We start from the raw sequence: 114311 nt of genomic DNA, 5'->3' as shown, positions 1-114311 counted from the left end.
GTTTCCTCGGCGTAGACCCGGGTCAGCGGATCGGCGATGCTCGACTCCACACTGATCACGGTGCGCGCGCCACGCACCGTGACATTGCCGTTCAGGTCACGCAGGAACAGAGCGAAACTGCCCAGGCACTGGCGCAGCGCCTTGCCCAGGGTCGGTTCCTGGATCAACCCGCGACAGATCAGGGCGAAGCTGCCCAGGGGCATGCCGTGGCTGTCGAGCTGGAAGAACTCATCGTGCAGCTCGTCGATCAGCGCCAGCCACAGCTGGGCGAAGGCCTTGGCCGGCACCCGCGCCAGCGGCTGGGCCAGTACCTGCGGGTCGATGCCCACCGCCCGCAGATGGGCGTCCCGCGCCTGGGGCCGGTCGCGCAGGGCGTGGACCATGGCATTGAGGAAGTACACCGCGACCGTGTCGCTATCGCGCATGGCAAATGTCCGCTGTCTATGCTGAGTGGCAAAAAATGCCAGGTTGTCTGAACAGATCCGGCATAGGCCGCCCGCGGGCCTTTGCCTAGACTCGATCCACCCCGCAGGGTGTGGGCGCCATTCTCGCAGAGCCTCCCGCGCCCCGCCACGCCTTCGAATACGGAGCCCTCATGAGCAGCACAGAAATCTTCGTCGTCAGCGCGGTACGTTCGGCCATCGGCAGCTTCGGCGGTTCGCTCAAGGACCTGCCCCTGGCCGACCTCGCCACCCAGGTCACCCGCGCCGCCATCGAGCGTTCGGGCGTGTCCGCCGAGCAGATCGGCCACGTGGTGATGGGCAACGTGATCCCCACCGAACCGCGCGATGCCTACCTGGGCCGGGTCGCGGCAATGAACGCCGGCATTCCCAAGGAAACCCCGGCCTTCAGCGTCAACCGCCTGTGTGGCTCGGGCCTGCAGGCCATCGTCTCGGCTGCCCAGGGCCTGCTGCTGGGTGACAGCGACATCGCCCTGGCCGCCGGCGCCGAAGCCATGAGCCGCGGCCCCTACCTGCTGCCGCAGGCGCGCTGGGGCGCACGCATGGGCGACCTGCAGGGCATCGACTACATGGTCGGCATTCTTCAGGACCCGTTCGAGCACTTCCACATGGGCATCACCGCCGAGAACGTCGCGGCGGCCCATGGCATCAGCCGCCAGATGCAGGATGAAGTCGCCCTGACCAGCCAGCACCGCGCCGCCCGCGCCATCGCCGAAGGCCGCTTCAACGGCCAGATCGTGCCGATCGAGATCAAGACCCGCAAAGGCAGCGTGCAGTTCGCCGTGGACGAGAACGTGCGCACCGATGCCAGCGCCGAACAACTGGCCGGCATGAAGCCGGTGTTCAAGAAGGACGGAACCGTCACCGCCGGCAACGCCAGCAGCATCAACGACGGCGCCGCCGGCCTGGTCCTGGCCAGCGGCGACGCCGTGCGCCGCCAGGGCCTCAAGCCGCTGGCGCGGATCGTCGCCTACGCCCACGCTGGCGTGGAGCCGGCGCTGATGGGCCTGGGCCCGATCCCGGCGACGCAGAAGGTGCTGGAGAAAGCCGGCCTGAAGGTCTGCGACCTGGACGTGATCGAGTCCAACGAAGCTTTCGCCTCACAGGCCTGCGCCGTGGCTCGCGCCCTGGGCTTCGACCCGGAAAAGGTCAACCCCAACGGCTCCGGCATTTCCCTCGGCCACCCGGTCGGCGCCACCGGCGCGATCATCGCCACCAAGGCCATCCATGAACTGCACCGCGTGCAGGGCCGCTACGCCCTGGCCACCATGTGCATCGGTGGCGGTCAAGGCATCGCCATCGTCTTCGAACGCGTTTGACAGGAGTCAGCAGCATGAACATCGAACACATCGCCGTGATCGGCGCAGGCACCATGGGCAACGGCATCGCCCAGGTGTGCGCGCTGGCCGGCTACCAGGTCCTGCTGGTGGACGTTTCCGACGCCGCGCTGGAGCGTGGCGTGGCGACCCTGGGCAAGAACCTCGAGCGCCAGGTCGGCAAGGGTACCATCGACGCCGACAAGGCCAGCGCGGCCAAGGCGCGCATCCGCACCAGCACCGACTACGCCCAGCTGGCCAGCGCGCAACTGGTGATTGAGGCGGCCACCGAGAACCTCGCCCTCAAACAGCGCATCCTGCAGCAGGTGGCGGCCAATGTCGGCGCCGAGTGCCTGATCGCCACCAACACCTCGTCGCTGTCGGTGACCCAGCTGGCGGCCAGCATCGAGCAGCCGCAACGCTTCATCGGCGTGCACTTCTTCAACCCGGTGCCGATGATGGCGCTGGTCGAGATCATCCGTGGCCTGCAGACCAGCGACGCGACCTATGCCCAGGCATTGCTGGTCACCGAGCGGCTCGGCAAGACCCCGATCACCGCCGGCAACCGCCCGGGCTTCGTGGTCAACCGCATCCTGGTGCCGATGATCAACGAAGCGATCTTCGTGTTCCAGGAAGGCCTGGCCAGCGCCGAGGACATCGACACCGGCATGCGCCTGGGCTGCAACCAGCCGATCGGCCCGCTGGCGCTGGCCGACCTGGTGGGCCTGGACACGCTGCTGGCGATCATGGAGGCCTTCCACGACGGTTTCAACGACAGCAAGTACCGCCCCGCGCCGCTGCTCAAGGAGATGGTTGCGGCCGGCTACCTGGGGCGCAAGAGCGGCCGTGGCTTCTTCACCTACTAGAGGAACCGCGCCATGGCCCCGGTCACTGCGGCGCTGCGCTGCGCCAACTTCGAGGAGCGGCGTGACCGGGCCATGGCCCTGTTCGCCGAGAAAGGCTTCGGCCAGGTCAGCATGCGTGAGCTGGCGGCACACGTGGGCTTGACTGCGGGCTCGCTGTACCACCATTTCCCCAGCAAGCAGGACCTTTTGTACGACCTTATCGAGGAGTTGTACGAGGAGCTGCAGGCCACCCTCGACCAGGGGCGCCGGGCGCGGGCCCAGGGCAAGCCGGTGCTGGCCTGCCTGATCGCCGCGCATTGGCAGTTGCATGGCGAGCGGCCCTTGCAGTTCCGCCTGGCCGAGCGGGATTTCTGCTGCCTGAGCGAGGATCAACAGGCGCGCCTTGCGGGGTTGCGCGAACGCTACGAAACCGGGCTGCTGCGCCTGATTGCGCCACAGGCGCGGTTGGCCGGGGAAACCCTGGCGGCCACCGGGCATGTGCTGGCGACGCTGTTGAACCAGTTGCCCGGGATGTTGCGCGGCAAGGGCCTGGGTGAAGCCGAGGGCATGAGCTTGATGGAGGGTCTGGTGGTGGGCGCCATGGAAAGGACACTCGGTTAGCGCCTTGATCACGCCCTACAGACTGACCCCCAACGCCCGCCGCAGCTGCTCGCCACGGGCATCGTCCACCGCGCTGACCAGGGCAAAGTTGTAATCGCCATGGGACCAATAGCGAGCCTCCAGCTGGCCATCGGTGCGCTGGCCGGTAGGCATGCGCTCGAAATGCTCGCCGGGAGAGCGCAGGAACAGGCTGATGCGCTGCCCCTGGCGATCCTCGAACACCAGCAACGCCGCTGGCCCCGCCTCGTTGCTCAACAGCCGAGCCCCTACCGGCTGGAAGCCATAACCCGCCAGGTCCGGCAAGCGGCCGACACGGTTGAAGTGGGTTCCCAGCCAAGCCTGCAGGCGTGCCGGCTCGCGGGCCTCGATGTCCAGTGTGCTGGCCTCGGCGAACAACCTGTGGGCCTGCACCGCGTCGGCCATGGGCAGCATGCCGGCGAACAGCGTCGCCTCACGCGCCTGCCAGCCGCCCAACCCGCCCAGGCCTACCGCCAGCATCAGCACAGCCGCTGCTGCCAGGCGGCGCTGCCGACGTTGGCGCAGACGGCGACGCAGCGGGGCCAGGTCAAGCTCCGGATCGCTCGGCCGCTCGCCAAAGCCGGCCAGGGCCGCCCGCAGGCGTCGAGCATCGGCACGCCAGGCCTCGATGCGCACGGCCTCCTGCGGATTGGCGGCCAGCCAGGCCTCCACCTCGGCCCGGCGCGCCGGCTCCAGGCGCTCGTCGACATAGGCGTGCAGTTCGTGCTCGGTGGGGATCAGGCGTGTCATTTGAGTCTCCGCAAGGCCGGGGGCGTAGGGCTGCCCTCGGTCAGTTCACGCAGGGCGGCACGGGCACGCGACAGGCGCGACATCACGGTGCCGATGGGGATGCCAAGCGTCTCGGCCGCCTCCTTGTAGCTCAAGCCTTCGACACTGACCAGCAACAGCAATGCCCGCTGCTCGGACGACAAGCGGGCGAAAGCCTGCAAGTCGGCCTGGGCCAGCACGATGCTCTCGATCTCGCCGCCCGCCGCTTCCTCGGCCTGGCCCCGACCGAACCAGGCCAGCCAGCGCGCATGCAGGCGCTCGCGGCGCTTGCCGTCGAGGAACAACCGGTAAAGTATGGTGAACAGCCAGGGGCGCAGGCTGTCGGCATCACGCTGCTGGCCGCGACGGCTCAAGGCGCGCTCGACCGTGGCCTGGACCAGGTCGTCGGCGGTACCGGGCTCGCGGGTCAGCCACAGGGCAAAGCGGCGCAGGCGCTGCAGCAGCTCGCGCCATTGTTGGTCGTCCAGATCGTGCATGGTCGGGTTCCGGGGCCCTGCGGGCTGTCAGTGTACAAGGCAGACGCGCGGGCACGGAATCTATTCCCCCGCCGGGAATAAATCGTTTGCCCCTGCGTCGTACCGGTTCATTCCACCTGACCGGACCGTTCCCATGACTACTCCCCTGCACGGCCCCGCCAAGGCCCTGCGCCTGGCCGCCATCGCCGCCACGCTGGCCGCCCTGGGCGCAGGCTTCGCCTACGCCGCCGGCTGGATCGGCGCGCCAAGGCTGACCCCGCAACGCATCATCGACACCTTCGAAGCCCAGGCCGGCCACCACCCCGGCTACCGGAAGAACCATGCCAAGGGCCTGTGTGTCAGCGGTTACTTCCAGGCCAGCGGCCAGGCCGCCTCGCTGTCCAGCGCCCGGGTGTTCAGCCAGCAGAAGGTGCCGGTGATCGGCCGTTTCGCCATCGGCGGCGCCAATCCGTTCGCGCCGGACACCGCCATACCGGTGCGCAGCCTGGCGGTGCAGTTGACCAGCGACGACGGCCAGGTCTGGCGCACCGGCATGAACAACCCGCCGGTACTGGCTGTGAGCACGGTCGAAGGTTTCTATGAACAGGTCCTGGCCGGCGCCCCGGACCCGGCCACCGGCAAACCCGACCCGGCCAGGCTGCAAGCCTTCTTCGCCGCCCACCCGGAGAGCGCGGCGTTTCGCCAGTGGGCGGCCAGCTACAAGCCCAGCGACAGCTTCGCCAGCACCGCCTACAACAGCATCAACGCCTTCCGCCTGATCGATGCCAATGGCCAGGCGCACCCGGTGCGCTGGGCAATGGAGCCGCAGGCGCCTTACGCCGCCTTGCCCGCGCAGGTCGACGACAAGCAGTTCCTGCAGCACGACCTGCAGCAACGCCTGGCCCAGGGCCCGCTGCGCTGGACCCTGCGCCTGACCCTGGCCGAGCCCGGCGATCCGGTGGACGACCCTGCCCGTCCGTGGCCCGCCGAACGCCGCAGCCTCGATGCCGGCACCCTGGTCCTGGAGCAGGTCGACGGCCCCGAGCAAGGCGCCTGCCGCGACCTGAACTTCGACCCGCTGATCCTGCCCCACGGCATCGAACCTTCCGCCGACCCGATCCTCGCCGCCCGCTCGGCCGCCTATTCGGTGTCGTTCAACCGCCGCAGCCACGAGTCGCTGACCGAAGGAGCCCGCCCATGAGCGCCACTGCCTTTCACCCCCTGGCCCGGCTGCTGCATTGGCTGATGGCCGTGCTGATCCTGGCCATGCTGTTCATCGGCGTGAGCATGGTCGCCGACCTGTCGCCCCGCCACCCTTGGCTGGTCGAGCTGCACAAGGCCACCGGCCTGGCCTTGCTGGTGCTGGTGATCCTGCGCATCGTCCTGCGCCTGAGCCTGGCGCACCCGCCACTGCCTCGCGACCTGCCCGCCCTGCAGCGCCTGGCCGCCGGCGCCTCGCACCTGCTGCTGTATGGGCTGATGCTGGCCATGCCGCTGCTCGGCTGGGCGATGCTCTCCGCAGGCGGTTACCCCCGCCCGCTGCAACTGCCCGCCATCGCCCCCCACGACCTGCAGCTCTACGCCCTGCTACGCCAGGCCCACGGCTGGGCCGGCTACCTGCTGTTCGCCACGGTGCTGGCGCACCTGGGCGCGGCCCTGGTGCATGGCCTGGTGCGTCGCGACGGCGTCTTGCGTAGCATGTGGCCAGGCCCATTGCGTCGCGGTGAATGAGCACCGCCAGGGCTCGACAAATGTAAATAATAATTACTAACATCGGCGCTCATTTCGTCGAACTGCCCTGGACTGCCTTATGAACGCCGCAAAGGACCCTGCCACGCTTGCCCCGGTGAGCAGCCCGCCCAGCACCCTGGACCTGCGCCCGCTGATGCTGGCCAACATGGCCTGCACCATGTCGATGATGGCTTTCGTCGCCCTGATCGGCCCAATCGCCCGCTTGCTGGGCATGGCCACCTGGCAGGCCGGCGCGGCGGTGACCGTGGCCGGCGTGGTCTGGGTGCTGCTGGCCCGGCCCTGGGGCCGCTTGGCCGATCGGATTGGCCGGCGCCGGGTGTTGCTGCTGGGCAGCGGCGGCTTCACCCTGGCCTATTGGGTGCTGTGCCTGTTCATCGACGGCGCGCTGCGCTGGCTGCCGGGCGCGACCCTGGCCTTCTTCGGCCTGATGCTGGCGCGGGGCATGATCGGCGCTTTCTATGCCGCGCTGCCGGTGGGCGGCAACGCGCTGATCGCCGATCACGTCGAGCCGCAGCGCCGGGCGCGGGCCATGGCCTCGCTGGGTGCGGCCAACGCGGTCGGCCTGGTGCTGGGCCCGGCCCTGGCCGCGCTGCTGTCGCGCTACAGCCTGAGCATGCCGTTCTATGTGCTGTCGCTGCTGCCGGCCACGGCGTTCGTCGTGCTGCTGTTCAAGCTCAAGCCACAGCCGTTGGCCCAGACCCATGCGCCCAACCCGGTGCGACTGTCCGACCCGCGCCTGCGCAGGCCTTTGCTGGTGGCCTTCAGCGCCATGCTGAGCATCACCGTGTCGCAGATCGCCGTCGGTTTCTTCGCCCTCGACCGCCTGCAGCTCGAGGCCGGCGCCGCCGCCCAGGCCGCGGGCATCGCCTTGACCAGCGTGGGCGTGGCGCTGATGCTGGCCCAGGTGTTCCTGCGCCAGTTGGAATGGCCACCTCTGAAGATGATCAAGGTCGGCGCCTGCGTATCCGGGCTCGGTTTCGCCGCCGCAGCCCTGGCCACCAGCGCGCCGTGGCTTTGGGGTGCGTTCTTCGTCGCCGCGTTCGGCATGGGCTTCGTGTTCCCGGCCTTCTCGGCCCTGGCGGCCAATGCCATGCACGCCAGCGAACAGGGTGCGACGGCCGGCTCGATCGGCGCCGCCCAAGGCATGGGCGCGGTAATCGGACCGCTGGCCGGTGCCCTGGTCTATGCCCTCGATCCGCGCCTGCCGTTCCTGGCCGTGGGCGCCCTGCTGTTACTGGTCGGTCTGTGGCCGGCAGCGTCCGACCAGCGCCACTGACGCGCACAGCGCGCAAGCGTGCAGAGTGTGTTTTAATGCCTCGCCCATTATTTTTGACACCTCTGCAAACAAGGCGGCTATGGACACGGGGACACGACTCAAACTGGTGCGTGAACGCAACAACCTCTCCCAACGGGAGCTGGCCCGCCGCAGCGGCCTGACCAACTCGACCATCTCGCAGATCGAGCAGAACCGGGTCAGCCCTTCAGTCAGCTCCCTGAAGAAACTGCTCGAAGGGATCCCCATGTCCCTGGCCGAGTTCTTCAGTTTCGACGAGCCGGTGCGCGAGGAGCGCTATGTGTTCCGTGGCGGCGAACAACCCGACCTGGGCCGCAACGGCCTGCGCATGCTGCTGGTCGGCGCCAGCGTCGAAGGTCGGCAGATGCGCATGCTGCGCGAGCTGTACGCACCGGGTGCCGATTCCGGCGAGCCGATCGTGCATGCCGAAGGCGAGGAATGCGGCCTGGTCACCCGTGGCACCCTGGAACTGTGGGTCGATGGCCAGGTGAGCATCCTCAATGCCGGCGACGGCTACTACATCCCCACCACCCTGCCCCACAGCTTCAAGAACATCGGCCCCGACGAGGCCGAGATCATCAGCGCCAACACCCCGGCGAACTTCTGACCCGCGCATGACCACCGTTGCCAGCCGCGAGGCCTACCAGTGCCTGCGTGATGCCGCCCTTGGCGTCCGCCCGCTGGTGGCGGTCGCTCGTTTGGCCGGTGGGCAGGTCGAGGTGCTGGTCGAAGGCTGGCGCCTGACCTTGGTGCTGGACAGCGAGGGGCTGGCCCACTGCAGCCACTGCCAGTGTCCGGATGGACGGCTGGGCACGCTGGACGATTGGCACCGCTACGGCACCAATCCGGTCGATCACCTGAGCCTTTGGGAACGCAGGCAGATAGAGCGACTGCTTCCAGTCATGCCTGCCTGACCAAGGCCTGCTCGACGAAATCCAGGCGGTCCTGGCCGAAGAACATCTGCCCGTCGACAAAGACCGTCGGCGCCCCGAACAAACCGCGCTCGACCGCCTCCTCGGTGGCTTTGCGCAACGCGTCCTTGACCTCGGGCCGGGCGGCCAGTTCATGGAACATCTCGGCCTCGAAGCCACCGGCGGCCAGGGTTTCATCCAGTACCGCGGGATCTGCCAGATTGCGCCCGTGCACGAACAGCCCTTCGAACAATACCTTCAACAGCGCCTCGAAACGCTCTTCGGCAAACAGCTGGATGCCGATCAGCCCGCGCATCAGGTTCAGGGTGTTGACCGGGAACCCCGGCGGCAGGGTCAGCGGCACGCCATAGCGATCGGCATAGCGCTTGAGGTCGATGCGCATATAGCGCCCCTTGGCCGGCACCATTACCGGCGAGGCATTGCCGGTGGCCTGGAACACCCCACCCAATAGAATCGGCTTGTACACCAACCGCGCCCCATGACGCGCGCACAGGGCGGGTAGCTGGGTGGAAGCCAGGTAGGTGGCCGGGCTGCCCAGGTCCAGGAAGAACTCGACGGTCTTGCTCATGATTCAATCCTTGTATGAGGGTGGGATTTACCAGCGCTCCATCCACGGGCGCAGGTCCAGCTCGAAGGTCCAGGCATCACGCGGTTGCGCATGCAGGAACCAGTAACTGTCAGCGATATGCGCAGGATCGAGGATGCCGTCCTGGTCCTTGAGCGCATAGCGTTCAGGGAAACTGTCGCGGATGAAGGCGGTGTCGATGGCACCATCGACCACCACGTGGCCGACATGGATGTTCCGCGGCCCCAGTTCCCGCGCCATGCTCTGGGCCAGGGCGCGCAGGCCATGCTTGGCGCCGGCGAAGGCGGCGAAACCGGCCGCGCCGCGGGTGCCGGCGGTAGCACCGGTGAAGAGGATGGTGCCTCGCTCTCGGGTGACCATGCGCCGGGCGACCGCCTGGGCGGTGAGAAAGCCGGCGAAGCAGGCCATTTCCCAGATTTTGAAGTACTTGCGCGGGGTCTCCTCGAGGATGCTGCACGGCACATTGGCGCCGATGTTGAAGACGAACGCCTCGATCGGGCCGATATCGCGCTCAATGGTCTCCACCAGCTCGGCGACCTCCTCTTCCTTGCGCGCATCCGAGCCAAAGCCATGGGCCTGGCCGCCCTCGGCGCGAATCTCGGCGAGCAGCGGCTGCAGCTTCTGCGCCTCGCGCCGGGTCACGCAGGCGATGTAGCCCTCGCGGGCGAAACGCTTGGCAATCTCGCCGCCGGTGGCATCACCCGCCCCGATCACCAGCACGACTTTTTGTTGTTCTGCCATGGACCGCTCCATTGATGAATGATCGTTTAGTAAACGAACGCTATGCTACGATCAGCTCATCGTCAAGCTCACACCACGAGGTTGCGCGCATGCGCTATGCCACCGACCACAAGCAACAGACCCGCGAAAAACTGCTGTCCAGCAGCGGCGCCCTGGCCAAGCGCGGCGGTTTCGCCGCCACTGGCGTGGCCGGGCTGATGAAGGCCATCGGCCTGACCGGCGGCGCCTTTTACAACCACTTCCCGTCCAAGGATGACCTGTTCAGCGAGATCGTCCGCCGCGAGCTGGCCAACAGCCCGCTGGCGCGCCTGGTCGAACGTGGCACCGACCGTGCGCGGCTCAAGCGCCTGCTCGACCAGTACCTGAGCCTGGCGCACCTGCACAATGCCGAAGGCGGCTGCCCGTTGCCGCCACTGGGGGTGGAGATCGCCCGCGCCGAACGGCCGGTGCGCGAACAGGCTGAACACTGGCTGCTGGAATTGCATGAGGCCTGGAGCGAAACCCTGGATGACCCCGACCTGGCCTGGGCCTTGCTCAGCCAGTGTGTCGGCGCGCTGGTGGTGGGGCGCATGCTGGCCAGCGAACCGGTGCAGGCACAGGTGCTGGACGCCAGCCGCAAGCTGGTCGAGCAGGTCTTCGATGAAGTTCGCTAGCACGCTGCTGGGGTTGCTGATGACCCTGCCCGCCTTCGCCCAGGACAGCTGCCCGACCGGGCAGTACCAGGTCTGCCTGGTGGTATGCTTCTGCGCGCCCATCGACCCCAACCAAGGCGGCCAGGTGCTGCAGGATGTCGAGCGCATGGCCACCGGCAGCCTGGTGTTCGCCCTGCGCCAGGCCCGCGACGAAGCCACCGCCAATGGCACGCAGCCGATTCCCCTGCATATCCGCGCCCAGCTCGAACCCTGGTACGACTTCGCCGTGCTCGACGCGGCGCGCTACCGGGTCGGCAACGAACAGCAGATCAGCGCCGCCAACGCACTACTGCAGAACCCGGACGTCAACGCCGTGACCCTGATCGACACGGTCATCTTCCGCCGCCCCGCCGATGCCGAGGACAACGTGGCATTGTGGGCCCATGAGCTCAAGCACGTGCAGCAGTATCAGGCGCTGGGCGTCGAGGGCTTCGCCCAGCAGTACACCCGTGACTACCAGGCTCTGGAGGGCCCCGCCTACGAGATCGAGGCCAAGGTGGCCAAGGCATTGCGTGAAAAGGCCGCTGGCGGGCCGCGCTGACTGCGCAATTCTGATGGGTGCCCATGCGTCATGATTGATGATGGCACCCGACATATCATTGCCCGTGATAATAACCTTCGCTCCATTTGATTCGTGCGTCACGCGCAAGACACTCAAACTCCGCCCACTACTAATATCTCGGCGGAGTTCTCCATGGATCACTCACTCAAACCCTTGCGCTTCCCCCTCGCTGCCCTGGCAGTGGTGGTGCTCAGCGCTTGCGGTCGCACCCCCGACGCCGTGCAGGCTCCCGCCGCGCCCAAAGTCAGCGTAGCCAAGGTGATCGAACAGCCGATCAACGAATGGGACGAGTTCACCGGCCGCCTCGAAGCGCCGGAAACCGTCGAGGTACGCCCGCGGGTGTCCGGCCAGGTCGACCTGGTGGCCTTCACCGAAGGCGCCCAGGTGAAAAAAGGCGACCTGCTGTTCCAGATCGACCCGCGCCCGTTCCAGGCCGAAGTCCGCCGCCTCGAAGCCCAGCTGCAACAAGCCAAGGCCACCGCCATCCGCAGCGCCAACGAAGCCCGCCGTGGCGAGCGCCTGCGTGACAGCAACGCCATCTCCGCGGAACTGGCCGAGTCGCGCACCAGCGCCGCCGCCGAGGCCCGCGCCGGGGTCGACGCGATCCAGGCCCAGCTCGACCTGGCCCGCCTGAACCTGAGCTTCACCCGCGTCACCGCGCCGATCAGCGGCCGGGTCAGCCGCGCCCAGTTCACCGCCGGCAACATCGTCACGGCCGACGTCACCCCGCTGACCAGCGTGGTCTCCACCGACAAGGTCTACGCCTACTTCGACGCCGACGAGCGCGTGTACCTCAAGTACAGCCAGCTGGCCCGCGACGGCCAGCGCGGCCAGAGCACCCCGGTGTACCTGGGCCTGACCAACGAGACCGGCAACCCGCACCTGGGCCAGATGAACTTCGTCGACAACCAGGTCAACCCGCGCACCGGCACCATCCGTGGCCGCGCCGTGTTCGACAACCGCGACGGCCAGTTCACCCCGGGCCTATACGCGCGCCTGAAGCTGGTCGGCAGCGCCCAGTACGACGCCGTGCTGATCAACGACGAAGCGGTCGGCACCGACCTTGGCAAGAAATTCGTGCTGGTCATGGACAAGGACAACAAGGCCGCCTACCGCGCCGTGGAACTGGGGCCCAAGCTCGAAGGCCTGCGTATCGTGCGCAGCGGCCTGGGCAAGGACGACCGCATCGTGGTCAAAGGCCTGCAGCGCGTGCGCCCTGGCTCGCCGGTCACCCCGGAAGAAACGCCGATGGCCAGCGAGCAGACCCTCGCCGCCCTCGCCCAGCAGCGTCAGGCCCTGGAGGCCAGCAACCCGGCGCCGAAGGTTGCCGGCGCCAATGTCAAAGTCGCCAGCGCCCAAGCGCCGCGCGGTTAAGGGACAACACCGATGAACTTTTCGAAATTCTTCATTACCCGGCCGATCTTCGCCGCGGTGCTGTCGCTGGTGCTGCTGATCGCAGGTTCCATCTCGCTGTTCCAGCTGCCGATCAGCGAATACCCCGAAGTGGTGCCGCCCACCGTGGTGGTCCGCGCCAACTTCCCCGGCGCCAACCCCAAGGTGATCGGCGAAACCGTCGCAGCGCCCTTGGAGCAGGCCATCACCGGTGTCGAGAACATGCTGTACATGTCCTCGCAATCCACCGCCGACGGCAAGCTGACCCTGACCATCACCTTCGCCCTGGGCACCGACCTGGACAACGCCCAGGTGCAGGTGCAGAACCGCGTCACCCGTACCCAGCCCAAGCTGCCGGAAGAAGTGACCCGTATCGGCATCACCGTCGACAAGGCCTCGCCCGACCTGACCATGGTCGTGCACCTGACCTCGCCGGACAACCGCTATGACATGCTCTACCTGTCCAACTACGCCATCCTCAACATCAAGGATGAGCTGGCGCGCCTGGGCGGCGTGGGCGACGTGCAGCTGTTCGGCATGGGCGACTACTCGCTGCGCGTGTGGCTCGATCCGAACAAGACCGCCTCGCGCAACCTGACCGCCAGCGACGTGGTGGCCGCGATCCGCGAGCAGAACCGCCAGGTCGCCGCCGGCCAGCTCGGCGCCCCGCCCGCCCCCGGTTCGACCAGCTTCCAGCTGTCGATCAACACCCAGGGCCGCCTGGTCAACGAGGAAGAGTTCGAGAACATCATCATCCGTGCCGGTGCCAACGGCGAGATCACCCGCCTGAAGGACATCGCCCGGGTCGAACTCGGCTCCAGCCAGTACGCCCTACGCTCGCTGCTGAACAACCAGCCGGCGGTGGCCATCCCGATCTTCCAGCGTCCGGGCTCCAACGCCATCGAGATCTCCGACGAAGTGCGGGCGAAGATGGCCGAGCTGAAGAAGGACTTCCCCGAAGGCATGGACTACAGCATCGTCTATGACCCGACCGTGTTCGTCCGTGGCTCCATCGAGGCGGTGGTGCACACCTTGTTCGAAGCGCTGGTCCTGGTGGTGCTGGTCGTCATCCTGTTCCTGCAGACCTGGCGCGCCTCGATCATTCCGCTGCTGGCCGTGCCAGTGTCGCTGATCGGTACCTTTGCGGTCATGCACCTGTTCGGCTTCTCGCTCAACGCGCTATCGCTGTTCGGCCTGGTACTGGCCATCGGTATCGTGGTGGACGACGCCATCGTCGTGGTGGAGAACGTCGAACGCAACATCGGGCTGGGCCTGAAACCGCTGGAAGCCACGCAAAAGGCCATGAGCGAAGTGACCGGGCCGATCATCGCCACGGCGCTGGTGCTGTGCGCCGTGTTCGTGCCGGCGGCGTTCATCTCTGGCCTTACCGGGCAGTTCTACAAACAGTTCGCCCTGACCATCGCCATCTCCACCGTGATCTCGGCGTTCAACTCGCTGACCCTGTCGCCGGCCCTGGCCGCCGTGCTGCTCAAGGACCACCACGCGCCCAAGGACCGTTTCTCGCGGTTCCTGGAAAAACTCCTGGGCAGCTGGCTGTTCGCCCCGTTCAACCGCTTCTTCGATCGCGCCAGCCATGGTTATGTCGGTGGCGTGCGCCGGGTCATCCGCTCCAGCGGTATCGCCCTGTTCGTCTATGCCGGCCTGATGGGCCTGACCTACCTGGGCTTTTCGTCCACCCCGACCGGCTTCGTGCCGTCCCAGGACAAGCAGTACCTGGTGGCCTTCGCCCAGTTGCCTGACGCCGCCAGCCTCGACCGCACCGAGGCGGTGATCAAGAAGATGAGCGAGATCGCTCTCAAGCAGCCAGGCGTGGCCGACTCGGTAGCCTTCCCGGGCCTGTCGATCAACGGTTTCACCAACAGCCCGAACAGCGGCATCGTGTTCACCCCGCTCAAGCCGTTCGACGAGCGCAAGGACCCGAGCCAGTCGGCGGCAGCCATCGCGGCCGCACTGAACGCCCAGTTCGCCGATATCCAGGACGCCTACATCGCGATCTTCCCGCCTCCGCCGGTACAAGGCCTGGGCACCATCGGCGGCTTCCGCCTGCAGATTGAGGACCGCGGCAACCTGGGCTATGAAGCGCTGTACAAGGAAACCCAGAACATCATCGCCAAGAGCCACAACGTGCCGGAACTGGCGGGCCTGTTCACCAGCTACCAGGTCAACGTGCCGCAGGTCGATGCCGCCATCGACCGGGAAAAGGCCAAGACCCATGGCGTGGCGATCAACGACATCTTCGACACCCTGCAGGTCTACCTGGGCTCGCTGTACACCAACGACTTCAACCGCTTTGGCCGCACCTACCAGGTCAACGTCCAGGCCGAGCAGCAGTTCCGCCTCGACGCCGAACAGATCGGCCAGTTGAAGGTGCGCAACAACCTGGGCGAGATGATCCCGCTGGCGACCTTCCTCAAGGTCAGCGACACCTCGGGGCCTGACCGCGTGATGCACTACAACGGCTTCATCACCGCCGAAATCAACGGCGCTGCGGCCCCCGGCTACAGCTCCGGCCAGGCCGAGGCTGCAATCGAGAAGCTGCTCAAGGAAGAGCTGCCCAACGGCATGACCTTCGAGTGGACCGACCTGACCTACCAGCAGATCCTCTCGGGCAATACCGCACTGTTCGTGTTCCCGTTGTGCGTGCTGCTGGCGTTCCTGGTGCTGGCCGCCCAGTACGAAAGCTGGAGCCTGCCGCTGGCGGTGATCCTGATCGTGCCAATGACCCTGCTGTCGGCCATCACCGGGGTGATCATCTCCGGTGGCGACAACAACATCTTCACCCAGATCGGCCTGATCGTACTGGTGGGCCTGGCGTGCAAGAACGCGATCCTGATCGTCGAGTTCGCCAAGGATGAACAGGCCAAGGGCCTCGACCCGCTGGCTGCGGTACTGGAAGCCTGCCGTCTGCGTCTGCGGCCGATCCTGATGACCTCGATCGCCTTCATCATGGGTGTGGTGCCGCTGGTGTTCTCCTCCGGCGCCGGTGCCGAGATGCGTCACGCCATGGGTGTGGCGGTGTTCTCGGGGATGATCGGGGTGACCGTGTTCGGCCTGTTCCTGACCCCGGTGTTCTTCTTCCTGATCCGCCGTTTCGTCGAGCGTCGCCAGGCCCGCAAGGCCGAGCACGCCGTGGCACTGGAGAACCATGCATGAAGTTGCTCAAACCCCTGACCCCGAGCCTGCTGGCACTGGCCCTGGCGGCCTGCGCGGTGGGCCCGGACTACCAGGCCCCGCTGACCGAACCGGCCAAGCTGGACGCCGGCCTTGAAGCCAAAGCCTATGACCGCAGCCGCTTCGAGAGCGTGTGGTGGAAACAGTTCGACGACCCGGTGCTGAACCAGCTGGTGCAGGCATCGCTGGACGGCAACCGCGACCTGCGCGTGGCCTTCGCCCGCCTGAAAGCGGCGCGGTCGATTCGCGAGGACGTGTCCAACGACCAGATCCCCGTGGTCACCAGCCGCGCCAGCAGCGAGCTGGGCAAGGGCCAGGTCCCTGGCCAGACCGAGCGCCGAGTCAACAGCGAACGCTATGACCTGGGCCTGGACATGGCCTGGGAGCTTGACCTGTTCGGCCGCATCCAGCGCCAGATCGAGGCCAGCGAAGCCCAGGAAGCGGCGGCCGAGGCTGACCTGCAGCAACTGCAGGTCAGCCTGATCGCCGAGCTGGTCGACGCCTACGGTCAATTGCGTGGCGCGCAACTGCGCGAGCAGATCGCCGTGGCCAACCTGAAGACCCAGCAGCAGTCGCGGGACATCACCGTGACCCTGCGCGACACCGGGGTCGGCAACGAGCTCGACGTGGTCCGCGCCGACGCCCGCCTGGCGGGTGTCGAAGCCACCGTGCCGCAATTGCAGGCCGAACAGGTACGGGCGAAGAACCGCATCGCCACCCTGCTCGGCCAGCGCCCGGACGCCATGATTGTCGACCTGTCGCCCAAGGCCCTGCCGGCCATCGCCAAGGCCTTGCCGGTGGGCGACCCCGGCGAGCTGCTGCGCCGCCGCCCGGACATCCGCAGCGCCGAGCGTCAGCTGGCTGCGGCCACGGCCAACGTCGGCGTGGCCACCGCCGACCTGTTCCCGCGGGTCAGCTTGAGTGGCTTCCTCGGCTTCACCGCCGCCCGCGGTTCGCAGATCGGCTCCTCGGCGGCCAACGCCTGGGCGCTGGGCCCGAGCATCACCTGGGCGGCGTTCGACCTGGGCAGCGTGCGCGCCCGCCTGCGCGGCGCCAAGGCCGATGCCGAAGGGGCGCTGGCCAACTACGAACAGCAAGTGCTGCTGGCCCTGGAAGAGTCCTCCAACGCCTTCAGCGACTACGGCAAGCGCCAGCAGCGCCTGCTGGCGCTGATGCGCCAGAGCGACGCCAGCCGCAAGGCGGCGGACCTGGCCTCGGTGCGCTACCGCGAAGGCACGGTGGATTACCTGGTGCTGCTCGACGCCGAGCGCGAGCGCCTGAGCGCCGAAGACGCCCAGGCCCAGGGCGAGGTCGAGCTGTACAGCGGCATCGTCGCGATCTACAAGGCGCTTGGCGGCGGCTGGCAACCCGATGTGGTGGCCAGCTCGCGCTGACCGCCCGCTGATGTGAAGACTCCTTTGGTTGGTTCCTCCCCCAACCGTTTGCCCCGAAGGCCTTGGTCTTCGGGGCTTTTTTATGCGCCGCTGGTGCCTAGGCGTATCCCCTGGATCGGCCTTTCAAGGTGTTCGGCGTTGGAGTTGCAGCGTTCTTGAGATCGAGCGCCGCGCGGGCGGCGCTCGATCTGATAGGCAGAGCAAGGCTTGCGGTGAACACCTGGAGGCCCTTACTCGGTCAATAGTCTCGGGCGCAAAGACCTAGGATCGGCCTCACGCTCTTGACCGCCAGCAACACCTCCCTGTGCCGTCATGGCTTTGCAACTGCCGCGAATAATGGCATATATCGAAGTCCGCCTGCCCACCCCCACCAGGAGAATCCCCATGCTCGGCGTGACCGACTACGGCGCTTTCGTGATCGCGTTCCTCATCCTCCTGGCGATCCCCGGGCCCGGCAACTTCGCCCTGATCACCGCCACCGGCAAGGGCGGCATCAAGGGCGGGCTGGCCGCCACCTTCGGGGTGATCCTCGGCGACCAGGTGCTGATGTGGCTGGCGGTGGCCGGCGTGGCCACCTTGCTGGCCACCTACCCCACCGCCTTCCACGTGGTGCAGTGGGCCGGCGCCGCCTACCTGGCCTGGCTCGGCCTGCGCATGGTGCTGAGCAAGCCCGGCGGCGCCCCGCGCGAGAGCCGCATGGCCAGCGGCCGCTACCTGCGCCAGACCATGATGATCACCCTGCTCAACCCCAAGGCGATCATGTTCTACATGGCGTTCTTCCCGCTGTTCATCGACCCGGTGCGCCACCAGGGCGTGATCACCTTCGCCTTCATGGCGCTGACCGTGGCCGGGCTTACCTTGCTCTACGGCCTGATCGCGGTGTTCCTTACCCACCGACTGGCCGAGCGCATGCGCGCCAGCCCGCGCATCGCCAACCTGCTCGAACGGCTGGCCGGCGCCTGCCTGGTCGGCTTCGGCATCAAGTTGGCGGCGATGCGCTGAGGCTCAGGCGTCGCGCAGCAGGTCGTGGGCGTCGAGCAGGCGGAAGGCCACTTGCGGGTTGCGCTCGAGCCCCCGGCGGATCGCCGCGGGAATGGCTTGGCGCGTCTTGCGGCACAGGCCCAACTGCGCCTCCAGTTCGATGACGATACCGCGCATGGTGCGCACTTCGTTGAAGCCTGGGGTGATGTGCACGCGGATGCCGAGCTGCTCGTAGAGGCGTGACTGCAGGCGCTGCAGGTCTTCAAGATCCCTGAGGTTCTCCAGCCGCTCGACCAGACGCTTTTCCTCCTCGCGGGTGAGCAGCAGGATGCGCCGCTCGGGGCCGTCGGTCAGACGTTCGCGGCCGCAGTCGCAGGCGCCCGGCGGGCATGGGTGGCGTTGGGGGAGCGGGTTGGTCATGGCTGCAAGGATAGCCGCTGCATTTTCCTTGTGCCGCCTGGTCCGGCTTCATCGCCGGCAAGCGGCCGATCGTTGCTGTTGCGCAAGCTCAGCCTCCCGCCAGCAGACTGCGGTCGAACATGAACGCCCCCGCCCCCTGCGGGGTATGCCGGTACAGCTGCTGCGGCCGCCCGAGCCTGGGCTGGACCTTCTCGCCGGTGTCCTGCACCCAGCCTTCGCTTTTCATGCGTTCAAGGCGTTTGCGCAGCGAGGTGTTGTTGACCACCTGCCCCAGGCACGCCTGCACCGCTGCCAGGGCGTCCAGCACAGTGAACCGCTCGGGCGCCAGGTACAACGGCAGGTTGGTGTACACGGCCTTGGCCGCCAACCGCTCACTGGCGCGCTCGACCAGCAGGCCATGGTCGAACGGCAGCGACAGCTCACGCGACAGAACGCTTTGAAGGTCAAAGAAGGCAACCTGCGCGTTTTCTACCACGACCGCCGGATCGAGCAGCGCCAGATAGTAGGTGCTCAAGGTCCAGCCCCGTGGGTCGCGAACGCCATTGCCTTCAGTGCCTACCTGTTCCAGATGGCGGGGGACCACCTTGGCCTTTTCCGCCAGGACACGGGCGGCGGCGGCATCCAGACTGTTGTCCGAGGTGCTGCCATTGACGATCACACCTGGCAGGGCCCATTGCCCTTCGTAGGGCTCGCGTCCACGCCGGTGCAGCAACACCTCCAGGCGAAGGCTGTGCGGCGACAGGCGCAGGGCAATGATATCCACGCTGGCCAGGACTTGTGCTGTGCTCACGGTACGATTCCTTCTGGTAACCCGCCTATATTCCACCAGAGCTATTAAGTCTAGCAAGCGCCAATTCTAATTTGGGAATAGCCTTGACATACATAATGTACCAGATGAATTATATACCCATCTCAGCCGAGGACCTCTGCCCATGATCATCGCCAGCTTCGACGTCGACGCGCAAAACGGCTTTACCGTCAACGCTCCCCAGGAGTTGCCGGTACCTGGCGGCCACCTGATCGCGCCTGCGCTCAACACCATGGCCCAGCGTGCCACGCTGCGCTTGGGCAGCAAGGACGCGCACCCGGCCAATGCCGCCTGGATGGTCGCCGACGCCGGGCAGATGCTGCAACCGCTGCCCCTGGCCAACGCCGACCTGACCTGGGTCAGCCACTGCGTCCCCGGCACGCCCGGCTTCGAACTGCTCCCCGGCCTGCCCGCCCCCATCGACTACGACTACTTCGTCTGGAAAGGCGTCGAACCCGACCTGCACCCCTACGGCGCCTGCTACCACGACCTGGCGGAACGCCGCTCCACCGGTGTCATCGAGTTCCTCAAGGTGCAACAGGTACAGGCGATCATCGTTGGTGGCCTGGCGCTGGACTACTGCGTGCGCACCACCGCCCTGCAACTGCGCCGCGCCGGTTTCGAGGTGTTGTTGTACCTGCCGGCCTGCCGCGCACTGAGCGCCGAGGGCGCGCAGCAGGCGTGCACAGAGATGGCCACCGCCGGCATCCACCTGTGCCCCGATGAACAGGACCTCGACCGCCAACTGGCGCAACTCAAGGAGGATCGCCCATGAGCGACAGCGTTTTCGGCCCACGGATCATCCAGAACCTGCTGGACACCGACTTCTACAAGATCACCATGATGCAGGCGGTGCTGCACAACTACCCCAACGCCGAGGTGGAATGGGAATTCCGCTGCCGCAACAACGAAGACCTGGCGCCCTACCTGGCCGAGATCCGCTACCAGATCGAACAACTGGCCGATGTCTCGGTAACCCACGACCAGCTGGCCTACCTTGAGAAGATCCCGTTCATCAAGGCGGATTTCATCCGTTTTCTCAGCCTGTTCCGCTTCAACCTGCGCTACGTGCAGGTAGGCCTGGACGCTACCGGACAGCTGGCGATCCACGTGCACGGCCCGTGGCTGCACGTGATCCTGTTCGAGATCCCGCTGCTGGCGATCATCAGCGAGGTGCGCAACCGCTACCGCTATCGCGAGGTAGTGATCGAGCAGGTCGGCGAGCGTCTGTACCAGAAGCTCGACTGGCTCAGGGCCGAGGCCAGCGACGACGAGCTTGCCGGCCTACAACTGGCCGACTTCGGCACCCGCCGGCGCTTCTCGTACCGGGTACAGGAAGAGGTGGTGCACATCCTCAAGCGCGACTTCCCGGGCAAGTTCGTCGGCACCAGCAACGTGCACCTGGCCCGCGAGTACCAGATCAAGCCGATCGGCACCATGGCCCACGAGTGGTTCATGGCCCACCAGCAGCTCGGTCCACGGCTGCTCGACAGCCAGGCCGCCGCACTGGAGTGCTGGGTGCGTGAGTATCGTGGTCAGTTGGGCATCGCCCTGACCGACTGCATCGGCATGGATGCCTTCATGCGCGACTTCGACCTGTATTTCACCAAGCTGTTCGACGGCCTGCGCCACGACTCGGGCGAGCCGCTGGCCTGGGCCGAGAAAGCCATCGCGCACTACCAGCGGCTGGGCATCGACCCCAGGAGCAAGACCCTGATCTTCTCCGATGGCCTGGACTTCCAGAAGATGCTCGAGCTGTACCGTGCGCTTAATGGCCGTATCCAGGTCAGCTTTGGCATCGGCACCAACCTCACCTGCGACATTCCCGGTGTCACGCCGATGAACATCGTGATCAAGATGACCGCGTGCAATGGCGCGCCGGTGGCAAAGATCTCCGACAGCCCAGGCAAGACCCAGTGCCGGGACGAGAACTTCGTGGCGTACCTGCGGCATGTGTTCAAGGTCGATTGACCGCGAAGCCGGCCTGCCCCTTGCGGACAAGCACGCCGCTCAGCCAGCTGATCCAGGAGCCCTGGCGCGCTTGCCACGCGCCAGGCCCGCGTCAATCGTTACCACTGGCCACTTGCGAGGCAGCCAACGATTTCCCAACCGCTGTATTCCCACCAGGAATAGCGCTCATCGGCGCAGTTTCTGGCAAGGCTTGCCACCTGGATGCTCTTGGCTGGTTGAGCGCTAGCGAAGGGCGTCCCAAGCGAGGAGGTTCCCTGGTTGACGGCTTGCGGCGCAGCGATGGAGGCCGGGTGCACGGAAGCGTTCGCAACAGTGATGCCGAAGGTGAGCGCTACGGATACGGCCAGGGCAGTCATTGGCTTTTTCATGTTGGAAATCCTTTCAGTGATCTGACAGGCGCACAGGCATTGGCCCGACCTGCCAACATCGTGACAGGCCAGGCTATCGGCAAACCTATCACCGCCGGGCCAACGGCACAGTCGCTCAACTGTGCTATTGACAGAACGCTGTGCAAAGCGCGCATTCGTGGCGCCTCTGGCCACCAAGGTTTTTCACCCTCCCCCTCGTTGCCACGCACATTTGCTTGTATGGTGTTGTCCAAGAAGGATGTTTTACCCGCACAGGAAAGACCAGATGCCCCAACGCAATGTCATCAACGCCTCCGTCAGCCCCAAGGGCAGCCTGGAGACGCTGTCGCAACGTGAAGTCCAGCAACTGAGCGAAGTCGGTACCGGCAGCCTCTACACCCTGTTCCGCCAGTGCGCCCTGGCCATCCTCAACACCGGCGCCCATGTCGACAATGCCAAGACCATCCTCGAGGCCTACAAGGACTTCGAGGTGCGCATCCACCAGCAGGACCGCGGCGTGCGCCTGGAACTGCTCAACGCCCCGGCCGACGCCTTCGTCGATGGCGAGATGATTGCCAGTACCCGCGAGATGCTCTTCAGCGCCCTGCGCGACATCGTCTACACCGAGAGCGAACTAGCCAGCCAGCGCATCGACCTGGAAAGCTCGCAAGGCATCACCGACTACGTCTTCCACCTGCTGCGCAACGCCCGCACCCTGCGCCCCGGTGTCGAGCCGAAGATGGTGGTGTGCTGGGGCGGCCACTCGATCAGCACCGAGGAATACCAGTACACCAAGAAGGTCGGCCACGAGCTGGGCCTGCGCAAGCTGGATGTCTGCACCGGCTGCGGTCCGGGCGTGATGAAAGGGCCGATGAAGGGCGCCACCATCGCCCATGCCAAGCAGCGCATGCACGGCAGCCGCTACCTGGGCCTGACCGAGCCGGGCATCATCGCCGCCGAGGCGCCCAACCCGATCGTCAACGAGCTGGTGATCCTGCCGGACATCGAGAAGCGTCTTGAAGCCTTCGTGCGTGTCGGCCACGGCATCATCATCTTCCCCGGCGGCGCCGGTACCGCCGAGGAGTTCCTCTACCTGCTCGGCATCCTCATGCACCCGGACAACCAGGGCCTGCCGTTCCCGGTGGTGCTCACCGGGCCGCGCAGCGCCGAGCCGTTCCTGCTGCAGTTGCATGCCTTCGTCGGCGCCACCCTCGGCGAGGCGGCGCAACGCCACTACCAGATCATCATCGACGACCCGGCCGAAGTGGCCCGGCAGATGGTCGAGGGGCTGAAGGCAGTCAAGCAGTTCCGCCGCGAGCGCAACGACGCCTTCCACTTCAACTGGCTGCTGAAGATCGACGAAGGCTTCCAGCGCCCGTTCGATCCGACCCACGAGAACATGGCCAACCTGGCCCTGCGCCGCGACCTGCCGCCACACGAGCTGGCGGCCAACCTGCGCCGGGCGTTCTCGGGCGTCGTTGCCGGCAACGTCAAGGACAAGGGCATCCGCCTGATCGAGGAGCACGGGCCTTACCAGATCCGCGGCGATGCGGCGATCCTCGACCCGCTCGGGCGCCTGCTGCAGGCGTTCGTCGACCAGCACCGCATGAAGTTGCCCGGTGGGGCGGCGTATGTGCCGTGCTATGAAGTAGTGGCCTGAGGGCACTGGGGGCCGCTTTGCGGCCCTTTCGCCGGCGAACTGGCGCCCACAGCAGCCAATAACTCCTGATTTTTCGCAATATTTTGCAGATATTTCCTGCGCCAGGTGGTGAACCTGCCCACAAAAAAACGGTCTTTCGCTGACGGTCAATCCACCCGACCGGATCGCCGGCCCAGTCATCGGGCCTTCATTCGTCCTGTTTCAGCGAAGACCAGCATGCCAGACATCCAGCCCGCTTCCCCTGCCCTCACCGCCCTGCGCGGTGGCCTGATCGCCGCCCTGATCGCCCTCGCCGCCCCGGCCCACGCCGAAGAGCCGGCCACTGATGCGCGTTGGGTCAGTGACAGCCTGAACACTTACGTACGCAGCGGCCCTACCGATGGCCACCGCATCGTCGGCACGCTCAAGTCCGGGCAGAAGGTCACCCTGGTCACCAGCCAAGGCAACTACAGCCAGGTACGCGGGCAAAGCGGCGACCTGGTGTGGATCCTCACCAGCGACCTGCAGGCGGTGCCCGGTCAGAGCGAGCGCCTGCCGCAGCTCGACGCCCAGGTGGCCGAACTGTCCGGCCAGCTCAAGACCATCGACGACAGCTGGAAGAACCGCGTGCAGGGCATGCAGGAGACCCTCGACTCGCGCAAGGCGCTGATCGACGAGCTGGAAACCCGCAACAAGGCACTCAACGAGCAGCTCGAGCAGAGCCAGTCGAGCCTGCGCGACACCCAGGCGCGCCTGGGTGACGAGAACAAGCAGGTGATGATGCGCTACATGGTGTATGGCGGCAGCATCGCCGGCGCCGGGCTGCTGGCGGGGCTGATCCTGCCGGCGCTGACCCGTGGGCGCAAACGCAACGATCGCTGGTTCTGACCAGCATGGCCGCTACATTTTCAAGAAAATGCTGAAACTGTTCCCGTGATTGCGATGTTTTTGCGATAAATCTTGCAGGCTAAGGTTGCCCTACCTACCACTCAGGGACCCTGATGCCATGAAAGCCATCGTCTTCACCCAACACGGCCTGCCGCTTACCGACCCGGCCTCGCTCTATGACAGCGACCTGCCCGCCCCTGCCCCCGGCCCACGCGATTTGCTGGTGGAGGTCCGCGCCATCGCGGTCAACCCGGTCGATACCAAGGTCCGCGCCGGCAGCGGCAGCACCAGCCAACCCAAGGTGCTGGGCTGGGATGCGGTCGGTGTGGTGCGCGCCATCGGTGAACAGGTGACCCTGTTCCAGCCCGGCGACGAGGTTTTCTATGCCGGTGCCATCGACCGCCCCGGCAGCTACAGCGAACTGCATCTGGTCGATGAGCGCATCGTCGGCCACAAGCCGCGTAGCCTGGACAATGCCAGCGCCGCCGCCCTGCCGTTGACCTCGATCACCGCCTGGGAGCTGCTGTTCGACCGCCTGGGCGTGCGCGAAGGCGGCGGCGAAGGGCAAAGCCTGCTGATCGTCGGCGCCGGCGGTGGCGTGGGCTCGATCCTCACCCAGCTGGCGCGCCAGCTCACCAGCCTCACCGTGATCGGCACCGCCTCGCGCCCTGAAACCCAGGCCTGGGTACGCCAACTCGGCGCCCACCAGGTGATCGATCACAACCAGCCGCTGGCACCCCAGCTGGAGGCCGTGGGCATAGGCCAGGTGGACCTGGTGATCAGCCTGACCCACACCGACCGCCACTTCGCCCAGTTGGTCGAGGTGCTGCGCCCACAAGGCCGCCTGGCACTGATCGACGACCCGACCAGCCTCGACGTGGTGCCGCTCAAGCGCAAGTCGCTGTCGTTGCACTGGGAGCTGATGTTCACCCGTTCGCTGTACCAGACCACCGACATGATCAAGCAGCACGCACTGCTGGAGCGAATCGCTGGGCTGGTCGATGAAGGCGTGATCAAGACCACGCTGGGCGAGCATTTCGGCGCGATCAACGCGGCCAACCTGCGCCGCGCCCACGAGTTGATCGAAAGCGGCAAGGCAAAGGGCAAGGTTGTACTGGAAGGTTTCTAGTCCGATAGGGGCCCTGTAGGCGCGATGACGTACCTGCAGGCGCCTTGCTAGCCAAGCTCGGCAAACTTCTCCCCCAGGTAGCTGCGCAACCGCTGGATCGCCGGCGACACCGCCTGGCGGTGCACGCACACCAGTTGCAGCGGCGCCGCCTGGCAGCATTCTGGTGGGAACAGCTCCACGAGCCGCCCGGCCCGCACGTCGGCCAGCACATCCAACCGCGACTTGTAGACGATCCCCAGCCCCGCCACCGCCCAACGGCGGACGACATCGGCGTCGTCACTGGTGCGATCGCCCGAAACACTCACCGTCCTGACCCCGTCCGGCAGGTGGAAGCCCCAGCGTTCGTGGGTCTGCTCGCCCATCACATAGCGCAGGCAGTTGTGCCCGACCAGTTCCTCCGGCGTGCGCGGCGCGCCATGGCGGGCGATGTAGGCCGGCGCGGCGCACAGCGTGCGGCGGTTGTCCGCAGCCAGGGGCAGCGCCACCAGGCCCGAATCGGCCAACTGGCCATAGCGGATACTGGCATCCAGGCGATCCCCCACCATGTCCGCCACCTGGTCGCTCAGACGCAGTTGCAGGCTGATGCCCGGGTGCTGCAACTGGAACTCGTCGAGCCAGGGCAGCAGCACATTGCGCCCCAGGTCCGAGGGCATGGACAGGCGCAACATCCCGCCGATCTCCTCACGCCCCTGCTCCAGGGCCATTTCGCCCTCCACCAGTGCCTCGAGCACCTGGCGCGCATGGGGCAGGTAGCGTTGGCCTTCATCCGACAGGCGCAGGCGCCGGGTCGAACGCACCAGCAGGCGGAACCCCAGGCTGCGTTCCAGGCGCTGCACGGCGCCGCTGGCCAGGGCCGGCGAGATGTCCAGCTGGCGCGCCGCCGCGGAGAAACTGCCGGTTGCCACGGTACTGACGAACACCTGCAGGTCGTCCATGCGCACGAGTTTCTTCATGCCGGCACCTCGCTGTCCAGGCGCCGCGCATCGCGGCGCACGGCCTGCGGCGGAATGCCGAAGCCGCGCAGGAACGCCTCGCGCAGATGCCGACGATCGCGAAAACCGGTCTCGCGAGCTACCACATCAAGGCTGTGGCGGCTCTGTTCGATCAGCAGCCGCGCCGCCTCCAGGCGCAGGCGCTCGATGGCCTTGGCCGGCGATTCACCGGTCTCGGCGCTGAACACGCGACTGAACTGACGCGGGCTCAGGTGCGCCACCTCGGCCAGTGTCTCGACGGTCAGGGGCTGCCCCAGGTGCCCGCGCACATGCTCCAGCGCCGCCTGGATACGGTCCGAGCGTGGCGCCATGGCCAACAGCTGTGAATGTTGCGATTGCCCGCCCGAACGGCGCTGGTGCATCACCAGGCGATGGGCCACGCCCCGGGCGATCTCGGCGCCCAGGTCCTGCTCGACCATGCCCAGGGCCATGTCGATGCAGGCGGTCATGCCGGCCGAGGTCCACAGGTTGCCATCGGCGATGAAGATGCGGTCTTCCTCCAGCTGGATGCGCGGAAACATCTCGCGGAACTCACGGGCAAAGGCCCAGTGGGTGGTGGCGCGGCGCCCGTCGAGCAGGCCGGCCTGCGCCAGTATGAAAGCCCCGGTGCAGATGCCCGCCGTGCGCCGGGCCTGGCCGCCGAGGCGCCGCACCAGCGCAACCGACTCGGGTGTAGGCGGTAAGTCGACCGGCGACAAGGTGCCCGCCACCAGCCAGGTATCGGCATGGCTCGGCGACCCTACCGCCTGGGTGTCGAGCACCAGGCCCAGCGACGAACGCAGCGGGCCGCCTGCGACACTGAAGTTGCCCAAGGCGTAGACCGGCCGCCCGGCCAGCAGGTTGGCGAACTCGAACACCGACTGCGAGGCCAGCGCCATCACCTGGAACCCTTCGCACAACAGATAACCGACCCGATGCATGGGTACACTCCGGAGCATGTCTCGAATACGTACTATATGCGTCATTTGCGCCAACGGCAAAGCCTAGCATCATGGCCTCACCCCAACCCACGGAGTCACAACCATGAGCTCGAAAGGCACCGCACTCATCACTGGCGCATCCACCGGCATCGGTGCTGTGTACGCCGAACAACTGGCCCGCCGTGGCCACGACCTGATCCTGGTGGCGCGCAACCGCGAACGCCTCAACGCGCAGGCTGAGCGCCTCACCACCCTGACCGGCCGCAGCGTCGAGGTACTGCCGGCGGACCTGGCCGATGCCCGGGACCTGGCATCCATCGAAGCGCGCCTGCGCGAGGACGCCAGCATCGACCTGCTGGTCAACAATGCAGGGGTCGGCACCCACACTTCGCTGCTGGACAGCGACGTGGAGCAGATGAGCCGGATGATCGCCCTCAACGTCACTGCCCTCACCCGCCTGACCTACGCGGCGGTACCCGGTTTCGTCACCCGCGGGCGCGGCGCGGTGATCAACATCTCGTCGGTGGTGAGCCTGGCGCCCGAACTGCTGAATGGCGTGTATGGCGCGAGCAAGGCCTATGTCACCGCCTTCAGCCAGTCGCTGCACAAGGAACTGGCCGGCAGCGGCGTGCAGGTCCAGGCCGTGCTGCCCGGCGCCACCGCCACGGACTTCTGGGCCATCGGCGGGCTGCCGGTGGAAAACCTCGACCCGGCTATCGTGATGACGGCGCAGGACCTGGTCGAGGCGGCGTTGCAGGACTTCGATGCGCAGCGGTTGATCTCGATCCCGTCACTGCATGAGTTCGAGCGCTACGAAGCCTTTGAAGGTGCCCGCCTGGGCCTGGCCGGGCAGTTGTCAAACCAGCGTCTGGCGCATCGTTACGGCCTGTAGACACAACGGCTCGGGCGGCCATTCATCGGGTAGGGTCTACGCTGAAGGGTTCATGACAACGAGACCCTGCCCATGCATCTGCGACTTTGCACTTTGGCCCTTGCCCTCGCCTGCGCCACCGCCCAGGCCGCCGAGCCCACGCCCCAGGAGCTGTACAGCCAGGCCCAGGCCGAACAGCCTCATTACCTGGAAACCCTCAAGTCCCTGGTTTCGGTGGACACCGGCACCGGTACCGAGGCGGGCCTGAAACAGGTCGGCGCCGAGCTGGTGAAACGCCTTGAGGCCCTGGGCGCCAAGGTCACCACCCAGCCGGCCACGCCGTCGGTGGGCGACAACATCGTCGGCACATTCAAGGGCACCGGCAACAAGGACTTCCTGCTGATGGTCCACTACGACACGGTGTTCGGCCCCGGTACCGTGGCCAAGCGCCCGTTCCGTATCGAAGGCGAACGCGCCTATGGCCCTGGCGTGGCCGATGCCAAGGGCGGCGTGGCGATGATCCTGCATGCGCTGAAGCTGCTGCAGGACCAGCAGTACAAGGGCTATCGCACCCTCACCGTGCTGTTCAACCCGGACGAGGAAATGGGCTCGGCCGGCTCCAGGCAGCTAATCGCCGAGCTGGCGCGCCAGCACGACTTCGTCTTTTCCTACGAGCCACCGGACAAGGACGCGGTGACCGTCGCCACCAACGGCATCAACCGCCTGAAACTTACGGTGAACGGCCGTGCCTCCCACGCCGGCTCCGCGCCCGAGGCCGGGCGCAACGCGCTGATCGAGCTGGCGCACCAGTTGCTGCAATTGAATGCCCTCGGCGACAAGGACAAGGGCACCACCGTCAACTGGACCCTGGCCAAGGCCGGAGAGAAGGCCAACATCATCCCTGCCCAGGCCAGCGCCGAGGCCGACATGCGTTATTCCGACCTGAGCGAAACCGAGCGGGTGCAGGAGGATGCCCTGCGGATCATCAAGAAGCAGTTGGTCGCCGATACCCAGGTCGAGCTGGTCATGGAGAAAGGCCGGCCGCCGCTGGCAAAAAACGACGCCTCCACGCAGCTTGCACAAACTGCGCGGCAGCTTTACAGCAAGATCGACCGGCAACTGCAGCCGATCGCCATGCGCTTTGGTACCGACGCCGGCTACGCCTACGTGCCCGACAGCGACAAGCCGGCCGTGCTGGAAACCCTGGGGGTGGTCGGCGCCGGCCTGCATGGCGACGACGAGTACATGGAGATCGCCAGCGTAGCGCCGCGCCTGTACCTGACGGTGGCAATGATCAGGCAACTGGCGCAATAGGCCACTGCGCAGGAGCGCCGATGAACATCCTCTACGACGAACGTGTCGACGGCCCATTGCCAAGCGTGGACAAGCCGGCGCTGCTGGCCGCCCTGCGCGAGGCCCTGCCCGACCTGGACATCCTGCACCGCAGCGAAGACCTCAAGCCCTATGAGTGCGACGGCCTCTCGGCCTATCGCGCGCTGCCCCTGCTGGTGGCACTGCCCGAGCGGCTGGAGCAGGTGCAGGCGCTGCTGCGGCTCTGCCACCAGCGCGGCGTGCCGGTGGTAGCACGGGGCGCCGGCACCGGCCTGTCGGGCGGCGCGTTGCCGCTGAGCCAGGGCATCCTGCTGGTGATGGCGCGCTTCAACCGCATCCTCGAAGTCAACCCGCAGGGCCGCTTCGCCAGGGTCCAGCCCGGCGTGCGCAACCTGGCGATTTCCCAGACGGCGGCGCCCCACGGTTTGTACTACGCGCCGGACCCTTCCTCGCAGATCGCCTGCTCGATCGGCGGCAATGTCGCCGAGAATGCCGGCGGCGTGCACTGCCTGAAGTACGGGCTGACCGTGCACAACCTGCTCAAGGTGGAGATCCTCACCGTCGAGGGCGAGCGCCTGACCCTCGGCAGCGACGCCCTGGACAGCCCCGGCTTCGACCTGCTGGCGCTGTTCACCGGCTCCGAAGGCATGCTCGGCATCGTCACCGAGGTCACCGTCAAGCTGCTGCCCAGGCCACAGGTAGCGCGGGTGCTGCTGGCCAGCTTCGCCAGCGTCGAGGACGCCGGGCGCGCGGTGGCCGATATCATCGCCGCCGGGATCATCCCGGCAGGCCTTGAGATGATGGACAACCTGGCGATCCGCGCCGCCGAGGCCTTCATCCACGCCGGCTACCCGGTGGACGCGGCGGCGATCCTGCTGTGCGAGCTGGACGGGGTCGAGGCCGATGTGCACGACGACTGCGCCCGCGTCGATGCCGTGCTGCGCCAGGCCGGTGCCCGCGAGGTGCGCCTGGCCTGCGACGAAGCCGAGCGCGAGCGCTTCTGGGCCGGGCGCAAGAACGCCTTCCCGGCAGTGGGGCGCATTTCGCCGGACTACTACTGCATGGACGGCACCATCCCGCGGCGCGAGCTGCCGCGAGTGCTCGCTGGCATCAGCCAACTGTCCGAGACATACGGCCTGCGGGTCGCCAACGTGTTCCATGCCGGCGACGGCAACATGCACCCGCTGATCCTGTTCGACGCCAACCTGCCCGGCGAGCTGGAACGCGCCGAAGCCCTCGGTGGCCGGATCCTCGAGCTGTGTGTGGCGGTGGGCGGCAGCATCACCGGCGAGCACGGCGTGGGCCGGGAGAAGATCAACCAGATGTGCGCCCAGTTCAACAGCGACGAGATCACCCTGTTCCATGCGGTCAAGGCCGCCTTCGACCCACGGGGCCTGCTCAACCCGGGCAAGAACATCCCCACCCTGCAGCGCTGCGCCGAGTTCGGCGCGCTGCATGTGCACCATGGGCAGTTGCCCTTCCCCGACCTGGAGCGCTTCTGATGGGCACGGATCTCAGCCAGCAGTGGCTGGAGCAGGTCAACCAGGCGTTGCGCCAGGGTACCGCGCTGCGCATCCAGGGCGGCAACAGCAAGGCCATGCTTGGCCGCCCGGTGACCGGCGAGCTGGTCGATACCCGTGGGCACAGCGGTATCGTCAGCTATGACCCTACCGAACTGGTGCTCACCGCCCGCGCCGGCACGCCGCTGCGCGAGATCGAGGCGACGCTCCGCGAGGCCGGGCAGATGCTGCCTTGCGAGCCGCCGCACCTGGGGCTCGAGGCGACGCTGGGCGGCATGGTCGCCGCCGGGCTTTCGGGGCCGCGCCGGCCCTGGGCAGGCGCGGTGCGCGACTATGTGCTGGGCACCCGGCTGATCACCGGCCACGGCAAGCACCTGCGCTTTGGCGGCGAGGTGATGAAGAATGTCGCCGGCTACGACGTATCGCGGCTGATGGCGGGCAGCTTCGGTTGCCTGGGGCTGCTTACCGAGGTTTCGTTGAAGGTGCTGCCCAGGCCGCGCCAGTGCCTGGGCCTGCGCCTGGAAATGGATGCCCGCCAGGCGCTGGCCAGGTTGGCCGAATGGGGCCAGCAGCCATTGCCGATCAGCGCCGCCAGCCACGACGGCGAGGCGCTGCACCTGCGCCTGGAGGGCGGCGAAGGCTCGGTGCGCTCGGCACGCGAGCGCCTGGGCGGCGAGATACTCGACCCGCAGTACTGGGGTGACCTGCGCGAGCAACGCCTGGCGTTCTTCACCGCGCCGGCCACGTTGTGGCGGCTGTCCCTGCCCATCACCTGCGGCGTGCTAGATCTGCCCGGGCAGCAGCTGATCGACTGGGGCGGCGCCCAGCGCTGGCTCAAGTCCGAGGCGCCGGCGGCCACCCTGCGTGCCCTGCTGGCCGAGGTCGGCGGCCATGCCACCGCCTACGCGCCCGGCGACGACAGCAGCGCGCCTCTGGACCCGATGACGCTGCGCTACCACCAGGCGCTGAAGCGCCAACTCGACCCCCAGGGCATCTTCAACCCTGGCCGCCTGTATGCACACTTGTGAGGCCACGGCATGCAAACCCGACTGAGTGACTCCGCCCGCCACCTGGCCCGCGCCGACGAAGCCGAGCGCATCCTGCGCTCTTGCGTGCACTGCGGCTTCTGCACCGCCACCTGCCCCACCTACCAGTTGCTCGGCGACGAGCTGGACGGCCCACGTGGGCGCATCTACCTGATCAAGCAGGTGCTCGAAGGCGAACCGGTCAGCACCAGTACCCAGATGCACCTGGACCGTTGCCTGAGCTGTCGTAATTGCGAGACCAGCTGCCCCTCCGGGGTGCAGTACCACAACCTGCTCGACATCGGCCGCGCCATGGTCGACCGCCAGGTGCCGCGGCCGTTGGCCCAGCGCCTGCTGCGCAGTGGCTTGCGTGCGGTAGTGCCGAGGCCGGCGCTGTTCAGGGCCCTGCTGCACAGCGGCCTTGCCCTGCGCCCCCTGCTTGCGGCCAACCTCAAGGCCAAGCTGCCGCAGCGGATCGCCGCCGCCGGCCAGCGCCCGTCAGCAGGGCACGCTCGCCGCGTCTTGCTGCTTGAAGGTTGCGTGCAGCAGGCGCTCTCACCCAATACCAACGCCGCCACCGCACGCCTGCTCGACCGCCTCGGCATCAGTGTCGAACCGATAGCCGAGGCCGGTTGCTGCGGCGCCGTGGACTATCACCTGGATGCCCAGGCACGCGGCCTGGAGCGTGCCCGACGCAACATCGACGCCTGGTGGCCGGCCATCGAGGCCGGCGCCGAGGCCATCGTGCAGACCGCCAGCGGCTGCGGCGCATTCGTGCGCGACTATGGTCACTTGCTCGAAGGCGACCCACGCTATGCCGACAAGGCCGCCAAGGTCAGCGCGCTGTCCCGTGACCTGGTGCAGGTGCTGCAGGCCGAGCCACTGGAGCAACTGGGGGTGTGCGCCGAGCAACGCCTGGCCTTTCACTGCCCGTGTACCTTGCAGCACGCGCTCAAGCTCGGCGGCGCGGTGGAAAGCCTGCTGACGCGCCTGGGCTTTCACCTCACCCCGGTGCCCGATGGCCACCTGTGCTGCGGCTCGGCCGGCACCTATTCGCTGACCCAGCCGACGCTGGCGCGGCAATTGCGCGATGATCGCCTGCATGCCCTGGAGAGCGGCAGCCCACAGGTCATTGCCACTGCCAACATCGGTTGCCAGGTGCACCTTGGAAGCGCTGGGCGAACACCGGTGCGGCACTGGGTCGAGATCGTCGAGGCGGCGCTCGATCCCAAGCCTTCTGACGGGGCATGAACGGACTCGGCAACAGGCGCTGGAGCTGACGCGGATCAAGGCGATGTTCAACCTCCTGCCTATATTTTCGGAACCCTCCTACCAAAAGCAAGGACGCTTCTTGATTGTTGCCACACCCTTGGCAAAACATCATCCGACCTGGAGACGTTACGGTCGCCCCGACGCGGCCAACCCCATCCAGACGAGGCCATGCCATGCCCACACACGACCGCCCCACCCGCGAACTGCGCCATACCCTGCGCCAGTTGCTGGCCCATGAAGTCAGCAACCCCGACGACAACCCGAACCTGTCGGGCGTGCGCTTCTTCTGCGCCACCGACGAGCACACCCGCCAACTGATCGAGCGCGTCGAGCTGCTCGCCAGCGAGGCCTTTTTCGACGCCAAGGGCCGCGCCATCCCCGCCCGCATGCGCGAGGCCACGGTGGATGGCGTATGCATCAGGCAGAAACGCAAGGCCTGCAACGACCAAACGGTGATCCGCATCGCGCTGCCCGAAAAAGGCTACATCACCATCAGCACCGCCCGACTTTGATCGCCTGTATGCGCCTCATCGCTGGCAAGCCAGCTCCCACAAGGAAGGCACCGGGCTCGAAGTCGGCGCGGTCGGTGTGGGAGCCGGCTTGCCGGCGATGGGCCGCAAAGCGGCCCTACTTGCAGCCACCGCAATAAACCCCGAAGCTTCTACATCCCTGCGCTTCGGACCCTTCCCACGATGGAACTGCACATCCGCCTCGAGGGCCGCAAAGGCCTTGCCGAGCAGCTCTACCGGCAACTGCGCGCCGGCATCGACAGCGGCCACCTCGCCGCCGGCACGCAACTGCCGCCCACCCGCCTGCTGGCCGAACAGCTGGGGGTCTCGCGCAAGACCGTGGCCGAAGCCTATTCACGCCTGACCTACGACAACCTGCTCAGCGGCGTGGTTGGCCGCGGCACCTTCATTACCCCACGCCGCACCTTGCGCCAGAGCGACAACGAGCACATTCCGCTGGCCGCCGCCGACACCCTCGAAGGCTGGCGCCAGCGCGCCACGGTACTGGCCCAGCGGGCGCTGGACGCGCCTTCGCGCTATGACTTCATCGGCGGCGCCTCGAGCAAGTCGCAGTTCCCCTACGATCAGTGGCGCAGTTGCATGAACTACGCCCTGCGCCGCAGCCAGCGGCACCCCGAGCGGCAGTTTTCCGCCCAGGGCCTGCCCGAACTGCGCGAGGCCATCACCCATCACATTGCCTTCACCCGCGGCATCCAGTGCGCGCCCAGTGATGTGCTGGTGTGCAACGGCGCCCAGCAGGCCCTGGACCTGATTGCCCGGGTACTGGTCGAGCCCGGCTGCAAGGTGGCCATGGAAGACCCGGGCTACCCACCGGCCCGGCAGTTGTTCCAGGCCTTGGGCGCACGCCTGCAGTCAGTGCCGGTGGACGACCAGGGATTGTGCGTGGAGCAGATCGAGGATGGCACCCGGCTGATCTACGTGACCCCCTCGCACCAGTTCCCGCTGGGCATGCCCATGGCCGTGCCACGGCGCGAGGCGCTGCTGGCGCGAGCTGCCGCGCTTGGCGCGCTGATCATCGAGGATGACTACGACTGCGAGTTCCGCTACCAGGGGCCTGCCGCCGAGGCCCTGCAACGCATGGACCGGCATGGCCTGGTGGCGTATGTCGGGACGTTCTCCAAGACCCTGCTGTCCGAGCTGCGCCTGGGCTATGCGGTGCTGCCGCCCGCCGTGCTACAGGCCGCCTGCGTGGCCAAGCACCTGAGCGACTGGCACAGCCCGACCCTGCAGCAATGGGCGCTGGCGCGGTTCCTTGGCGAAGGCCACCTGAACAAGCACATCCGCCGTTGCCACGAGGTGTACAGCGCCCGCCGCGAGCGGATCCTGGCGCGGCTTGGCGGCGACCTGGCGCCGTGGTTCGACGCGGTGCCGACCAGCGCCGGTTTTCACCTGAGCGCACTGGCCAAGCCTGGAGTGGATGTCGAGTTGCTGATCAGCCTGGCGCGCAAGGTGGAGGTGGGCCTCTACTCCCTGGCCCCGTTCTTCAGCGAAGCCCCGGTGCGGCCGGGGCTGCTGCTGGGCTTCGGCGCCATCGAGCTGCTGGATATCGACCCGGCGCTAGACCGCGTCGCCGACACCCTGCAGCGCCTCAGTTGACCAGCGCTTCAGCGGGCTGCCGGCCACGCGCAATCGCCCTGGCGTAGCCCTTCGGCGCGAAGCACGCGGTCACCAGCAACATCGCCAGCACGGTGCAGGCCAGCAGGGTCCAGGAGGCCTGGAAGTCGCCGCTGACATCGCGCAGCCAGCCGGTGATGTACGGCACGATGCCGGTGACGATGAAGCCCACGCCCTGGACGAACGCCGCGAGGCTGCCGGCCTCGCCGGGGCTGCGCAGGTGCTCCAGGGTCAGCGTCAGGCTGAGGCTGAAGCAGGCTCCCAGGCCCAGGCCGATCATCGCCACCCACAGGCCCATGGCGCTGGCCGGCGCCAGCAGCAGGCCGAGGAAGCCACCGAGCTGGATCAGCAAGGCCAACCACAGGCCGGGCCGGCGATCGACCAGGCGCCGCAGCAGCAATGGCAGACCCAGGGCTCCGCAGACCTGGAAGAGGGTCATCAGGCCGACCAGCTCGCCGCCCCCCTGGACCGTGCCGCCGTGTTCCAGGTGATAGGCCGGCAGCCACGCCACCATGCTGGTATAGCCGCCATTGATCAGCCCGAAGTACAACGCCAGCAGCCAGGCCCTGCGGTTGCCGAACCAGTGCCCGCCACTGCCGGCGGCCAGGCTTGGCGTGAGCTGGCGCGGACGCAGCAGCACCCAGGCGGCCATTGCCAGCAGCGCCGGCAGCGCCCAGAGGCCCAGGCCGAATTGCCAATGGCCAAAGTGTGCGGCAATCGCAGGGCCGAGCACCGCGGCCAAACCACCGCCGCTCATCAACGCCGCCGAATACAGCCCCATGCTCGCCGCCAGGCGGCTGGGGAACCAGCGGTTGACCAGCCCCGGCATCATGCCCTGCACCACGGCAACGCCCAAGCCGGCGACCACGGCGCTGGCGATCAACGCCCAGGCGCTGTCCAGCTGCAGGCGCCACAGGCAGGCCAGGGCAATGGCCGCAAGCCCTGCGAGCATGCCGCCATGCTCGCTCAGCCAGCGCCGCAGCCAGGGTTGCAACAACGGGATCAGGCCCATGCACAGCACCGGCAACGCAGTCAGCAACGCCGCCTGCTGGTAACCCAGGCCGGTGCCCTGGCGCATGGGTTCGAGCAAAGGGCCGATGCTGGTGAGGATCGGCCGCAGGTTCAGGGCCAGCAGCACCACCAGCAACAGGTTCAGCGCGCCCCTCATCCTTGGCTGGCCTGCTGCCATTCACGGTACAGGCCGCCCTCACCCACGGGTTTCATCGGGCGCAGGGGCAGGCTCTGCTGCTGCGGCGGGCGGGCCATCTGCGCATACACCGCGGCGGTGGACAACCCATAGGGCTCGCCCTCGTCGTTGTCGTAAGCGAACCAGGCACGCTCGATGCCACACAGGTGCATGGCTGCCAGGCACATCGGGCACGGGTGGCCGCTGGCATAGATCTCGGCGCCCTCCAGGCGCGGCCGGCCGAGCACCTGGGCGGCCTGGCGGATGGCCTGCATCTCGGCGTGGCTGGTCGGGTCCTGGGTGCTGTGGATCTCGTTGACGGCGCGGGCGATCACCTGCCCCTGGTAGACCAGCACGGCGCCGAACGGGCGGCCGCCGGCCTGGATATTGGCGCGGGCCAGCTCGAGGGCCTCGCGCATGTAGCGATCTGCGGACATGAAACGGTTCTCCGGTATTGACCCGGCCATTATCCCGGCTGCGACGCGCCGACAGAAATGAAGAGATTGGATGCCTGTCAGTGGCCATCCAAATGCGCGATTGGCCTCCTGGCAAAGCGCGGGATTGGCTATTCGGCACGGCGCGACGCGGCGCTAAGGTAGTGCCACTTGCCACCTGAACACCTTTGGAGCCTCACCATGCATGACCGTATCGAATGGGCCAAGCACTCGCCGGAAGCCTACAAGGCCATGATCGGCCTCGAACAGGCGCTGGTCGCCTCCGGCCTGGAACACTCGCTGCTGGAGCTGATCCGCCTGCGCGCCTCGCAGGTCAATGGCTGCGCCTACTGCGTCAACATGCACGCCAACGATGCGCGCAAGGCCGGTGAAACCGAGGCGCGCCTGCAGACCCTGAGCGTCTGGCGCGAGACCCGCTACTTCACTCCCCGCGAACGTGCCGCCCTGGCCTGGGTCGAGAGCCTGACCCGCCTCCCAGAGCGCGGCGCGCCGCAAGACGAGTACCAGGCGTTGCTCGAGCACTTCAGCGCCAAGGAAATCGCCAACCTGACCTTGGCCATCGCCACCATCAATGCCTGGAACCGCTTCGGCGTGGGCTTTGCGATGGTGCCGGCTTAAGTCAACCGGGTCCCCGCCCCTGCCGGGGCGGGTTTGCATCGCCATCGATCATGCCTGCGTCAGGTACTCGACCAAGCGCCGCAGCATCGCATCGCAGCCACGCAACTGCTCGACGCTGACGAACTCATCGGGCTTGTGCCCCTGCTCCATGCTCCCCGGCCCGCAAACCACGGTGGGAATCCCCGCCTGGTCGAACAACCCGCCCTCGGTGCCGAACGCCACCGTGCCGAAGTCATCCGAGCCACTGAGCAACGCCACCAGTTGCGCGGCCTCGCTGGCGGCAGGCGTGGCCAGCCCCGGGTAGGCGCTCAATGGCCGCAAGCGAATCGCACTGGCCGCATTCACCGCACGCATGCGCGGCAGCAGCTCGGCCTCGGCGTAGGTTTGCAGGCGGTCGGCCACCGCCTGGGCTTCAAAGCCTGGCAAGGCGCGTACTTCGAAGTCGAATTCGCATTCCTCGGGAACGATGTTCAACGCCCGTCCACCCTTGATCACCCCGGTCTGCACTGTGGAGAACGGCGGGTCGAAACGCCCGTCGTGATGCTCGGGATGCGCCAGCTCATCACCGATCTCGCCCAGTTTGCCGATCAACCGCGCCGCGTACTCGATAGCGTTGACCCCATAGGGGGCATAGGCCGAATGGCAGGCGGCACCGTGCACCTCGCAGCGCATGGCCAGCTTACCCTTGTGGCCGAGCACCGGCTTGAGCTCGGTGGGCTCGCCAATCAGGCACAGCCGCGGCTTGTGCGGGCGCTGCGCCACGGCCGCCAACATCGAACGCACGCCCAGGCAGCCGACTTCCTCGTCATAGGAGAACGCCAGGTGCACCGGCATCTTCAGGGGTTGGGCAAGAAACGCCGGCACCGCCGCCAGCACCGAGGCGATGAAGCCCTTCATGTCGGCCGTGCCACGGCCATACAGGCGCCCGTCGCGCTCGCTCAGGCGAAACGGTTCGACGCTCCAGGCCTGGCCGTCGACCGGCACCACATCGGTGTGCCCGGACAGCACCACGCCGCCCCGGTCAAGCGGGCCTATCGTGGCGAACAGGTTGGCCTTGGTGCCTTCATCGTTGTGGAACAGCTCGCTGTGAACGCCAAACCCGGCTAGATAATCGCGAATGAAGGCGATCAGCTCCAGGTTGGAATCACGGCTCACGGTGGCGAAGCCGACCAGCCGCTCCAGCAGCACGCGACTGCTCGCTTCACTCATCGCCGGGCACTCCGTAGCTGGGCGCGGCGGTCGGGTTCAGCGCGCGGGTCACATAGTCCTGCATCTGCGGGCGATAGGCTTGCCACAGGGAGTCCAGTTCGGCGATCGGGTCCTGCTCGGTCCAGTCCACCCGCAGGTCAACCAGCGGCCAGGTCAGCTCGCCGGCGATTTTCAAGGCCGCCGAGTGCACCGGCCCCGCCTCGCCCCCGGCCGCCATTGCCGCGTGCATGGCCGCCAGCAGACGATCAGCCAGATGGCCACCAGCCTGCTCGAACGCCGCGACCATGGCGGCGATCACCGTCTGCGACGACAGCAGGTTGCCGGCCGCCGCGCATTGCTCACCGGCTACCGCATTGTGCGTGCCCAGCGCCTCCTTGCCGGTGAACAGCGCCACCTGCCCCTGGCTGTCGATCACCGTGACCTGGCGGTATTCGCTCCAGCCATTGGCACTCAGCACCCGGTCCAGCGCCGCGGCAGGCGGCAGCTGGCCTTGTTCCAGGGCATCAAGGATCTGCGGGCCGAGGGCCGGCAAGGTGATGTTCTGCGTGGCCACGGCACCGACCCCGGCGCGCACCCACGGGCAACGGGCGCCGACGGCGATGCTCGAAGAACTGATGGCGATGCCGACCTGGCCGGTTTCCTGGCAGCGGCCGATGATGGAGAAGGTCATGGTGCAGCTCCTGTGTTGAGTTACCGGCATTCTCGGCGGGCCAAGGCAGCGGCGAAACCAACATTTTCCTCGGCACAGGGCAGGAAAAAACTATGGCGATGCGGCGCGCAGCGGTGCCCATCCACCCTTCGCCAATTTATCGGCAAGCCCCAGCTAAATACTATTTTCGCGATTGCCCCCCCATCCCTAGTCTGGCCCCAGGCAAAGGCGGTCCCCACCGACCTGAACAAGAACGCCGCTGAAGAAGGGCTGGGACATGACACTGAACAACATCGAAATCGACACCCTCGTAGTCGGCGCCGGCCAAGCCGGCGTGGCCATGAGCGAACACCTGAGCAAGCTTGGCGTGCCGCACCTGGTGCTGGAGCGCAAGCGCATCGCCGAGGCCTGGCGCACCGGGCGCTGGGATTCGCTGGTGGCCAACGGGCCGGCCTGGCACGACCGCTTCCCGGGCCTTGAATTCGACCTCGACGCCGACGCCTTCGCCGGCAAGGACCAGGTCGCCGACTACTTCGAGCAGTACGTGCGCAAATACAACCTGCCGGTGCGCACCGGCGTCGAGGTCAGGCAGGTGGTGCGCAACGCCGACCGCCCGGGCTTCACCATCGAAACCAACCAGGGCGTGATCCACGCCAACCGCGTGGTGGCCGCCACCGGCCCGTTCCAGCGCCCGGTGATCCCGGCCATCGCGCCAAAGGACGAAGGCCTGCACCAGATCCACTCCGCCGCCTACTACAACCCCGGGCAACTGCCTGAAGGCGCGGTGCTGGTGGTGGGCGCCGGCTCCTCCGGTGTGCAGATCGCCGAGGAGCTGATGCGCGCCGGGCGCCAGGTGTACCTGTCGGTGGGCGCCCACGACCGCCCGCCGCGCAGCTACCGCAACCGTGATTTCTGCTGGTGGCTGGGCGTGCTCGGCGAATGGGATGCCGAGATCGCCAAGCCCGGCCGCGAGCATGTGACCATCGCCGTGTCCGGCGCCCGTGGCGGCCACACCGTGGACTTCCGCGCCCTCGCCCACCAGGGCATGACCCTGGTCGGCCTGACCCAGTCGTTCGAGGGCGGCGTGGCGCGCTTCCAGGACAATCTGGCCGAGAACATCAACCGTGGCGACGAGAACTACCTGGCCCTGCTGGACGCCGCCGACGCCTATGTCGAACGCAACGGCCTGGACCTGCCGCCGGAGCCTGAAGCACGCAAGCGCCTGCCCGACCCGGCCTGCGTCAGCAACCCGCTGCGCGAGCTGGACCTGGCCCAGGCCAACGTCAACACCATCATCTGGGCGACCGGCTACGGCGTGGACTTCAGCTGGCTGCAGGTGGACGCCTTCGACGCCAATGGCAAGCCGCAGCACCAGCGTGGCGTGTCGAAAGAACCAGGCGTGTACTTCCTCGGCCTGCCCTGGCTGTCGCGCCGTGGCTCGTCGTTCATCTGGGGCGTGTGGCACGACGCCAAGCACGTCGCCGGTCACATCGCCACCCAGCGTACCTACCTGGCTTACCGCGACCGCGAGCAGCGCACGGCGGATGAGCAGCAACCCTCGATCAGCAACGTCAGCACCTTCGGAGCCCACTGATGCCTACTCACACTCGCATCCGCATGTTCAACACCAAGGCCACCTACCCCAACCAGACCCTGGACAACGACCTGTGCCAGGCGGTGCGCGCCGGCAACACCATCTACGTGCGCGGGCAGGTCGGCACCGATTTCGAAGGCCGCCTGGTCGGCCTGGGCGACCCGCAGGCGCAGACCGAACAGGCGATGAAGAACGTCAAGCAGTTGCTTGAAGAGGCAGGCTCGGACCTGTCGCATATCGTCAAGACCACCACCTACATCACCGACCCACGCTTCCGCGAGCCGGTGTACAAGGAAGTGGGCAAGTGGCTCAAGGGCGTGTTCCCGATTTCCACCGGGTTGGTGGTGGCGGGGTTGGCGCAGGCCGAGTGGCTGATGGAGATCGATGTGATCGCGGTGGTGCCGGATCAGCTGTGATCGTCTGAAAAAGCAATCGCCGGCAAGCCGGCTCCCACAGGGACAGCATAGATCCTGTGGGAGCCGGCTTGCCGGCGATTGGAGTCAACGCCTTGTCATTGTCGGACGCCGCGCTCGGTACCTCCCATCTGCCCAAACCGCCCGGCCTGGAAATCATCGAACGATTCGGCGATCTCGGCCTGACTGTTCATCACGAACGGGCCATACCCGACGATGGGCTCATCGATCGGCTCGCCGCTGAGCAGCAGTACGCTGACGTCCGCCAGTGCCTCGAGGCGCACGCCGTCACCGTCGCGCTCCAGCAATACCAGGCTGGCCGCACCGGCTTCGCGCTCATCGTTGACCCGCAGCGTGCCGCGCAGCACCACCAGCGCGGCATTGCGCCCGGCGGCCACCGGCAGTTGCAGCGTGGCACCCGCCTTCAAGCGCAGGTCCCAGACGTCCATCTCGGTAAAGGTGCGCGCCGGCCCCTGCTGGTCAAGGTAACGCCCGGCGATCACCCGCAGGCTGCCCGCCTCGCCTTCCAGTGTCACCACGGGAATGTCGTTGGCCAACAGCGTCTGGTAGCCCGCTGCGGCGCGCTTGTCCCTGGCTGGCAGGTTGACCCACAGCTGCACCATCTCCAGCGTGCCGCCGCGCTGGGCGAATGCCGGGGAATGGAACTCCTCGTGGATGATGCCGCCCGCGGCGGTCATCCATTGCACGTCGCCCGGCCCGATCAGACCGCCCGCGCCAGTGGAGTCGCGGTGCTCCAGCTCGCCCTGGTAGACGATGGTGACGGTCTCGAAACCGCGGTGCGGGTGCTGGCCGACACCACGCCGTGCAGTGGTCGGGGCGAAGTCATGCGGCCCGGCATAATCGAGCAGCAGGAACGGGCTGATATGCCGCGCCAGGTGGTCGTAGGTGAACAGGCTGCGCACCGGGAAACCGTCGCCCACCCAGTGGGCGTTGGGGCTGCGGTGGATACCCTGGATCTTTTTCATGAGAAGCCTCCTGTTGATGGGTTACACCTTACAGATGAGGCCAATACTGCGGTAGATAGCTGAAATGGCATGGATCGTTCCATCAGTGGAACAACCAAACGACTCTCGGGGCAAGCCCGCTACCACGCCTGAACGAAGCAGACAGTGGGAGCAGGCTTGCCCCGCGATGCGTATCAGCGTCGATCAGGCGATCGCCGCGTCCACCAGCACTTGGGCTTCGGCCACCAGGCGCTTGAGGTGCGCCTCGTCGATGAAGCTTTCGGCGTAGATCTTGTAGATATCCTCGGTACCGGACGGCCGCGCGGCGAACCAGCCGTTCTCGGTCATCACCTTCAGGCCGCCAATGGCCTGGTTGTTACCCGGCGCATGGCTGAGGATCTGCTGGATCGGCTCGCCGGCAAGCTCGGTGGACTTGACCTGCTCCGGCGCCAGTTTGCTCAGCAACGCCTTCTGCCGAGCGTCGGCCTTGGCCTCGACACGGGTGGCGTACGGCTTGCCCAGCCTGGCGGTCAGGTCGGCGTAGATCTGGCTCGGGTTGCGCCCGGTGCGGGCGGTCATCTCGGCCGCCAGCAGCGCCGGAATCAGGCCGTCCTTGTCGGTGGCCCAGACAGAGCCGTCCTTGCGCAGGAACGAGGCGCCCGCGCTCTCTTCGCCACCAAAGCCCAGCGAGCCGTCGAACAGGCCCTGGGCGAAGAACTTGAAGCCCACCGGCACTTCGTAAAGCTCACGGCCCAGGCCAGCGGTGACGCGGTCGATCAGGCCGCTGGAGACCACGGTCTTGCCCACGGCGGCATCGCTGCGCCATTGCGGGCGGTTGCGGTACAGGTAGTCGATTGCCACGGCCAGGTAGTTGTTCGGCTGCAGCAGGCCATCGGCGGTGACGATGCCGTGGCGGTCGTGGTCCGGGTCACAGGCGAAGGCCACGTCGAACCGCTCGCGCAGGCCGATCAGGCCTTGCATGGCGTAAGGCGAGGACGGGTCCATGCGGATCTGCCCGTCCCAGTCGACGGTCATGAAGCGGAAGGTCGGATCGACCTCGGTGTTCACCACTTCCAGGTTCAGCTGGTAATGCTCGGCGATGGCCGACCAGTAGCGCACGCCGGCACCGCCCAATGGATCGACGCCCAGGCGCAGGTTGGCGCTGCGGATCACGTCGAAGTCGATGACGTTTTCCAGGTCGGCGACATAGCTGCTCACGTAGTCGTGGCGCTGGGTGGTCGGCGCCACCAGCGCCTGCTGGTAGTCCATGCGCTTGACGCCGGCCAGGTTCGCCGCCAGCAGCTCGTTGGCCTTGGCCTCGATCCACTTGGTCACATCGCTGTCGGCCGGGCCGCCGTTGGGCGGGTTGTACTTGAAGCCGCCGCTCTGCGGCGGATTGTGCGACGGGGTGATGACGATGCCGTCGGCCAGGCCCTGCTGGCGGCCACGGTTATAACAAAGGATGGCATGGGACACTGCCGGGGTCGGCGTGTACTCGTCGTCCTTGCTCAACATCACCTGCACGCCGTTGGCGGCCAGCACCTCCAGGGCGCTGGCGGCGGCCGGGGCGGACAACGCGTGGGTATCGGCACCGATGAACAACGGGCCGTCGATGCCTTGCGCCTGGCGATACAGGCAGATGGCCTGGGTGATCGCCAGCACATGGTATTCGTTGAAGCTCAGTTCGAACGAAGTGCCGCGGTGGCCCGAGGTGCCGAAGGCCACGCGCTGGGCCGCCACCGCGGCGTCGGGACGGCCGGTGTAGTAAGCGGTCAACAGGCGGGGGATATCGACCAGCACGCTGGCCGGAGCCGGCTTGCCTGCCAAAGGACTGAGCGTCATGCGGAACCTCGAAATCAACGGATGTTGGTGTTGGAACGCGCAGTGTACTGGGAGTTTCAGCGCCAGGCGATGGCGGCGTTCACGCCAGTTGCCACCAGCCGGGGAACATCTGCCGAACCCGTGGTTCGGCAAAGCGCTCGTCGATCAGCACCAGCACACCCCGGTCGTGGTCGCCGCGGATCACCCGGCCCGCGGCCTGGATCACCTTGCGCACCCCAGGATAGAGATACGCATAGTCGAAACCGGCGCCGAACTGGCGGCCCAGACGCTGCTTGAACTGTTCGTTGACCGGGTTGACCTGGGGCAGGCCGAGGGTGGCGACGAAAGCGCCGATCAAGCGGCTGCCCGGCAGGTCGACACCCTCGCCGAAGGCGCCACCGAGCACGGCGAAACCCACCCCCTGCCCGTGCTCCACGAAACGCGCCAGGAAGGCCTCGCGGTTGGCCTCGTCCATGCCGGGAGACTGGCGCCAGATGGGTAGCGCCGGGTAGCGTTCAGCCAGCAGTCGCGCCACCTGTTCGAGGTACTCGAAGCTGCTGAAGAAGGCCAGGTAGTTGCCCGGCTGGCCAGCAAACTGAGCGGCGATCAGCTCGACGATCGGCGCCAGTGAGGCATGGCGCTGCTGGTAGCGGGTAGACACCTCGCTGACGATGCGCACCTGCAACTGCTCGGCGCGAAACGGCGCGGCGACTTCCAGCCAGGCAGTGTCAGCCGGCATGCCCAGCAGATCGGTGTAGAAGTGCCGGGGATTCAGGGTCGCGGAAAACAGCGTGACGCTGCGCGCCGCGCTCATGCGGGGGCCCAGCAGCCGGGCAGGCACCACGTTGCGCAGGCACAACGTGGCCAGGCGCCGCCCACGGGGGCCGTTGCGCGGACTGATATCGAACAGGAAGTGCTCATCGAACAGCTCGGCGATACGGCTGAACTGCAAGGCCTGGAGGTAGAACTCCAGCACCTTGGGCTCGACCTCGGCAGGCGCCTGGTTCATGCGCTCCTGGATCAGCCCGATGCACTGCTGCAGGGCGCGCAGGAAGGCGTCGGGCAGCTGTTCGCTCGCCTGGTAGGGCGCGACCTGCGCCTTGTACAACGCGTTCCATTGCCGATTCAGCCGGTCCAGGGCGCTGCCCAGCCCGGCCGGCTTGGCCTGGCGCAGTGCCAGCAACTGGCCCTGGTCGAGGCTGGCGCTGTACATCTGCCGCCCGCGCTCGACCAGGTTGTGCGCCTCGTCCACCAGCACCGCCGTGCGCCACTGGTTGGCCTGGGCCAGGCCGAACAGCAATGCATGGGCGTCGAAGTAGTAGTTGTAGTCGGCCACCAGCAGGTCGACCCAACGCGCCATCTCCTGCCCCAGGTAATAGGGGCAGACCTGGTTTGCCAGGGCCACCTCGCGCAGGCTGGCGCGGTCGAGCAGCGGCACCTGCGCGGCCGCTTCACGGGCGGCGGGCAGGCGGTCGTAGAAGCCCCGCGCCAAGGGGCAGGACTCACCATGGCAGGCGTTTTGCGGATACTCGCAGGCCTTGTCGCGGGCGATCAGCTCCAGGCTGCGCAGGGCCGGCTGCGGCGACGCCTGTGTAATCTGGCGCAGCGCATCGAGGGCCAGGGCCCGGCCCGGGGTCTTAGCCGTGAGGAAGTAGAGCTTGTCCAACTGCTGCGGCACCACGGCCTTGAGCAGCGGAAACAGAGTACCGAGGGTCTTGCCAATGCCGGTGCTGGCCTGGGCCATCAGGCACCGGCCGGTGCTCACCGCCTTGTACAGGGTCTCGGCCAGTTGCCGCTGGCCTTGACGGAACGCAGGGTAAGGAAAGGACAGGGCCTGCAGGCCCAGGTCACGTTCGGCCAGGCGTCGTTCCTGCGCCTGTGCCCAGGCCAGGAAGCACTGGCATTGGGCCTCGAAAAAGCGCCTGAGGTCGTCGGCGGCGTAATGCTCGTTGATCACGGTCTGGCCGTCGCTGTCGACGTCCAGATAGACCAGCGCCACATCGATCGCCGGCAATTGCCGCGCCTGGCACAGCAACCAGGCGTAGACCTTGGCCTGGGCCCAGTGCAGTTGGCGGTGATTGTCGGGCTGACGGGCGAGGTCGCCGCGATGGGTCTTGATCTCTTCCAGCCGGTTGCGTGCCGGGTCGTAGCCATCTGCACGGCCGCGCACCCTCAGGCCTTGGTACTCGCCCTCCAGCGCCACCTCCGACTCATAGCCGGCGCCGCGCTTGGCCACCACCCGGCGGTGCCCGTCAATGCCCTCCTGGGCGCTGGGCGACGGCGTGAAGCGCAGGTCGAGGTCGCCGACCTTGGCGCTGAATTCGCACAGGGCGCGCACGGCCACGGTGTAGCTCATGCCGGCGTAGCCTGCCAGCGCACATGGCAGACCGCCACCGGCAACCCGTGGGCGTGGCAGAACTCGAGCCAGCGCAGCTGGTTGTCCTGCAGGCGGTCGCCCGGCCCCTTGACCTCGACCATGCGATAGCCGCCCTGCCCCGGCCAGAACTGGATAAGGTCGGGCATGCCGGCGCGGTTGGCGCGGATGTCCTGCAGCAAACGCAGGAAGCAGGCTTTCAAATGCTCGGGCGGCAGGTGCTCGAGTGCCTGTTCGAGCAGTGGCTCATCGAGCATCTGCCAGAACACAAACGGCGACTGCAGGCCTTGCTTGGCCGCATGGCAGGCCCGAATGGCCTCACGGTGACTGCCATCGTCGAGCCGGCCCAGGCAGGTTGCGAACTGCTCGGCGCGGCGCAGTTGGAAGTCCGTGTCATGCAGGTCCTGGGGCCCGGCCTGGAATGGGTTGAAGAAAGCACCTGGTACCGGTGCGAAGATCGCCTCCCAGCACAGCAGGCCGAACAGGCTGTTGAACAGGGTGTTCTCGACGTAGTGAACAGCCCCGCCCTGCTGCTCCAGATACAGACGCACCGCCTCTTCCACCCCCAGTGCCGCCATCGCGGCCGGCAGCTCCAGCTCGATGAGCGTGACCGCGCTCGTGCGCCGACGCGGTTGTGGCGGGCCGCCGAGCTTGCGCGCCAACCGTGGCAACATGCGCTCCAACGCCTGGCATTCCAACGCGTTGGCAGGCGCCTGGGCCATGGCCTGGGCCAATGCGAGTGCCGGCTGCCACTGCTCGCTGCGCTCGTATACCCGGACCTGGCGGATGCGCGCCTCGGGGTGGGCGCAGTCGGCATAGACCTGCAACGCCAGGTCCCAGTCGCCAGCACGCTCGCATTGCTGGCCGATGCTGAACAGCAGCCGCGCCCGACGACGGACCAACCAGGGGTTGCTGTGGTCAAGACCCGCGAGTGCCGCGAGCAGTTCGGCGGGCGCGGCGCCCTGCTCGAGGCGCTCGGCGCACTGGTGCAGGGCTATGGCCAGGTCGACCTCGCTACGCTGGCGCAAGGCCCGCGAGTCGGCGCTGAACGCCACCTGTTCGTAACGGAACACGCCCAGATCGGCCAGCACGAAATCGGACCAGCTCTGGTACAGGTTGCCAAAGAACAACAGCCGCAGCCGGTCGCATAATGGCTGCCGGCTCCAGTGCAGGATCAGCGTCGGGAAATCGGGGCACCACTGTGCCAGGGGCCTGGGCGCCAGCTCGAGTGCCTGCAACTGTTCCAGCAATTCGGCCTTGCTGGCCCGAGGCCGGGGAATTTTCCCGGCGAAAAGCCCGGCCAGCTCATCCTTGCGCAGCAAAGCCCACAATTGCTCGACGGCCAACGGTGCGTCGGCTGTTACCCAGCCCAAAGCCAACAGCGGCACCAGGGCCGCGTCGGCATCACCGATCTCGGCGTAGTCGAGCTTGTCCTTGCGAAACCACTCGCCCTTGCGCATGACCATCCGTACCAGCAGCGCCTGCGCTGACACAGGCAACTCGCCGAACACCTGGATGAAACGGTGCTCATCGCGGTCCAGCAGGTCGGCGTAGCGTTGCCCGACCCAGCTCAGGACCTGACGGAAGTTATACAGGTAGTACAAGGGATCATCGACAGAATGGGCGATCACGGTGCAAGTCGGGCGCGGGGGAACAAGCACTGGTTATACATACAGACCGCCTACTGGGGCAAGTGCGCTGGATCAACGGTCACGCGCTGCTCCACGAACCGGCCGGCAGCGGCCGCAGCCACAGGTCGCGCCGCCCCAGCAACTGATACAGGCGCCGTGCCTGGCTGCCGAGCGTGCCGGCGTACAGCGCCCGCAACTGCGCGAGCTGCAGGCCGCTGGTATCCACCAGCCACTGGCTGACAGGCTCCGGACAAGGCTGGCCCTGCAGGGCACGGTGCAGGTATGGCAACGCGACGCGCATACCGGGATGGCAGCGCAGCACGAAGGCTTCGAGGTTGTGCCCCTGCGCGTCGAAGGGGGTGAACAACTGGCAGACCAGTTGCGCTTCATTGACGCCATAGGCCGCAAGCAGCCGCGCCTGGGCCTCGTCGCGCAAGGCCCGCCCCTGCGGCCAGGCCACCGCCGGCTGGCGCAAACGCTGGTAGAACGCCTGCGCGCCCTCGCGGTAGGTACGCTGCTCGAGGTACTGCGCCTTGAGGCCATGCAGGTGGGCCAGCGGCAAAGGGTCGAACAACCCTGCCGGCCCCTGGGCATGCCAGGCCTGCGCCTCCTCCCGCCCGAGCATGCGGTCAAGGTGCCCGCCGTCATCGGGATGGCGCAGCAGATCCTCCACCGTCATCAGGTGGGTATCGCCCCAGGGCTGATCGTGCATGGGCGCTGTCGGCGACTGCCAAGGGTCGGACAGCATCTGGTGCAGCTGTTCGACACCGGCGGCCAGGACGCTGTGGGGTGTCACGGTGTGCGCGACCTCCCCGCTATGGCGCAGGCAACGCCGCCCCCAGGCCAGCAGGCGGTGGCGCTGGGCAAGCGGCGCGGCGCTGACCAGGAGCTGCTCGCCGTCTTGTCCACCCAGCACCTGCCCAAGGCTGGCCCCCACATCCAGATACCCCCTGGCGCCGAGCAAAGCCCCGGGCTGCCCGCCGGCGAGGTGCCCGAACAGCAGCCAGGCGTTACCTGCGGCGGCCAATTGTTCGACCGAACAGGCCTGTCGAGCACCAAATGGGCCAAGCTGCCCGCCATCGGCGCGCAACAGCTCCACCCGTGGATCATCGTGCAGGAACAGTGCGCTGAAGCAACGGTCGTGAAGGGCCAGGGCGGTGTCGTCGAGGGTGGGCAGGCGGGCCGCCAGCACCCGCAGGCGGAAGGTGGCGGCGTGGCGAATGGCGATACTCAGTTGCGCGGCGCGCAGGCAGGCCAGCAAATGCGCGCTGCGCCGGTCCACGCCGTGCAGGGCTAGTACCCGCAGGTTGCCGATGTATTCCTGGCCGCCAGCGATGACCAGCAGGCGCTGGATCAGCAACTGCACCGAGGCGCGCTGGGCCTGGCTCATGTGCTCCAGCAGGCGCTGCAGGACCTGCTGGTAGATATAGTGCATGGCTTGGTCGTGGGTCTCGGTCATGCTATCGCTCCATCTCCCTGACGGCTTCGAATTGAAGTCCGATTCTGGCAGATGAATAGCTGACCGGGCTTGAAGGAAACTTCCCAAAACCGGGTAAGAAAATTAGCTATGTTTAGCAGTGAGGCCACGAACCAAAGCCCGCCCCTACAGGGCGGGCGTCATGCCACGGCGCTGGCGTCGGCAGCGTCAGCCCTGCCCGCCCATGTCCAGCACCACCCGTCCACCGCAAGGGCAGGCGTCCATATGCCGGTGCGCCTCGACCACCTGCTCGAACGGGTACACCTTTATGATCTGCGGTGTCAGCAGCTGGTCGGCGGTGAACTGGTTGATGTCGCGCAAGGCCCGTTGCAACGCCACCTGGTCCTGGGCGATGCCCAGCTCCGGCTTGCCGGTGAAGTTGCCGATGCAGTGCACATGGAACTGGATGTTCTTCTGGAACGCCGCGCAGGCCGGGAACGGCGTCTGGTTGCCGCCCTGCAGGCCATACAGCACCAGGCTGCCGCGCGGTGCCAGGACATCGCCGAGCAGCGACATCTGCGGGCCGCCCATGCCGTCGAGGACCATGTCCACGCCACGGCCATCGGTGTACTTGCCGATCTGCATCAGCAGGTCCTGCTCCTCGGTGACGATCACCTTGTCCGCGCCCAGGCCCAGCAGGTACTCACGCTGCTCGGGTTCCTTGGTGGCGGCGAACACCTTCAACCCCAGGGCCTTGCCCAGCTGCACGAAAGCCGGCCCGGCGCAGTGGCTGGCGTCGGTGACCAGCGCGGTCTGCCCGGCCTTGGCCCGGGCCAGGTCGACATAGGCGAAGTAGGCGATCAGCAGCGGGGTGTAGTGCACGCTGGCCTCGATCGGGGTCAGCACGTCCGGATAACGGGTGATGGCGCTACGCGGCAGCACGATCACGTCACCGTAGACCGGGTGGTCGTTGGGGCTGGTGGCCGGGAAGCTGGCGACCCGGTCGCCCACCGCGATATCGTCCACGCCCTCGCCGACCGCGGTGACCACGCCGGCCATCTCATGGCCGATACCCGCCGGCAGCCGCGCCTGGGACGGCGCCAGGTTCTGCCGCCAGAGCACGTCGTACCAGCTGATGCCGATCGCCTCGACGCGGATCTGCACCTCGCCGGTGGCCGGGGACGGTTCGGCCTGCTCCTCGCAACGGAGCACATCGGCCTGGCCGAACTTGTGGAAACGGATCATGCGGGACATCGCATACCTCGCCTTTGTGAATCTCGTATTACCACGGACTTTATCCGGGCTTTCACGGTTGGACCATCAGTGGCTGTTAATAGTCGACATGCCTGTCATTGATTGGGCCCCTGACAAATCTGTGCATTGGCACCCGGAAATCGGTGCAGGGTACCAGCCTTTGGCCTTAAGATTCACCCCTGCCCCACTTCAGGCGAGCCGCATCGAATGAATCGTAACGACTTGCGTCGCGTAGACCTCAACCTGCTGATCGTGTTCGAGACGCTGATGCACGAACGCAGCGTGACCCGCGCCGCCGAGAAACTGTTCCTCGGCCAGCCGGCGATCAGCGCCGCGCTGTCGCGCCTGCGCAACCTGTTCGACGACCCGCTGTTCGTGCGTACCGGCCGCAGCATGGAGCCGTCGGCGCGCGCCCACGAGATCTTCGCCCTGCTGTCGCCGGCGCTGGACTCGATCTCCACCGCCGTCAGCCGCGCCGCCGAGTTCGACCCGGCCACCAGCAACGCGGTGTTTCGCATCGGCCTGTCGGATGACGCCGAATTCGCCCTGCTGCCCCAGCTGCTCAAGCGCATCCGCGCCGAGGCGCCCGGCATCGTGCTGGTGGTGCGCCGGGTCAACTACCTGCTGATGCCCACCCTGCTGGCCTCCGGCGAAATCTCGGTGGGCGTGAGCTACACCAGCGACCTGCCGGCCAACGCCAAGCGCAAGGTGCTACGCCGCAGCATGCCCAAGCTGCTGCGCGCCGACAGCATGCCCGGCAACATCACCCTGGACGACTTCTGCGCCCGCCCCCATGCGTTGGTGTCGTTCGCCGGCGACCTGTCCGGGTTCATCGACGAGGCGCTGGAGGAGATCGGCCGCAAGCGCCATGTGGTGCTGGCCGTGCCGCAGTTCAACGGCTTGGGGAGCTTGCTGGCGGGGACCGATATCGTCGCCACGGTGCCGGATTACACCGCCGATGCCCTCACGGCAGCGGGCGGCCTGCGGGCCGAGGACCTGCCGCTGGAAGTGCGCAGCTTCGAGCTGCACATGGCCTGGCGCGGGGCGCAGGATAATGATCCGGCGGAGCGGTGGTTGAGATCGCGGATACAGATGTTCTTCGGCGACCCCGATAGCCTCTGATCAAGCTCCACCAAGCAAAACACAGCCTTCAAATACATCTACCAATTTGGAGATAACAACGATCTATCCAGCCATCATGCCTTAGACAGCTCGCCAATCTTCTCCAGCCGCGCCCGCACGATATTGCGGCTGATGCTCAGCAAGCGCCCGGTCTGCAGCTGATTGCCGTGGCAGTACCGATACGCCGCCCTGAACACAGTCTCCTCGATATGCTCATACAAGTTCGGGACATTCTGCTCGAATAGCGCCAGCAAAGCGCTTTCCAATTCCGGCGGTGCCGCGCTCGCTGCCGGCAAGTAAGCCTGTGCAACAGGCGCCGCCACCTGTGGCCGGATATCGACCAAGTGCAGATCCGCCGGTGCCACCACCTGATACCGGCACACCAGCAACGCATGGTGAATGGCATTTTCCAGCTCGCGGATGTTGCCCGGCCAGCTATGCGCCAGCAACTTGCGCTCGGCATCCGGGCTCAGCGCTGCCCGTTCGTAACCCAGCCGTCGGCAATGTTCTTCGATGAAGAATTCCGCCAGCGGCAGGATGTCTCCTGGCCGCTCCCGCAAGGGCGGCAGGCGTATCGTTGCGACGTGCAGGCGGTAGAACAAATCCTCTCGAAAATGCCCTGCCACCACCGCGTCAGCCAGGTTGACGTTGGTTGCCGCCACCAGCCGCACGTTGATCGGTATCGGCGTACGTGAGCCCAGGCGCACCACCTCACGCTCCTGCAGCACGCGGAGCAACTTCACCTGCATGTTCAACGGCAGGTCGCCGATTTCGTCGAGGAACAGCGTGCCGCCATTGGCCGCCTCGAACCAGCCGGCCTTGTTGCTGGTAGCGCCCGTAAAAGCGCCTTTCTCGTGGCCGAACAACTCGCTCTCCACCAGGGTTTCGGCAAAGGCGCCGCAGTTCACCGCCACGAACGGCTCACGCCCACGGCGGCTAAGGTGGTGGATATGACGGGCGACGAGCTCCTTGCCGGTGCCGGTTTCGCCGATGATCAGGGTATTGGCCTCGCTGGGCGCCAGGCGCTCGATGCGGCTGAGCAGCTCCTGGGAGCGCGGGTCCTTGAACACGAGCACAGTGGCGCGTACCGACTTGGTCAGCTCGCGGGCATTTGGGTGGGTGATCAGCGACATGGGGGCATTCCTGGCAGTTGACGCGCAGGCCCATAGTGCATGAAACAAATTAGATCAAAAAATTATTAATTAGCATTTGAATATTCGAATTGGAAATATTCGATTTTTCAACAATCGACTGCTGCTACAGCAGCAATCCGCCAGCACTGCCCTGCCCGCCGATCAGCAGCCCCTGCCCTTCACGTCCATTTCCCTTTGGCTGGAGGCCCTGTAGATAAAGGGCTGTAGCCACCTAACAGCATGCTGGCATGCATTTCGCTCCTGGCCTGTGGAACCTTTGCCTGGAGCTGCACATGAACAATCCCTGGCGTCACGCCCTCGCCCTGCTGGGCGGTCTGTTCCTCAGCCTGGCTGCGCTGGCAGCCGAGCCACCGGCGGCGGTGCGCATCGCCATCGTCGCCTTCACCCAGGGCGGCGCGCCGGTGTTCGGTGGCATCCCTGGGCGGGTGATCGAAGAAGGCTGGCTGGAACAACAACTGGCCGCCCGCGGCGTGAAACTGCAATGGACCGCCCTGCCGCATGCCGGCGCCGGGCCGCAGATCAACGAAGGTTTCAGCAACGACAGCCTGGACTTTGCCGTGCGCGGCGACCTGCCCTCGGTCATCGCCGGTGCCGGCCAGGTGCCGGGCAAGCTGGTGGTGCCGGGCGGCAGCGGCAACAACATCTACCTGGTGGTGCCGAGCAATTCCACGGCACGCAGCATCCAGGACCTTAAGGGCAAACGCCTGGCGCTGCACCGCGGCCGGCCATGGGAATTCGCCTTCAGCAATTTCCTGCAGAGCCAGGGCCTGCAACTGAGCGATTTCAAGATCGCCAACCTCAACCCGCAGGTCGGTGCCGCTGCGGTGTCTGCCGGTAAAGTGGATGCCGCCGTGCTGCTCAACGAAGCCTACGCCCTGGAAGACAAAGGCGTGGCGCGCATCCTCTGGTCGACCAAACAAGGCGCCAACGACTGGCGGCTGGTCTCCGACCTCTGGGGCACTGACCGCTTCGTGCAGCAGCACGCCGACCTGACGCAATTGGTGGCCACCGCCTGGGTGCGCGCGGCCTGGTGGATCTCCCAGGAGCACAACCGCGACGCCTACTACGCGCTGTCTTCGCGCGCCGGCGTCAGCGAAAGCGTGCTGCGCCGTGACGACCAGGACGATCCGGTGGCCTGGAAGGCGCGCTGGGCACCGAAAAGCGATGCCCAGCTCAAGGCTCACTACGACGCCCTTGGCCAGTACGCCTTGGCCAACCGGCTGATCCGCACCCCCTACGACATTACCAGCGACCTGGCCACGGGCTTTACCCGCCAGGCGTTGATCGACCTGCAACTGACCCCCTACTGGCCATCCATCGACACCCAGATCAGCCAACACCCTTGAGAGACTTTCCCATGAAACTGCCTGCTTCGCTCGTCTTCGGTCTAAGCGCCCTGGCCCTGTCCATCGGCGCCATGGCCGCCGAAACCTACGCCCCCAAACCAGACCCGCAACAGGGCGATGGTCGTGTGTCGGCCTTCTACACCTGGACCAAGGCCATCCCCGCTACCCCCGGCAAACTGCTGCGCAGCGAACCGCTGGAGCAGGCGCTCAGCCTGCCCAATGCCGCCAGCGCGCAACGCCTCCTTTACACCTCGCTCGATGGTATCGACGGCAAGACCCCAATCGTGGTTTCCGGTGCGCTGTTCATCCCCAAAGGCAAGGCACCAGCGGGCGGCTGGCCGGTCGCCAGCTGGGGCCATGGCACCGTCGGCGTGGCGGATATCTGCGCGCCGTCCTGGGCAGGCCGCAGCTACCGCGACGTGCAATACCTCAATCGCTGGCTCGATGAAGGCTATGCCATTGTCGCCACTGACTATCAGGGCCTGGGTGTGCCGGGCGGCCACCCGCTGCTGAACAACCGCATGGCCGCCTACGGCATTCTCGATGCGGCCAAGGCCGTGGTCGCAGGCGTGCCGGGGCTGGCCGACAAGGTGTTGATCATCGGCCAGTCGCAAGGGGGGGCCGGGGCCTTTGCCGCCGGGGCCTATGCGGCGACGTACGCGCCCAAGCTGGGCGTCAAGGGCAGTATCGGCACGGGTGTGATCTACACCGTGGGCGCGAAGAATGTGGGCGAACAGGACCAGGACAAGGTCGACCCGGCCCTGGCCTACGGCTTCTATACCCTGCTCGCCGCACAGCAGTATGACCCGAGCATCGATCCGCGCGACTTCTACACCGACAAGGCCTTGCCGCTGTTCGAGCAAGCGCGTACCAGTTGCCTGTCAGCATTGGTCAGCGACGTGGTCGGTACCGGCCTTACCCCGGCCAACGCCAAGAAAGACTACAAGGGCGACCAGCTCAAGCCATGGCTGGCGCAGGTGTCGTACCCGACCCTGAAGCTTGCCCAGCCGATCTTCATTGGCACCGGCGCCGAGGACAAGACCCCCGCTGCCACCACTCAGGTCGCGCTGATGCAGGATGCCTGCAAAGCCGGCTCGGTGGTGCAGGGCCACCTCTACAAGGGCCTGGGCCATAGCGAAACGGTGAATGCGTCGCTTAAGGACTCCATCCCGTTCGCGCGCCAGGTCATCAGCGACCAGCCGGTCACCCCCAATTGCAGCCCAAGCGTCCAGTAAGGAGGCCAGCCCATGAGCATCGAATTCTTTACCCGCCTGCCCTTGCATGGCGAAACCCAGTTTCTCCCCGGCGACCCGCGCAACCGCGGCGACTGGCATGCGGGCGGGCCCAGCACCGGTGCGGTGTCGGGGTTTGCCGTGGGTGACCACTTCACCTATATCGACTACCTCGGTCAGATCGCCCGTGCCGCAGAAATAAACGGCTTTGGCGGCGCGCTGATGGTCAATGCCCCCACTGGCGAAGAGCCGTGGACGGTGTGCTCGCTACTGGCCCGGGAAACCCGCTCGCTGAAGTTCGTCACTGCGTTCCAACCCTATCACTACACCCCATGGGTGGCCGTGCAACAGGCCGCGACCTACCAGCGCGCCACCGGCAACCGCCTGGTGTGGAACATCATCAACGGCGGCTCGGATGCCATCCAGCGCCAGGTCGGCGACTTCGAAGACCATGACCAGCGCTATGCCCGCGCCACCGAGTTCATGGACGTGGTGCGCGGCTACTGGCACCACGAGCAGTTCCATTACCAAGGCACTTACTACCGCGCCGAAGGCGGTGGCCTGCGCGGGCCGCTGAAAAAGGCCGAGCTGCCGCTGATCTGCACGGCCGGCTCGTCGGTGGCAGCACGGGAGTTCGCCGCCAAGCACGCCGACTTCTACCTGATGCGCGCTGAACACCCGGACGAGATTGCCGCGCTGATCGCAGATATCCGCGCCCGCGCGTTGAAGTGGGGCCGCACCGATATTCGCTTCGGCCTGTCCATCGACGTGATCGCCCGCGAAACCGAAGACGCAGCACTGGCCGAGGCCAAGCGGTTCTTCGACGAAGGCGTGGCCAAGGGCACGGTCAAGGCGCGCGCCGCCCACGCCGGCCTGCGCACGGCGCGCAAGCTGAGCTACGAGCATGGCTACAACGACAAGGACGAGCAACAGGCCTTCGACGACTTCTTCATCCACCCCAACGTGTGGACCGGCTTCGGCTACATCGGCATCCCGCCGGGCTGCGCGCTGGTGGGCAGCTACGCCAACGTGGTGGCGCGTATCCGCGAGTACCACGGCATCGGTGTCGATCTGTTCTTCCTTGCCGGCTACCCGCACCTGGAAGAAGCCTACCGTATCGGTGAGCACATCCTGCCGCACTTTCGTGAGCAGCGTGCAGCCCTTGCCCGCCCGGTAGCCGCACCCGTGCCACTGCACGCCAGCAACGGAGCCTGACGCCATGGCCAGGGACGGTTACCCACTGAGCCGGCGCAGCTTTCTTGGCCACGCCGGAATACTGGCCGGCGGGCTGCTGGCCGGCTGCGGCCCCGCCGACAGCCCGAACCCTGCCGTGGCCGACGAGCCACGCCATGGCGGGCGCCTGCGCCTGGGTATCATCGACGGCAGCCAGAGCGGCAACCTCGACGCCCACAAGCCTGTCGGCAGCGGCATCGTGCGTGGCTTTGCCTTGTACAGCAAGCTGTGGGAGTGGGACGAGCAGATGCAGCCGCGCCTGGCCTTGGCCGAGTTCGCCGAGCCCAATGCCAACGCCAGCAGCTGGACCTTGCGCCTGAAGCCGGGGCTGGAGTTCCACCACGGCAAGACCATCGACGCCGACGATTTGATCTTCTCCATCCGCCGCCTCACCGACCCGCAGCTGGCCTCGCCCTATGCGGCGCTGCTGCACTGGGTGGACCGCGACAACCTGGTCAAGCTGGATGAGCGTACCGTGCGCCTGGGCTTTCGCGAGGGGCGCAGCTACCTGCCACTGCCGGAAACCTGGGTCAACTTCGGCGGCATCGTGCCGGTGGACTATCACCCGGTGACCAACCCGGTCGGCGCCGGGCCGTACAAACTGAAAAGCTTCACCCCTGGCCAGCGCTCGCTGTTCACCCGCTTCGACAATTACTACAAGCCTGGCAAACCGTATGCCGATGAACTGGAAATCATCGACTTCAAGGACCAGACCGGCCGCCTGGCGGCGTTGCGTGCAGGGCAGATCGACATGGCCAACGTCATGTCCACCGAACACCTGCAGGTGCTGCAGGCCGATCCACGGTTACGGTTGCTGAAATCGGTGAGCGGCAACTGGCTGTCGTTCGACATGAACACCGCCAAGGCGCCGTTCGACGATCCGCGTGTGCGCGAGGCGTTCCGCCTGCTGGCCGACCGTGAGGAGCTGGTACGCCGTGCGCTGAATGGCCAAGGCCGGGTGGCCAACGACCTGTATGCACCGTTCGACCCAACCTTCGACCACAGCATTGGCCCGCGCCCCTATGACCCGCAGCGCGCAGTGCAGTTGCTGCGCGAAGCCGGCCATGAACAGTTGCAGGTGGAACTGGTGACCACCCCTGGCCCGGGGTTGGCTTCGGCCCTGGTGCTGGCCGAACAGGCCCGGCGCGTCGGCGTGACACTCAACGTGCGCCAGGTCGACCTGGCCACCTTCCAGGGACCGCAGCGCGACGACTGGACCTTGAGTACCGGCGGCAGCATCGGTGCGCCGTTCCTGGCCAGCGCCATCCATACCGATGCGCCGTTCGCAGTGGCCAACAAGACCCACTTTCACGACCGCGAATTCAGCGAGGCCTTCCTTGGCGCCATGGCCCAGCCGGACCTTGCGCAACGCAAGGCGCTGGTGCACCGGGCGCAACGTATCCAGTACGAGCGCGGCGGCATGCTGATCTGGGGCTTCGCCGACCTGCTCGATGGCGTCAGCACCCGCGTGGGTGGCGCGCAGGCCGAGCAGTCGCTGTTCAGCACCTGGCGGTTCGAGAGCCTGTGGCTCAGAAGTTGACCTGCAGGCCCTCTACCGCCTGTCCCGGCCCTATCGCCGGCAAGCCAGCTCCCACAGGGATAGCGCCAGCCTTCAAGCCCATGCAGTCCCTGTGGGAGCTGGCTTGCCGGCGATAGGGCCGGGACAGGCAACACAAAAAACAAACCAACCGCAGGCGCGGCTGCGCCCTCGTTTCTCCCACATTCTTACTATTGAACGAGGCCCAGCCAATGCCCCGCATTACCTTGCTGCACCCCAAATTCCAGCCCAGCGCCCTGGCGCTGGCCATTCTGGCCGGCAGCCTGCCGCCAGCCCACGCCGAAGATACCCAGCTGCAAACCGTCACCGTGCAGGCCGAACAGGCCGACGACGACGCCCTGCCCACCCGACCACCGGCCTCGATCTACGGCGGCCTGGAAACCAAGGTGCTGGACACCCCGCGCTCGGTCACCCAGATCAATGCCGAACAATTGGCCAACGACCCGATCCGCAGTTCCGACGACCTGGTCAAGTACGCCCCCGGCATCACCCGCGGCGGTGGCCAGAACGCCGGCATCGCCCCGCAGATGCGCGGGCAGAACACCGAGGTGTTCCAGGATGGCCAGCGCGCCTACGGCGTGCGCCACCCGGCCAACTTCAATGCCTACGAAGGGGCCGACATCGTCGCCGGGCCGTCCTCTGTGACCTACGGTTCGGTCAGCGGCAGCGGTGGCTACGTCAATTACTTGAGCAAGAAACCCGACTTCAACCGTTTCCGTACCAAGCTCAGCGGCGAAATCGGCAGCTGGATCCCCGATGGCGAATCGCGCGACGCCACCAAGTTCAGCATCGACAACACCGGCCCGCTGACGGACAACCTGGCCTACCGGGTGAGCATCACCCGCCAGCGCCAGGAAGACTTCTACGACAACGTCGAGAACAACTTCGACGCCTTCTATGGCGCGCTGGCCTGGCGCAACGACAACCTGCGGGTTGACTGGAACGCCGCCTACGACGACTACTACGACTACAACATCACCCACGGCTGGAACCGCGCCACCCAGGACCTGGTCGACCACGGCAAGTACTACGCCGGTCGCGCCACGCCAATCGTCCAGAACGGCAACAACTTATGGTCGCCGGTGCTCTCCTCCGGCGCCGCCGACGCCCAGGTGCTTGGCTGGGTCCAGCGCCAGCGCAATGCTCAGGGCCAGTATCAGGTAGTCGATGGCAGCTTCCAGAATGCCTCGCCCAATACCCAGGCCAACCCCGGCAGCCTGCGTGGCTGGGTCTACGACCCGTCGCTGGCAGGCAACGGCCTGACTTCGTTGTCGTCACAGACCGGCCAGCGCGCGCAGGATGAAAACCGCTCGCGGCGCTTTACCACGCAACTGCGCGTCGAAGGCGACCTGACCCCATCGATAACCCTGGCCAACAGCACCTTCTACCAGCACTCCACCGACACCACCGATGCCGTCGGGGCGTTCCAGGTGCAGGGCAAGGACGACATTTTCGACAACCGCTTCGAATTTCGCGCCCGTGGTCAGTGGCAACTGGGCGACCTGACCCTGGTCGACGACAGCAACACCGGGCTGATCTACCGCCGCGAGCGCAACGAGTCGATCGCCGCCAACAACAGCTTCGGCAGCACCATCAACGCCTATGACCTGACCCTCGACCCGACCTTGAAGAACCCCGGCGACCTGCTCGGCCTGAGCGGCCGTAACCCCGCCGGTGGCAACGCAGCCTGGATCGGCCAACCCGGCGTGCCGCAGTTTTCCAGCTACTACGGCTGGCTCAACCTGCCCGCCATGTACCCGGCCGGGCACGGCCTGTATGCAGAATCGGTGGCGCCCTACACCGCCGACAGCACCTGGACCACCAGGACCCTGTTCAGCCAGCACAACCTGCGCCTGGGCGAACGCGTGGGCCTGAACATCGGCGCCAGCCGCAGCTGGATCGACGCCCGTATCGAAAACCCCCTCGTGCTGCCCGGCGGCAACCCGCGCAAAGACTCGGACAACTATCGGCTGTTCTCGGTGCAGGTAAGCCCCTACGTAAAACCTACCGAAAACAGCACCCTGTACTACACCTTCGACCGCTCGCTGGCGGTGAATACCGGCTTCTTCACCAACGGCCTGGGTTGGGGCAGCGGCACGGGGGCCAATCAGCTCAATCCGCTGGCCTTCGAAAGCCTGAGCGTGCTGCATGAGGTCGGGTTGAAAGTGGAAGCAGTGCCTGACCAGCTGTTCCTTACCCTGGCCGCCTACAAACAGGCCCGCGACCAGTCGCCGGACAGCAACAACAACATCGCCCGGCTGATCGTCAAAGGCTGGGAAGCGACCCTGCGCTACCAGGACCAGCACCTGCGCGGCGGCCTCAACCTCAGCCGCATCAGCGCCTACAACGAGTTCACCAGCCAGGCCGGGTTCGCCTCGGCCGGATTCATGCCCGATAACGGCACCGTATTCGGCGACAACAACAGCCTGAATCAGCGCCCGTCCGGCAAGTTCGATGCGGTGCAGATCCCCGAATACAACGCCGGCGGGTATGTCGACTACCGCTTCGACTCGGGGTTTGGCGTCGAGCTTTCCGGCTGGTGGACCAGCAGCTGGTACCTGAACCTGAGCAAGACGGTGAAAGTGCCGGACGAATACAACCTCGACCTTGCCGTGTACTACCGCCAGCCGCAATGGGGCGTGACGGTGCGCATGCTCAACGTTACCGACGAGCTGAATTTCGTCAGTGGCCTGGCCGGCTCTACCAATACCTTCCTGCAACCGATGCCGGGCCGCACGCTGCTGGCCCAGGTCGATTACCAGTTCTGATCACCCTCAACCTGAAAGGCTAGGCGAATGCTCCACCAGCGTCCGGGTATAAGCATCAACCGGACGCCCAAGAACCTGATCAGCAGCCCCCTGCTCCACCACCCGTCCCTGGCGCAACACCAGCACACGGTCGGCAATCGCCCGCACCACCCCAAGGTCATGGGTCACGAACAACACCGTCAGCCCCTCCTCCTGCAGTCGCTTCAGCAAGGCCAGAATCGACGCCTGCACCGACACATCCAGCGCCGAGGTAATCTCGTCACACACCAGCAACTTCGGCTCGCAGATCAACGCCCGGGCAATCGCCACCCGCTGGCGTTCACCACCGGACAAGCTATGCGGGAACATGTCCGCCACGCGCGCCGGTAGCGACACCCGCTCCAGCACGGCCTCGACCCGCTGACGCGCTTCACCGCCACGGACCCCGAAAAAGTGCGCCAAAGGGGCGCCGAGCGTTTGCCCTATCGTGTGCCTTGGGTTCAAGGCCCGGTAGGGGTTCTGGAACACATACTGGATCTGGTGACGCAACTCGGCATCCCGTTCACGCGCTGCAAACGCCAAAGGTTTGCCGGCGTAGCTGAGTTGCCCCTGGACGTTTTCGCCCAGCCCGGCAATCGCCCTGGCCAGGCTGGTCTTCCCCGAACCCGACTCACCCACCAGCGCCAGGCACTCCCCTTGCCCCACCCGCAGGGAAACATCGAACAGCACCTGGCGATCGTAGGCGACATCCAGCCCCCGGACCTCCAGCAACACTGCCGCGCCCGGCGCAGCAACAGCCTCGACAGCCGCCTCACCGAGGGACAGCGGCTCTCTGTGCGGCACCAGGCACGCCACCCGATGCCCGCTGTCGTGCGCCAACAACGACGGCTCGATTACACAACACTCTGCACGACGCCTGCCGCAGCGCGGCGCAAACGCACAGCCATGCGGGCGCTGCCCCGGTGCCGGTGCGTGCCCGGCAATCGCCTGCAACGGCTGGCGCCGGGCAATGTCGGGAATGGCCGCGAGCAAGGCGCGGGTGTAGGGATGCAGCGGTGCGCCGAACAACGCCTCGCGCCCGGCCACTTCCACCAGTCGGCCCGCGTACATCACCATCACCCGGTCGACCAGGTCACGCACCACCGCCAGGTCATGGGTGACGTAAAGGGCCGCCACACCCTGGTCACTGCACAGCCGCTTGAGGGTCAGCAGCACATGGGCCTGGGTGGTCACGTCCAGTGCGGTGGTGGGCTCGTCGAGCACGATCAGGCGGGGCCGCAAGACAAACGCCAGCGCCAGCATCACCCGCTGTTGCTGCCCGCCAGACAGTTGATGCGGGAACCGCCGCAGGAAGGCGTCGTCATCCGGCAGGCCTACATCCAGCAGGGTATCGCCGATGCGCTGGCGTGTTGCCTCACGCGACAGCGCAGGCTGGTGCGCCAACAGGGTTTCACGCAGCAAGGCCCCCAGGCGCAGCGCCGGGTTCAGCGCCGTGGCCGGGTCCTGGGCCACGTAGCCGACCAGCCCGCCACGGGCCAGGCGCAGGGCCTCGCCTTCGAGTTCGAGCAGCGATTGCCCGGCCACAACCACTTGCCCGCCAACAATGCACGCGCCCTGTCGGGCATGGCGCAACAATGCTGTGGCCAAGGTGGTCTTGCCCGAGCCTGACTCACCGACCAGGCCAACAATCTCCCCTGCCGCAAGGCTGAAGGACACCTCGGCCAGTACATCAATCTGCCCGGCCAGCTCTACCCGCAGGTCGCTGACCTGCAACACTTCACTCGCCACATGCAACAGCGCGCTCATGGCTGCTTCTCCCCAATCCGTGCACTGGCCCGGCCAATGCCTTCGGCAAGGATGTTGGTGCCATAGGCAAACACCCCGATCAGCAATGCAGGGGCCAGTACGGCCCAGGGCTGCACCAGCAGGCCGGCCTGGTTTTCGTTGATCATCAAGCCCCAGTCCGCAGCGGGGGGTGCCACTCCATAGCCCAGAAAACTCAAGCCGGACAGCATCCCCACTGCCCAGGTCAGCATGTTGCCGAAGTGCACCAACAGCGGCGTGAGGATGTTCGGCAGGATTTCATGAAAGAGGATGCGCCAACGCGGGTAACCCATCATCTGCGCCGCCTCGACATACTCCTGCCCGGCCACCGCCACGGCACTGCCCCGGGCCAGACGGACAACCCCAGGGATAAAGGCGATCGCCACGGTCAAAACGATCAGCCAAGGCGCCCGACCGAGCATGGACACGATCAACAGCACCAGAATCAGGTCCGGGAACGCCAGCGATACATCCGCCGCCCAGCTGATTAGCTGATCCAGGCGCCTGCGCGAGAAGCCGGCCAACAGGCCCAGGCTGCCGCCCACCAGCAATGCGAGGGTGGCTGCAGCCACCGACATCCACAGCACCGACAGGCCGCCGCTGAGCAAGCGTGAAAGCAAATCATGGCCCAGAAAATCGTGCCCCAGCGGTGCCCCGGCAGCCGGGGGGCCGTACACCGGCCCGACCATCGCCGTGGGCGCGTGGGGTGCCAGCCAGGGGCCGAAAGCGGCCAGCAGCGCCACCAGCAAGGTGATCACGGCGCCCCGGCGTATCTGCGGGTCGGCCAGCCAACGGGAATCAGTCATGGGTGGCCTCCTGGGCAGGGGTGCTGCGCGCACGCCGCCACCATGGCCGAATGCCACGGCGGATACGGCGGATCATCCGCACCCGACGTGCGGTGCGCAGTTTGGGGGTAAGCAGCACGGTCAGCAGGTCGGCCAGCAGGTTGATCAACACCACCGCCAAAGTGATGACCAGCACCACCGCCTGGATCATCGGCAGGTCGCGCATCTGGATCGCGGCGTTCAACGCCGTACCGATGCCCGGGTAGCTGAAGATCACTTCGGCCAGCAGCGCACCGCCGACCAGTGTGCGCAACGTCAGCGCCACGCCCTGGATCGCCGGGGTCAAGGCATTGGGCAAGGTATGCCGCCAAACGATTCGCCGCTCGGGGATGCCACGCAGGCGCGCGGCGATCACATACTCGGACTCCAGTGCCTCGATCATTGAAGCCCGTACCATGCGCGTGAGGTACGGCAGCGCAGACAGGCTCAGCGCCACGACCGGCAACACCAACGACGGCCACTGCCGCCACAACGACAGTTGCGGGTCGAGGATCGACACCGCCGGCAGCCAGCCCATGCCCGGCATGGAAAACAGCAGCACCAAACCGATGGCCAACAGAAAACCCGGCGTGGCCTTGAGCAGGATCAACGCCGACAACCCCCAGCGGTCGAGCCGGCTGTCACGGCGCAGGGCCAGGCTCACCCCCAGCAGCAACGCCAGCGGCACCACCAGCGCCAGCACCCCGGCCAGCAAGGCCAGGGTGTGTCCGAGGCGGCCGAACAGCAGCTGCGCCACCGGTACCTGGGAGTCCAGCGAGATGCCCAGGTCCCCGCGTAACAAGGCACCGAACCAACGCAGGTACTGCAGCAGGATCGGCTGGTCGAGGCCCAGTTGCCGCTGCAGGGTGAGGATGCTTTCCAGTGGCGCATCCGGGCCGAGAATCACCCGCGCCGGGTCCGAGGGCAGTGCCTGGGTGGCGATGAACACCACCAGGCTGATCACCCAGGCGGTCAGCAACCCATAACCGAGGCGGCCGATGAACCAGGCCAGCCAGGCCGGCGTGCGGGGGGTGTGGTGAGCGTCAGGCATTGGGGTTCAACCAGAGTTCATCGAAGCGCCAGGAGGCGAAGGTGGTCTGTTCCGGGGTAAGCCCACCGACCTTGGCCGACGCGGCATCCAGCACGTCGGCAAAGCCCCAGATCAGCAACCCGCCACGTTCGTGCTGGATGACCTGGGCTTCATGCACCAAGGCCGTGCGCCGCGCCAGGTCGGGCTGGGCCAGGGCCTGCTGGAACAGCTCGCTAAAGCGTGGGTCGTGGAAGTTGCTGCGGTTATAGATCGCCTGCGGCGCATCGTTGTGCAGCGCCGAGGCGAGAAAGCCGCGGGCTGGGGTCGAGCCCGGCGACAGTTGCCATTGCTCGCGTTGCGGGCCATTGAACACCGAGCCATCGACTTGGTTGACCTTCACCTGCACCCCAGCCTTCAGGGCCTGCTGGGCAAACACCAGCGCGGCGTTGACGCCAGGCCCAGATGTGGTGGTCAGCTCGACGCGCAGATCACTTTGCCCAGCCTGGCGCAGCAGCGAACGGGCTTGGTCCAGGTCGTAGGGGCGCTGGGCAATGGCGTGGTTGTAGGTAGGGTCGTGAGGCGAATACAGGTCGTTGGCCACCCGGCCAAAACCATTCAAGCCACGCGCCACCAGTTCCTGGCGGTCGGCCAGCAGGCGGAACGCCTGGCGCACGCGCACATCCTGGAACGGCGCCTTGGCCAGGTTCAGGTTGAAACCGGTGAACGAGGTGGTTGGCGAGGCATACAGGCGCAGCCGTGGGTCGGCCTTGAGCAACGCACTGTGCTCGGCCTGCACACCGCTGGCCACGTCGATCTGCCCGGCGCGCAGCGCTGCGGCGCGTGACACCTGGTCCTTGAATTCGATGATTTCCAACTCGTCCGCATAGGGGCGATTGGGTTTGTAGTAATTTTCAAAGCGGGTGTAGAGCGAGCGCTGGCCGGGAATGAAGCTTTTCAGGCGGTACGGCCCGGCGCCGACCGGGTTGGTCACCGGATGGTAATCGGTAGGCACAATGCCGCCGAAACTGATCAGCGTCTCGTCCAGTGGGTAGAAGCTTTGCCCCTGCTTGAAACGTATTTCGATGGTGCGCTCGTCCAGCTTGCGCAACGCCTGCCGGTCGATAGCGCCGACCAGCCCGGCGAATGGCGAGGCCAGTTGCGGGTCGGTCAGGCGCAGGATCGAGAACAGCATGTCGTCGGCAGTTATACTTTTGCCGTGGTGGAACTCCAGCCCCGGCTTCAGGCGGATGGTCCAGGCACTGGCATCGGCATTCGGCTCGGCGAACTCGGCCAGCGCCAGGCGCGTGCTTACATCGGCGTTCCATTCCCAGAACTTGGCGTACAGCGCCCAGCCACGGATGATGCCGCCGCCTACCGGCTTGTGTGCATCGAGGTTACCGGCCTGGTCACCATCGATAATGCCCACCCGCAAGCGCCCGCCACGCACCGGCGTACCCGGTAGCAGCGCCGTGGCGGCTGCCGGTGCGCCGCTGTCGCAGCCGCTGAGCAGCCCGCCGCCGAGCAGCAGGCCGCCACCGACGGCCAGGCTGTTGCCGAGAAACACCCGGCGCGAAAACAGCTCGCTCATCACCCTCTCCTCACGCCGGTTGCGTCACGTCGGGCTTGCTGGCTGCGCCCAGGCGCGGCACTTCAAAGCCATGGTCCAGGTCCAGCAGCGGGAACAGCAGGTCAGCCACCCGGTGCGCCTCGTCAATCAGCGGGAAGCCGGACAGGATGAACGCCGAGGTGCCCTGCGCTTCGTACTCGCGGATGCGTTCGGCAACCTGTTCGGCGCTGCCGACCAGGTAAGTGCCGGCTGCAGGGCCAAGGATGTTGAAACCGAACAGGCTGGGGCCCAGCCAGACGTTGGGGTAGATCTCCAGCTCACGGGCGGTGGGCAGGCGCCCGGCGCGGATGCTGTCGAGGTTGCGCTGGATACGCGGGTCGTCGCTGACGTAGTTGTCGAAGGTTTGCCCGGGAGGCAACTGCCGTTCGATGGCCGCGCGCGCGGTGGCCAGCGAGGTCCGTTGCAAAAGGCGCTCTGCATGGGCCCAGGCTTCTTCCTCGGTCTCGCGCACGATCACTTGCAGGCGGGTACCGTAGGTCAGTTCACGGCCGATCTTCGCCGCCTCGGCTGCCACCCGGCGGAACTTGTCGCCGAGCTTTTGCGGGGTGTCGGCGAAGCTCAGGTAAACATCGAGCAGTTGCACGGAGTGGGCCACACCCGGTGCCGAGGTGCCAGCCCCCCACAGCGGGATGCCGGGCTTTTGCTTCGGTGGGTGCCAACCGCCCAGCGGGTGTTGGGCAGCGCCTGGCGAACGGGGTGAAAGCTTGACGTAGCGGCCATCGTAACCGGCGGTTTCACCGGCGTAGAAGCTTTGGAAGGCGCGCCAGTATTCCAGGCTGAAGTCGTAGCGTTCATCGTGCGGGTAATGCACGCCCAGGGTGGCCAGGCCAGCGTCGTTGCCGTTGACCACGTTGAACAGAAGGCGGCCGTTGGAGAACTGGTCGAAGGTGAGCGCCCATTTGGCCAACACGGCTGGCGACAGCTCGCCCGGGTGTTGGGCAACCAGGAAGCGCAGGCGCTTGGTCGCGTCGATCAGCGCTGCCGACACGGCCAGGCTTTCATTGGGGCTGGAGCCGAGCAGCGAGCCGTAGAAACCCAGGCGGTCAGCGGCGATGGCCAGTTGCTTGAGGTGCTCGAAGTCGGTGTGCCAGCGCCCTTCTGGCTCCCAGGGGTGCGGGCCGTCCGGCGTGGTGAGGTACCAGAGTATTTTTACTGCCATGGGGTGAATCCTTTTCTGGAAGGGGGCGCGCCGCGCCCCAGCGATCACATCAGCTACGCCGGTCAATACCCGGCACCAGGCCCAGCTCGGTAGCCCGCTCATACAACCCGCTCATCTTCCACTGCTGGGTCAGCACCCCCGGTCCATACGGCCGCGACCCACCCAAGGCATCGGCCAACAGTTGAATCTGCGCGCCCTCCTCCAGCAACAGGATGAACTCCGCCGTGGCCCGCAGCCCCTGCTTGCCCCATACCGTGGCGCCGCCATTGGCTTCCAGGATCGCCAGGTTGAACGGGTTTTCGGCGATCTTGTCGAGGATGAAGTCGACCTCGGCCTGGCGCCGGTCGATGTACACCGGCAGCTCGCGGGCCAGCTGGTAGCGCTGCACCGGCACATAATGGAACGGCAAGGTACGGTGGGTTTGCGCCCAGGCCCCCAGGTACGGGCTGTGCACGTGTGACACGGTGGTGATGTCGGCGTGGGTCTGGAACAGCTTGGTGTAACGGCCCAGGCCACCTTTGCCCTTGCCGACGATGACGTTGCCGGCAAAGTCGGTCACCGTGGCCTGCAGCGGCTTGCGGTGGTGCCACGGGCCGCCGTAGTTGACCGCTACCAGCAGTTCTTCGCCGGGCACGCGTTCGATAAAACCGACCGTGCCATTGGCCGTGATGGTGTTGGTTTCGCGAAATACGCTGAAGGCCGCTTCGGCTTCGGCCACCACCTGGTCGATGAAGGCTTGTAGTTCGGCAGTGACGGGGCGTTCGTTGATCAGTACGGTCATGTTCAATCTCCAGTCAAGTCAGGCGCGGCGCTGGGCCAGCAATTCTTGGGCAGCTTGCAGGGGCCGCGGGTCGACCCAATCGGCGATGGCGAAGTCGGCCTCGAGGAAGCCGTGCAGGTACAGGAAGTCCTTTTGCGTGCCAAGGAAGGCCAGGCGCTGCTCGGACAGGTCTGGCGCCAGGGTGGTGTGGAAGTCACCCCGGTAGGCCTGCGCCACGCCTTGGCTGCCGGCGCGGGTTTCTTCTTCGAGGATGCGGTTGAGCGCGTCGCGGTTGTTGGCCGCCCAATCTGCGGCACGCAAGGTCTGGGCAAGGAAGCGCACCACCAGCTCGAAGTGGTCGTCGAGCAAGCGCTGGTGCACGGTGATCGGTCGTGGCGTGCCGTTGTTGATGCGGTGGCGGGGGTCGGCCAGCAGGTCGAGGTCGACGCCGACGACCAGGCCCAGCCGACGTGCCGCATCAGCCGCTGCAGCGCCCTTCACGTACACCGCATCGACTTCACCGCGCGCCAGGTACTCCAGCCCCGACCACAGCCGTTGCAGGCCCAGCTGCGGGGTTGCAGCGTTGGCCTGGTCGAGCAGGGCCACTTCCACCAGTTGCACATCACCCAGCTGCAGGCCAGCCGACGCCAGGGCGCCTTTGTAGCCGTGCAGGCTCATGGCCCGGGCGATGCTGCCGGGGCGGCTGTCGCCCCAGGCCGGCAGGGCCAGGCGCTTGCCGCGCAGGTCGGCGGCGCTGCGGATGCCGGAGTCCGGGCGGACCAGAATGGTTTGCCATTCTTCGATCCAGGTCAGGCCGATCAGCCGGCTGGGCGAGCCAGCAGCGCGTGCGGCCAACGCCGGTACGTTGCCGCCTTCGCGGAACAGCCCGGGCAGCTGGTGATCGTAGTGGTGATGGCCAAGCTGGCGGGCCTCCTGCAGGGTCGAGACCGGCAGGCCGTCGAGGGCGAATTCCTGCTCCAGCCAGCCAAGCTTGTAAGCGATGCCAGAGGCGGTGGGCACCGGGCAGCGGGTGAACCAGATGCGCTCCAGGGCAGACAGGTCGTGCGCGGGGCGTATTGCGGTGGGGCTTGCGAGGGTCATGGGGTGGCTCCTTGGGCGTCGTGCAAGCACCATTGCAGTGTGCGTGCCAACCGCTGGAGGCCTTGATTTCATTGGCGTTGGATGTTTTGACAGGGCGCTTGCTGCTGGAGTGGGAGCAGGATTGCGGGTGGGGTGCTGCCAGATCAGCAGGGCGGCTGCTGCCCTGGCAACAAAAGGTTGCGCAAGCCGCGCAGCACGGGGCCTGAACAGGGGTGGCAAAGATATTGCTCGAGGGGTTCATGCCGCGCTGTGGCCAATTGCGGGTTCACCCGCGAGACAGGCCCACTGGCCCCTTCAGACATAGCCGAGACCTCTCCATGAGTGCCATAGAACCCTCCCCTGCCCGCCGCCTCACCAGCGCAGCCGAAGCCCTCGAAACCGCCCGCCAGGTCGCTGCAAAAATCGCCGAGCTGGCCGCCGACCCGAGCAACAACGGCCAGCTCCCCCGCCGCCAGGCCGAACTGTTGTCCAGCAGCGGCCTGACCGCCATCGCCGTGCCGGCCGAATTCGGCGGCCTGGGTGCCTCGGTGCAGACCGTGGTCGAAACCGTGCGCCTGGTGTCCACCGCCGATGGCGGCGTCGGCCAGTTGCTGCAGATTCACAACGTGATGCTGCGCGGTATCTTTACCGGCTACCCGGATGAAGTACGCGACCGGCTGATCGCCGATGTACTGGCCGGCAAGCGTTTCGGCAATGCCCTGGCCGAAGTCGGCGGCAAGAACAAGTTCGCCCTCAAGACCCGCGTCGAACGCAACGCCGATGGCCAGTGGGTGCTCAACGGCAGCAAGTTCTACTCCACCGGATCCTACCTGGCCGAGTGGATCTCGCTCACCGCCGCCAGCGAAGACGGCGGTGTTGGCGTGTTGCTGCACCGTGACACCCCAGGGCTGACCCTGGTCGATGACTGGCAAGCCTTCGGCCAGCAGAACTCGGTGAGCGGTACGGTGAATTTCGACAATATCGTGCTCGACGAGCGCTACCTGACCCGTCGCAGCGGGCCGATGAAGCGCACCGGCCTGACCTTCCCGCAGATCCTTCACGCGGCCATCGACACCGGCATCGCCGCTGGCGCCTTGCAGGCTGCCATCGCGTACCTGCGCGAGCATGCCCGCGCCTGGGTGGAGAGCGGCGTCGAGCGTGCCAGTGACGAGCCCCATGTGATCCGCCAGGTTGGCGAATATGCCGTGGCCCTGCGCGGTGCCGAGTCGGTGCTGCGCGAGGCCGCGCGGGTGTTTGACGATCACGAGCGCGACCCGGAAAACAAGGCCTTGCAGGATGAGCTGATTCTTTCGGTGGCCACCGCCCGCGCGCATTCCGATGCGGCGTCACTGAAGATTTCCAGCGACCTGTTCTCGCTGCTGGGAGCCAGCGCGTCGCTGAGCAAGTGGAACCTTGATCGCTTCTGGCGCAATGCCCGGGTGCACACCACCCACGACCCGATCCGTTGGCGGCTGCACAACGTCGGCAACTACTACCTCAACGGGGCGGACCCTGGGGAGTACACCGCGGTGCTCAACGCCAAGGAAAACCAGGGCGCTACCCGCCGTTGAAACCAGGTTTGGACGGGGGGTGCCTTGCGCCCCTGTCGCGACACAAGGCCGCTCCTGCAGGGGGCGGCGTCGCATTCTGATCGAGCATTTACATGAACCACCCTCTACTTCGGGCCTTGGCCATCTATCGCGAAATGCCTTGGCGCTTCGCCCTGGTCACAGCCTTGTACATGGCCGGCAATCTCGGCCTGGCCTGGCAACAGTGGCTGATCGGCCACGCGGTCGACGATGTCAGCGCCGGTCGCGCCGTGTCGCGCCTGGCTGATGGCAGCCTGGACGCCAGTACCGCCTGGCACTGGCTGTGGCTGCTGTTGGCCATCGCCTTGGGCCGCGGCCTGCTGCAATACGCCGCCGCCGTGCTGTCGCTGGTGCTCAGCCAGGCCCTGCTCACGCGCCTGCGCGAACGCATCCTCAACCAGGTGCAGCGCCTGCACCTTGGCTACCACTGGGGCCACGGCATGGGTGAACTGGTCACCCGCACCACCCGCGATGCCGACAAGGTGCGCGACGCATTGATCACCTTCTGGCGGCAGATCATCGAAACACCGCTGGTGGTGATCGCCGCCGTCGGCCTGTTGAGCTGGTACGACCCGCTGTTGGGCCTGGTGCCCTTGCTGCTGACCGGCGCCGGGCTGTGGCTGTTCGTGGTACAGACCGATCGCCTGGTAACCCTGGACCGTGCCGTGGGCGCCGCCTATGACCAGGTCAGCCAGGACCTGGCCGAAGGCATCGGCGGCGTGCGGGTGATCAAGGCTTTCGGCCTGGAACGCCAGCGTATCGCCCGATTTGCCAGCCAGGTCGAGGTGTTCACCCATCACGCCCACGCTGCCCTCGCCTACGCCAGTTCGCGCATTCCGCTACCGCAGGCAGTGGTGGCGCTGGGGCATGTGTGGATCCTGGTCTACGGCGCCCATCGCGTGGCGGCTGGTGCTCTGGGCATCGGCGAACTGGTCACCTCGCTGCTGCTGGCGACCACGTTGGTGTTCCGTATCGAAGGCATCGGCCGGGTGATGCAGACCTTCGCCGATGCCCGCGCCAGCGCCGAACGCATCTGGCAGTTGCTGGACGAACGCCCGGCCATCCTCGGCGGCCATGCCACACTGCCTGCCGGGCCGCTGGGACTGAAGCTGAACCAGGTGCAGGCCAGTGCAGCAGAGGCTGGTCGGTCTGTGTTGCAGGACTGCTCGCTGACCCTGCTACCCGGTGAGGTGGTGGCGCTGGTCGGCGCCACCGGTACCGGCAAGAGCCTGCTGGCCAGCCTGCTGCCGCGCCTGACCGACGTAGAGCACGGCAGCGTGCAGGTCGGCAGTGATGCCGGCGGTTGGCATGACGTACGCAACCTGGACCTGACTGACCTGCGCCGCCGCGTTCACGTACTGCCGCAGGAAAGCTTCCTGTTCTCCGACAGCCTGGCCGCCAACCTGCGCCTGTGCGCACCGCAAGCCAGCAACGCCCAGTTGCGTGAAGCCTTGCGCCTGGCTGCCGCCGAGGATGTGTTGGCGCGCCTGCCCCACGGCCTGGATACGCCGCTGGGTGACCGTGGCGTTACCTTGTCTGGCGGTCAGCGCCAGCGCCTGTGCCTGGCCCGAGCGCTGATTAGTGCACCCGATATCCTCTGCCTGGACGACGCCACCAGCGCCCTGGATGCCCTGGGCGAACGCCAGGTGCTGCACAACATCCGCCACCTGCACAGTGCCCACGGTCAAGGCCCGACCTTGCTCCTGATCACCAGCCGCCTCTCCACCCTGCTGCAGGCCGACCGCGTGCTGATGCTGGAAAACGGCCGTATCAGCGCCAGCGGCAGCCATGCCGAACTGAGCGCGAACAATGCCCATTACCGCGATTTGCTGGGGGTCGACCATGACTGATGTGCAACACGCGCCCGCCAGCGATATCGACATCGAGCAGCGCCTGGCCCGCCAAACACTGGACCGGGGTATGTTCCACCGCCTGCTGCCTCTGTTGCGGCCCATTCGTGGGCAGATCCTGGCGGTGATCGGCATCGAGCTTCTGCTGGTGTTTACCGTGTTCCTGCGCCCGTGGTTCGTGCGCGAACTGCTGGACAAGGGCTTGGTACACAGAGCCGACCACTGGCTGCTCGACGAACGCCTGGTGCTGTGGCTGGGCCTTGGCCTGGCGGCGAGCTGGCTGGGACGCTTTCTGCTGGCCGGCGTATCGCAGTTCATTGCCGGGCGCGCGGCGATCGGCGTGCTCAACAACCTGCGGGTCAAGGTGTTCGCCCATGTGCAGGCATTGTCGGTGAACTACTTCGACCAGACCCGTGCCGGGCGGATCATTTCCCGCGTTGACCGTGATGTCGATGCACTGGAGCCACTGCTGGTGCAAGGCCCACCAGAACTGCTGGGCGCCCTGCTGCGCTGCGGGTTGGCTGCGCTGATGCTGTGGCGCATAGAGCCCAGTTTCTTCTACAGCCTGGCCGCCACTGTACCGTTGCTGGCCGTGGCCACCTGGCGCTTCAAGCGGGTGTCGCAGCGCAACTGGGCCAAGGTGGCGGAGCAACGCAGCCGCTTCACCGCGCATCTGGTCGAGAGCGTAAGCGGGGTGCGGCTGATCCAGCAATGCGGGCAAGCGCAGATCAACCAGGCCCGCTACCGGAGGCTGCTGGAAGACTTCAACCAGGCGCTGATCCGGGGCAGCCTGCGCGCTGGCTGGTTCGCCCCGTTCACCGCGTTGCTCAGCACCGCTGGCATGGCCGTGCTGTTGCTGGTCGGCGCCCATGGCCTGGCCGAGGGCAAGGTCAGCGTTGGCCAAGTGGCAGAGAGCCTGTTCTACGTGTTTCTGTTCCTCGGCCCGCTGCAGGAGTTGTCGGACCTGTTCGAGCGCTATGCCACCGGCAGTGCCTCGGCCCAGCGCATCTTCCTGTTGCTCGACACACGCCCGCAGGTACTCGACCCACCTGCGCCACAAGCGCTGGCCAGGGCACATGGCCAGGTGGACTTCGAAGAGGTCGGTTTTGCCTATCTGCCAAACAGCCCACGGCCAGTGATTGACCGGCTCGACCTGCATATTCGCGCTGGTGAAGTGATAGCCATCGTCGGCCCCTCGGGGCATGGCAAAAGCACCTTGGTACAGCTGCTGACGCGCTTCTACGAAGTGCAGGACGGCGCCGTGAAGCTGGATGGCATCGACCTGCGTGCCCTGGCCCAGCATGACGTGCGGCGCAACGTGGGCGTGGTGTTGCAGGACAACGTGCTGTTCAGCGGTAGCATCCTCGACAACCTGCGCCTGGCCTCGCCAGCTGCCAGTGATGCGCAGCTGATTGCCGCGGCCCGCGAGCTGGGCGCCGACGAAGTGCTGGAGCGCCTGCCGCAGCGCTACCATACCGAAGTCGGCCCGCTGGGCACGCACCTGAGCCATGGCCAGCGCCAGTTGGTGTGCCTGGTGCGGGCTTACCTTGCCGACCCGGCGGTGCTGGTGCTGGACGAAGCCACCTCGGCGGTGGACGTGCACACCGAACGGCGCATCCAGCGCGCCCTGCGCCGGCTGTGCCAGGGGCGCACGGCGATCATCATTGCCCACCGGTTGGCGACTATTCGTGATGCTGACCGGATTGCCGTGGTGAAGCATGGGCGGGTGGTGGAGCAAGGGGCGCATGCCGAACTGATCGGGCGCGGGGGTGCCTATGCGGCGCTCCATGACGCGTATCTGCGCAGTGCCGGGGAGGTTGTAGCCGAGAACATCGAAGCCTGACTTGCCGGCCTTTTCGCGGGGCAAGCCCGCTCACACAGATATGGCGCTGGACTTACTGACCGCGCCGGCCCCTTGGGAGCGGGCTTGCCACGCGAAGAGGCCGGACCTGTTCATGCTGCTGTCCCAGCATCCACTGCTGCCCGATTGCTGCCACAGCAGCACCCCTCTCCCCGTCTACTCCACAAATCCCCGCCCCACAGGCCCTGCGCCATGCATGGCACAGCCGTTGCACCACCCTCCCCACTCGCACACCCTCCCCCTTCAGGAGTCCCCATGACCACCGAATTCTTCTGGCGCCTGCCCTTGGGTACCGACGGCCCGCAGCTGTCCACCGATAGCCACAACCGTGGCAACCCTGTACACCGCGCCGGCAACATCGCCCCCGGCCGCCTGCCCGATGGCCAGGCCGACGGTTTTACCTACATCGACTACATCGCCCAGGTGGCCAAGGCCGCCGAGCTGGCCGGCTTCGAGGGCGCGCTGCTGCCCACCGGCCCGGAGCCGTGGATTGCCGCCGCCGCGCTCGCCCGCGAAACCCGGCGCATCCGTTTCCTGATCGCTTTCCAGGCCACCTGGACCCTGCCCGCCTATGCCGCCCAGCAGGCGGCAATCCTGCAGAATCTCAGCGGTGGCCGGCTGGACTGGAACATCATCACCGGCGGTAACCCGGCCAGCCAACGCGCCAATGGCGATTTCCTGGAACATGACCTGCGCTACAAGCGCACCGGCGAATTCCTCGACGTGATCCAGGGCCTGTGGGCGCAGGACAGGTTCTCCTACGATGGAGACATCTACCGCCTGGAAAACGGCAGCCTGCCGCCAGGCCTGCAGCACGAACGCAAACCGGGCGTGTACTTCTCCGGATTTTCCGATGCCGCGCTGGAGGTGGCCGCGCGCCATGCCGACGTATACCTGAACTGGGCCGAGCCGATCGACAAGCTCAAGCCGCATATCGAACGGGTACGCGAGCTGGCCGACAAGCAAGGGCGCACGGTGCGCTTCGGTCTGCGCGTCGACCTGTTCGCCCGCGAAACCGAGGAGCAGGCGTGGCGCGAGCTGCGCCAGCAGTTCGAACGCCTGGAAGGCAAAGCCAGCGCCAGCGCCAAGGGCTTCGTGACCGGTTCGGACTCTGTGGGCGGCGCACGGCAGGCGGCCTATCACCAAGGCTTGCAAGGCTTCGATGAGCTGGTGCTGGCGCGCAACCTGTGGGCCGGCTTTGCCAAGGCCAAGCCTGGCCCTACCGTGGGCCTGGTGGGCAGCCACCAGCATATCGCCGAACGCCTGGCCGAATACCGCGATGCCGGTTTCAGCACCTTCATTCTCGCCGCCAACCCGCACCTGGAAGAGGCCCTACGCATCGGCCAGGAAGTGCTGCCGCTGGTGCAACAGGCGACTACTCCCCCTTTGCAGGCCAGCGCCTGATCCCGACCGGAGCCCGAACATGAGCCAACCCCTCGAAACCCTGTGGTACACCCGCTGTCCGGTGCCCACCGGCCTGGGCATTGCCGTGCAGCAAGGCTGGCTGCAAGACGACCTGGCCAGCCTGGGCACCCAGGTGCAATCGCTGCGCGAAGCCGACCAGCAGGCGGTGCGCGAATCGCACTTCGACCACAGCCTGCTCAACTCGGTGCGCCATGGCGGCAGCATCCCGGCCATCTGGGCCCGCGCCCAGGGCCGCGAAACCCGCGTGATCGGCCTGTCGTGGGCCGATGAGGCGCAGCTGATCCTGACCCGGCCAGACAGCGGCATCCACAGCGTGAAAGACCTCAAGGGCCGGCGCTTCGGGCTGCCTGACTGGGCTGCCGCGCAGATCGACTTCACCCGTGCCCAGGCCCTGCGCGGGCTGGAAAACGCCTTGAAGCTCGAAGGGCTGCAAGTGGGCGACGTGGCGCTGGTCAACTACCGATACGACGGGACCTTCAGCGACCGCCCAGTGCGCAACGTGGCCGGCACACCGGTGTCCAGTACCCAGAGCGAAGGCCGCAACCTGGAACTGGCTGGCCTGCTGCGCGGCGAAGTGGACGCCATCTTCCTCAAGGGTGCCAGCGCCGTGCAACTGGCCCACGCCTTTGCCCTGCACACGGTGATCGATACCGGCAGCCACCCCGACCCACTGATCCGCAGCAACAACGGCACGCCGCGCACCCTGGCGGTGGACAGCCACCTGCTGACGCAGCACCCGCACGTGGTACGCACCCTGCTCGGTTCGGTGCTGCGCGCCGAGCGCTGGGCGCACCAGCACCCGGATGAAACCCGCCGCTACCTGGCGCGAGAAACCAACAGCAGCGAGTACTGGGTGCAAGTGGCCTACGGCAATGACGCCCACCTGCGCCTGAGCACCCGCCTGGACGAGCAGGCCATCGTGGCCTTGCAGGATTTTGTCGAGTTCCTCGCACGCTGGCGCTTCATTCCGGCGCGCTTCGAGGTACGCGACTGGATCGCCCGCCAACCCCTGGATCAGTTGCTGGCCCCCACTCCCATGGACAGGAAACCCGTTACCCCATGACCAAGCCCCTGGAAACCCTCTGGTACACCCACAGCCCGGTGCCCACCGGTCTCGGCATTGCCGTGCAGTCGGGGCGCCTGGCCAAGGCCTTTGCGCCATTCGGCACCAATATCCAGTCGCTGCGCGAGTCCAGCGAACGCGAGGTGCGCGAGGCCCACTACGACCACCACCTGCAGAACTCGGTGCGCCATGGCGGCAACATCCCGGCGATCTGGGCCTACGCCAACGGCGTCGAAACCCGCGTGCTGGGGCTGTCGTGGAGCGATGAGGTGCAGTTGATCCTCACCACCGAAGAAAGCGGTGTACGCAGCATCCGCGACTTGAAGAACCGCCGCTTCGGCTTGCCCAAGTGGGCCAATGTGCAGATCGACTTCACCCGTGCCCAAGCCCTGCGCGGGCTGGAAAACGCCCTGAAGCTCGAAGGCCTGGCGGTGGCCGATGTGGAGCTGGTCGACTACCCCTACGGCGGCACCTACAGCGACGATGCCAAGCAGCACCTGTATGGCGCCGAAGTGAGCCTGGACACCAGCCGCTTCAGCCGCCGCAACAACGAGCTGATCGGCCTGCTGCGTGGCGACATCGACGCCATCTTCCTCAAGGGCGCCCATGCGGTACACCTGGCCCATGAGTTCGGCCTGCGCGTGGTGGTGGATACCGGCAGCCACCCCGACCCACTGATCCGCAGCAACAACGGCACGCCGCGCACGCTGACCGTCGACCGGCACTTGCTGGAGAACCACTTCGAGGCCAGCCGCACGCTGGTCGACACGGTGCTGCGCACCGAGCAATGGGCCTGGGCCAACCCCGAAGAGACTCGGCGCTTTCTGGCGCGTGAACTGAACACCAGCGAGTACTGGGTAGCGGCGGCCTATGGCGATGATGCGCACCGGCGGTTGCGTACGACGCTGGACAGCCGCTCGATCGAGGCGCTGCAGGACTTTACCGAATTCCTGTTCAGGTGGGGGTTCATACCTCGGCGCTTCGATGTGCGGGAGTGGATTGATTTTCGCGTGCTGGAGAATGTGATCGGCTCGACTTCGCGCTTGGCCGTTTAAGACGCTGGGGCTGCTGCGCAGCAGCCCCAGGCATTTCTGCCACCCCACTGCTGCCCCAGCAGCACCCGCCCAGCACCCCACTGCTGCCCAACCTGCAAGACCCTCCAAGCAAAGGCATTAAATTCATATAAATCAATCATTTAACAATGTGGCACAGTCCCTGCTCTAGCTCTCCCCAACAACGTTTTACATACGGGGAGATCCACCATGCACCAACGTCAACCACTCGCCCGCCAGGTCAGCCTTGCGCTGCTGCTGGCCGGCACCGGCACCCAGGCCATCGCCGCCAACGAAGACAAAAAGAACGAACCGGCCCTGGAAACCGTCACCGTCACCGCCCAGCACCGCGAACAGACTTTGCAGGAAGTCCCGGTCGCCGTGTCGGCCATCAAGGGCACCAGCATCACTGCCGACGGTGTGCGCGCGATGGGCGACATCACCACCTTCGTGCCCAACGCCTCGGCCAAGAACCCCGACGGCGACGGTCGCCCGCGTTGGTACATCCGCGGCCTGGGCACCGGCGACACTGGCGCGGCGACGGTCTACCCGGTGGGCATCTACGCCGATGACGTGTACCTCAACGCGCCCATCGCCGGTGGTGGGCCGCTGTTCGACCTGGAACGCATCGAAATCCTGCGTGGCCCGCAAGGCACCCTGTATGGCAAGAACACCACGGCCGGCGCGGTCAACGTGATCTCGAAAAAGCCGACCTTCGACACCGACGGCTACGGCACGGTCGGCTTCGGTACCAAGAACGAGCGCATTGTCACCGGTGCCATCGGTGGTGCGCTTGTGGATGAAAAATTGGCTGGGCGGGTAGCGCTGTACTCCGAGGAGCGCGACGGTTTCCAGAACAACGACTTCGATGGCAACACTTACGGCGATGTGAACAAGAAGGCCATCCGCCTGCAGTTCCTGGCCCAGCTCAACCCCGACCTGGACGCCCTGCTCAAGCTGCACAGCCGCCAGTTCAAGGGCGACGGCAGCAACGGCTCGCTGCCGGTGGGCCGCTACTACAACGTCGGCTACGAACGCCCGCACGGGCGCGACATCTCGTTGAACGTCAATGAAGACTATCGCCTGGACCACGACGGCGCCTCGCTGACCCTCAACTGGTACCTGGGCGACTACACCCTGACCTCGATCAGTGCCTACGACTACATCCGCAACCGCTCCACCAGCGATGCCGACTACACCCCCTACGAGGTCAACGGCGCGGCCATCACCGACAACAGCTACCGCCAGTGGTCGCAGGAGCTGCGCCTGGCCTCGCCGGAAGACCGCCCACTGCACTGGCTGGTGGGCACCCACTACTTCCATGAAGACCTGGACAGCTCTGCGCAGCGTATCGTCACCCCGGGGCCGACCCCCAACGGTAGCGGCTCAAACCAGGTGGGCACCACCGCGTTCCGCGACCTGGGTTACGATCACCGCACCGACAGCTACGCCCTGTTCGGCAACCTGACCTACGACTTCACCGATGACTTCAGCGTCACCGGCGGCCTGCGCTGGACCCAGGAGAAAAAGGACATCGACCTGGACCTGGTGCAGCAGACCCGTGCCACGGCCAGTGGCCCGCTGATCCCATTGGCTGGAGCAGGCACCAACGGCAACCGCCAGGAAGACAAGACCTGGGAAGCCTGGACTTACGACCTGACGCCTGAATACCGCATCAACGACAACCTGCGGGTGTTCTTCCGCTACGCCCATGGCTTCCGCTCGGGCGGCTTCAACACCGGGCTGTCGACCAGCCTGGCACAGTTGACCACGGTCGACCCGGAAAAGCTGGACGCCTACGAACTGGGGCTGAAGTCGGAGTGGTTCGACCGCCGCCTCACGGTCAACGCGAACATCTTCTACTACGACTACTCCGACATCCAGGTGAACCTGCTGACGGTGAACAACGGCGTGCTCACCACCGCTCTGACCAACGGCGCCAAGGGCAAGGTCAAGGGCGCGGAACTTGAGATCGAGGGCCAGCCGACCGAACGCCTGCACCTGCGCGCGGCGTTATCGTTCCTGGACACCGAGTACACCGACTTCAAGAACACCAACCCCACCACCGGCGCAGTGACCGGCGACTACAGCGGCAACAGCTTCGTGCGTTCGCCGCGCAACGTGGTGTCGCTGGGGGCGGACTACACCATCCCGCTGGAAGTGGGCGGCAAGCTGGTGGCCGGCGGCGACGTGAGCTTCCGTGACAAAGAGTACTTCCTGGCCGACCGGCAGAGCAGCGCCGACGCCACCCTCAGCCAACCCCACTACACCCTGGCCAACGCCCGCCTGAGCTGGTTCAGCCATGACGACAAGCTGAGCGTGACTGGCTTCGTCAACAACCTCACCGACCGCCGCTACCAGGTGCACGGCCGGCCCAACGGCACCGCCGGGCAGTACGTGATCACCTACGGTGACCCGCGCACCGTCGGGCTCAGCGTTACCAGCCGCTTCTGATTATCAGGCCATTGGGCTGCTGTGCAGCAGCCCCAATGCATCACGCTGCATAAAAGGATTACTCCATGCCCCGTCCAACCGCCTTGGCCAGCGCCATCGCCCTGGCCATCGCCGGCCTTGCCGTGCCCGCATTCGCCGCCGAACCCTCCGCCCGCCTCGACACCGTTGTCGTGGTCGGCACCCATCGCAGCGACGTCACCGCCCTGCAAAGCGCCGCCCCGGTCGATGTGCTGAGCGGCGAAAAACTCCAGCAAACCGGTGCCAGCGACCTGTCCGCCGCGCTCACCGCGCTGTCGCCCTCGTTCAGCTTCCCACAGTCGCCGCAAGGTGCGTTTGCCGGCTCCATCGCCCAGGGCGCCTCGCTGCGCGGCCTGGCTTCGGACCAGGTCCTGGTGCTGGTCAACGGCAAACGCCGCCATACCAGCGCCAACGTCACCCGCCAGGGCCTGGTCAACGCCCGGGGCGCGGCAGCAGTGGACCTTAGCCTGATCCCGCTGTCAGCCATCGAACGGGTGGAAATCCTGCGCGATGGCGCCGCCGCTCAGTACGGCTCGGATGCCATCGCCGGGGTGATCAACATCGTGCTCAAGGAGCGCGACGAAGGCGGCAACGCCGGCTACCGCTTCGGCGGCTACAAGAAAGGCGACGGCCTGCAGCGCAAGCTCAGCGGCTGGAAGGGCTTTGCCCTGCCCAACGACGGCTTCCTGACCCTGGCCTTCGACGCCGGCAGCCAGGACCCCGCCAGCGATACCCGTGACGACAACCGCCTCTTCTACCCCGGCTCCACCAGCATCGACACACCGCGCGAGCAGAACAACCGCTACCGCAACTGGCGCTGGGGCTCGGGCAATGTCTCGGACCAGTACAACTTCACCGCCAATGCCGAAATGGGCTTGAGCGAGGGCCTGAGCGCCTATGGTTTCGCAACCTACGCGCACAAGAACACCGATGCCGAGAACTTCTTCGACCCACCGACCACCCTGCGCAGCAACTATGGCAGCGTAGCCCTGGCGCGCTACCCAGACGGCCGCCTGCCAGTCACCCGCTACGGCCTGGAGGACTATGCCGTCACCGGTGGCCTGCGCCTTGAAAACGACACCCTGGGCAACTTCGACCTGGCACTGAACTACGGTAACAACCGCGTCGACTCCACCGACCGCAACGCCATCAACCCCAGCTGGGGCACCACCAGCCCGTCGACCATCTACACCGGCCGCCGCGAAGCAGACCAGACCAACCTGACCCTGGACTGGACCCGCGATTTCGCCAACGACTGGCTGTTCAAGCCATTGACCGTGTCCGCCGGGCTGGCCTGGCGCCAGGAAAACTACGACCTCAGCGAGGGCGACGCTGCCGGCTGGTCCAACGGGCCGCTGTTCAACACGATCGACCCGATTACGGGCCGACGCATTCCTGGTTACTACTCGGGGATCACCCAGGTCGATGCGGTGTCGCTGGACCGCCGCGTGATCGGTGCCTACTTCGATGTCGAAGCCCAGCTGACCGAGAAATTCCAGGCCGGCGTGGCGGTGCGCAGCGAACATTACTCGGACTTTGGCGACACCACCAACGGCAAGCTGTCGCTGCGTTACGACTTCACCCCGCAAATTGCCGCGCGGGCCAGCGCCAGCACCGGTTACCGCGCGCCCTCGCTGGTGCAGAGCGGGTTGTCGTCGTTCAGCGTGCAGGTGGTGGAGCAGCCGCCGGGCAGTGGCAACTGGGTCGAGGTGCAGCAGCGCACCCTGCGCGCCGACAGCCCGGAAGCAGCCTTGCTGGGCGGCAAGGCACTGAAGCCGGAAGAGTCGACCAACTTCTCCGTGGGCCTGGTCTGGCAGCCACTGCCTAACGCCTCGCTCACACTCGATGCCTACCGCATCGACATCGACAACCGCATCACCCTGTCCGACCAGTTGCCCGCGTCGGTGGTCGGCCCGATCTTCGCCGGCACGCCCTACGCCAACATCCAGAGCGCGGCGTTCTACACCAACATCGCCGACACCCGCACCGACGGCTTCGAGCTGGCCGGGCATTACCAGCTGGACGTAGGCCGCTGGGGGCGTGTGGACTTCAATGGCGGCTATGCACGCAACAACACCCGCATCACCGGCCTGGGCGACGTGGGCAACATCCCCGGCAACCAGATCATCGGCCGCAACACCCAGGGCCTGATCGAAGACGGCACGCCCAAGGACAAGCTGACCCTCAGCGCCAACTGGCTGTATGACGGCTGGAGCGTCACCGTGGCCCAGCGCCGGTATGGCGAGTGGCAGAACCGCAACGCCGCCAACCCCGCCCTGGACCAGACCTTCAGCCCGCAGTGGGTAACCGACCTGGACGTGTCGTACCACTTCGACCTGGGCCTGACCTTGTCGGCGGGCGCGATCAACCTGTTCGACAGCCACCCGGACAAGCTTGAGGGCGCGCAGTTGTATGGCGTGCCGAAATACTCCATTACCAGCCCGGAGGGGGCGCAGGGGGCGTTCTACTACACCAGTGTGAGTTACGATTTCTGATCTGGAACCGAGTGGGCGGCTTCTCGGGCAAACCCGCGAAGCGCCAACGCCGATGCTGCTGACCGACTGCTGCTGCAGCAACACCGCGCTGCTTCCCCAGCACCATCCCCTCCCTGCAGCCCTGTAATCCAGGGCCTGCGCCGCCTGGCACAGCTCTTGCGATAAGCCGTTATCTCCTGCTCTCCCAAGGCCAGCCATGCGCGTGCTCTCGTCCCTTACCTGGTTCATCTCACCCCTGGCCCTGCTCACCCTCTGGGCCGTGGTGGCCAATGCCGGACTGTTTCCGGCCAACCTGCTGATCTCGCCGCTGGAGGTGTGGCGCAGCCTCACCGACCTGCTGGCCAGCGGCGAGCTGCAGGAGCACCTGGCCGGCAGCCTGTCGCGGCTGGCCCTGGGCTTTACCGGTGGCGCACTGGCCGGCCTGGCCTTTGGCGCGGCACTGGCGCTGTCGAAAACCGTGGAGGCTTACTGCGCCCCTCTGTTCCATACCCTGCGCCAGGTGCCGAGCATCGCGCTGATCCCGATGTTCGTGCTGCTGTTCGGCGTCGACGAAACCTTCAAGGTGGTCATCGTCGCCAAGACCGCGTTCTTCCCGGTGGCGCTGGCCACCTGCGAAGGCATCCGCGCGATCCCGCGCAGTCATTTCGAAGTGGCAGCGGTGTACCGCCTGCGCTGGCCCACGCTGGTAGGCCGGATTGCCCTGCCCGCCGCGGTCCCGGCCATTGTCACCGGTATCCGCGTGGCCCTCACCCGTGCCTGGGTGGTGCTGGTGGCCTGCGAACTGCTGGCGGCCGACAGCGGCCTGGGGCAGATGATCGAGATGGGCCGGCAGATGCTGCGCATCGATGTAGTGATGGTCGGCGTGGTGCTGACCGGGCTGATCGGTTTCTGCCTGGATTTCACCCTGCGCCGTGTGCAGCGGCGCCTGTCTGCCTGGCAAAGCCGCTGAGGAGGATGCGATGAAACTGCAGAGTGTGCGTGGCCTGGTGTTACCGCTATTGCTGCTCGGTGCCTGGGAATATGCCTCGCGCCAGGGCGCGACTGGCGCCTATGCCTTCGTACCGCTGGCGCAGGTAGGTAGCGCACTGGCCGAACTGCTGGCCAGCGGCGAGTTGCTGGTCAACCTGTGGGCGAGCCTGTTGCGCACCTGCAGCGGCCTTGCCATCGGCATCGTCGGCGGTGTCGGCCTGGGGGCGCTGATGGCCCTGTCCGTGCCGGCCAACCGTCTGATCGCACCGCTGTTCCATGCCCTGCGCCAGGTGCCGATGCTGGGCTGGATCCCGTTGATTGCCCTGTGGCTGGGTAACGGTGAAGGCGCCAAGCTGCTGATCGTCAGCCTGGCGGCGTTGTACCCGATGGTGCTGAACACCTTTGAAAGCCTGCGCCAGGTCGCCGGCCCGCACCGTGAGGCCGCGCGAGTATTGATGCTCGGCCGTTGGCAGCAACTGTGGCTGATCCTGCTGCCGGCGGCATTGCCAGGCATTGCCGCCGGCGTCTTGCAAGCCCTGGCCTTCGCCTGGGTTACCTCGGTGGGCAGCGAGTTGTTCCTGTCCGCCGGGGCTGGCCTTGGCAGCCTGATGATGAACGCCGAGGCCGCGGCGCGCATGGAGATCATCGTGGTCTGCGTGCTGTGTATCGGCCTGTGCGGCTACCTGATGTCCTGGCTGTGTTCCCTGCTTACCCGCCGCCTGCTGCGCTGGCAGCCCACCCGTTGAAAGGCCCGATCATGAACGCTATCGCCCATGCCTTACCCACCAGCGTCAGCCCTGGCGCCCTGACCATCCGCGGCCTGAGCAAGGCCTACCCGCTCAAGGGCAAGCCAGTGCCGGTACTTGAAGACATCGACCTGGACATCCGCCCCGGCGAGTTCGTCAGCATTCTCGGCGCCAGCGGCTGCGGAAAGTCGACCTTGCTACGACTGATCGTCGGCCTTGATCAGGATTACCAGGGGCAGATCCTGCTGGACCAGCAGGCGGTGCGCGGGCCGGGCCTTGAGCGCGGCATCGTGTTCCAGGACCACCGCCTGTTCCCGTGGATGACCCTGCAGCAGAACATTGCCCTGGCCTTGAAGAACCATAGGTTACCGGCGGCTGAAAAGAGCCGGCTGGTGGCCGAGCACATCGAACTGGTGGGCCTGGGCGGTTACGAGCAGGCCTACCCGCACCAGCTGTCTGGCGGCATGGCCCAGCGCGCGGCGATTGCCCGGGCACTGGTGAACAAACCCAAGGTGCTGTTGCTGGACGAACCGCTCGGCGCACTGGATGCCTTGACCCGGGTGCGTCTGCAACAGGAGCTGCAACGCATCTGGGTGCAGGAGCGCTGCACCGTGATCATGGTGACCCATGACGTCGAAGAGGCTCTGTACCTGGGTGACCGGGTGATCGTGATGGATGCGCGGCCTGGCAGGATAAAGGAAGACATCAGCATCCCCCTGCCCCATCCACGCCGACGAGACAGCGCACGCCTGCACGATCTCAAACAGCGTCTGTTGCAAGAATTGGCCGGCGCTTGAGCTCAGCGTTACGCATCATGCCGAATAGCACCCGGTTCGAACACGTGGGCGGTGGCAAGTCACATTCAGAACAATGCAGGTTCTGGATAAACCATCCTCGGATGTGCGATGGAGATCTCATTGTGCTGCCCACGACTTACCGTTGATCAACCAACCCAACCTGCCCCGCATCGTCAACATGGGGAATCAGCGCACTGGCCTCCAGGTCGCGCATCAGTTCAGTCAGCATCTGCCGCTGGTTCTCGGTGATCGGCGGCGGCACATACCAGGCGCCCACGCTCATGCCCTCACGCTTGTAGCTGAAGGTGCGCAGCAGCTCGCCGTCCTTGTAGACCTTTCCGGTCAGGTTGTGCACGTAGCTGTAGGGCATCGGGAACGTCAGCAGCGTCAGGGCGTTGAGCGCGACCAGAAAACCAGCCCCTTCGCCTGGTGGTTGGCTGATGACCAGGGCGTAACCCTTGCGCGGCAGTCCGTGATCGACGAAAGAGAATGCGCCGGACGACCTGACTGCGCTGGTCAGCTCGTCACGCTCCTGGACGTCGAAGCGGGTGTAGCCATCCGGCAGCACCAACAGGCTCATCGGCACATAGGGCTTTTGCGCGTGATAGCCCAGCGGCTTCATCGACGGGTTGCAGCCGCCGAGCAATGCCAGCCCGGCCGCCATCAGCGCCACCTTGACCAGGTTGTTCATCGCTGCGCCTCCAGCGGCTTGCTGGCCAGGTTGGCGGCCTGCATGTCACGGGCGAAAGCACGGGCGACCCGACGGATGTTTTCCTCGCGTTCAGGAACACCGAGGTCGAGCAGCCAGGCGTACTTGGCCATGTAGTTCTCATAGTGATAACGCTTGAGCACCTTGCCATCACGCATCACGGTGAAGTCGGCCTTGGTGTCCAGGTCACTCTGCAAGGGCAAGAGGAACAGAGTGGCGGCACTGAGGAACAGCAACGGCGCAGGCGCAACCTTGCGCTGGGCATCCAGCTTGACCATCACCTGGGTCTCCCCTTCGCCGGCGGCACCGTTCTCGACCTTGCTGAACACGCCGCTCTCGCGCAGGTAATTGCGCAGCTCGGTGCCGTGCTCGAGCGAATCGACCATTACCGCGATCGGCGGCAGGTAATCCTGGCCTGCCTCGATGTGCGGATCGGGCAAGGTCTGGGTACCTGCGCAGCCGGCCAGCAGCAGGCTGGCGCTGAGGAACAGAGTCTTTTTCATTGCGGGTTTTCCTGGGTACGGGTCACTTCGCCGGCTGGGCGGCTTGGGGCAGAGGCATGACGAAGGGGAATGCCGGCGCCATGTTCAAGTTCAGGGCCTGCAGGGGCGGCAATGCGGGGGTATAGCGCCGGGCGATCACTTCATCGCGCGGCTGCTGGTCGCCATGGAAGAACAGGCAGGCGGAAGGCCCGAGGCAACGCGAACGGAATTCGCCGATGTAGTACGCCTTGCCGGCTTCCAGGTGCATGGGCACGAGGAACTGTTCCCGTGCCCGGATGGAGCTGTAGCCACCGTTGTAGCCGTTCCAGAAGAACTGGAAGTCATAGAATTCGTAGTCGCCGGGCTTGAGGGGCATTACGAACACGCTGGCCTCGCCGGGCAGCGCCTGTTTGTCGGGGCCGCGCACCTCTTCGATGTCCTTCGGGGTGTGGGCCACCTCGGCAAACCCCCACCATGCTGCCGCGCCGTCCTGCGCGCCACGTTTGCGCAGGAGGATGCGCTGGTTGGTGTAGGCACTATCGCGGCCAAGGGGGCCGATGCTGCCTACCAGGTACGTTACTGGACCACCAGCGGCCGGTTGCAGGGCCTCGCTGACCAGGGCGGGGGATTTGGCGGCGCAGCCGGTAAGTAGGGCAAGCGGTAACAGACGTGCGAACGCACGGAGCAATCCAGACATGAAAAATCCTTGGGGCGGGTCTCGATCCATCGGCAGCTGCAATCAGCGAGCAAGCACCTCAGCTGCGGGGGCGCAATGATATAGCGCGGCAAGGGATCAGGCGAGCAGGAATACGGCCTTTTGCCACCATCATTGGGCAGGCGGTATTGCCCTCCCTCAATCCAAGCAACGACAACGCATTGAGCCGAACGCCCCATTGGTCAGGCGGTCATGGCGGATCGTCTTCAGGGGGCTATCGTTGCTTGTCTGGGCGACCACGACCGACGAGGGCGGTGCCATGAATACCAGTGATCTACTCGAACAGCTGCTTCGGGCAAGACAAGCTTCGCAGATGCAAAAAGGGAGCGGCGGCAGCTCATCGCAAGACAGCATGGGTGGCTTGGGTGGCTTGGGTGGCTTGCTCGGCGGCCTGCTTGGCGGCGACGGTACGACGGCTGGCGGTGGCGGCCTTGGTGGATTGCTGGGCGGACTGCTGGGCGGCGGTGGCAGCAACACTGGCGGCTATACCCAGGGGCGTTCCGCGGGCGGCGTCAATTACGCGGCCCTGGCGTCGCTGGGGATGATGGCATTCAAGGCCTATCAAAGCTGGCAGCGCAGCCAGGCGGCAGCCCCGCAGCAGGCGGTTCGCACGGTGGATCAACTGTCCGGCGCCGAGGCCGAGGATCACAGCCATGCGATCCTGCGCGCGCTGATTGCGGCGGCCAAGGCCGATGGGCGCATCGACCAGCAGGAAGAACAGTTGATCTACGCCGAAATCAAACGCCAGACCAGCGACCCGCAACTGCAGCAATGGCTGGATGAAGAAGTCGGCAAGCCACTCGATGCTGCAGAGGTGGCGCAGTCGGCGCGGGACCCGGCGATGGCCGCGGAAATGTACCTGGCCAGCGTGATGCTGGTGGATGACCAGCAGGAAGCAGAGCGGGCCTACCTGGATGAGCTGGCCGGCGCACTGCAACTCGATCCGGCATTGCAGGTGCATCTGGAGCAGCAGGCCAAGGGCGCCGCCTGACTTGGCAGCGATGCCTGCGCTAACCATTGATCCCGGGCCAGGGCGGGCAAGGCTTTTGCGAACGATGGCCGTGGGTCGATAGCTGTAATCCTCGGGTGAGCGCTTACGACCCAAGCGGGCTATTTCCTATGGGACGCCCTCGGCCAATAGCGGATATTCCGGGCATCGTCTCAGATCGAGCGCTGGTTGACACGGGCAGCGAGTTGCTCGGCGTTTTCCTTACGCTCCGAATAGCGATCCACCAAGAACGCCTGGCGGTCGCGCAACAGAACGGTGAACTTCACCAGTTCCTCCATGACGTCCACCACGCGATCGTAGTACGGCGAGGGTTTCATCCGCCCGGCGTCATCAAACTCAAGGTAGGCTTTGGGCACCGAAGACTGGTTGGGAATGGTGAACATGCGCATCCAGCGGCCAAGCACGCGCAACTGGTTGACCACGTTGAATGACTGCGAGCCGCCACACACCTGCATGACCGCCAGGGTCTTGCCTTGAGTGGGGCGAACCGCACCCAGTGCCAGAGGAATCCAGTCGATCTGCGCCTTGAACACTGCTGACATTGCACCGTGGCGCTCTGGCGAGCACCAGACCTGGCCTTCCGACCACTGCACCAGATCACGCAGCTCCTGCACCTTGGGGTGCTCGACAGGCACATCGTCAGGTAGCGGCAGGCCCGAAGGATTGAAGACCCTGGTCTCGGCACCGAAGTGCTCCAGCAGGCGTGCAGCTTCCTCCACCAGCAGGCGACTGAAGGAACGTTCGCGGGTCGATCCATACAGCAACAGGATACGCGGTTTATGCTCGCTGGAGCGCGTTGCCCCTGGCGGCAGATCGAACAGCGAGAAATCGAGATTAGGCAGTTGCTCGGACATGTTTCCTCCTGCTCAAAGCGTAGCGATGCGATCCAGCTCGTTTTTGAGCTGCTCACGATCGAGATGTTCGAATGGCAGCGCGAAGAAGGCCTCGCAACGAGACTGGATCCGGGCCAGCGTGGCGCGGAATGCAGCATCGACCGACGCTTCGTCAGCCACGACAGCGGACGGATCCTCCAGCCCCCAGTGCGTCTTCAGCGCAGGGCCGAAATACACCGGGCAGGCTTCGCCGGCAGCGTTGTCGCAAACGGTGATGACGATGTCAGGAGGGCAATGCTCGAACGCGTCATTGCCCTTGCTGCTCAGCCCCTCGATCGGGATACCGGCATGCTGCAAGGTGGTCAGGCTGCGCGGCAACACTTGGCCCTTTGGGAAACTGCCGGAACTGACGGCTTCAAATCCATGAGGGGCCAGGTGATTGAACACGGCCTCGGAAAGGATGCTGCGGCAGCTGTTGGCCGTGCACATGAATAGGACTCGCATGAGGGCTCCTGCGCTTCGTGGCGGGTTCAGAGGCTGAGGCGCAATGCCAGAGCCGAAAGGGTGATCAATAGAACTGGCAGCGTCAGCAGGATGCCGACTTTGAAGTAATAGCCCCAGGTGATGCGCATGCCTTTGCGCTCCAGCACGTGCAGCCAGAGCAGCGTGGCGAGGCTGCCGATGGGGGTAATTTTCGGGCCGAGGTCGCAGCCGATGATGTTGGCGTAGATCATCGCCTCGCGTACCAGCCCTTGCGCCTCGCTGGCCTGGATCGACAAAGCGCCGATCAACACGCTGGGCATGTTGTTCATGACCGAGGACAGCAATGCAGCGATCAGCCCGGTGCCGATGGCGGCACTCCACAGCCCTTGCTGCGCAAGGCGGTCGAGCAGGTGGGTGAGCATGTCGGTGAGGCCGGCGTTCTTCAGCCCGTATACCACCAGGTACATACCGAGAGAAAAGATCACCACCTGCCAGGGTGCTTCGCGCAGCACACGCCGGGTCGAGATGTGATGGCCACGGGCGGCGACGGTAAACAGGATCGCTGCACAAGTTGCTGCTACCGCACTGATCGGGATACCCAGTGGTTCCAGAGCGAACAGGCCGATCAGCAACACCAGCAGCACCCAGCCACCCACCTTGAAGGTTGCGCGGTCATGAATTGCCTCGTTTGGCATCTTCAGGGCCGCGACCGCGTACTGTCTCGGGATATCACGGCGGAAGAACAGGAACAGCACCAGCAGGGTTGCCGACACACTGGCGAGATTCACTGGCACCATCACCGAAGCGTATTCGCTGAAGCCCAGCTTGAAGTAGTCGGCCGAGACGATGTTCACCAGGTTGGAGACCACCAACGGCAGGCTCGCCGTGTCGGCGATGAAACCGGCCGCCATGACGAAGGCCAGTGTCGCGGCGGGCGAGAAACGTAGCGCGAGCAGCATCGACATGACGATAGGTGTGAGGATCAGTGCCGCACCATCGTTGGCGAACAGCGCCGACATGGCGGCGCCGAGCAGCACACAGAAGGCGAACAGGCGGTAGCCGCTGCCGTTTGCCCAGCGCGCCACGTGCAGCGCGGCCCACTCGAAGAACCCGGCCTCATCCAGCAGCAGGCTGATGATGATGACGGCGATGAAGGTGACGGTGGCGTTCCAGACGATGGCCCACACAGTTGGGATGTCGTGCAGCGAAACGGCGCCTGCCGCCAGGGCGATGAGGGCACCGAGCGCTGCGCTCCAGCCAACGCCAAGCCCCTTCGGCTGCCAGATGACCAGGATGAGGGTGAAAACGAAGACTGCAATCGCTACCAGCATGATGACCTCGTACAGTGATGATCAGCAGCAGGCAGCGTCACGAACGGGGCGACCGTCCATGTTCTGCAGGCGCAGGGTGTTCTCTGCCAACCATTGCGTGTTGGCCTGCAGTGTCGCCTGCAAGATCTCGTGTACCCAGGCAGGCAGATCCGGATTGAGGCGGTAATACACCCATTGCCCTTGGCGGCGGTCCAGCAGCATGCCACTGCTGCGCAGCTGCGCCAGGTGGCGACTGATCTTCGGCTGGCTGTCGTTCAATGCGCACATCAGCTCGCAAACGCATAGCTCACCAAGGCTGGCGATCAGCAGGCTGGCGCGAGCACGGGTTTCGTCAGACAGGCTCTTGAACACATCGGGCGGGGTTATCATGGCTGCACCAATACATATGGAGATACGAATATACGGATTTCCATATGTATTTTGCAAGCGTCCACGGGCGTTCAGGCGTGCCAGGGGTGGTCGTATTCGCGGTACAACCATCGATCAGGCTGATGATTACTATCGAGCGCCCCGCCTGTCTGCTCGGCAAAACCGTCTCTTATAATCGCCAACCATTTTTCCCGCTCCCCGGTCCGCCCCAGGCGGCATCCCCCCATGGAATCCAACACCATGCCCAGTGTCACTCCGCCGTCTCACGGCCGTCCCGAACACAGTCAACAAAGCGTCAGCCAACAGTGGCTGGCGATTCTCTCGGTCGCCGTGGGCGCCTTCGCCCTGGTCACCAGTGAGTTTCTCCCGGTGGGCGTACTCAACGATGTCGCCAGCGACCTGGGCATCAGCGCCGGCCAGGCCGGCCTGATGGTCACCCTGCCCGGCATCATGGCCGCCCTCGCCGCGCCCTTGCTGTCGGTGGGCATCGGCGCCCTGGACCGTCGCTACCTGCTGATCGGCCTGACGCTGATCATGATCCTCGCCAACGCCGTCGTGGCCTACGCCAGCGACTTCAGCCTGCTGCTGTTCGGCCGCGTGCTGCTGGGCATCAGCATCGGCGGTTTCTGGGCCACCGCCATTGCCCTCAGTGGCCGGCTGGCCCCCAAGGGCGTGGGCGTGGCCCAGGCCACCTCGATCATCATGGTCGGCGTGACCCTGGCCACCGTGCTGGGCGTGCCGGTCGGCACCTGGCTGAGCGGCCTGATGGGCTGGCGCATGACCTTCCTGGCCACCGCGCTGGTGGGCGTGCCAGTACTGCTGGCGCAGGTCTTTCTGCTGCCGCGGCTCACCCCCGACAAAGCCATTCGCATCAGCGACCTGCCGGCGCTGTTCGTCAATCCGCAGGCACGGGTCGGGTTGATCGCGGTATTGCTGATCGGCCTGGCGCATTTTGCCGCCTATACCTATGTCGCACCGTTCTTCAAGCAAAGCGCCGGCTTCGATGGGCCGACCATCGGTTCGCTGCTGTTGCTGTACGGCGTGGCCGGGGTGATCGGCAACATCTTCGCCGGTTTCGCCGCCAACCGCAGTGTGCGTCACACCCTGTTGCTGGTCGCCCTGATGATCGGCATCAGCACCGCCCTGTTTCCCTACTTCGCCACCGGCTTGACCGGCGCCGCGATGCTGATCGCGCTGTGGGGCTTCGCCTTTGGCGCCTTCCCGGCCTGCGCCAGTATCTGGATGTTCGTGGTGGCGCCCAAGGATGTCGAACGCGGCATGCCGCTGTTCGTCGCCATGTTCCAGGTGATCATCGCGGTAGGCTCGTTCTTCGGCGGGCGCATTGTCGATCAGCTCGGTACCGCGGTGCTGCTGAGCCTGGCCACGGCCCTGGTGGGCTGCGGTTTTGTCGCGGTACTGGTGCTCGGGCGCAATGTCTCCAATCGGATGGCGGCGCAGCCTTGCTGACCGATCGCGGTAGATGACACCTGGCAGCAGCTGGCCTCAGGGGGGCACAAGCGGCAAGGCGAAAACCTCGATGTACGGTATGGTTGCACGATCGCTACGGCGTTGCCGATCAACGCCGTGCCCTTCTGGAGACCAGCATGCTGCGTGTTTTTGAACGATGGCTCGACCCCTTCCCGCCTGATGAGATCCCACCGCCACCGCTAGGCCTGCTGCGCTTCTTGTGGGCCTGCACGCGGGGGGCGCGCGGATACATCCTGGCCCTCGCGCTGTTCAGCGCCGGCGTGTCGATCTATGAAGCCTGGCTGTTTTCCTTCCTTGGCCAGGTGGTCGACCTGCTTCCCGCCTGGCAGGCAGGCGGCGCAAGCGAACAGGAAAGCCGCGTGCTCTGGAGCATCGGTATTGTCCTGCTGAGCAGTATCGTGCTGGTGGCCCTGCGTACCCTGATGCAACACCAGGTGCTGGCGATCAACCTGCCGCTGCGCCTGCGCTGGGATTTCCATCGGCTGATGCTGCGCCAGAGCCTGTCGTTCTTCTCCGACGAGTTTTCCGGCCGGGTCACCACCAAGGTGATGCAGACCGCGCTGGCCGTGCGCGAGGTGTTGTTCACCCTGATCGAGGTCCTGCCCGGCATCGGCGTGTACTTCATCGCCATCATCGCCCTGGCCGGCGGTTTCGCCCTGCAGCTGATGCTGCCGTTCCTGGCCTGGGGCGCCCTGTTCGGGCTGGCCATGCTGTACTTCGTGCCGCGCCTGGGCAAGGTCGGCCAGGAGCAGGCCCATGCGCGGTCATCGATGACCGGGCGCATCTCCGATGCCTACACCAACATCACCACGGTGAAACTGTTCTCCCATTCCAAACGCGAAGCGCACTTTGCGCGGGCGGCGATGGAGGACTTCAAGCTCACCGGCTTTCGCCAGATGCGCCTGGTCAGTCAGTTCGAGATTGTCAACCAGGCGCTGGTGGTCGGCTTGATCCTGGGCGCTGGCGGCTATGCCCTGTGGCTCTGGCACCAGGGCCAAGTCGGCGCGGGCGCCGTGGCGGCGGTCACGGCCATGGCCCTGCGGATCAACGGCATGTCGCACTGGATCATGTGGCAGATGACCTCCCTGTTCGAAAACATCGGCACCGTGCAGGACGGCATGGCCACCCTGACCCGCGGCCCCAAGGTACAGGATGCGCCCGACGCCGGCACGCTGGTGACCCGCGGTGGCGCGGTGACCTTCGACAAGGTGAGCTTCAACTACAACGGCGAACGCCAGGTGCTCGATGACCTGACCCTGCACATTCGCCCCGGCGAAAAAGTCGGCCTGGTGGGTCGCTCCGGCGCCGGCAAATCCACGCTGATCAACCTGCTGCTGCGCTTCTACGACGTCAACGACGGCGAGATCCGCATCGATGGGCAGAACATCGCCCAGGTCACCCAGGACAGCCTGCGCAGCGCCATCGGCATGGTCACCCAGGACACGTCATTGCTGCACCGCTCCATCCGCGACAACATCGCCTATGGCCGCCCCGAAGCGACCGAGGCGCAGATTCGCAGCGCCGCGGCCAATGCCCAGGCCGATGGTTTCATCAGCCAGTTGAGCGATCGGCAAGGCCACAGCGGTTACGACACTCTGGTGGGCGAGCGTGGCATCAAGCTGTCCGGTGGCCAGCGCCAGCGCATTGCCATTGCCCGGGTGATGCTCAAGAACGCGCCGATCCTGCTGCTCGACGAAGCCACCAGCGCCCTGGACTCGGAGGTCGAAGTCGCGATCCAGGAAAGCCTCGACGACATGATGCAGGGCAAGACCGTCATCGCCATCGCCCATCGCTTGTCCACGATCGCCGCCATGGACCGGCTCATCGTCATGGATGAGGGGCGCATCATCGAGCAAGGCAGCCATGCTGAGCTGCTCGACAGGAACGGCACCTATGCACGGCTGTGGCGGCATCAGAGCGGTGGGTTCCTGGGTGAGGACCAGGGGCTGGCGGAGGCTGTGGAGTAGCGGCGGGGCAACATCGTGAAAGTCGCGACCCGGAAAAATACTGCCCCCCTACCCTCTAGCCACCAACAAGCTGCCCAGCCAGCCAGTCGATGAACGCCCGCACCGGCGGTCGTTCGAGCTTCTCCCTGCGGGCGACCACGTAATAGGCGAAACGCGACGGCCAGGGCCGGTCCACGGCCACCACCAGTCGACCCTCGCGCAGGTCTTCCTCGGCATGCTGCGCCTGCACCAGCGCGATGCCCTGGCCACCGACGGCCGCACGCAACAGCAGCAAGTCCTCGTCGAAGCTCGGCCCGCGCCGGCTGCGGCTGTCCGGCACCACGCCGTGGGCCTGCAACCACAGCGCCCAGTCGGCGCGCTCGGCCTCCTGCAGCAGTGGGTATTGCAGGCAGTCCTGCGGCTCGCGCAGCAGCGGCCCGCCGGCGAGCAGGGCCGGGCTGCAGACCGGCAGCAGCACCGGTGCCAGGAAGGGGATCGATTCAAGCCCCGGATAGTCGCCCAAGCCATGGCGCAATGCGATATCGACGCGCCCTCGCTGCAGGTCGACCAGTTGCGCGGTAGCCTCCACGCGCACCTCGATATGCGGATGCAGCGCATTGAAAGCGGCCAGGCGCGGCACCAGCCAGCTGGAGGCGAACGAGGGCTGGGTACTGATGGTCAAGGTACTGGCGCCCACCAACGCGTCCAGGTCCAGCAGCGCGCTCTCGATCTCGCCGAAGCCACGCGAGAGGCCCGGGTACAACGCCGCTCCCGCCTCGGTGAGCTGCACGCCATGGCGGCTGCGGGTCAGCAAGCTGATGCCAAGACGGTCCTCCAGCTGGCGGATCTGCTGGCTGATCGCCCCAGGCGTCACCCCCATGCGCTCGGCAGCGGCCTTCAGGCTGCCCAGGCGAGTGGTTTCGGTAAAAGCGCGCAAGGCGAGCAGTGGCAGGACAGCGCCCATGGGGAATCCTTGATTTAGAAAATCTAACTCTAGTGACAGAAGCTATCGTTTTAAATGCGCATACAGCATGCATAGGATAGCGCTCAGGCCAAACAACTTACGTTAGTTTCCCTGAGGTTATCCAGCATGCAAGACCCCTCCCTCGTTCTGTACACCGACAGCTCCCCCAACGGTTTCAAAATCACCATCGCACTGGAAGAGATGGGCCTGCCCTATCACCTGGAACATGTCCGAATCGAGCACGGCGAGCACATGCAACCAGACTTTCTCGCGCTCAACCCGGCAGGCCGCATTCCCGTGCTGGTCGACCGTGATGCCGATATCGTGCTGTTCGAGTCCGCCGCCATCCTGCTTTACCTGGCTCAGCTCAGCGGCCAGTTGCTCGATCAGGCAACGCAGCCCCGCTGGGCCGCGATCACCTGGCTGATGTACCACAGCGCCAGCATGGGGCCCCTGCTCGGCCAGCGCGTGCACTTCGAGTGCTTCGAGGCCACGCCCAACCCGGCGGCGCTGCAGCGCTACCGCAGCCTGACCGAAAGCACCTTCGAAACGCTCGACCAGCACCTGGCCAGCCGCTCGTGGCTGGCTGGGGACGCTTATTCGATTGCCGACATCGCCACCTTCGCCTGGCTGCATATAGCAGCCCTTGTGAGCTTTGATTTCAGCGCCCACCGCCACCTGACGCGCTGGTACCGGCAGGTCGAACGGCGCCCGGCCGTGCAACGCGGTATCCGCCTCCCCGCCCCGGCCACCGGCCCGTGAATACGCTGACCCAAGGAGCAGTCATGAACACCACCCCGAGCACCTGTGGCGCCGACGCCGATGCCTTCCGCGAGCATCCCGGCTACCGGCGCATGTTCGCCCCCGACACACTGACGCTGGGCATCTTCATGCCACTGCGCTTCTATGACGGCGATATGCGCGTGCTGTCCGGCCAGGCGCGCCTGGTCGGCAAGATCGACCAGTTGGGTTTCGCGGCGGTCTGGGTGCGTGACGTGCCGTTGTTCGACCCGCACTTTGGCGATGCCGGGCAGGTCTTCGATCCATTTGCCTACCTCGCCTATCTGGCCGCCCATACCGAACGCATCGCCCTGGTGACCGGCAGCACCGTCTTCCCCCTGCGCCACCCCATCGACCTGGCCAAGGCCGCGGCGACCCTCGACAACCTGTCGGGCGGGCGCCTGGTGCTGGGCATCGCTTCGGGGGACCGGCCCGTGGAGTTCCCGGCCTACGGCCTGGACCACGACAGCCGTGGCGAACGCTTTGCCCAGGGCGTGGACTACTTCCGTCGGCTGTTGGCCCAGCAGCCTGGGCCGATCGACTCACCGCTGGGGCAACTGCACGGCGCCCGCCTGCTGCCCGCGCCGATCTGCGGGCGCATCCCGCTGGTGATGACCGGTTCTTCGCGGCAAAGCCTGCAGTGGCTCGGCGAGCATGCCGATGGCTGGCTCACCTACCCGCACGCCACCCACGACAGGCACGGGCCGCTGCGCCTGGCGGCAAAAGTCCGCGCCTGGCGCGAAGCGATACCCGGTGGCGGTTTCCGCCCGCACATGACCAATGAATGGATCGACCTGGACGACGACCCGCACTTTCCCCGAACGCCCCTGCAGGGCGGTTACGTACTGCGCACAGGGCGCCATGGGCTGGTCGAGCTGCTGGAGGAATGGCGCGCGGCCGGGGTGAACCACGCCGCGCTGGGATTGCAGATGGCCAGGCGTCCGGCGCAGGACATCATCCAGGAGCTGGCCGAGGAGGTATTGCCATTGTTTCCGACGCTGCCAGGGCCGCAGCCTCATTCACAAAGCTGGTAGCGCCAGGCAGCCGCAGAGCCTGTCCATCGCGGTATGTCGGGTGGCCTCGGCTGTGGGCCCCACCCGACCTGCCCGACGTGGGTCAGAATGCGTAGACCAATGTCGCCGTGGCGCTGCGCGGGGTGCCGTACCACCCGCGCCCACCGATCGCAGAGTAGTACTTCTCATCCAGCACGTTGTTGAGGTTCAAGGCGACGCTGGTCTGCGGCGTGAACGCGTACTGCGCCATCAGGTCGACCACACTGAAGGCGCCCTGGGTGAACGTCTCCTTGTTCGGGCCGGCGTTCTTCTTGTACTCCATGCCCTGCCAGCGCACGCCGCCGCCAATCTTCAACTGTGGCAAGGACTGCAGTTGGTAACTGGTGAACAGCTTGAAGGTATCGCGCGGTACTTCGGTGAGCAGGCGCTTGCCATCGGAATCCTCGGCCTGGGCATAGGTGTAGCTGGCGGAAACCTGCCAGTCAGGCAGGATCTGCCCCGCCATTTCCATCTCGAAACCACGGGTCTTGGTGCCAGATTCGGCGCGGTAGGCCTGGTCGCCGTTTGGTGCCAGCTTGTCGCCATCGGCCACGGCCAGGTTGTCCTGCTGCACCTCGAAGACACTGAAGGCGGTGGTCAGGCGCTTGTCCCAGAACTCGCTCTTGATACCCAACTCGTAGTTCACGCCCTCCAGCGGCTCGATGTAGCCGCCACTGGCATCCTGCCTGCTCTGCGGCTTGAAGATCGCGGTATAGCTGGCGTACGCCGACCAGTTTTCGGCGAAGTCGTAGACCAGCCCCACGTAAGGCGTGACAACCCCGGTTTCGCTGCGCGAGGTGCGCGTGGTAGCGCCGCTTGACAGGGTGGTCCCGGTTTCGTCGCGTTTCCAATCGATCACCCGCGCGCCGGTGATCAGCGACAAGTCATCGGCCAGGCTCCAACGCACCGACGCCACCAGGCCGTCCTGGGTTTCGTCCAGCGCATCTTGCGAATACTTGTTGTGGATGGCGTCCGGAATCGCCAGCGAACCGTCCCAGGTATGAATGTTGTCGATCGGCTGGCTCGTCCATAGCTGGTAACCGGGATTACGGTAGTAGGCCCGGTAGTGACTGGCGCCGAGGTACGCTTGATGCTCGCGGGAAAGCAGCTCGAACGGGCCGCTGGCGGACAGGTCGAACGACGTCTGCCGGGGCTCGCCCGCCCAACGCCCGGTCCAGGTACTGATACCGCTGCCATCGGGCTTGACGCTACCGGCGGCGGCAGTGGCGAAGGTGTCGTCATAGCTGCGGCGACTGTGCTCGGCATTCAGTTTCAACTGCCAGCCGTTGTCCAGCTGGTGTTCCAGCGTGGTGAACAGCGTTTTCGTGCGGCGCTTGTGATAGCTCCAGTCCGAAGCCGAGTTGAACGAACGCGACGGATTGAAATGGCTGCCATCGGAGTTGTACATCGGGAAGCCGTGGTTGCCCGCGCCGTCGTTGTCCATCTCCTGGTACTCGGCGCCCACGGTCAGCATCGTGCTGTCGGTGACATCCCATTCCACCACCCCGTAGGCCGCCTGCCTCTCCAGCGACTGACGATCGACATGGCTCTGGCTGTCGGTGGTCGACGCCACGAAACGCCCACGCACATGGCCGCTCTCCGACAGTTTGCCGGACAGGTCCAGCTCGGTGCGGTAGCTGTCCCAGGAGCCCGCCTTGAGGGTCAGCTTGCGCTGCGTCTCGAGGGTCGGTTTCTTGCGCACCAGGTTGATGGTGGCACCGGGATCGCCAGTCCCCGACATCAGGCCGGTCGCTCCGCGCACCACCTCGACCCGGTCGTACGACACCATGTCGGCCAGGTCGTCGCGAAAGCCGAAGGTATCGGGGCGGTTGACGCCATCGACCTGGATGCTGCCGACCTGGAAGCCGCGCACATAGATATGGTTGGCGTCGCTGCCGGCCGGGCCCATGCTGTCAACGACCACGCCCGGCGTCTGCTCGAGCACCTGGGTGACATCTGTGAGGTTCTGGTCCTCTATCTGCTGACGGGTCACCACGCTGACCGACTGCGGCGTCTCGCGTGCCGACAGGCGCAGGCCGGTCGCGGTGCTGGCCGAGCCTGTGGTATAGCTGCCGGTACCTTCGGTAGTGCTGCCCAGACCCAGAGCGTCGATGCTGGTCGCGCCGAGTTCGACCGCGCCGTCGTTGTGCACCTTGCTCAGCACATAGCGCTTGTCGCCCACCTGCTGCACGCGCAGTCCCGATCCCTGCAGCAACTCGGAGAAACCTTGCTCCAGTTCGAAGCTGCCGTGCAGCCCCGAGGAATGCAGCCCGCTGGTTTCGTCATTGCTGAAGCTGATGGTCACGCCGCTGGCGGCGGCGAACTGGCTGATCGCGGAAGCCAGGCTGCCGGCCGGGATATCGTAGCGCTGCGCGGCGGCCCAGGCGGTCGAGGTCGCCAGCGCGGCGCCGCAAAGGCTCAGTGCGAGGGTCGCCTGACGAATACTGCAGGCTAGCGAGGTACGGCGTGCGGACATGAAAAAGGGTTCCTGTTTCGGGTTGGCTTGGGCACGCTTGATGCGCGCGCCCTCAAGAGCCGAAGCAGCGAAGGAAATCTGCTACCCCAAATGCGAAAAATTCTCGAATGTTTGAGAACAGATGAAATTTCACCCACTCTTCCCAGCGCGGGCCTCCACGATTGTGGGCCCCTACCCCTTGCCGATTGGCTCCAGGCGCACCCAGTAGCGCGTCATGCGCCGTGCGCGAACCGGCAACGCGTCTTCCAGGCTGGCCAGGGCGACGTCGGTGTCGTCCAGGTTGAATGCGCCAGACAGGCGCAAGCCCGCAACCTCCCCGGCGCAGCCGAAATATCCGGGGCGGTAGCGCGCCAGCTCGTGGACCACCTCGTCCAGGCGCCAGTCGACACTGACCAGCATGCCCTCGGCCCAGGCCTGGCCACCGGGGGCCAAGGGTTGCAGGGGGCCGATGTGGTCAGCGGCAAAACTCAGGCTGTACCCGCTGTCGATACGCACCACCTGCGACGCCCGGCTGGGCCGTACCTCCACGGCATGGGCGGCCACCGCCACATGGCTCACGCCGTTGTCCTGACGCACGCTGAAGCGGGTACCCAGGGCCAGGATGTCGCCTGCCACGGTGCGCACGCTGAGTGGCCGCGCATCCTTGGCGGTTTCCACCAGGATCTCGCCGCGCTGCAGCTGGATCAGGCGCTGGCCCGCGTCGTAGCGCACATCGACTCGGCTGTCGGTGTTGAGGTCCAGGCGCGTGCCATCGGCCAGGGTCAGTCGGCGGCGCTCGCCGATCCGAGTCGCATAGTCGGCACTCCAGGGTGAAGCCCGGTACCCCTGCCAACCAACGGCCCCGACGCCGAGCAACAGCGCCAGTGCCTTCACGGCATGGCGCCGGGCGCGCCGGGCGTTCTCCAGGGTCTGCGCGGCGCCGCGGGGGGCGCTGCCCAGGCGGCCTTGCAGTTGCTCCAGGCGCGCCCAGGCTGCGGCGTGGCGAGGGTCGGCCATGCACCAGGCTTGCCATGCGGCGCGGGTGGCGTCATCGACACTGCTGTCATGCAGGCGCACATACCAGTCCACCGCGGCGCTGAGAATGGCCTTCATGCGTCCTCGACCAGCAGGCAATGCATCAGCGCGCGGGCCAGGTGCTTGCGCACGGTGCTCACCGAAACACTCAGGCGTTCGCTGGTCTTCTCGTAGCTCAGGCCATCGAGTTGCACGGCGAGAAACACAGCCCGCGTGCGCGGGCCAAGCCCATCGAGCATACGGTCGATGGCCATCAGGGTATCGAGGATCGCGGCGTGGGTTTCGGCCGAGGGCGCATAACGCTCCGGCTGCTGCGCCAAGGCTTCGAGATAGGCGCTTTCCAGGCTGCGGCGGCGGTAGAGGTCGATGGTCAGCCCGCGCGCGATGGTCGCCAGGTAGTGCCGCGGCTCCTTGAGGGTGCCGGCGGTGCGCGCCAACAGCACCCGGATGAAGGTGTCCTGGGCCAGGTCCGCGGCATCGGCAGTGTTGTTCAGACGCTGGCGCAACCAACCGTGCAGCCAGCCGCTGTGCTCACGGTACAGTGTTTCCAGGCCGGTGTGCGCAGTGCCATCGGGAACAACGGTGGACATCACGCCTCCCTAAAAAGATTACCAGGTGCAAATAAGAACTTGTCTCAAGTGTACTCAGTGAGGGAGGAATTGGGAATGCTGGCATGTGAAAGGGGTCGCAGGGATTGAAGTCCGCCATAGGCCCTGGTGGGGTTTGGGCATAGCTGGATATTTGGGCAAGCGCAAAGCTAGGCAACGAGGACTTTGCTAGTCTCGAAAGGCTCCCGGAGGGCGGTCGAACCAGCGCTTGAAGGCACGGTGGAAAGTGCTGGTATCCCTGAACCCCAGCCGCTCGCTGACCTTCGCTACGGGCAGCCCCTGGCGAATCAGCTCCGCGGACAACTCGCGACGTACCTCCGCCACCAGCGCGCTGAAACTGGTGCCCTCTTCCTTCAAGCGTCGGTAGAGCGTGGTGCGACTGACGTGCAACGCCCGGCAGGTTGGCTCGATGCTCATGGCTTCGGGCAGGCTTGCGAGAATCAAGCGACGCACCGTGCCGGCAAGCGTGTCTGTGTCTTGCAACTGCGCGAGTGTCGCCCTTGCACGAGCCTCCAGCATCTGTCGCAGGTAGTCGCTGGCGCCGAGAATGGGATGCTGCAGGAAGTCGCGCGGTAGGTGGAGGCTGTTTCTCTCGCTGTCGAAGCGCAGCTCGCTGCCGAACAGCTCGACATAGTGCGCATGGTAGGCCGGGGATGGGAAAGCGAACTCGCAGGCCAAAGGCCGCAGCTCTACGCCGGTCATCTCCCGGCTCCAGCGCAGCACTGCACTCATGCTGCGCTCGATGGCGGCCTGCGGGTAGGTTTTGCCGGGGGCGAAGGTGATCTCCAGCACCAGAGCATCTGCCGTTTCACTGTACTGCCAGCTCTCCGAAGGGTTCATCAGCGCGATATGCCGCTGGAACACTTCCAGCGCCTCGCTCACCCGGCTGCATTGGCACAACCAACTAGCCAGCACGCCATGCGTGGCGGGGTTGAAGGTCTGCCCGATCAGCAGGCCGATATGCGGCAAATGCGTGTTGTTCGCGGCGAACTGCCACAGCGCCAGTAACTGGGTCTCGTCGACACGCTGCTCCTGGATCGGCGATGCCGCAGTCCCCTGGTCGAGAAGTTTGGCACCCTCCACTCCGGCCTCCCGCAACTGGGTTGCAGTGACCACGCCGAGATTCAGCAACTGGTCGTGCAGATCCAGCACTGCGACGGCCGATACGGTGGTACTTCTGACCATCGGGCCTGCTCTTGGTAATTGCTTGGGTAACGACTCTAACGCACGGTGCAGAGTGGCGGCCAGTCGTCGGCCGTGCAAGTGCAGGTTGCAACCAAAAGCCATGCAGGTTGAACCGCAGAGCCATGGCCAGCCGTCATCGGACTGCCTAGCATCGACGACACGACCATGGCACAGGAAGACCTGCTATGCCCGAGCACAGAATCGCATCGTTAAGCGCCTTGCGCGCACTGATTCCGCCACCACCGACGATGATGCACAAACGCCTGCAGCGCAGGTTGGATGAGCACTGCCTGCTGATGATCCGCCAAGCGACGGTTTGCGCCGTCGGCTTCGCCGACCCGCGGTTAGATATCGAGTACCTCGATTTGCGCCACCATCCAGTGTTACGGGCCGAGGGCCAGGACATCCTGCTGCCCTGGCCGGCAGACAAAGCGATCTCACAGCAGCCGATAGAGGAAATGGCCTGCAGTCTGTATTTCATCCTGCCCGGCGTGGGGTTCAGCCTGCGCGCCAATGGCCGAGGCTCTCTGCGAGCCGGAAAGCTGTTGGAGTTTCGCGCCGAGGCGCTGTTCCTGCACTGTTCGCGAGCCAAGGTACGCGCCGATTTCTGGAGGGCCAGAGCGTACACGACACCTTTTTTAGCTGACACAGGGCAGGCCTTGTCCGAGCCAGCGCAGGCCTTTATCGCCGCCTCGCCGTACCTGCTGATGCTCACGCAGCGCCAGGCCGACGCCACCGAGATGTCGCCACGAGGTGACCCGGCTGGTTTCGTCCAGGTACTGGATCGCCACACTCTGCTGGTACCGGAACGCCCCGGCAACAAGGTTGCCTGCAGCCTGAGCAATATCCTCGTCGATGGCGCCTTGCGCCTGTCCTTCCTTCAGCCCGGCGCCGACACGGTTTTATCCGTGGCCGGACGCGCCTGGTTGAACAGCGACTCGAACTTGCTCGCCCCACTGGCAATCAACGGCAAGCCACCTCGGGTCGCTACCGTCGTGAACGTCGAGCGCTATCGCTTCCAGCACTGCCCAGAACTGCTAGCCGCGGGCTTGTGGGATCGCGCAACACACCTGGATGAAAGGCAGATTCCAGCCTTTTCCAAGATGCTGTCCGAGCACATGAACGGTACGGGCCTGTTAGGCAAGGCCACCAGCCTGGTGGTCGATGCGGTGGTCAAGCATGACCTGCGCCATCTCTATTGAGGTGAAGGGGTAGGCGACGGCTTAGGTGCCCTTCTATACCTTGCCCAGCCGGATGCTTATTGCTATCCGTCAGCATCCGAATCCGCTGCGCTTTCTAGCGAGGGTCTGCTCTAGCCGGTCATGTAAGCATTCGACTGACGGGTATTGGCCGGTTCAGGTCATCCACGAACGAGCGCAAAGGGTCGAAAACAGCCGGTCGCGACTGGCTGCTATCGACCCAGAGCTGCCATTCGTGAAGGGCAGGAATCGGCCATAAGCAGACATTCGTTACCAGAGGTTCGGTTGACTGGTTGCGGTCTTTCGAAAATGCACTGGGATGAATTGTTTCGCGATGCTCCGAAGCAGCTCAGTAAAAATAGGCCGTTAATTTACGATCGTCAATATTACTGCCATCAGCTTTACCTCTAAAAGGGAATGCTTCGCACAAGATCTAAAACAAAAACGGCGACTCTGCTTTCTCGTGCAGACCTGCTCTTCGCAATGAGCATTTGTTTCAGGTCATCGGGAGTTTTGGGAAGAGGCTCGTGTCGACCTGGACTTTTCAACCTCTTGGTGGCTTGCTTTTGTTCTCCAAACCAGAGAACGAGATAAATACCATAGCCTTCTGCTCGCCAGTCTGGAGTGTAAAGCGTATCAAGCTGTCTATCTGATCCTGTCCAGAGCTCGGAGTGCCATTGCCCTTTAATCTCAATCGGAATTCGAAGTGTGCCAGCGGAACAAGTGATATCAACTTCCTTGTCAGCGGCAACATGTGTTTCCGGATCAAAAACTAATCCCGACGCCCCTTGTCGGAGAAGACCTAAAAGATGATCACGGCAACGCTCCTCAACGAACGGATTACTTTTATCGTCATAAAACCCGCGCCAGGACTCAGCATCGTCGCTCCGTATCTTCGCTTGGGCGATGGCCAGCTCTTCAATTACAAGAGTTTGTAAATCCAAAAGGGATACAGGGGCAAGATTTCGTGTGATCGCGTTGATAACAGCAAGCGTAGGAGAAACATAGGTAGCTTCGACGCGGATGCGCTTCTGTTCAGCAATAACAACCTTGACCTCTTCAGAGTAACCATCAACAGGTGCGTCCCTTAGTCGGGCTAGTGCATCGATTGCTTCATTGCTGGTGTCATTGCCAAGGCGACGGATTAGTTGGACGATGAAACTGCTTGCATCCCAAGAATTTGCATTGCCTGACGAAGTCCCGCTCGGGCGATGCACCATTGGCCAAAGTGGTCGGAACGTATTGATCATCCACTCGCTTTGCGCAGCATTAAGGTGGACATCGGTGTCATCATTGTTCCGGTTGCTAATTCGATTTCGTATGTGCCAGAGCAGTTCAGGTTCGATCGGCCTAGCGCCAAGCTGCGTAACACTAACGTGGAAATCAACAATAACGCCAATCGCAATCCAAGTACGACGGCGTTCTTCGTCCATCGATGCACATCGAAGCGCTAAAATCCGACGCAACTCGTCAAACCGGCCGGAGCGGATGAGCCTATCAACCAGCTCTATTTCTGGACCTATCGGTAAGTCTGGAAATCGCTCCAGCCACTCTGCAGCGAGTTGGGTAGGCATGGTGATATCACTTTGGTCGTGCATCAGCGAGTAGAGACCATCTACATATTCGCGCCGTAGCAGTAATTGCGGTTCATGGTAGAGCTTCATTGCTCGTTGCCAGCCACCGCGAATCTGGATCGAAGCCTCGACAGCTTCAGTGAGCCCCAAGATTCCTGCATGAACATCGATGCGGCTATGGCGAAGCTGAAACAGCCCAGCCATTAAGCGCTCATCAGTAATATCATCGAACCCTACTTCTTTACGATGGCGCTCGGCGAGTGCGGCAACGATAATGTACGCTGCTTCGTAATGTTTCCCTTCTGCAATGCTCTCTGCAATCTGCTGCGCACTAGGTTTGGGAGAATCGAGCATTAGAAATCTTTCGAACCCAGCGTGCGCTACCTCAGCAATATCATCTCCAAGCCACCGTCCGATCCTTGTATGAGCAGGTGCTTTTTCAATGTCGTTGAAGAGGCTCAGATAAGCTTTAGCAGGGTTTACTAGAGCCTCCCAATCGCCAGAGCGCATTTGCTCAATGTGAAGAGAAAAATGATTTCGGTGCTTTGCATGACGGGCCGCTTGCTCGACGCAACGCTTGCGTTCGCTCTCGATCTGTTTGATCTGCCACTCGGGAATTGTCTTGTCTGCGAGTTTTTCAAGCCATTGCAAAAGATCAGGGCTACGAGCAGCAAAAATTCGTGCAGCGTCACGTACCTGCGCGCCTGCTTCACCATCATGCCGTGAAAGCTGGACCAAATCGCGCCAGCGTTCGTCGCCGTTATCTTTGGGGTCGAGCCGATTAAGTAGCGCAATTACATCCGTGTCTGACGGTATAAAGCCTGTCGACCGTTCACTGAGCCGCCAAGATTGCTGAAAAGGATTGTGATCACTGGGCAGCTCTAAAAGCACTAATCGTTGAACCGACCGCCGCAAACTGTCGTCGCTCTGAATGAGCTCGTGTAATTTCTTATGAGCATCGCGCTGATATCCATCACGGGCGTGGAAAGGTTCCAGCCAAGACCAGAGTTGTTGTGCAGTGACACCGCCAAGCTCTACGACACGAACAATCAGATGATAAGCCAGGTCGGTCAACACGTCGTTCCCTGGGTGTTCATTCCTATGATCAAGACTCTTAACTGATACAGCTAATAGATCGAGAACATCTTTTATCTGACCATCTGGAAGGTGCCTCTCCAATAGCATCAATACTCCAACCGTGCGGCTACCGCTCGTTGCATAAGAAATCACAAGATCGACAATCAATTTGGCATCAAATTGCTCATAGCCGACTTCATCGACCAGTTCAATTGCCAGCCGAACAGACAGCTCATCTGCATAACTGCTCAAGGTGTAAAGGACGGTTGACCAGACAGTCTCGTCATCAACCTCGACGAGAATTTCGCCAGCAATTTTCCTACACGCAAAAAATGCTTGCGGGTCAAGGACGACCTTTCGCAGATCATCAGTCAGGGCGGATGCTATTCCACTCCCCCTGACTGCTTCGAGCATCAGGAGGCTGAGGTTAAACGACGTATCAGGCGTTGAGATCAATCGCCGTATGTCTTCGATGACCACTGGATGCTTGAGACCGCGTAATGCATACGGCCCCCAGTCTCGAAAGCGCGGATTATCTTCTGCCAGAAGCTCCAGAGAGCTGATAAGCGAGCGAGCTTGATCCGCGGTGAGTACATCTGCATCGCCATACTCAATCAATCCCATTGGGTCTGCGATGATCACAGCTTTGGTAAAAGCCGGGTCTAAGGCAAGCCAGGCGTGAATACCACGTAGACTTGCAGGCACAAGACCGCGGTTATGAAACACTGAGAGGAGGCGTCTGCGTTTTTGTGGGGTATTGGCCTGTTTCGAGAGCCATTTAGCCCCTAGATACTCCCCAATCCGGCGGTGAAGATAGGTGAAGCGGTCAACGCCGTTAGCTTTGAATAAGCGAGTGCCTAACATGACTTCAACGACATTTCCTTCAGGAAGAAGAGATATATCGGACAGTTGCAATTCACCTTCGGTAGCGTTCGCTGCGGAAGTTCGGACAATGGCCTCACTGCCAGTTAGGATCAAACCAGCGCACGCAGCGCCTGCAGCATCAAGGCCAGATTCCTTCCCTGGCTGACTTCTGGTCTTGGTGTCACGATGTTCGACACGTAAAACCTCAATGGCACGCTCGAAAAGCTCGCTACGCGTTTCAGGTAGCGCCCCTGACCCAGCAACACGAGCAATTAGCTCGAGAGTTTGCGGGTTGCCGAGCAATCCATTGAGCCCTCGTGCGTTGAAATGCTCAATCACGCCTTTGGCTGCCGCTAAACCAAGTGTGGCGCTGAGAAAAGCGGAAGCGTCATCGTCGGTGAACGGGTCAATGTGTAGCTCTAGAGGCTTTTCAGAGTACTGTTCGCGAATAGCCTCTACACCCGTCGCGCTACGCCAATCCGCCACCCGGCACGCAAGAATAAAGCGCGGGTATCCCAGCTTACCGAGTTGACGCAGGACAAGATCCACCCCGTCTCCATCCTTCTGGCTGCTTACCTCATCGAGTGCATCAATAACTAGGATTTGGGCATCGTCTAGTAGTGTATTCGGATCATGACGGTTGATCAGTTGGCGGGCAGTGCAATGCGAGTAATCTGGTGATGCTGCAAGCCAATCAAGCAGGTGAGATTTCCCCATGCCCGCTTCACCAAGTATGACGAGAGATTCGGTTCTTTTTAGCAGGTCGTCCTGAGGCAGAATGATACGACTGTCATTTGTCTCACACCACAGTGTTCGCTTGATGACTGCATGCACTATCAAATTTGCGCATTCATTCATGTCGTGACGTAGCCTCAATCGGGGACGGTTCAGTCCTTCTGATACTAGATTAACAACCCCTGAGAAGCACTATATAGAGATATACGATGACCGCTTTTGGCCGAAATCGGCCTGTCGTGATCGTCCGCTTTGGGTCGATAGCTGCCGATCCTGGATGACCGCTATCGACCCAGAGCAGACATTGATCCAAGCCTTTGTGTTGTCCACGACCAACATTCGCTCGCGCCATGAGCCCTGTGGCAATCACAGCAGACCCTCGCGCACTACAGCCAAACTAGAGTTCAGGCGTGTATTTCACACTGAACATGACGTTGCGCGGGTCGCCGTAGTAGTTGTTGTAGTCGATGGTGTTGTAGGCCGGCTGGTAGTACTTCTTGTCCAGCAGGTTGTTGAGGTTCGCCGCCACGGTCACCTCGTCGCTGACCTTGTACGCGACCCGAGCATCCCAGATGGCATAACCAGGCAGGTCGAAGACGTGGTCGTAGGAGGTAGTGCCGGTGACCGCCGTGGTGCCCAGCCCCACCGAGGCACGGCTCCAGTTACCGGGCAAGGTATAGTCGGCCCACAGCTTGAACTGATGCTTGGGCGTCCAGGTGCTGTAGACCTTGTCCTTGTAGGTGGCGTCTTCCAGGTAGCGCGTGGTGTTGTAGACGTAGCCGGCCATCACTTGCAGGCCACTGAGGACTTCACCGCTGACCTGCGCCTCCAGGCCCTGGCTGCGCACCTTGCCTGAGGCCTTCGAGCAGTACCAGCCATTGCAGTCCATCGGCCCGCTGCGGTCGAGCACCGCGTGGTGCTCCTGGTCGTAGCGGAACAGCGCGACCGAGGTGTTCAGCGCCCCGTCGAACAACTCGCCCTTGAGCCCCAGTTCGTAGTTGCTGCCAATGATCGGCTCGACCACCGAACCGCTGCTGGTGCGTGCACTCTGCGGCTGGAAGACGTCGGTGTAGCTGGTGTAGACCGACCACTGTTTGTTCAGCGCATACACCAGGCCCGCATAGGGCGAAACCTTGCCGTTGCTACTGGTTGTCGACTCGCTGTAGCCGGTGCGGGCGAAGGACTGGGAGGCGTAGCTGTAGTCGTACCAGCTGGTGCGGGCACCGACGATCAGCTTCAGCGGCTCGGTCAGGTTGACCGACCAGCGCGAATACAAGCCTTTCTGGGTGATCTGGTACTCGGTCAACTCGCCACGGCCCCGGCTTGCCAGTCCGTAGATGTCTGGCATCGGGCGGTGATGGTCGACGTTACTGGAGTCTGCGCCTAATGTGGGAGCCCTGGCCCAGCGGTCGTCGGTATTGATGCGCGAGTAGTTGGCGCCGAGCAGGAAGGTCTGCTCGAAACCGAAACCGGTGAACTGGCCGTCCAGGTACAGGTCCAGGCCCTTGCTGTGGGTGGTGAAATCGGTGCTCCAGTCGATGTAGGTGTTGCTGGTGGAGCCGTTGGCCGGGAGGGCATCCCACAACGCCTGGTAGGTCGCGCCGTTGTGTTCGCTCATGTACACGCCGGCAGCCTTCAGCCGCCAGTCGTCGTTGAGCCGGTAGCTGGCGTCGAGGAACACGCTGGTCTGACCATTGTTGGCACGGTTCCAGTCCGCGCCGACATAGGTCGAGCGCGACCAGTCGGGGTTGCCGCCGTCGGCATAGCGCGGCAGGCCGAGCATGGCCGGGCGGGCGTGGCCCTTCTGGTTGGCAACGCCAAGGCCCATCGTGAAGTCCGGGGTGAAGTCATAGTCCACGGCAGCGTAGACGGTCTGGTTCCAGCCACGCACGTAGTCGATGAACGAGCCGTTGTCGTTCTGGCTGACCACCGTGCGGGCACGCAGGGTGCCCTCGGCATTCAACGGGCCGCCAGCGTCCAGTTGCAGGCCATAGCGGTCCCAGGAACCAGCCTTGCCGGTCAGGCTGACCACCGCCTTGTCCTGCCCGCGCTTGCGTACCAGGTTCATCGCCCCGCCCGGGCTGTCACCGCCTTGCAGCAGCGCGGCCGGGCCACGCAGCACTTCGACACGGTCATAGAAGCTCAGGTCTTCGGTGAGGTAGCTGCCGAGCGAGTAGGTATTGCGCGGGATCGGCACGCCATCGTACTGCAGCGTGTCGATGCTGAAACCGCGCGAATAGATGAACAGCCCCGACCCCGGCGAACGGCTGGCGGTGAGGCCGGGCGTGCGGTTGACCAGGTCGCTGATGGTCTGGGTGTTCTGGTCGTCCATCTGCTGGCGGGTCATCACCGTGACCGACTGCGGGATGTCCTTGAGGGTCTGTACGCCCTTGCCCAGGGTGACCGCGCCAGAGGTGTAGGAATGGCTGCCCTCGGTGGTGGTGACCGGCTGGCGGCCGATGACGCTGGACGCGTCCAGTTCCAGCGCACCGTTGCTGGGTTCGCTGGGCAGCGCGATCAGATACTGGCCATCGGCTGCCTGGGTGAGGCTCAGGTGGCTGCCGGCGAGCAAATGGCGCAGCGCCTGTTCGACGCTCAGTTGCTGGTGCAATGCCGGCGCTTGTACCGCGTGCGCGGCGTCAGTGTTGAACAGAATGCGGCTACCGGTCTGGCGGGCAAGGGCATTGATCGACTGATCCAGCGGTTGGGCCGGCAGGTCGATGCGGTAGTGCGTCTGTTCGGCCTGCACAGGCCCGGCAAGCAGAAATCCGAATGTCGCCAGGCCCATGGCCTGACGCAGCGGGTGGTTAAAGAGCGTCATGGAATCCCCATCAGAGCAAGTGAGAATGCGTTTCATAGGGATTGGCGTTTGTGCTGACCCGCACATTGATGCAGCGCTGAAAAAATTTTTCAGCGCTGCACATCCACCTGCACAGCACCGCTCTTGTCGCGACTGACCGTTACCGGCGCCAGTTGGGGCAGGCTGTCGAGCAACTGTTCGACATTGCCGGTGGGGAACTCTCCGCTGAGCCGGTGTTGCCTGGCGGTCGCGCCCTGCAGCCGAATCGGCGCGTCACGGTGGCGGCGCAGTTGCGCCAGGACCGACTCGAGCGGGGTGCCGTCGAAATGGAACAGGTCATGCCGCCAGGCATCTCGTTCGCCGGGCTTGCTGGCGTGCACCGGCCCCAGGCGCTGAGGGTTGGCAAGCAGTTGCTGGTTGGCCGTCAGCCGTTGACGCGCCATACCGTTGTCCACTTCCACCTCGCCCTCCAGGACAGCCACCCGCACGCCGTCCAGGTCGCTGCGTACATCGAACACCGTGCCGATATCGCGCACAGCCACGCCCTGGCTACGCACAATGAAAGGCTTGGCTTGATGAGCCACGCTGAACAAGCCTTCGCCATCGAGCAGCTCGAACTGCCGACTGCGCAGGCGATACTCGATGCGCAGCACGCTGCCGGCGTCCAGTTCGACCACGCTGCCGTCGTCCAGGTGCAACGTTTCGCGACCGCTGCTGGCCACCTCGACCTGGCGGTAGCCCAGCGCCGGGTCGGCCAGCCAGGCCCAACCGGCCAGGGCCAGCAGCAGGGCCGTGCCGGCGGCCTTGCGCCGACGATTAGCGTTGCGTGCGCTCTGCGCCTTGGCTTCCTGCAAAAGCGCCTCACGGCTGGGCACCAGCGCACGCAAGGATTCAGCGTAAGGCTCGAGGGCATCGCGCGCGCCGGGCGCGCTACGGCGTTGCATCGATCAGGCCTCCGGCTGCCAGCGTTGTGCGAGGGTGCGCATGGCCCGCATGAAATGCTGGGCAACCATGTTCACGGAAATCTCCAGCTCCTGCGCGATGTCCTTTTGTGGCATGCCGTGGATACGGTGGAGCAGGAACACCTGGCGCTGGCGCGCCGGCAATGCGTCGATCACCGCCAGCAAGGCACGCAGGCGCTGTTCGAATTCGAGCGCCATCGCACCATCCAGCGGGTCGCAGTGCTGCTCGACCACGGCGATCTGGCTCTGCGCGTACAGCGTGCGGGTGCTTTCCGAACGGCGCCGGTCGATTGCGCGGTTGAGCGTGGCACGCCGCAAAAAGGCCATGGGCACGCTGATGGCGTTGAGCGGCGGCTTTTCCAGGATCTGCACGCAGACATCATGGACCACGTCGCGGGCAAAATGCTGGTTGGAAAAACGTCGGCGAATGTGCTCGACCAAATCGTCGTAGTGCAAGGCCAGGGCTCGCAGGAGATCGTTGTCGGTCGACGCCATGATGGCAACCAATTGATAGTGAATCTCATTTATATCATGCGCTTTTCAGGTCGGGCAACTTGACCTGCCATGACAGGCACGTCACCTATGTTCGGCGCCCAGCGCTTCGAATCCCCCCGATACTCAAGAGAAAAGCCCGAGTGTGCGTCCACCCATGCATCTGCAAGTTAGTGACTGGCCTGTCAGTGCAGGCTTTGCCAGGCGCGCAGCACTGCATAACCGCGCCAGGGTCGCCAGCCCTGCGCGGCTTGCGTTGCCGCCTGTGCGCTGCTCACCCCCAGGGCTTTTTGCAGCGCCACATCGCCCGCCGGGAAGGCATCGGGCCAGCGCAACGCACGCAAGGCGATGTATTGCGCGGTCCAGTCGCCGATCCCCGGCAGTGCGCGCAAGCGGGCACAGGTGGCCGCGACGTCCACCCCTGGGCTCAGGATCAGGCCGCCCTCCAGCACCGCTTCGGCCAGCGCCTTGAGCGCCGCCTGGCGTTGGCGCGTGATGCCCAGCCGGCCCAGTTCATCACCGCTGGCCGCAATCAACGCGGCGGGTGTGGGGAACAGACGGTCCGTGCCAGCCAGCGGTGTTGTGATGGGTTGTCCGAAGGCCGCGACCAGGCGTGCGCCCAATGTGCGCGCAGCGGCCACGGTGATCTGCTGGCCCAGCACGGCACGCACGGCCAGCTCGAAACCATCCACCGTTCCCGGAACGCGCAGGCCCGCACCCGAGGGGAACGCACTGTGCAGCACGGCGTCGATGGCGAGCGGGTCGGCATCCAGGTCGAACGCGGCGCGCACGCGGTTGATCACCGTGGGCAGGACGCCCGCCAGGGAATCGCTGATCGTGACCCGCGCCTGGGCGCGCACCTCGTCAAAGGCCACGCTCAACCAGCCGCAATGTTCCTGACTGTCCTGCATGAGGCGCAGCGTACGGGTGTATGTCCCCTCCTCCACACGCTCCAGGCCGGGTATCGCCCGCAGGCGCAGAAAGCCGAGCATTGCCGCAGTGTCATAGGGGGGACGCCAGCCCAGGAAAAAACAGCCGTCCAAGCGCGCATCGTGCGCTTTCAGTGCCAGGTCGCAGGCGTCGTTTTCGGTGGTGTCGTTGATATTGGCCATGGGTGACATGGTAGCCCCTGTGCATAGCGGTGACTCGCCATTTTCGTACCGGCGCCCTAGTGTGGTGTTTTGCAAATACGACCAATAAATCGCGAGCGATTTTTGCGCTCAGGCAAGGCGTCGCGACGAGTCGTAGCCCAGCTACGGCGA

At 65.4% G+C, this 114311-nt stretch carries 97 protein-coding genes (1 of these 97 running past the window's edge); 52 read left to right on the top strand and 45 right to left on the bottom strand.

The window, feature by feature from the left end; genetic code table 11:
* Positions 1 to 425 carry the beginning of an AraC family transcriptional regulator gene (locus tag ACVWY1_RS07995; RefSeq protein WP_111532397.1) on the bottom strand. It extends 589 nt beyond the left edge of the window, so the window shows 425 of its 1014 coding nt (coding positions 1–425); its start codon is at positions 423 to 425; its stop codon lies off the left edge, out of view.
* Between the two features lie 170 nt (positions 426 to 595).
* On the opposite strand from ACVWY1_RS07995, the gene ACVWY1_RS07990 reads away from it, so the two are divergent.
* The 3 genes from ACVWY1_RS07990 to ACVWY1_RS07980 are packed head-to-tail and all read left to right on the top strand — an operon-like array spanning position 596 to position 3243.
* Positions 596 to 1780 (top strand): acetyl-CoA C-acyltransferase family protein, encoded by a 1185-nt coding sequence (locus tag ACVWY1_RS07990; protein ID WP_277503744.1) that lies wholly within the window; start codon positions 596 to 598, stop codon positions 1778 to 1780.
* Between the two features lie 14 nt (positions 1781 to 1794).
* Positions 1795 to 2643 carry a 3-hydroxybutyryl-CoA dehydrogenase gene (locus ACVWY1_RS07985; protein WP_277503743.1) on the top strand — a complete coding sequence of 283 codons (849 nt, stop codon included), beginning with the start codon at positions 1795 to 1797 and terminating at the stop codon, positions 2641 to 2643.
* 12 nt (positions 2644 to 2655) lie between these two features.
* On the top strand, positions 2656 to 3243 hold the full coding sequence (locus ACVWY1_RS07980; RefSeq protein WP_277503742.1) for a TetR/AcrR family transcriptional regulator: 588 nt from the start codon (positions 2656 to 2658) through the stop codon (positions 3241 to 3243).
* Between the two features lie 15 nt (positions 3244 to 3258).
* Here ACVWY1_RS07980 and ACVWY1_RS07975 read toward each other — a convergent pair whose 3' ends face one another.
* Positions 3259 to 4011 carry an anti-sigma factor family protein gene (locus ACVWY1_RS07975; protein ID WP_277503741.1) on the bottom strand — a complete coding sequence of 251 codons (753 nt, stop codon included), beginning with the start codon at positions 4009 to 4011 and terminating at the stop codon, positions 3259 to 3261.
* Positions 4008 to 4526 (bottom strand): sigma-70 family RNA polymerase sigma factor, encoded by a 519-nt coding sequence (locus ACVWY1_RS07970; protein WP_277503740.1) that lies wholly within the window; start codon positions 4524 to 4526, stop codon positions 4008 to 4010. Before ACVWY1_RS07970 ends, ACVWY1_RS07975 begins: the two co-directional genes overlap by 4 nt.
* A 133-nt stretch (positions 4527 to 4659) precedes the next feature.
* Here ACVWY1_RS07970 and ACVWY1_RS07965 point away from each other — a divergent pair, with 133 nt between their 5' ends.
* The 5 genes from ACVWY1_RS07965 to ACVWY1_RS07945 all read left to right on the top strand — a co-directional run bounded on the left by ACVWY1_RS07965 (position 4660) and on the right by ACVWY1_RS07945 (position 8465).
* Positions 4660 to 5706 (top strand): catalase family peroxidase, encoded by a 1047-nt coding sequence (locus ACVWY1_RS07965; protein WP_277503738.1) that lies wholly within the window; start codon positions 4660 to 4662, stop codon positions 5704 to 5706.
* Complete coding sequence (locus ACVWY1_RS07960; RefSeq protein WP_277503737.1) at positions 5703 to 6236, top strand: cytochrome b; 534 nt, start codon at positions 5703 to 5705, stop codon at positions 6234 to 6236. Before ACVWY1_RS07965 ends, ACVWY1_RS07960 begins: the two co-directional genes overlap by 4 nt.
* A gap of 79 nt (positions 6237 to 6315) precedes the next feature.
* Positions 6316 to 7533 carry an MFS transporter gene (locus ACVWY1_RS07955; RefSeq protein WP_277503736.1) on the top strand — a complete coding sequence of 406 codons (1218 nt, stop codon included), beginning with the start codon at positions 6316 to 6318 and terminating at the stop codon, positions 7531 to 7533.
* A gap of 79 nt (positions 7534 to 7612) precedes the next feature.
* Positions 7613 to 8158, top strand: coding sequence for a cupin domain-containing protein (locus ACVWY1_RS07950; protein ID WP_023631327.1), 546 nt, complete (start codon positions 7613 to 7615; stop codon positions 8156 to 8158).
* 7 nt (positions 8159 to 8165) lie between these two features.
* Positions 8166 to 8465 (top strand): DUF7693 family protein, encoded by a 300-nt coding sequence (locus tag ACVWY1_RS07945; protein ID WP_111532403.1) that lies wholly within the window; start codon positions 8166 to 8168, stop codon positions 8463 to 8465.
* On the opposite strand, the gene ACVWY1_RS07940 is transcribed toward ACVWY1_RS07945, so the two are convergent.
* Both ACVWY1_RS07940 and ACVWY1_RS07935 read right to left on the bottom strand, forming a co-directional pair.
* Entirely contained in the window at positions 8452 to 9051 is a 600-nt protein-coding gene (locus tag ACVWY1_RS07940) for a 2-hydroxychromene-2-carboxylate isomerase (protein ID WP_110699471.1), read from the bottom strand. The genes ACVWY1_RS07945 and ACVWY1_RS07940 overlap by 14 nt on opposite strands.
* A 27-nt stretch (positions 9052 to 9078) precedes the next feature.
* The gene (locus tag ACVWY1_RS07935; RefSeq protein ID WP_046855892.1) at positions 9079 to 9810 is read right to left on the bottom strand and encodes an SDR family oxidoreductase; all 732 of its coding nucleotides are present in this window, start codon (positions 9808 to 9810) and stop codon (positions 9079 to 9081) included.
* Positions 9811 to 9899: 89 nt separating this feature from the next.
* Here ACVWY1_RS07935 and ACVWY1_RS07930 point away from each other — a divergent pair, with 89 nt between their 5' ends.
* From ACVWY1_RS07930 to ACVWY1_RS07905, 6 genes are all read left to right on the top strand, one after another.
* On the top strand, positions 9900 to 10463 hold the full coding sequence (locus tag ACVWY1_RS07930) for a TetR/AcrR family transcriptional regulator (protein WP_110699473.1): 564 nt from the start codon (positions 9900 to 9902) through the stop codon (positions 10461 to 10463).
* Positions 10450 to 11043: an eCIS core domain-containing protein gene (locus ACVWY1_RS07925; protein ID WP_110699475.1), complete on the top strand. Its 594-nt coding sequence runs from the start codon at positions 10450 to 10452 to the stop codon at positions 11041 to 11043. Before ACVWY1_RS07930 ends, ACVWY1_RS07925 begins: the two co-directional genes overlap by 14 nt.
* Before the next feature lie 153 nt (positions 11044 to 11196).
* The gene (mexE, locus tag ACVWY1_RS07920) at positions 11197 to 12438 is read left to right on the top strand and encodes a multidrug efflux RND transporter periplasmic adaptor subunit MexE (protein WP_038705949.1); all 1242 of its coding nucleotides are present in this window, start codon (positions 11197 to 11199) and stop codon (positions 12436 to 12438) included.
* Between the two features lie 12 nt (positions 12439 to 12450).
* Positions 12451 to 15630 carry an efflux RND transporter permease subunit gene (locus ACVWY1_RS07915; protein WP_038705948.1) on the top strand — a complete coding sequence of 1060 codons (3180 nt, stop codon included), beginning with the start codon at positions 12451 to 12453 and terminating at the stop codon, positions 15628 to 15630.
* Positions 15627 to 17042 (top strand): efflux transporter outer membrane subunit, encoded by a 1416-nt coding sequence (locus ACVWY1_RS07910; protein ID WP_457378088.1) that lies wholly within the window; start codon positions 15627 to 15629, stop codon positions 17040 to 17042. The genes ACVWY1_RS07915 and ACVWY1_RS07910 overlap by 4 nt, the downstream gene beginning before the upstream one ends.
* A 384-nt stretch (positions 17043 to 17426) precedes the next feature.
* A complete protein-coding gene (locus ACVWY1_RS07905; protein WP_457378087.1) occupies positions 17427 to 18044 on the top strand; it encodes a LysE family transporter in 618 nt (205 codons plus the stop codon).
* A gap of 3 nt (positions 18045 to 18047) precedes the next feature.
* Here the strand turns inward: ACVWY1_RS07905 and ACVWY1_RS07900 are convergent, their stop codons facing one another.
* Together ACVWY1_RS07900 and ACVWY1_RS07895 are read right to left on the bottom strand one after the other, a co-directional pair.
* A complete protein-coding gene (locus ACVWY1_RS07900; RefSeq protein WP_457378086.1) occupies positions 18048 to 18443 on the bottom strand; it encodes a hypothetical protein in 396 nt (131 codons plus the stop codon).
* A gap of 88 nt (positions 18444 to 18531) precedes the next feature.
* Positions 18532 to 19233, bottom strand: a complete 702-nt coding sequence (locus ACVWY1_RS07895) for an NUDIX hydrolase (RefSeq protein ID WP_198754493.1) — start codon at positions 19231 to 19233, stop codon at positions 18532 to 18534.
* 142 nt (positions 19234 to 19375) lie between these two features.
* Here ACVWY1_RS07895 and ACVWY1_RS07890 point away from each other — a divergent pair, with 142 nt between their 5' ends.
* Complete coding sequence (locus ACVWY1_RS07890; protein WP_457378085.1) at positions 19376 to 20026, top strand: nicotinamidase; 651 nt, start codon at positions 19376 to 19378, stop codon at positions 20024 to 20026.
* On the top strand, positions 20023 to 21222 hold the full coding sequence (gene pncB / locus ACVWY1_RS07885) for a nicotinate phosphoribosyltransferase (protein WP_277503720.1): 1200 nt from the start codon (positions 20023 to 20025) through the stop codon (positions 21220 to 21222). The genes ACVWY1_RS07890 and pncB overlap by 4 nt, the downstream gene beginning before the upstream one ends.
* A 98-nt stretch (positions 21223 to 21320) precedes the next feature.
* Here the strand turns inward: pncB and ACVWY1_RS07880 are convergent, their stop codons facing one another.
* Entirely contained in the window at positions 21321 to 21590 is a 270-nt protein-coding gene (locus ACVWY1_RS07880; RefSeq protein ID WP_277503718.1) for a hypothetical protein, read from the bottom strand.
* Positions 21591 to 21855: 265 nt separating this feature from the next.
* Between ACVWY1_RS07880 and ppnN the strand changes: the two genes are divergently transcribed.
* The 3 genes from ppnN to ACVWY1_RS07865 all read left to right on the top strand — a co-directional run bounded on the left by ppnN (position 21856) and on the right by ACVWY1_RS07865 (position 25225).
* Entirely contained in the window at positions 21856 to 23229 is a 1374-nt protein-coding gene (ppnN, locus tag ACVWY1_RS07875) for a nucleotide 5'-monophosphate nucleosidase PpnN (RefSeq protein ID WP_046855903.1), read from the top strand.
* Between the two features lie 216 nt (positions 23230 to 23445).
* On the top strand, positions 23446 to 24096 hold the full coding sequence (locus ACVWY1_RS07870) for a TIGR04211 family SH3 domain-containing protein (RefSeq protein ID WP_094011156.1): 651 nt from the start codon (positions 23446 to 23448) through the stop codon (positions 24094 to 24096).
* Positions 24097 to 24214: 118 nt separating this feature from the next.
* Positions 24215 to 25225 carry a zinc-binding alcohol dehydrogenase family protein gene (locus ACVWY1_RS07865; RefSeq protein WP_457378084.1) on the top strand — a complete coding sequence of 337 codons (1011 nt, stop codon included), beginning with the start codon at positions 24215 to 24217 and terminating at the stop codon, positions 25223 to 25225.
* Positions 25226 to 25272: 47 nt separating this feature from the next.
* On the opposite strand, the gene ACVWY1_RS07860 is transcribed toward ACVWY1_RS07865, so the two are convergent.
* Both ACVWY1_RS07860 and ACVWY1_RS07855 read right to left on the bottom strand, forming a co-directional pair.
* On the bottom strand, positions 25273 to 26178 hold the full coding sequence (locus ACVWY1_RS07860; RefSeq protein WP_198754498.1) for a LysR family transcriptional regulator: 906 nt from the start codon (positions 26176 to 26178) through the stop codon (positions 25273 to 25275).
* Positions 26175 to 27137: a GlxA family transcriptional regulator gene (locus ACVWY1_RS07855; RefSeq protein WP_139670826.1), complete on the bottom strand. Its 963-nt coding sequence runs from the start codon at positions 27135 to 27137 to the stop codon at positions 26175 to 26177. Before ACVWY1_RS07855 ends, ACVWY1_RS07860 begins: the two co-directional genes overlap by 4 nt.
* Before the next feature lie 103 nt (positions 27138 to 27240).
* Between ACVWY1_RS07855 and ACVWY1_RS07850 the strand changes: the two genes are divergently transcribed.
* The 7 genes from ACVWY1_RS07850 (at position 27241) to pdxR (ending at position 35283) form a co-directional block, all read left to right on the top strand.
* Complete coding sequence (locus tag ACVWY1_RS07850; RefSeq protein WP_457378083.1) at positions 27241 to 28029, top strand: SDR family NAD(P)-dependent oxidoreductase; 789 nt, start codon at positions 27241 to 27243, stop codon at positions 28027 to 28029.
* A gap of 72 nt (positions 28030 to 28101) precedes the next feature.
* Positions 28102 to 29322: a M20/M25/M40 family metallo-hydrolase gene (locus ACVWY1_RS07845; protein WP_457378082.1), complete on the top strand. Its 1221-nt coding sequence runs from the start codon at positions 28102 to 28104 to the stop codon at positions 29320 to 29322.
* A gap of 20 nt (positions 29323 to 29342) precedes the next feature.
* The gene (gene glcD, locus ACVWY1_RS07840) at positions 29343 to 30842 is read left to right on the top strand and encodes a glycolate oxidase subunit GlcD (protein WP_457378081.1); all 1500 of its coding nucleotides are present in this window, start codon (positions 29343 to 29345) and stop codon (positions 30840 to 30842) included.
* The gene (gene glcE, locus ACVWY1_RS07835; RefSeq protein ID WP_457378080.1) at positions 30842 to 31888 is read left to right on the top strand and encodes a glycolate oxidase subunit GlcE; all 1047 of its coding nucleotides are present in this window, start codon (positions 30842 to 30844) and stop codon (positions 31886 to 31888) included. The genes glcD and glcE overlap by 1 nt, the downstream gene beginning before the upstream one ends.
* Positions 31889 to 31897: 9 nt before the next feature.
* Positions 31898 to 33136, top strand: a complete 1239-nt coding sequence (glcF, locus tag ACVWY1_RS07830) for a glycolate oxidase subunit GlcF (RefSeq protein ID WP_457378079.1) — start codon at positions 31898 to 31900, stop codon at positions 33134 to 33136.
* A 194-nt stretch (positions 33137 to 33330) separates the two neighbouring features.
* Positions 33331 to 33669 (top strand): hypothetical protein, encoded by a 339-nt coding sequence (locus tag ACVWY1_RS07825; RefSeq protein WP_457378078.1) that lies wholly within the window; start codon positions 33331 to 33333, stop codon positions 33667 to 33669.
* A 180-nt stretch (positions 33670 to 33849) separates the two neighbouring features.
* Positions 33850 to 35283 carry a MocR-like pyridoxine biosynthesis transcription factor PdxR gene (gene pdxR, locus ACVWY1_RS07820; protein ID WP_258700898.1) on the top strand — a complete coding sequence of 478 codons (1434 nt, stop codon included), beginning with the start codon at positions 33850 to 33852 and terminating at the stop codon, positions 35281 to 35283.
* On the opposite strand, the gene ACVWY1_RS07815 is transcribed toward pdxR, so the two are convergent.
* Entirely contained in the window at positions 35276 to 36469 is a 1194-nt protein-coding gene (locus ACVWY1_RS07815) for a cyanate transporter (protein WP_457378077.1), read from the bottom strand. The genes pdxR and ACVWY1_RS07815 overlap by 8 nt on opposite strands.
* A complete protein-coding gene (locus ACVWY1_RS07810; protein ID WP_102684944.1) occupies positions 36466 to 36924 on the bottom strand; it encodes a nucleoside deaminase in 459 nt (152 codons plus the stop codon). Before ACVWY1_RS07810 ends, ACVWY1_RS07815 begins: the two co-directional genes overlap by 4 nt.
* Before the next feature lie 198 nt (positions 36925 to 37122).
* Here ACVWY1_RS07810 and ACVWY1_RS07805 point away from each other — a divergent pair, with 198 nt between their 5' ends.
* Positions 37123 to 37560 (top strand): carboxymuconolactone decarboxylase family protein, encoded by a 438-nt coding sequence (locus ACVWY1_RS07805; protein WP_038705936.1) that lies wholly within the window; start codon positions 37123 to 37125, stop codon positions 37558 to 37560.
* 48 nt (positions 37561 to 37608) lie between these two features.
* Here ACVWY1_RS07805 and argE read toward each other — a convergent pair whose 3' ends face one another.
* Together argE and ACVWY1_RS07795 are read right to left on the bottom strand one after the other, a co-directional pair.
* Positions 37609 to 38769, bottom strand: a complete 1161-nt coding sequence (gene argE / locus ACVWY1_RS07800; protein ID WP_102684945.1) for an acetylornithine deacetylase — start codon at positions 38767 to 38769, stop codon at positions 37609 to 37611.
* On the bottom strand, positions 38762 to 39439 hold the full coding sequence (locus ACVWY1_RS07795) for a DUF1028 domain-containing protein (RefSeq protein ID WP_139670804.1): 678 nt from the start codon (positions 39437 to 39439) through the stop codon (positions 38762 to 38764). The genes argE and ACVWY1_RS07795 overlap by 8 nt, the downstream gene beginning before the upstream one ends.
* A gap of 256 nt (positions 39440 to 39695) precedes the next feature.
* Here ACVWY1_RS07795 and ACVWY1_RS07790 point away from each other — a divergent pair, with 256 nt between their 5' ends.
* Complete coding sequence (locus ACVWY1_RS07790; RefSeq protein WP_457378076.1) at positions 39696 to 41012, top strand: flavin-containing monooxygenase; 1317 nt, start codon at positions 39696 to 39698, stop codon at positions 41010 to 41012.
* On the top strand, positions 41012 to 41428 hold the full coding sequence (locus tag ACVWY1_RS07785) for a RidA family protein (protein ID WP_277503700.1): 417 nt from the start codon (positions 41012 to 41014) through the stop codon (positions 41426 to 41428). Before ACVWY1_RS07790 ends, ACVWY1_RS07785 begins: the two co-directional genes overlap by 1 nt.
* Before the next feature lie 95 nt (positions 41429 to 41523).
* Here the strand turns inward: ACVWY1_RS07785 and ACVWY1_RS07780 are convergent, their stop codons facing one another.
* From ACVWY1_RS07780 to ACVWY1_RS07755, 6 genes are all read right to left on the bottom strand, one after another.
* Positions 41524 to 42411: a pirin family protein gene (locus ACVWY1_RS07780; protein WP_102684948.1), complete on the bottom strand. Its 888-nt coding sequence runs from the start codon at positions 42409 to 42411 to the stop codon at positions 41524 to 41526.
* Between the two features lie 183 nt (positions 42412 to 42594).
* A complete protein-coding gene (gene pgm / locus ACVWY1_RS07775; protein ID WP_102684949.1) occupies positions 42595 to 44232 on the bottom strand; it encodes a phosphoglucomutase (alpha-D-glucose-1,6-bisphosphate-dependent) in 1638 nt (545 codons plus the stop codon).
* Between the two features lie 79 nt (positions 44233 to 44311).
* Positions 44312 to 46567 carry a helicase C-terminal domain-containing protein gene (locus ACVWY1_RS07770; RefSeq protein WP_457378075.1) on the bottom strand — a complete coding sequence of 752 codons (2256 nt, stop codon included), beginning with the start codon at positions 46565 to 46567 and terminating at the stop codon, positions 44312 to 44314.
* Positions 46564 to 48216 carry a VRR-NUC domain-containing protein gene (locus ACVWY1_RS07765; RefSeq protein ID WP_457378074.1) on the bottom strand — a complete coding sequence of 551 codons (1653 nt, stop codon included), beginning with the start codon at positions 48214 to 48216 and terminating at the stop codon, positions 46564 to 46566. The genes ACVWY1_RS07770 and ACVWY1_RS07765 overlap by 4 nt, the downstream gene beginning before the upstream one ends.
* Positions 48217 to 48295: 79 nt before the next feature.
* Positions 48296 to 49675 carry a hypothetical protein gene (locus ACVWY1_RS07760; RefSeq protein WP_457378073.1) on the bottom strand — a complete coding sequence of 460 codons (1380 nt, stop codon included), beginning with the start codon at positions 49673 to 49675 and terminating at the stop codon, positions 48296 to 48298.
* A 186-nt stretch (positions 49676 to 49861) separates the two neighbouring features.
* Complete coding sequence (locus tag ACVWY1_RS07755; RefSeq protein ID WP_139670793.1) at positions 49862 to 50887, bottom strand: zinc-dependent alcohol dehydrogenase family protein; 1026 nt, start codon at positions 50885 to 50887, stop codon at positions 49862 to 49864.
* A gap of 207 nt (positions 50888 to 51094) precedes the next feature.
* Between ACVWY1_RS07755 and ACVWY1_RS07750 the strand changes: the two genes are divergently transcribed.
* On the top strand, positions 51095 to 52009 hold the full coding sequence (locus ACVWY1_RS07750) for a LysR family transcriptional regulator (RefSeq protein WP_046855927.1): 915 nt from the start codon (positions 51095 to 51097) through the stop codon (positions 52007 to 52009).
* A 74-nt stretch (positions 52010 to 52083) separates the two neighbouring features.
* Here ACVWY1_RS07750 and ACVWY1_RS07745 read toward each other — a convergent pair whose 3' ends face one another.
* Complete coding sequence (locus tag ACVWY1_RS07745; RefSeq protein WP_457378072.1) at positions 52084 to 53142, bottom strand: sigma-54 interaction domain-containing protein; 1059 nt, start codon at positions 53140 to 53142, stop codon at positions 52084 to 52086.
* Between the two features lie 293 nt (positions 53143 to 53435).
* Between ACVWY1_RS07745 and ACVWY1_RS07740 the strand changes: the two genes are divergently transcribed.
* The 5 genes from ACVWY1_RS07740 (at position 53436) to ACVWY1_RS07720 (ending at position 61300) form a co-directional block, all read left to right on the top strand.
* The gene (locus tag ACVWY1_RS07740; protein ID WP_457378071.1) at positions 53436 to 54509 is read left to right on the top strand and encodes an ABC transporter substrate-binding protein; all 1074 of its coding nucleotides are present in this window, start codon (positions 53436 to 53438) and stop codon (positions 54507 to 54509) included.
* Between the two features lie 11 nt (positions 54510 to 54520).
* Positions 54521 to 55744 carry a lipase family protein gene (locus tag ACVWY1_RS07735; RefSeq protein ID WP_457378070.1) on the top strand — a complete coding sequence of 408 codons (1224 nt, stop codon included), beginning with the start codon at positions 54521 to 54523 and terminating at the stop codon, positions 55742 to 55744.
* A 12-nt stretch (positions 55745 to 55756) separates the two neighbouring features.
* Entirely contained in the window at positions 55757 to 56956 is a 1200-nt protein-coding gene (locus ACVWY1_RS07730) for an LLM class flavin-dependent oxidoreductase (RefSeq protein WP_457378069.1), read from the top strand.
* A 4-nt stretch (positions 56957 to 56960) separates the two neighbouring features.
* The gene (locus ACVWY1_RS07725; protein ID WP_457378068.1) at positions 56961 to 58514 is read left to right on the top strand and encodes an ABC transporter substrate-binding protein; all 1554 of its coding nucleotides are present in this window, start codon (positions 56961 to 56963) and stop codon (positions 58512 to 58514) included.
* Between the two features lie 209 nt (positions 58515 to 58723).
* Positions 58724 to 61300 (top strand): TonB-dependent receptor, encoded by a 2577-nt coding sequence (locus ACVWY1_RS07720; RefSeq protein ID WP_457378067.1) that lies wholly within the window; start codon positions 58724 to 58726, stop codon positions 61298 to 61300.
* 6 nt (positions 61301 to 61306) lie between these two features.
* Here the strand turns inward: ACVWY1_RS07720 and ACVWY1_RS07715 are convergent, their stop codons facing one another.
* The 7 genes from ACVWY1_RS07715 to ACVWY1_RS07685 are packed head-to-tail and all read right to left on the bottom strand — an operon-like array spanning position 61307 to position 69604.
* Positions 61307 to 63085: a dipeptide ABC transporter ATP-binding protein gene (locus ACVWY1_RS07715; protein ID WP_457378066.1), complete on the bottom strand. Its 1779-nt coding sequence runs from the start codon at positions 63083 to 63085 to the stop codon at positions 61307 to 61309.
* Positions 63082 to 63909, bottom strand: coding sequence for an ABC transporter permease (locus tag ACVWY1_RS07710; protein WP_102683984.1), 828 nt, complete (start codon positions 63907 to 63909; stop codon positions 63082 to 63084). Before ACVWY1_RS07710 ends, ACVWY1_RS07715 begins: the two co-directional genes overlap by 4 nt.
* Positions 63902 to 64978, bottom strand: coding sequence for an ABC transporter permease (locus tag ACVWY1_RS07705; protein ID WP_457378065.1), 1077 nt, complete (start codon positions 64976 to 64978; stop codon positions 63902 to 63904). Before ACVWY1_RS07705 ends, ACVWY1_RS07710 begins: the two co-directional genes overlap by 8 nt.
* Positions 64971 to 66545, bottom strand: a complete 1575-nt coding sequence (locus ACVWY1_RS07700; RefSeq protein ID WP_457378064.1) for an ABC transporter substrate-binding protein — start codon at positions 66543 to 66545, stop codon at positions 64971 to 64973. The genes ACVWY1_RS07705 and ACVWY1_RS07700 overlap by 8 nt, the downstream gene beginning before the upstream one ends.
* 10 nt (positions 66546 to 66555) lie before the next feature.
* Complete coding sequence (locus ACVWY1_RS07695; protein WP_457378063.1) at positions 66556 to 67743, bottom strand: LLM class flavin-dependent oxidoreductase; 1188 nt, start codon at positions 67741 to 67743, stop codon at positions 66556 to 66558.
* Between the two features lie 49 nt (positions 67744 to 67792).
* Positions 67793 to 68524 carry a class II aldolase/adducin family protein gene (locus ACVWY1_RS07690; protein WP_457378062.1) on the bottom strand — a complete coding sequence of 244 codons (732 nt, stop codon included), beginning with the start codon at positions 68522 to 68524 and terminating at the stop codon, positions 67793 to 67795.
* An 18-nt stretch (positions 68525 to 68542) separates the two neighbouring features.
* Positions 68543 to 69604, bottom strand: a complete 1062-nt coding sequence (locus ACVWY1_RS07685) for an ABC transporter substrate-binding protein (RefSeq protein ID WP_367856261.1) — start codon at positions 69602 to 69604, stop codon at positions 68543 to 68545.
* Between the two features lie 317 nt (positions 69605 to 69921).
* On the opposite strand from ACVWY1_RS07685, the gene ACVWY1_RS07680 reads away from it, so the two are divergent.
* The 11 genes from ACVWY1_RS07680 to ACVWY1_RS07630 all read left to right on the top strand — a co-directional run bounded on the left by ACVWY1_RS07680 (position 69922) and on the right by ACVWY1_RS07630 (position 85902).
* Entirely contained in the window at positions 69922 to 71154 is a 1233-nt protein-coding gene (locus ACVWY1_RS07680) for an acyl-CoA dehydrogenase family protein (protein ID WP_277503667.1), read from the top strand.
* A gap of 92 nt (positions 71155 to 71246) precedes the next feature.
* A complete protein-coding gene (locus tag ACVWY1_RS07675; RefSeq protein ID WP_457378061.1) occupies positions 71247 to 73022 on the top strand; it encodes an ABC transporter ATP-binding protein in 1776 nt (591 codons plus the stop codon).
* The gene (locus tag ACVWY1_RS07670) at positions 73015 to 74865 is read left to right on the top strand and encodes an ABC transporter ATP-binding protein (RefSeq protein ID WP_457378060.1); all 1851 of its coding nucleotides are present in this window, start codon (positions 73015 to 73017) and stop codon (positions 74863 to 74865) included. The genes ACVWY1_RS07675 and ACVWY1_RS07670 overlap by 8 nt, the downstream gene beginning before the upstream one ends.
* A 273-nt stretch (positions 74866 to 75138) precedes the next feature.
* Positions 75139 to 76287 (top strand): LLM class flavin-dependent oxidoreductase, encoded by a 1149-nt coding sequence (locus tag ACVWY1_RS07665; protein ID WP_457378059.1) that lies wholly within the window; start codon positions 75139 to 75141, stop codon positions 76285 to 76287.
* A 19-nt stretch (positions 76288 to 76306) separates the two neighbouring features.
* Positions 76307 to 77371: an ABC transporter substrate-binding protein gene (locus ACVWY1_RS07660; RefSeq protein ID WP_102683994.1), complete on the top strand. Its 1065-nt coding sequence runs from the start codon at positions 76307 to 76309 to the stop codon at positions 77369 to 77371.
* On the top strand, positions 77368 to 78426 hold the full coding sequence (locus tag ACVWY1_RS07655) for an ABC transporter substrate-binding protein (RefSeq protein ID WP_401105134.1): 1059 nt from the start codon (positions 77368 to 77370) through the stop codon (positions 78424 to 78426). The genes ACVWY1_RS07660 and ACVWY1_RS07655 overlap by 4 nt, the downstream gene beginning before the upstream one ends.
* Before the next feature lie 207 nt (positions 78427 to 78633).
* A complete protein-coding gene (locus tag ACVWY1_RS07650) occupies positions 78634 to 80877 on the top strand; it encodes a TonB-dependent receptor (RefSeq protein ID WP_457378058.1) in 2244 nt (747 codons plus the stop codon).
* Between the two features lie 65 nt (positions 80878 to 80942).
* Positions 80943 to 83390 carry a TonB-dependent receptor plug domain-containing protein gene (locus ACVWY1_RS07645; protein WP_457378057.1) on the top strand — a complete coding sequence of 816 codons (2448 nt, stop codon included), beginning with the start codon at positions 80943 to 80945 and terminating at the stop codon, positions 83388 to 83390.
* Between the two features lie 196 nt (positions 83391 to 83586).
* A complete protein-coding gene (locus tag ACVWY1_RS07640; protein WP_110699580.1) occupies positions 83587 to 84339 on the top strand; it encodes an ABC transporter permease in 753 nt (250 codons plus the stop codon).
* Positions 84340 to 84349: 10 nt separating this feature from the next.
* On the top strand, positions 84350 to 85105 hold the full coding sequence (locus ACVWY1_RS07635; protein ID WP_401105128.1) for an ABC transporter permease: 756 nt from the start codon (positions 84350 to 84352) through the stop codon (positions 85103 to 85105).
* Positions 85106 to 85116: 11 nt separating this feature from the next.
* Positions 85117 to 85902, top strand: a complete 786-nt coding sequence (locus ACVWY1_RS07630; RefSeq protein WP_277503655.1) for an ABC transporter ATP-binding protein — start codon at positions 85117 to 85119, stop codon at positions 85900 to 85902.
* A gap of 136 nt (positions 85903 to 86038) precedes the next feature.
* On the opposite strand, the gene ACVWY1_RS07625 is transcribed toward ACVWY1_RS07630, so the two are convergent.
* From ACVWY1_RS07625 to ACVWY1_RS07615, 3 genes are read right to left on the bottom strand one after another with little or no spacing between them, the layout of a single operon-like run.
* A complete protein-coding gene (locus ACVWY1_RS07625; protein ID WP_277503653.1) occupies positions 86039 to 86593 on the bottom strand; it encodes a hypothetical protein in 555 nt (184 codons plus the stop codon).
* Positions 86590 to 87114: a hypothetical protein gene (locus tag ACVWY1_RS07620; protein ID WP_277503652.1), complete on the bottom strand. Its 525-nt coding sequence runs from the start codon at positions 87112 to 87114 to the stop codon at positions 86590 to 86592. Before ACVWY1_RS07620 ends, ACVWY1_RS07625 begins: the two co-directional genes overlap by 4 nt.
* Positions 87115 to 87136: 22 nt before the next feature.
* Positions 87137 to 87790, bottom strand: a complete 654-nt coding sequence (locus ACVWY1_RS07615) for a hypothetical protein (protein ID WP_214501535.1) — start codon at positions 87788 to 87790, stop codon at positions 87137 to 87139.
* Between the two features lie 277 nt (positions 87791 to 88067).
* Here ACVWY1_RS07615 and ACVWY1_RS07610 point away from each other — a divergent pair, with 277 nt between their 5' ends.
* Positions 88068 to 88799, top strand: coding sequence for a tellurite resistance TerB family protein (locus tag ACVWY1_RS07610; RefSeq protein ID WP_457378056.1), 732 nt, complete (start codon positions 88068 to 88070; stop codon positions 88797 to 88799).
* 170 nt (positions 88800 to 88969) lie between these two features.
* Here the strand turns inward: ACVWY1_RS07610 and arsH are convergent, their stop codons facing one another.
* The 4 genes from arsH to ACVWY1_RS07590 are packed head-to-tail and all read right to left on the bottom strand — an operon-like array spanning position 88970 to position 91833.
* A complete protein-coding gene (gene arsH / locus ACVWY1_RS07605) occupies positions 88970 to 89671 on the bottom strand; it encodes an arsenical resistance protein ArsH (protein WP_457378055.1) in 702 nt (233 codons plus the stop codon).
* A gap of 12 nt (positions 89672 to 89683) precedes the next feature.
* Positions 89684 to 90154 carry an arsenate reductase ArsC gene (locus tag ACVWY1_RS07600; RefSeq protein ID WP_457378054.1) on the bottom strand — a complete coding sequence of 157 codons (471 nt, stop codon included), beginning with the start codon at positions 90152 to 90154 and terminating at the stop codon, positions 89684 to 89686.
* Positions 90155 to 90180: 26 nt separating this feature from the next.
* Positions 90181 to 91464 (bottom strand): arsenic transporter, encoded by a 1284-nt coding sequence (locus ACVWY1_RS07595; RefSeq protein ID WP_457378053.1) that lies wholly within the window; start codon positions 91462 to 91464, stop codon positions 90181 to 90183.
* A 21-nt stretch (positions 91465 to 91485) separates the two neighbouring features.
* Positions 91486 to 91833 (bottom strand): metalloregulator ArsR/SmtB family transcription factor, encoded by a 348-nt coding sequence (locus ACVWY1_RS07590; protein ID WP_094011131.1) that lies wholly within the window; start codon positions 91831 to 91833, stop codon positions 91486 to 91488.
* Positions 91834 to 92073: 240 nt separating this feature from the next.
* On the opposite strand from ACVWY1_RS07590, the gene ACVWY1_RS07585 reads away from it, so the two are divergent.
* The gene (locus ACVWY1_RS07585; protein ID WP_277503644.1) at positions 92074 to 93300 is read left to right on the top strand and encodes an MFS transporter; all 1227 of its coding nucleotides are present in this window, start codon (positions 92074 to 92076) and stop codon (positions 93298 to 93300) included.
* A 137-nt stretch (positions 93301 to 93437) separates the two neighbouring features.
* Positions 93438 to 95288, top strand: a complete 1851-nt coding sequence (locus tag ACVWY1_RS07580) for an ABC transporter ATP-binding protein (RefSeq protein WP_457378052.1) — start codon at positions 93438 to 93440, stop codon at positions 95286 to 95288.
* Between the two features lie 55 nt (positions 95289 to 95343).
* Here ACVWY1_RS07580 and ACVWY1_RS07575 read toward each other — a convergent pair whose 3' ends face one another.
* Positions 95344 to 96231 carry a LysR substrate-binding domain-containing protein gene (locus tag ACVWY1_RS07575; protein ID WP_457378051.1) on the bottom strand — a complete coding sequence of 296 codons (888 nt, stop codon included), beginning with the start codon at positions 96229 to 96231 and terminating at the stop codon, positions 95344 to 95346.
* 126 nt (positions 96232 to 96357) lie between these two features.
* On the opposite strand from ACVWY1_RS07575, the gene ACVWY1_RS07570 reads away from it, so the two are divergent.
* Both ACVWY1_RS07570 and ACVWY1_RS07565 read left to right on the top strand, forming a co-directional pair.
* A complete protein-coding gene (locus ACVWY1_RS07570) occupies positions 96358 to 96993 on the top strand; it encodes a glutathione S-transferase family protein (protein ID WP_457378050.1) in 636 nt (211 codons plus the stop codon).
* A 23-nt stretch (positions 96994 to 97016) separates the two neighbouring features.
* On the top strand, positions 97017 to 98045 hold the full coding sequence (locus ACVWY1_RS07565; protein WP_457378049.1) for an LLM class oxidoreductase: 1029 nt from the start codon (positions 97017 to 97019) through the stop codon (positions 98043 to 98045).
* 82 nt (positions 98046 to 98127) lie between these two features.
* Here ACVWY1_RS07565 and ACVWY1_RS07560 read toward each other — a convergent pair whose 3' ends face one another.
* The 4 genes from ACVWY1_RS07560 to ACVWY1_RS07545 all read right to left on the bottom strand — a co-directional run bounded on the left by ACVWY1_RS07560 (position 98128) and on the right by ACVWY1_RS07545 (position 103346).
* Positions 98128 to 100539: a TonB-dependent siderophore receptor gene (locus ACVWY1_RS07560; protein ID WP_457378048.1), complete on the bottom strand. Its 2412-nt coding sequence runs from the start codon at positions 100537 to 100539 to the stop codon at positions 98128 to 98130.
* A 171-nt stretch (positions 100540 to 100710) separates the two neighbouring features.
* On the bottom strand, positions 100711 to 101631 hold the full coding sequence (locus ACVWY1_RS07555; protein ID WP_457378047.1) for a FecR domain-containing protein: 921 nt from the start codon (positions 101629 to 101631) through the stop codon (positions 100711 to 100713).
* Positions 101628 to 102143 (bottom strand): sigma-70 family RNA polymerase sigma factor, encoded by a 516-nt coding sequence (locus tag ACVWY1_RS07550; protein WP_457378046.1) that lies wholly within the window; start codon positions 102141 to 102143, stop codon positions 101628 to 101630. Before ACVWY1_RS07550 ends, ACVWY1_RS07555 begins: the two co-directional genes overlap by 4 nt.
* Before the next feature lie 186 nt (positions 102144 to 102329).
* Positions 102330 to 103346 carry an AraC family transcriptional regulator ligand-binding domain-containing protein gene (locus ACVWY1_RS07545; protein ID WP_457378045.1) on the bottom strand — a complete coding sequence of 339 codons (1017 nt, stop codon included), beginning with the start codon at positions 103344 to 103346 and terminating at the stop codon, positions 102330 to 102332.
* A 185-nt stretch (positions 103347 to 103531) separates the two neighbouring features.
* On the opposite strand from ACVWY1_RS07545, the gene ACVWY1_RS07540 reads away from it, so the two are divergent.
* A complete protein-coding gene (locus ACVWY1_RS07540; protein WP_457378044.1) occupies positions 103532 to 104548 on the top strand; it encodes a hypothetical protein in 1017 nt (338 codons plus the stop codon).
* Between the two features lie 404 nt (positions 104549 to 104952).
* Here the strand turns inward: ACVWY1_RS07540 and ACVWY1_RS07535 are convergent, their stop codons facing one another.
* From ACVWY1_RS07535 to ACVWY1_RS07515, 5 genes are all read right to left on the bottom strand, one after another.
* Positions 104953 to 108918: a hypothetical protein gene (locus tag ACVWY1_RS07535; RefSeq protein WP_457378043.1), complete on the bottom strand. Its 3966-nt coding sequence runs from the start codon at positions 108916 to 108918 to the stop codon at positions 104953 to 104955.
* 274 nt (positions 108919 to 109192) lie between these two features.
* Entirely contained in the window at positions 109193 to 111616 is a 2424-nt protein-coding gene (locus ACVWY1_RS07530) for a TonB-dependent siderophore receptor (RefSeq protein WP_457378042.1), read from the bottom strand.
* A gap of 89 nt (positions 111617 to 111705) precedes the next feature.
* Positions 111706 to 112539, bottom strand: coding sequence for a FecR family protein (locus ACVWY1_RS07525; RefSeq protein WP_111532277.1), 834 nt, complete (start codon positions 112537 to 112539; stop codon positions 111706 to 111708).
* Between the two features lie 3 nt (positions 112540 to 112542).
* Positions 112543 to 113052, bottom strand: coding sequence for an RNA polymerase sigma factor (locus ACVWY1_RS07520; RefSeq protein ID WP_046855966.1), 510 nt, complete (start codon positions 113050 to 113052; stop codon positions 112543 to 112545).
* Positions 113053 to 113234: 182 nt separating this feature from the next.
* On the bottom strand, positions 113235 to 114170 hold the full coding sequence (locus ACVWY1_RS07515; RefSeq protein WP_277503627.1) for a DNA-3-methyladenine glycosylase family protein: 936 nt from the start codon (positions 114168 to 114170) through the stop codon (positions 113235 to 113237).
* Positions 114171 to 114311 lie beyond the last annotated feature (141 nt).

It is taken from the genome of Pseudomonas sp. TE6288 (genome assembly GCF_054062095.1).
The sequence above is the reverse complement of the archived record's forward strand: the minus strand, read 5'-3'. Positions and strand labels throughout refer to the sequence as shown.

Bases quoted from the DNA above. Each gene is read 5' to 3' on its own strand.
- ACVWY1_RS07990 (WP_277503744.1), top strand. From the start codon at position 596: ATGAGCAGCACAGAAATCTTCGTCGTCAGCGCGGTACGTTCGGCCATC.
- ACVWY1_RS07985 (WP_277503743.1), top strand. From the start codon at position 1,795: ATGAACATCGAACACATCGCCGTGATCGGCGCAGGCACCATGGGCAAC.
- ACVWY1_RS07980 (WP_277503742.1), top strand. From the start codon at position 2,656: ATGGCCCCGGTCACTGCGGCGCTGCGCTGCGCCAACTTCGAGGAGCGG.
- ACVWY1_RS07975 (WP_277503741.1), bottom strand. From the start codon at position 4,011: ATGACACGCCTGATCCCCACCGAGCACGAACTGCACGCCTATGTCGAC.
- ACVWY1_RS07970 (WP_277503740.1), bottom strand. From the start codon at position 4,526: ATGCACGATCTGGACGACCAACAATGGCGCGAGCTGCTGCAGCGCCTG.
- ACVWY1_RS07965 (WP_277503738.1), top strand. From the start codon at position 4,660: ATGACTACTCCCCTGCACGGCCCCGCCAAGGCCCTGCGCCTGGCCGCC.
- ACVWY1_RS07960 (WP_277503737.1), top strand. From the start codon at position 5,703: ATGAGCGCCACTGCCTTTCACCCCCTGGCCCGGCTGCTGCATTGGCTG.
- ACVWY1_RS07955 (WP_277503736.1), top strand. From the start codon at position 6,316: ATGAACGCCGCAAAGGACCCTGCCACGCTTGCCCCGGTGAGCAGCCCG.
- ACVWY1_RS07950 (WP_023631327.1), top strand. From the start codon at position 7,613: ATGGACACGGGGACACGACTCAAACTGGTGCGTGAACGCAACAACCTC.
- ACVWY1_RS07945 (WP_111532403.1), top strand. From the start codon at position 8,166: ATGACCACCGTTGCCAGCCGCGAGGCCTACCAGTGCCTGCGTGATGCC.
- ACVWY1_RS07940 (WP_110699471.1), bottom strand. From the start codon at position 9,051: ATGAGCAAGACCGTCGAGTTCTTCCTGGACCTGGGCAGCCCGGCCACC.
- ACVWY1_RS07935 (WP_046855892.1), bottom strand. From the start codon at position 9,810: ATGGCAGAACAACAAAAAGTCGTGCTGGTGATCGGGGCGGGTGATGCC.
- ACVWY1_RS07930 (WP_110699473.1), top strand. From the start codon at position 9,900: ATGCGCTATGCCACCGACCACAAGCAACAGACCCGCGAAAAACTGCTG.
- ACVWY1_RS07925 (WP_110699475.1), top strand. From the start codon at position 10,450: ATGAAGTTCGCTAGCACGCTGCTGGGGTTGCTGATGACCCTGCCCGCC.
- mexE (WP_038705949.1), top strand. From the start codon at position 11,197: ATGGATCACTCACTCAAACCCTTGCGCTTCCCCCTCGCTGCCCTGGCA.
- ACVWY1_RS07915 (WP_038705948.1), top strand. From the start codon at position 12,451: ATGAACTTTTCGAAATTCTTCATTACCCGGCCGATCTTCGCCGCGGTG.
- ACVWY1_RS07910 (WP_457378088.1), top strand. From the start codon at position 15,627: ATGAAGTTGCTCAAACCCCTGACCCCGAGCCTGCTGGCACTGGCCCTG.
- ACVWY1_RS07905 (WP_457378087.1), top strand. From the start codon at position 17,427: ATGCTCGGCGTGACCGACTACGGCGCTTTCGTGATCGCGTTCCTCATC.
- ACVWY1_RS07900 (WP_457378086.1), bottom strand. From the start codon at position 18,443: ATGACCAACCCGCTCCCCCAACGCCACCCATGCCCGCCGGGCGCCTGC.
- ACVWY1_RS07890 (WP_457378085.1), top strand. From the start codon at position 19,376: ATGATCATCGCCAGCTTCGACGTCGACGCGCAAAACGGCTTTACCGTC.
- pncB (WP_277503720.1), top strand. From the start codon at position 20,023: ATGAGCGACAGCGTTTTCGGCCCACGGATCATCCAGAACCTGCTGGAC.
- ACVWY1_RS07880 (WP_277503718.1), bottom strand. From the start codon at position 21,590: ATGAAAAAGCCAATGACTGCCCTGGCCGTATCCGTAGCGCTCACCTTC.
- ppnN (WP_046855903.1), top strand. From the start codon at position 21,856: ATGCCCCAACGCAATGTCATCAACGCCTCCGTCAGCCCCAAGGGCAGC.
- ACVWY1_RS07870 (WP_094011156.1), top strand. From the start codon at position 23,446: ATGCCAGACATCCAGCCCGCTTCCCCTGCCCTCACCGCCCTGCGCGGT.
- ACVWY1_RS07865 (WP_457378084.1), top strand. From the start codon at position 24,215: ATGAAAGCCATCGTCTTCACCCAACACGGCCTGCCGCTTACCGACCCG.
- ACVWY1_RS07860 (WP_198754498.1), bottom strand. From the start codon at position 26,178: ATGAAGAAACTCGTGCGCATGGACGACCTGCAGGTGTTCGTCAGTACC.
- ACVWY1_RS07855 (WP_139670826.1), bottom strand. From the start codon at position 27,137: ATGCATCGGGTCGGTTATCTGTTGTGCGAAGGGTTCCAGGTGATGGCG.
- ACVWY1_RS07850 (WP_457378083.1), top strand. From the start codon at position 27,241: ATGAGCTCGAAAGGCACCGCACTCATCACTGGCGCATCCACCGGCATC.
- ACVWY1_RS07845 (WP_457378082.1), top strand. From the start codon at position 28,102: ATGCATCTGCGACTTTGCACTTTGGCCCTTGCCCTCGCCTGCGCCACC.
- glcD (WP_457378081.1), top strand. From the start codon at position 29,343: ATGAACATCCTCTACGACGAACGTGTCGACGGCCCATTGCCAAGCGTG.
- glcE (WP_457378080.1), top strand. From the start codon at position 30,842: ATGGGCACGGATCTCAGCCAGCAGTGGCTGGAGCAGGTCAACCAGGCG.
- glcF (WP_457378079.1), top strand. From the start codon at position 31,898: ATGCAAACCCGACTGAGTGACTCCGCCCGCCACCTGGCCCGCGCCGAC.
- ACVWY1_RS07825 (WP_457378078.1), top strand. From the start codon at position 33,331: ATGCCCACACACGACCGCCCCACCCGCGAACTGCGCCATACCCTGCGC.
- pdxR (WP_258700898.1), top strand. From the start codon at position 33,850: ATGGAACTGCACATCCGCCTCGAGGGCCGCAAAGGCCTTGCCGAGCAG.
- ACVWY1_RS07815 (WP_457378077.1), bottom strand. From the start codon at position 36,469: ATGAGGGGCGCGCTGAACCTGTTGCTGGTGGTGCTGCTGGCCCTGAAC.
- ACVWY1_RS07810 (WP_102684944.1), bottom strand. From the start codon at position 36,924: ATGTCCGCAGATCGCTACATGCGCGAGGCCCTCGAGCTGGCCCGCGCC.
- ACVWY1_RS07805 (WP_038705936.1), top strand. From the start codon at position 37,123: ATGCATGACCGTATCGAATGGGCCAAGCACTCGCCGGAAGCCTACAAG.
- argE (WP_102684945.1), bottom strand. From the start codon at position 38,769: ATGAGTGAAGCGAGCAGTCGCGTGCTGCTGGAGCGGCTGGTCGGCTTC.
- ACVWY1_RS07795 (WP_139670804.1), bottom strand. From the start codon at position 39,439: ATGACCTTCTCCATCATCGGCCGCTGCCAGGAAACCGGCCAGGTCGGC.
- ACVWY1_RS07790 (WP_457378076.1), top strand. From the start codon at position 39,696: ATGACACTGAACAACATCGAAATCGACACCCTCGTAGTCGGCGCCGGC.
- ACVWY1_RS07785 (WP_277503700.1), top strand. From the start codon at position 41,012: ATGCCTACTCACACTCGCATCCGCATGTTCAACACCAAGGCCACCTAC.
- ACVWY1_RS07780 (WP_102684948.1), bottom strand. From the start codon at position 42,411: ATGAAAAAGATCCAGGGTATCCACCGCAGCCCCAACGCCCACTGGGTG.
- pgm (WP_102684949.1), bottom strand. From the start codon at position 44,232: ATGACGCTCAGTCCTTTGGCAGGCAAGCCGGCTCCGGCCAGCGTGCTG.
- ACVWY1_RS07770 (WP_457378075.1), bottom strand. From the start codon at position 46,567: ATGAGCTACACCGTGGCCGTGCGCGCCCTGTGCGAATTCAGCGCCAAG.
- ACVWY1_RS07760 (WP_457378073.1), bottom strand. From the start codon at position 49,675: ATGACCGAGACCCACGACCAAGCCATGCACTATATCTACCAGCAGGTC.
- ACVWY1_RS07755 (WP_139670793.1), bottom strand. From the start codon at position 50,887: ATGTCCCGCATGATCCGTTTCCACAAGTTCGGCCAGGCCGATGTGCTC.
- ACVWY1_RS07750 (WP_046855927.1), top strand. From the start codon at position 51,095: ATGAATCGTAACGACTTGCGTCGCGTAGACCTCAACCTGCTGATCGTG.
- ACVWY1_RS07745 (WP_457378072.1), bottom strand. From the start codon at position 53,142: ATGTCGCTGATCACCCACCCAAATGCCCGCGAGCTGACCAAGTCGGTA.
- ACVWY1_RS07740 (WP_457378071.1), top strand. From the start codon at position 53,436: ATGAACAATCCCTGGCGTCACGCCCTCGCCCTGCTGGGCGGTCTGTTC.
- ACVWY1_RS07735 (WP_457378070.1), top strand. From the start codon at position 54,521: ATGAAACTGCCTGCTTCGCTCGTCTTCGGTCTAAGCGCCCTGGCCCTG.
- ACVWY1_RS07730 (WP_457378069.1), top strand. From the start codon at position 55,757: ATGAGCATCGAATTCTTTACCCGCCTGCCCTTGCATGGCGAAACCCAG.
- ACVWY1_RS07725 (WP_457378068.1), top strand. From the start codon at position 56,961: ATGGCCAGGGACGGTTACCCACTGAGCCGGCGCAGCTTTCTTGGCCAC.
- ACVWY1_RS07720 (WP_457378067.1), top strand. From the start codon at position 58,724: ATGCCCCGCATTACCTTGCTGCACCCCAAATTCCAGCCCAGCGCCCTG.
- ACVWY1_RS07715 (WP_457378066.1), bottom strand. From the start codon at position 63,085: ATGAGCGCGCTGTTGCATGTGGCGAGTGAAGTGTTGCAGGTCAGCGAC.
- ACVWY1_RS07710 (WP_102683984.1), bottom strand. From the start codon at position 63,909: ATGACTGATTCCCGTTGGCTGGCCGACCCGCAGATACGCCGGGGCGCC.
- ACVWY1_RS07705 (WP_457378065.1), bottom strand. From the start codon at position 64,978: ATGCCTGACGCTCACCACACCCCCCGCACGCCGGCCTGGCTGGCCTGG.
- ACVWY1_RS07700 (WP_457378064.1), bottom strand. From the start codon at position 66,545: ATGAGCGAGCTGTTTTCGCGCCGGGTGTTTCTCGGCAACAGCCTGGCC.
- ACVWY1_RS07695 (WP_457378063.1), bottom strand. From the start codon at position 67,743: ATGGCAGTAAAAATACTCTGGTACCTCACCACGCCGGACGGCCCGCAC.
- ACVWY1_RS07690 (WP_457378062.1), bottom strand. From the start codon at position 68,524: ATGACCGTACTGATCAACGAACGCCCCGTCACTGCCGAACTACAAGCC.
- ACVWY1_RS07685 (WP_367856261.1), bottom strand. From the start codon at position 69,604: ATGACCCTCGCAAGCCCCACCGCAATACGCCCCGCGCACGACCTGTCT.
- ACVWY1_RS07680 (WP_277503667.1), top strand. From the start codon at position 69,922: ATGAGTGCCATAGAACCCTCCCCTGCCCGCCGCCTCACCAGCGCAGCC.
- ACVWY1_RS07675 (WP_457378061.1), top strand. From the start codon at position 71,247: ATGAACCACCCTCTACTTCGGGCCTTGGCCATCTATCGCGAAATGCCT.
- ACVWY1_RS07670 (WP_457378060.1), top strand. From the start codon at position 73,015: ATGACTGATGTGCAACACGCGCCCGCCAGCGATATCGACATCGAGCAG.
- ACVWY1_RS07665 (WP_457378059.1), top strand. From the start codon at position 75,139: ATGACCACCGAATTCTTCTGGCGCCTGCCCTTGGGTACCGACGGCCCG.
- ACVWY1_RS07660 (WP_102683994.1), top strand. From the start codon at position 76,307: ATGAGCCAACCCCTCGAAACCCTGTGGTACACCCGCTGTCCGGTGCCC.
- ACVWY1_RS07655 (WP_401105134.1), top strand. From the start codon at position 77,368: ATGACCAAGCCCCTGGAAACCCTCTGGTACACCCACAGCCCGGTGCCC.
- ACVWY1_RS07650 (WP_457378058.1), top strand. From the start codon at position 78,634: ATGCACCAACGTCAACCACTCGCCCGCCAGGTCAGCCTTGCGCTGCTG.
- ACVWY1_RS07645 (WP_457378057.1), top strand. From the start codon at position 80,943: ATGCCCCGTCCAACCGCCTTGGCCAGCGCCATCGCCCTGGCCATCGCC.
- ACVWY1_RS07640 (WP_110699580.1), top strand. From the start codon at position 83,587: ATGCGCGTGCTCTCGTCCCTTACCTGGTTCATCTCACCCCTGGCCCTG.
- ACVWY1_RS07635 (WP_401105128.1), top strand. From the start codon at position 84,350: ATGAAACTGCAGAGTGTGCGTGGCCTGGTGTTACCGCTATTGCTGCTC.
- ACVWY1_RS07630 (WP_277503655.1), top strand. From the start codon at position 85,117: ATGAACGCTATCGCCCATGCCTTACCCACCAGCGTCAGCCCTGGCGCC.
- ACVWY1_RS07625 (WP_277503653.1), bottom strand. From the start codon at position 86,593: ATGAACAACCTGGTCAAGGTGGCGCTGATGGCGGCCGGGCTGGCATTG.
- ACVWY1_RS07620 (WP_277503652.1), bottom strand. From the start codon at position 87,114: ATGAAAAAGACTCTGTTCCTCAGCGCCAGCCTGCTGCTGGCCGGCTGC.
- ACVWY1_RS07615 (WP_214501535.1), bottom strand. From the start codon at position 87,790: ATGTCTGGATTGCTCCGTGCGTTCGCACGTCTGTTACCGCTTGCCCTA.
- ACVWY1_RS07610 (WP_457378056.1), top strand. From the start codon at position 88,068: ATGAATACCAGTGATCTACTCGAACAGCTGCTTCGGGCAAGACAAGCT.
- arsH (WP_457378055.1), bottom strand. From the start codon at position 89,671: ATGTCCGAGCAACTGCCTAATCTCGATTTCTCGCTGTTCGATCTGCCG.
- ACVWY1_RS07600 (WP_457378054.1), bottom strand. From the start codon at position 90,154: ATGCGAGTCCTATTCATGTGCACGGCCAACAGCTGCCGCAGCATCCTT.
- ACVWY1_RS07595 (WP_457378053.1), bottom strand. From the start codon at position 91,464: ATGCTGGTAGCGATTGCAGTCTTCGTTTTCACCCTCATCCTGGTCATC.
- ACVWY1_RS07590 (WP_094011131.1), bottom strand. From the start codon at position 91,833: ATGATAACCCCGCCCGATGTGTTCAAGAGCCTGTCTGACGAAACCCGT.
- ACVWY1_RS07585 (WP_277503644.1), top strand. From the start codon at position 92,074: ATGCCCAGTGTCACTCCGCCGTCTCACGGCCGTCCCGAACACAGTCAA.
- ACVWY1_RS07580 (WP_457378052.1), top strand. From the start codon at position 93,438: ATGCTGCGTGTTTTTGAACGATGGCTCGACCCCTTCCCGCCTGATGAG.
- ACVWY1_RS07575 (WP_457378051.1), bottom strand. From the start codon at position 96,231: ATGGGCGCTGTCCTGCCACTGCTCGCCTTGCGCGCTTTTACCGAAACC.
- ACVWY1_RS07570 (WP_457378050.1), top strand. From the start codon at position 96,358: ATGCAAGACCCCTCCCTCGTTCTGTACACCGACAGCTCCCCCAACGGT.
- ACVWY1_RS07565 (WP_457378049.1), top strand. From the start codon at position 97,017: ATGAACACCACCCCGAGCACCTGTGGCGCCGACGCCGATGCCTTCCGC.
- ACVWY1_RS07560 (WP_457378048.1), bottom strand. From the start codon at position 100,539: ATGTCCGCACGCCGTACCTCGCTAGCCTGCAGTATTCGTCAGGCGACC.
- ACVWY1_RS07555 (WP_457378047.1), bottom strand. From the start codon at position 101,631: ATGAAGGCCATTCTCAGCGCCGCGGTGGACTGGTATGTGCGCCTGCAT.
- ACVWY1_RS07550 (WP_457378046.1), bottom strand. From the start codon at position 102,143: ATGTCCACCGTTGTTCCCGATGGCACTGCGCACACCGGCCTGGAAACA.
- ACVWY1_RS07545 (WP_457378045.1), bottom strand. From the start codon at position 103,346: ATGGTCAGAAGTACCACCGTATCGGCCGTCGCAGTGCTGGATCTGCAC.
- ACVWY1_RS07540 (WP_457378044.1), top strand. From the start codon at position 103,532: ATGCCCGAGCACAGAATCGCATCGTTAAGCGCCTTGCGCGCACTGATT.
- ACVWY1_RS07535 (WP_457378043.1), bottom strand. From the start codon at position 108,918: ATGAATGAATGCGCAAATTTGATAGTGCATGCAGTCATCAAGCGAACA.
- ACVWY1_RS07530 (WP_457378042.1), bottom strand. From the start codon at position 111,616: ATGACGCTCTTTAACCACCCGCTGCGTCAGGCCATGGGCCTGGCGACA.
- ACVWY1_RS07525 (WP_111532277.1), bottom strand. From the start codon at position 112,539: ATGCAACGCCGTAGCGCGCCCGGCGCGCGCGATGCCCTCGAGCCTTAC.
- ACVWY1_RS07520 (WP_046855966.1), bottom strand. From the start codon at position 113,052: ATGGCGTCGACCGACAACGATCTCCTGCGAGCCCTGGCCTTGCACTAC.
- ACVWY1_RS07515 (WP_277503627.1), bottom strand. From the start codon at position 114,170: ATGTCACCCATGGCCAATATCAACGACACCACCGAAAACGACGCCTGC.